This is a genomic window from Mangrovimonas sp. CR14, assembly GCF_011764015.1.
Classification (GTDB): domain Bacteria; phylum Bacteroidota; class Bacteroidia; order Flavobacteriales; family Flavobacteriaceae; genus Mangrovimonas; species Mangrovimonas futianensis.
Genome location: NZ_JAAFZY010000003.1, coordinates 288,358 through 378,691 on the forward strand (window position 1 = coordinate 288,358; position 90,334 = coordinate 378,691).

Annotated in this window: 82 protein-coding genes (1 of these 82 cut by a window edge); 21 read left to right on the forward strand and 61 right to left on the reverse strand. The window is 35.9% G+C overall.

Annotated features, from left to right (window positions below; all coding sequences use genetic code 11):
• Together GZ212_RS07295 and GZ212_RS07300 are read right to left on the reverse strand one after the other, a co-directional pair.
• Nucleotides 1–58: the beginning of a hypothetical protein gene (locus GZ212_RS07295; protein WP_166958583.1), read on the reverse strand. The gene continues 536 nt to the left of window position 1, outside the view; the window shows 58 of its 594 coding nt (coding positions 1–58); the start codon lies at nucleotides 56–58; its stop codon lies off the left edge, out of view.
• Nucleotides 59–122: 64 nt separating this feature from the next.
• The gene (locus GZ212_RS07300) at nucleotides 123–1,148 is read right to left on the reverse strand and encodes a low specificity L-threonine aldolase (protein ID WP_166958585.1); all 1,026 of its coding nucleotides are present in this window, start codon (nucleotides 1,146–1,148) and stop codon (nucleotides 123–125) included.
• A gap of 93 nt (nucleotides 1,149–1,241) precedes the next feature.
• On the opposite strand from GZ212_RS07300, the gene prfB reads away from it, so the two are divergent.
• The 4 genes from prfB (at nucleotide 1,242) to GZ212_RS07320 (ending at nucleotide 5,953) form a co-directional block, all read left to right on the forward strand.
• A protein-coding gene (prfB, locus tag GZ212_RS07305) for a peptide chain release factor 2 (protein WP_166958587.1) occupies nucleotides 1,242–2,352 on the forward strand; the annotation gives its coding sequence in 2 pieces (ribosomal slippage) (nucleotides 1,242–1,304 and nucleotides 1,306–2,352; 1,110 coding nt in all).
• The gene (locus tag GZ212_RS07310) at nucleotides 2,349–2,966 is read left to right on the forward strand and encodes an HAD family phosphatase (protein ID WP_240923782.1); all 618 of its coding nucleotides are present in this window, start codon (nucleotides 2,349–2,351) and stop codon (nucleotides 2,964–2,966) included. Before prfB ends, GZ212_RS07310 begins: the two co-directional genes overlap by 4 nt.
• Nucleotides 2,967–2,977: 11 nt before the next feature.
• A complete protein-coding gene (gene arsC / locus GZ212_RS07315) occupies nucleotides 2,978–3,319 on the forward strand; it encodes an arsenate reductase (glutaredoxin) (RefSeq protein WP_166958589.1) in 342 nt (113 codons plus the stop codon).
• 105 nt (nucleotides 3,320–3,424) lie between these two features.
• On the forward strand, nucleotides 3,425–5,953 hold the full coding sequence (locus tag GZ212_RS07320) for an outer membrane beta-barrel family protein (RefSeq protein WP_166958591.1): 2,529 nt from the start codon (nucleotides 3,425–3,427) through the stop codon (nucleotides 5,951–5,953).
• A gap of 75 nt (nucleotides 5,954–6,028) precedes the next feature.
• On the opposite strand, the gene GZ212_RS07325 is transcribed toward GZ212_RS07320, so the two are convergent.
• The 3 genes from GZ212_RS07325 to GZ212_RS07335 all read right to left on the reverse strand — a co-directional run bounded on the left by GZ212_RS07325 (nucleotide 6,029) and on the right by GZ212_RS07335 (nucleotide 7,907).
• Nucleotides 6,029–6,205, reverse strand: a complete 177-nt coding sequence (locus GZ212_RS07325; RefSeq protein ID WP_166958593.1) for a hypothetical protein — start codon at nucleotides 6,203–6,205, stop codon at nucleotides 6,029–6,031.
• A 281-nt stretch (nucleotides 6,206–6,486) separates the two neighbouring features.
• On the reverse strand, nucleotides 6,487–7,233 hold the full coding sequence (locus GZ212_RS07330) for a class I SAM-dependent methyltransferase (RefSeq protein WP_166958595.1): 747 nt from the start codon (nucleotides 7,231–7,233) through the stop codon (nucleotides 6,487–6,489).
• A 32-nt stretch (nucleotides 7,234–7,265) separates the two neighbouring features.
• The gene (locus GZ212_RS07335; RefSeq protein WP_166958597.1) at nucleotides 7,266–7,907 is read right to left on the reverse strand and encodes a peroxiredoxin; all 642 of its coding nucleotides are present in this window, start codon (nucleotides 7,905–7,907) and stop codon (nucleotides 7,266–7,268) included.
• A gap of 263 nt (nucleotides 7,908–8,170) precedes the next feature.
• Here GZ212_RS07335 and GZ212_RS07340 point away from each other — a divergent pair, with 263 nt between their 5' ends.
• On the forward strand, nucleotides 8,171–9,844 hold the full coding sequence (locus GZ212_RS07340) for a T9SS type A sorting domain-containing protein (RefSeq protein ID WP_166958599.1): 1,674 nt from the start codon (nucleotides 8,171–8,173) through the stop codon (nucleotides 9,842–9,844).
• A gap of 87 nt (nucleotides 9,845–9,931) precedes the next feature.
• Here GZ212_RS07340 and GZ212_RS07345 read toward each other — a convergent pair whose 3' ends face one another.
• Nucleotides 9,932–10,522 (reverse strand): YkgJ family cysteine cluster protein, encoded by a 591-nt coding sequence (locus GZ212_RS07345; protein ID WP_166958601.1) that lies wholly within the window; start codon nucleotides 10,520–10,522, stop codon nucleotides 9,932–9,934.
• Nucleotides 10,523–10,795: 273 nt separating this feature from the next.
• Between GZ212_RS07345 and fumC the strand changes: the two genes are divergently transcribed.
• Together fumC and hutI are read left to right on the forward strand one after the other, a co-directional pair.
• Nucleotides 10,796–12,193: a class II fumarate hydratase gene (gene fumC, locus GZ212_RS07350; RefSeq protein WP_166958603.1), complete on the forward strand. Its 1,398-nt coding sequence runs from the start codon at nucleotides 10,796–10,798 to the stop codon at nucleotides 12,191–12,193.
• Nucleotides 12,194–12,281: 88 nt separating this feature from the next.
• Nucleotides 12,282–13,517, forward strand: coding sequence for an imidazolonepropionase (gene hutI, locus GZ212_RS07355; protein WP_166958605.1), 1,236 nt, complete (start codon nucleotides 12,282–12,284; stop codon nucleotides 13,515–13,517).
• A gap of 67 nt (nucleotides 13,518–13,584) precedes the next feature.
• Here hutI and GZ212_RS07360 read toward each other — a convergent pair whose 3' ends face one another.
• Entirely contained in the window at nucleotides 13,585–14,466 is an 882-nt protein-coding gene (locus tag GZ212_RS07360) for a chromosome partitioning protein ParA (protein WP_166958607.1), read from the reverse strand.
• Between the two features lie 80 nt (nucleotides 14,467–14,546).
• On the opposite strand from GZ212_RS07360, the gene GZ212_RS07365 reads away from it, so the two are divergent.
• A complete protein-coding gene (locus GZ212_RS07365) occupies nucleotides 14,547–15,569 on the forward strand; it encodes an arginase family protein (protein ID WP_166958609.1) in 1,023 nt (340 codons plus the stop codon).
• A gap of 45 nt (nucleotides 15,570–15,614) precedes the next feature.
• Here GZ212_RS07365 and aceA read toward each other — a convergent pair whose 3' ends face one another.
• The gene (gene aceA / locus GZ212_RS07370) at nucleotides 15,615–16,892 is read right to left on the reverse strand and encodes an isocitrate lyase (RefSeq protein ID WP_166958611.1); all 1,278 of its coding nucleotides are present in this window, start codon (nucleotides 16,890–16,892) and stop codon (nucleotides 15,615–15,617) included.
• Between the two features lie 74 nt (nucleotides 16,893–16,966).
• Nucleotides 16,967–18,565 (reverse strand): malate synthase A, encoded by a 1,599-nt coding sequence (gene aceB, locus GZ212_RS07375; RefSeq protein ID WP_166958613.1) that lies wholly within the window; start codon nucleotides 18,563–18,565, stop codon nucleotides 16,967–16,969.
• Between the two features lie 121 nt (nucleotides 18,566–18,686).
• On the opposite strand from aceB, the gene GZ212_RS07380 reads away from it, so the two are divergent.
• On the forward strand, nucleotides 18,687–20,162 hold the full coding sequence (locus GZ212_RS07380) for a helix-turn-helix domain-containing protein (protein ID WP_166958615.1): 1,476 nt from the start codon (nucleotides 18,687–18,689) through the stop codon (nucleotides 20,160–20,162).
• Here the strand turns inward: GZ212_RS07380 and GZ212_RS07385 are convergent, their stop codons facing one another.
• From GZ212_RS07385 to GZ212_RS07420, 8 genes are read right to left on the reverse strand one after another with little or no spacing between them, the layout of a single operon-like run.
• A complete protein-coding gene (locus GZ212_RS07385; protein ID WP_166958617.1) occupies nucleotides 20,163–21,854 on the reverse strand; it encodes a DUF4199 domain-containing protein in 1,692 nt (563 codons plus the stop codon). It abuts the gene before it with no gap.
• A 10-nt stretch (nucleotides 21,855–21,864) separates the two neighbouring features.
• Nucleotides 21,865–23,034 (reverse strand): carboxypeptidase-like regulatory domain-containing protein, encoded by a 1,170-nt coding sequence (locus tag GZ212_RS07390; RefSeq protein ID WP_166958619.1) that lies wholly within the window; start codon nucleotides 23,032–23,034, stop codon nucleotides 21,865–21,867.
• A gap of 13 nt (nucleotides 23,035–23,047) precedes the next feature.
• Complete coding sequence (locus tag GZ212_RS07395) at nucleotides 23,048–23,572, reverse strand: hypothetical protein (RefSeq protein ID WP_053972658.1); 525 nt, start codon at nucleotides 23,570–23,572, stop codon at nucleotides 23,048–23,050.
• Between the two features lie 43 nt (nucleotides 23,573–23,615).
• Nucleotides 23,616–24,851 carry a DUF6638 family protein gene (locus GZ212_RS07400; protein ID WP_166958621.1) on the reverse strand — a complete coding sequence of 412 codons (1,236 nt, stop codon included), beginning with the start codon at nucleotides 24,849–24,851 and terminating at the stop codon, nucleotides 23,616–23,618.
• Entirely contained in the window at nucleotides 24,851–25,438 is a 588-nt protein-coding gene (locus GZ212_RS07405) for an NUDIX domain-containing protein (protein WP_166958623.1), read from the reverse strand. The genes GZ212_RS07400 and GZ212_RS07405 overlap by 1 nt, the downstream gene beginning before the upstream one ends.
• The gene (locus GZ212_RS07410; protein WP_166958625.1) at nucleotides 25,425–27,383 is read right to left on the reverse strand and encodes an AAA family ATPase; all 1,959 of its coding nucleotides are present in this window, start codon (nucleotides 27,381–27,383) and stop codon (nucleotides 25,425–25,427) included. The genes GZ212_RS07405 and GZ212_RS07410 overlap by 14 nt, the downstream gene beginning before the upstream one ends.
• Nucleotides 27,384–27,430: 47 nt before the next feature.
• On the reverse strand, nucleotides 27,431–28,480 hold the full coding sequence (locus tag GZ212_RS07415) for a hypothetical protein (protein WP_166958627.1): 1,050 nt from the start codon (nucleotides 28,478–28,480) through the stop codon (nucleotides 27,431–27,433).
• Between the two features lie 36 nt (nucleotides 28,481–28,516).
• The gene (locus GZ212_RS07420) at nucleotides 28,517–29,854 is read right to left on the reverse strand and encodes a microtubule-binding protein (protein ID WP_166958629.1); all 1,338 of its coding nucleotides are present in this window, start codon (nucleotides 29,852–29,854) and stop codon (nucleotides 28,517–28,519) included.
• Nucleotides 29,855–30,083: 229 nt separating this feature from the next.
• Between GZ212_RS07420 and GZ212_RS07425 the strand changes: the two genes are divergently transcribed.
• The 3 genes from GZ212_RS07425 (at nucleotide 30,084) to GZ212_RS07435 (ending at nucleotide 32,584) form a co-directional block, all read left to right on the forward strand.
• Nucleotides 30,084–30,944: an MBL fold metallo-hydrolase gene (locus GZ212_RS07425; RefSeq protein ID WP_166958631.1), complete on the forward strand. Its 861-nt coding sequence runs from the start codon at nucleotides 30,084–30,086 to the stop codon at nucleotides 30,942–30,944.
• Nucleotides 30,945–31,026: 82 nt separating this feature from the next.
• Nucleotides 31,027–31,254, forward strand: a complete 228-nt coding sequence (locus GZ212_RS07430; protein ID WP_053972651.1) for an OadG family protein — start codon at nucleotides 31,027–31,029, stop codon at nucleotides 31,252–31,254.
• A gap of 430 nt (nucleotides 31,255–31,684) precedes the next feature.
• Nucleotides 31,685–32,584: a protein BatD gene (locus GZ212_RS07435; protein ID WP_166958633.1), complete on the forward strand. Its 900-nt coding sequence runs from the start codon at nucleotides 31,685–31,687 to the stop codon at nucleotides 32,582–32,584.
• Nucleotides 32,585–32,744: 160 nt separating this feature from the next.
• Here the strand turns inward: GZ212_RS07435 and GZ212_RS07440 are convergent, their stop codons facing one another.
• From GZ212_RS07440 to GZ212_RS07465, 6 genes are all read right to left on the reverse strand, one after another.
• A complete protein-coding gene (locus GZ212_RS07440; protein WP_166958635.1) occupies nucleotides 32,745–34,073 on the reverse strand; it encodes an OmpP1/FadL family transporter in 1,329 nt (442 codons plus the stop codon).
• 176 nt (nucleotides 34,074–34,249) lie between these two features.
• Nucleotides 34,250–35,941, reverse strand: coding sequence for an energy-dependent translational throttle protein EttA (gene ettA, locus GZ212_RS07445; protein ID WP_166958637.1), 1,692 nt, complete (start codon nucleotides 35,939–35,941; stop codon nucleotides 34,250–34,252).
• A gap of 46 nt (nucleotides 35,942–35,987) precedes the next feature.
• The gene (locus tag GZ212_RS07450; protein WP_166958639.1) at nucleotides 35,988–36,170 is read right to left on the reverse strand and encodes a CAL67264 family membrane protein; all 183 of its coding nucleotides are present in this window, start codon (nucleotides 36,168–36,170) and stop codon (nucleotides 35,988–35,990) included.
• 99 nt (nucleotides 36,171–36,269) lie between these two features.
• On the reverse strand, nucleotides 36,270–36,995 hold the full coding sequence (locus GZ212_RS07455; RefSeq protein WP_166958641.1) for a pirin family protein: 726 nt from the start codon (nucleotides 36,993–36,995) through the stop codon (nucleotides 36,270–36,272).
• Nucleotides 36,996–37,012: 17 nt separating this feature from the next.
• The gene (locus tag GZ212_RS07460; protein WP_053972645.1) at nucleotides 37,013–37,450 is read right to left on the reverse strand and encodes a MarR family winged helix-turn-helix transcriptional regulator; all 438 of its coding nucleotides are present in this window, start codon (nucleotides 37,448–37,450) and stop codon (nucleotides 37,013–37,015) included.
• Between the two features lie 10 nt (nucleotides 37,451–37,460).
• A complete protein-coding gene (locus tag GZ212_RS07465) occupies nucleotides 37,461–38,015 on the reverse strand; it encodes an NADPH-dependent FMN reductase (RefSeq protein WP_166958643.1) in 555 nt (184 codons plus the stop codon).
• Nucleotides 38,016–38,167: 152 nt separating this feature from the next.
• Between GZ212_RS07465 and GZ212_RS07470 the strand changes: the two genes are divergently transcribed.
• Nucleotides 38,168–39,811 (forward strand): acyl-CoA carboxylase subunit beta, encoded by a 1,644-nt coding sequence (locus GZ212_RS07470; protein WP_166958645.1) that lies wholly within the window; start codon nucleotides 38,168–38,170, stop codon nucleotides 39,809–39,811.
• A 54-nt stretch (nucleotides 39,812–39,865) separates the two neighbouring features.
• Nucleotides 39,866–40,288 (forward strand): DoxX family protein, encoded by a 423-nt coding sequence (locus tag GZ212_RS07475; protein ID WP_053972642.1) that lies wholly within the window; start codon nucleotides 39,866–39,868, stop codon nucleotides 40,286–40,288.
• Between the two features lie 29 nt (nucleotides 40,289–40,317).
• Here GZ212_RS07475 and GZ212_RS07480 read toward each other — a convergent pair whose 3' ends face one another.
• The 5 genes from GZ212_RS07480 to GZ212_RS07500 all read right to left on the reverse strand — a co-directional run bounded on the left by GZ212_RS07480 (nucleotide 40,318) and on the right by GZ212_RS07500 (nucleotide 47,487).
• Nucleotides 40,318–42,612, reverse strand: coding sequence for a VWA domain-containing protein (locus tag GZ212_RS07480; protein ID WP_166958647.1), 2,295 nt, complete (start codon nucleotides 42,610–42,612; stop codon nucleotides 40,318–40,320).
• A 116-nt stretch (nucleotides 42,613–42,728) separates the two neighbouring features.
• Complete coding sequence (locus tag GZ212_RS07485; RefSeq protein WP_166958649.1) at nucleotides 42,729–44,393, reverse strand: TonB-dependent receptor plug domain-containing protein; 1,665 nt, start codon at nucleotides 44,391–44,393, stop codon at nucleotides 42,729–42,731.
• A gap of 38 nt (nucleotides 44,394–44,431) precedes the next feature.
• Complete coding sequence (locus tag GZ212_RS07490; protein WP_166958651.1) at nucleotides 44,432–45,493, reverse strand: AMP-binding protein; 1,062 nt, start codon at nucleotides 45,491–45,493, stop codon at nucleotides 44,432–44,434.
• Nucleotides 45,493–46,449 (reverse strand): CPBP family intramembrane glutamic endopeptidase, encoded by a 957-nt coding sequence (locus GZ212_RS07495; protein WP_166958653.1) that lies wholly within the window; start codon nucleotides 46,447–46,449, stop codon nucleotides 45,493–45,495. The genes GZ212_RS07490 and GZ212_RS07495 overlap by 1 nt, the downstream gene beginning before the upstream one ends.
• A 3-nt stretch (nucleotides 46,450–46,452) precedes the next feature.
• On the reverse strand, nucleotides 46,453–47,487 hold the full coding sequence (locus GZ212_RS07500; RefSeq protein WP_166958655.1) for an o-succinylbenzoate synthase: 1,035 nt from the start codon (nucleotides 47,485–47,487) through the stop codon (nucleotides 46,453–46,455).
• 58 nt (nucleotides 47,488–47,545) lie between these two features.
• Here GZ212_RS07500 and GZ212_RS07505 point away from each other — a divergent pair, with 58 nt between their 5' ends.
• Complete coding sequence (locus GZ212_RS07505) at nucleotides 47,546–48,454, forward strand: sterol desaturase family protein (protein ID WP_166958657.1); 909 nt, start codon at nucleotides 47,546–47,548, stop codon at nucleotides 48,452–48,454.
• Nucleotides 48,455–48,470: 16 nt separating this feature from the next.
• Here GZ212_RS07505 and GZ212_RS07510 read toward each other — a convergent pair whose 3' ends face one another.
• Nucleotides 48,471–48,797, reverse strand: coding sequence for a multidrug efflux SMR transporter (locus GZ212_RS07510; RefSeq protein ID WP_166958658.1), 327 nt, complete (start codon nucleotides 48,795–48,797; stop codon nucleotides 48,471–48,473).
• A 21-nt stretch (nucleotides 48,798–48,818) separates the two neighbouring features.
• Nucleotides 48,819–49,496, reverse strand: coding sequence for an MBL fold metallo-hydrolase (locus tag GZ212_RS07515; protein ID WP_166958660.1), 678 nt, complete (start codon nucleotides 49,494–49,496; stop codon nucleotides 48,819–48,821).
• 190 nt (nucleotides 49,497–49,686) lie between these two features.
• On the opposite strand from GZ212_RS07515, the gene GZ212_RS07520 reads away from it, so the two are divergent.
• Nucleotides 49,687–53,094, forward strand: a complete 3,408-nt coding sequence (locus GZ212_RS07520) for an amidohydrolase family protein (protein ID WP_166958662.1) — start codon at nucleotides 49,687–49,689, stop codon at nucleotides 53,092–53,094.
• Between the two features lie 64 nt (nucleotides 53,095–53,158).
• Here GZ212_RS07520 and GZ212_RS07525 read toward each other — a convergent pair whose 3' ends face one another.
• The 12 genes from GZ212_RS07525 to GZ212_RS07580 all read right to left on the reverse strand — a co-directional run bounded on the left by GZ212_RS07525 (nucleotide 53,159) and on the right by GZ212_RS07580 (nucleotide 66,034).
• A complete protein-coding gene (locus GZ212_RS07525; protein ID WP_166958664.1) occupies nucleotides 53,159–53,911 on the reverse strand; it encodes an SDR family NAD(P)-dependent oxidoreductase in 753 nt (250 codons plus the stop codon).
• 115 nt (nucleotides 53,912–54,026) lie between these two features.
• Complete coding sequence (locus GZ212_RS07530) at nucleotides 54,027–55,259, reverse strand: DUF3999 family protein (protein WP_166958666.1); 1,233 nt, start codon at nucleotides 55,257–55,259, stop codon at nucleotides 54,027–54,029.
• A complete protein-coding gene (locus GZ212_RS07535) occupies nucleotides 55,243–57,618 on the reverse strand; it encodes a DUF2339 domain-containing protein (protein WP_166958668.1) in 2,376 nt (791 codons plus the stop codon). Before GZ212_RS07535 ends, GZ212_RS07530 begins: the two co-directional genes overlap by 17 nt.
• A gap of 124 nt (nucleotides 57,619–57,742) precedes the next feature.
• The gene (locus GZ212_RS07540; protein WP_166958670.1) at nucleotides 57,743–58,291 is read right to left on the reverse strand and encodes an HNH endonuclease; all 549 of its coding nucleotides are present in this window, start codon (nucleotides 58,289–58,291) and stop codon (nucleotides 57,743–57,745) included.
• 179 nt (nucleotides 58,292–58,470) lie between these two features.
• Nucleotides 58,471–58,770, reverse strand: a complete 300-nt coding sequence (locus tag GZ212_RS07545; protein ID WP_166958672.1) for a DUF1905 domain-containing protein — start codon at nucleotides 58,768–58,770, stop codon at nucleotides 58,471–58,473.
• A 39-nt stretch (nucleotides 58,771–58,809) separates the two neighbouring features.
• Complete coding sequence (locus GZ212_RS07550; protein ID WP_166958674.1) at nucleotides 58,810–59,331, reverse strand: hypothetical protein; 522 nt, start codon at nucleotides 59,329–59,331, stop codon at nucleotides 58,810–58,812.
• Between the two features lie 134 nt (nucleotides 59,332–59,465).
• Nucleotides 59,466–60,095, reverse strand: a complete 630-nt coding sequence (locus tag GZ212_RS07555) for a DUF1287 domain-containing protein (protein WP_240923783.1) — start codon at nucleotides 60,093–60,095, stop codon at nucleotides 59,466–59,468.
• Nucleotides 60,096–60,100: 5 nt separating this feature from the next.
• Nucleotides 60,101–60,895: a cation transporter gene (locus tag GZ212_RS07560; RefSeq protein WP_166958676.1), complete on the reverse strand. Its 795-nt coding sequence runs from the start codon at nucleotides 60,893–60,895 to the stop codon at nucleotides 60,101–60,103.
• An 83-nt stretch (nucleotides 60,896–60,978) separates the two neighbouring features.
• Nucleotides 60,979–63,249 (reverse strand): patatin-like phospholipase family protein, encoded by a 2,271-nt coding sequence (locus GZ212_RS07565; RefSeq protein WP_166958678.1) that lies wholly within the window; start codon nucleotides 63,247–63,249, stop codon nucleotides 60,979–60,981.
• A 166-nt stretch (nucleotides 63,250–63,415) separates the two neighbouring features.
• Nucleotides 63,416–64,093, reverse strand: a complete 678-nt coding sequence (locus GZ212_RS07570; protein ID WP_166958680.1) for a metal-dependent hydrolase — start codon at nucleotides 64,091–64,093, stop codon at nucleotides 63,416–63,418.
• A 180-nt stretch (nucleotides 64,094–64,273) separates the two neighbouring features.
• Complete coding sequence (gene menA / locus GZ212_RS07575; RefSeq protein ID WP_166958682.1) at nucleotides 64,274–65,176, reverse strand: 1,4-dihydroxy-2-naphthoate octaprenyltransferase; 903 nt, start codon at nucleotides 65,174–65,176, stop codon at nucleotides 64,274–64,276.
• A gap of 18 nt (nucleotides 65,177–65,194) precedes the next feature.
• On the reverse strand, nucleotides 65,195–66,034 hold the full coding sequence (locus GZ212_RS07580; protein WP_053972620.1) for a 1,4-dihydroxy-2-naphthoyl-CoA synthase: 840 nt from the start codon (nucleotides 66,032–66,034) through the stop codon (nucleotides 65,195–65,197).
• Nucleotides 66,035–66,086: 52 nt separating this feature from the next.
• On the opposite strand from GZ212_RS07580, the gene GZ212_RS07585 reads away from it, so the two are divergent.
• Nucleotides 66,087–67,208 carry a C1 family peptidase gene (locus GZ212_RS07585; RefSeq protein WP_166958684.1) on the forward strand — a complete coding sequence of 374 codons (1,122 nt, stop codon included), beginning with the start codon at nucleotides 66,087–66,089 and terminating at the stop codon, nucleotides 67,206–67,208.
• A 110-nt stretch (nucleotides 67,209–67,318) separates the two neighbouring features.
• Nucleotides 67,319–67,777 carry a hypothetical protein gene (locus GZ212_RS07590; protein ID WP_166958686.1) on the forward strand — a complete coding sequence of 153 codons (459 nt, stop codon included), beginning with the start codon at nucleotides 67,319–67,321 and terminating at the stop codon, nucleotides 67,775–67,777.
• On the opposite strand, the gene GZ212_RS07595 is transcribed toward GZ212_RS07590, so the two are convergent.
• The 3 genes from GZ212_RS07595 to menD all read right to left on the reverse strand — a co-directional run bounded on the left by GZ212_RS07595 (nucleotide 67,749) and on the right by menD (nucleotide 70,846).
• On the reverse strand, nucleotides 67,749–68,579 hold the full coding sequence (locus tag GZ212_RS07595) for a S1 RNA-binding domain-containing protein (RefSeq protein WP_053972617.1): 831 nt from the start codon (nucleotides 68,577–68,579) through the stop codon (nucleotides 67,749–67,751). The two genes, GZ212_RS07590 and GZ212_RS07595, sit on opposite strands and share 29 nt — an antisense overlap.
• 86 nt (nucleotides 68,580–68,665) lie before the next feature.
• Complete coding sequence (locus GZ212_RS07600) at nucleotides 68,666–69,004, reverse strand: DUF2853 family protein (RefSeq protein WP_166958688.1); 339 nt, start codon at nucleotides 69,002–69,004, stop codon at nucleotides 68,666–68,668.
• A gap of 81 nt (nucleotides 69,005–69,085) precedes the next feature.
• Nucleotides 69,086–70,846 carry a 2-succinyl-5-enolpyruvyl-6-hydroxy-3-cyclohexene-1-carboxylic-acid synthase gene (gene menD / locus GZ212_RS07605; RefSeq protein WP_166958690.1) on the reverse strand — a complete coding sequence of 587 codons (1,761 nt, stop codon included), beginning with the start codon at nucleotides 70,844–70,846 and terminating at the stop codon, nucleotides 69,086–69,088.
• 192 nt (nucleotides 70,847–71,038) lie between these two features.
• Between menD and meaB the strand changes: the two genes are divergently transcribed.
• Nucleotides 71,039–72,043 (forward strand): methylmalonyl Co-A mutase-associated GTPase MeaB, encoded by a 1,005-nt coding sequence (gene meaB / locus GZ212_RS07610; RefSeq protein ID WP_053972614.1) that lies wholly within the window; start codon nucleotides 71,039–71,041, stop codon nucleotides 72,041–72,043.
• A gap of 56 nt (nucleotides 72,044–72,099) precedes the next feature.
• Here the strand turns inward: meaB and scpA are convergent, their stop codons facing one another.
• The 11 genes from scpA to GZ212_RS07665 all read right to left on the reverse strand — a co-directional run bounded on the left by scpA (nucleotide 72,100) and on the right by GZ212_RS07665 (nucleotide 83,421).
• Entirely contained in the window at nucleotides 72,100–74,232 is a 2,133-nt protein-coding gene (gene scpA / locus GZ212_RS07615; protein ID WP_166958692.1) for a methylmalonyl-CoA mutase, read from the reverse strand.
• The gene (locus GZ212_RS07620; RefSeq protein WP_166958694.1) at nucleotides 74,229–76,043 is read right to left on the reverse strand and encodes a methylmalonyl-CoA mutase family protein; all 1,815 of its coding nucleotides are present in this window, start codon (nucleotides 76,041–76,043) and stop codon (nucleotides 74,229–74,231) included. Before GZ212_RS07620 ends, scpA begins: the two co-directional genes overlap by 4 nt.
• A 40-nt stretch (nucleotides 76,044–76,083) precedes the next feature.
• On the reverse strand, nucleotides 76,084–77,406 hold the full coding sequence (locus GZ212_RS07625) for a sodium ion-translocating decarboxylase subunit beta (RefSeq protein ID WP_166958696.1): 1,323 nt from the start codon (nucleotides 77,404–77,406) through the stop codon (nucleotides 76,084–76,086).
• A gap of 52 nt (nucleotides 77,407–77,458) precedes the next feature.
• On the reverse strand, nucleotides 77,459–77,881 hold the full coding sequence (locus GZ212_RS07630; RefSeq protein WP_053972610.1) for a biotin/lipoyl-containing protein: 423 nt from the start codon (nucleotides 77,879–77,881) through the stop codon (nucleotides 77,459–77,461).
• A 27-nt stretch (nucleotides 77,882–77,908) separates the two neighbouring features.
• On the reverse strand, nucleotides 77,909–78,271 hold the full coding sequence (locus GZ212_RS07635) for an OadG family transporter subunit (RefSeq protein WP_053972609.1): 363 nt from the start codon (nucleotides 78,269–78,271) through the stop codon (nucleotides 77,909–77,911).
• Nucleotides 78,271–79,830 (reverse strand): acyl-CoA carboxylase subunit beta, encoded by a 1,560-nt coding sequence (locus GZ212_RS07640; protein ID WP_166958698.1) that lies wholly within the window; start codon nucleotides 79,828–79,830, stop codon nucleotides 78,271–78,273. Before GZ212_RS07640 ends, GZ212_RS07635 begins: the two co-directional genes overlap by 1 nt.
• Nucleotides 79,831–79,861: 31 nt before the next feature.
• Nucleotides 79,862–80,269 carry a methylmalonyl-CoA epimerase gene (mce, locus tag GZ212_RS07645; RefSeq protein ID WP_166958700.1) on the reverse strand — a complete coding sequence of 136 codons (408 nt, stop codon included), beginning with the start codon at nucleotides 80,267–80,269 and terminating at the stop codon, nucleotides 79,862–79,864.
• A gap of 224 nt (nucleotides 80,270–80,493) precedes the next feature.
• Nucleotides 80,494–80,787, reverse strand: coding sequence for a DUF3861 domain-containing protein (locus GZ212_RS07650; RefSeq protein ID WP_166958702.1), 294 nt, complete (start codon nucleotides 80,785–80,787; stop codon nucleotides 80,494–80,496).
• Nucleotides 80,788–80,791: 4 nt separating this feature from the next.
• Entirely contained in the window at nucleotides 80,792–81,580 is a 789-nt protein-coding gene (locus GZ212_RS07655) for a glucose 1-dehydrogenase (RefSeq protein WP_166958704.1), read from the reverse strand.
• Nucleotides 81,581–81,689: 109 nt separating this feature from the next.
• On the reverse strand, nucleotides 81,690–82,517 hold the full coding sequence (gene ygiD, locus GZ212_RS07660) for a 4,5-DOPA dioxygenase extradiol (protein ID WP_166958706.1): 828 nt from the start codon (nucleotides 82,515–82,517) through the stop codon (nucleotides 81,690–81,692).
• Between the two features lie 31 nt (nucleotides 82,518–82,548).
• Entirely contained in the window at nucleotides 82,549–83,421 is an 873-nt protein-coding gene (locus GZ212_RS07665; RefSeq protein ID WP_206080408.1) for an SDR family oxidoreductase, read from the reverse strand.
• Nucleotides 83,422–83,564: 143 nt separating this feature from the next.
• Here GZ212_RS07665 and GZ212_RS07670 point away from each other — a divergent pair, with 143 nt between their 5' ends.
• Nucleotides 83,565–83,936 carry a helix-turn-helix domain-containing protein gene (locus tag GZ212_RS07670; protein WP_166958708.1) on the forward strand — a complete coding sequence of 124 codons (372 nt, stop codon included), beginning with the start codon at nucleotides 83,565–83,567 and terminating at the stop codon, nucleotides 83,934–83,936.
• On the opposite strand, the gene GZ212_RS07675 is transcribed toward GZ212_RS07670, so the two are convergent.
• Together GZ212_RS07675 and GZ212_RS07680 are read right to left on the reverse strand one after the other, a co-directional pair.
• Nucleotides 83,931–85,052 carry a chorismate-binding protein gene (locus GZ212_RS07675; protein ID WP_166958709.1) on the reverse strand — a complete coding sequence of 374 codons (1,122 nt, stop codon included), beginning with the start codon at nucleotides 85,050–85,052 and terminating at the stop codon, nucleotides 83,931–83,933. The two genes, GZ212_RS07670 and GZ212_RS07675, sit on opposite strands and share 6 nt — an antisense overlap.
• Nucleotides 85,052–85,477: a PaaI family thioesterase gene (locus GZ212_RS07680; RefSeq protein WP_166958711.1), complete on the reverse strand. Its 426-nt coding sequence runs from the start codon at nucleotides 85,475–85,477 to the stop codon at nucleotides 85,052–85,054. Before GZ212_RS07680 ends, GZ212_RS07675 begins: the two co-directional genes overlap by 1 nt.
• A 50-nt stretch (nucleotides 85,478–85,527) precedes the next feature.
• Here GZ212_RS07680 and GZ212_RS07685 point away from each other — a divergent pair, with 50 nt between their 5' ends.
• Nucleotides 85,528–86,175, forward strand: a complete 648-nt coding sequence (locus GZ212_RS07685; RefSeq protein ID WP_166958713.1) for an alpha/beta hydrolase — start codon at nucleotides 85,528–85,530, stop codon at nucleotides 86,173–86,175.
• A gap of 3 nt (nucleotides 86,176–86,178) precedes the next feature.
• Here the strand turns inward: GZ212_RS07685 and GZ212_RS07690 are convergent, their stop codons facing one another.
• The 3 genes from GZ212_RS07690 to GZ212_RS16075 all read right to left on the reverse strand — a co-directional run.
• Nucleotides 86,179–87,315: an META domain-containing protein gene (locus GZ212_RS07690; protein WP_166958715.1), complete on the reverse strand. Its 1,137-nt coding sequence runs from the start codon at nucleotides 87,313–87,315 to the stop codon at nucleotides 86,179–86,181.
• A gap of 101 nt (nucleotides 87,316–87,416) precedes the next feature.
• Entirely contained in the window at nucleotides 87,417–88,367 is a 951-nt protein-coding gene (locus GZ212_RS07695; RefSeq protein WP_166958717.1) for a nitronate monooxygenase family protein, read from the reverse strand.
• Between the two features lie 167 nt (nucleotides 88,368–88,534).
• Nucleotides 88,535–90,334 (reverse strand): T9SS type A sorting domain-containing protein (locus GZ212_RS16075; protein ID WP_206080409.1); only part of this gene is annotated, 1,800 nt, incomplete at its 5' end.

Below are 90,334 nucleotides of genomic sequence, written 5' to 3' on the forward strand. Positions count from 1 at the left end.
TAGAACAAGACAAAAATCCGAATATAAAAACTAAAAAATAAAATGAACTTATTCTCATATAAAGGAGATATTTAATCGAAGGTAATTTCTGAGATTGCCGTTTATTTATTCCAACTTCTATTCTAATACGCGCTTAATTTACTCAATACTTCCAAAAACCTCTCATGCATTTCCTGGGTGTAGTCTAAATGAGTAACAATTCTAAGCTTACCATTCCCCATACCGCTTAGCACAATTTTATTTTCCTGAAGATGATTTAAAAATGTTTTTTCATCTTCTTTTTGGTTCAATTCAAAAATAACAATATTGGTCTCTACTGGAGTCACTAGCTTCACCATGTCCAATTTATTTAAAGCCATTTCAATTTCTTTAGCTCTTTGATGATCCTCCTTAAGCCTTTCAACATGATTATCAAGCGCATACAAACCTGCTGCTCCCAAATATCCAACCTGTCTCATCCCTCCTCCCAATATCTTTCTAATCCTCATGGCATTCTTCATCAACTCCTTTTTACCAACCAAAACGGAACCTACAGGACACCCCAGTCCCTTACTAAGACAAACAGAAATAGTATCAAACAGTTGCCCATATTGTTTCGGTGACTCATTCTTGGCGATTAAGGCATTCCAAAGACGTGCACCATCTAGATGAAACCCTAGGTGGTTTTGGTCACAAATTGCTCTAATTTTTTTCAGTTCCTCAAAATCCCAACAAGAACCTCCTCCTCTATTTGCTGTGTTTTCAACTTCTACTAAGGCCGTAAGCGGACTGTGATAAAAATCTGGAGGATTAATCGCCTCAATTACTTGCCCAGATGCAAACATTCCTTTGTCTCCATGGACCAGTTTGCAAGATACACCACTATTAAATGAAGCACCGCCTCCTTCATAATGATAAATATGTGCATCTTTATCACAGATGACTTGATCTCCTGGTTGTGTGTGCAATTTTATAGCAGTTTGGTTGGCCATAGTTCCAGTTGGGAAAAATAAAGCTTGTTCCATCCCAAACATATCGGCTATTCGCTCTTCAAGTAAATTTATTGTAGCATCCTCTTTATAAACATCATCCCCTACTTTAGCCTGAAACATGGCTTCCAACATTTTTTCAGTTGGTTTGGTCACTGTATCGCTTCTTAAATCTATCATAACCTTAAATTATCCTTAAAACTAAAAATTTAATGTTTGAAAATTTCACTCACATGGACTTTAATTATAAATTTGGTGAAAATTTAACTTCTTATGATAACATCAGATCACGTAAAAGATCTTATTGAACGCCTTGGTGCGTTAAGGAGGTATCTTTGACTTAGATGCCAAACTCATCGAAATTCAAAACGAAGAAGAACAAACCTTTGACCCCAACTTTTGGAACGATTCCCAAGCGGCGGAAGAAGTCATGAAATCCCTTAGAAGTAAGAAAAAATGGGTTCAAGACTATGATGCAGCCAAAACTTTTATTGAAGACCTCGAGGTCATCTATGAGTTCTATAAAGAGAATGAAGCGACTGCCGAAGACGTTGAAGAACGCTACGGAAAAGCTTTAGAAAAGATTGAAGATCTTGAATTCAGAAACATGCTTTCTGATGAAGGTGACAACCTAAGCGCTGTTTTACAAATAACGGCAGGTGCTGGAGGAACGGAGAGTTGTGATTGGGCCAGTATGTTAATGCGTATGTACCTCATGTTTGCTGAAAAAAGCGGCTTTAAAGTAAAAGAACTTAATCTTCAAGAAGGAGATGTAGCTGGGATTAAAACCGTTACGCTGGAAATTGAGGGGGAATTTGCTTTTGGTTGGCTTAAAGGTGAAAACGGCGTACATCGATTGGTTAGAATTTCACCTTTTGACAGTAATGCCAAACGTCATACCAGTTTTGCATCCGTTTATGTATATCCATTGGTTGATGATTCCATTGAGATTGAAATCAATCCAGCGGAGATTGAAATTACCACGGCAAGGTCCAGTGGTGCTGGAGGACAAAATGTAAACAAGGTAGAAACCAAGGTACAACTAACCCATAAGCCTACGGGAATACAAATTTCTTGTTCAGAAACTAGATCGCAACACGATAACCGGTCTAGAGCATTACAAATGTTGAAGTCGCAATTATATGAGATTGAACTTCAAAAGCGTATGGAACAACGGGAAGACATTGAGGCTGAAAAAATGAAAATTGAGTGGGGAAGCCAAATAAGGAATTACGTTATGCATCCTTACAAATTGGTCAAAGACGTTCGTACAAGCCATGAAACCGGGAATGTAGATGATGTCATGAATGGTAATATCGAACCCTTTTTGAAGTCATACCTCATGATGATGGGACAGAAAACGGAAGATTCAAATGAGTTATGATGAAACCCATTAATACGATCATTTTTGATTTGGGCGGTGTGCTTATCGATTGGAACCCAGCCTATGTTTTTCGTGATGTTTTTCAAGATGACGAGAAAATGAACTGGTTCTTTGACAATATCTGTACCAGTGACTGGAATGAAAATCAAGATGCAGGATATCCCATTTCACAAGCAACCGAAGATTTAGTCGTTAAATATCCAGATTATGAACGTTTAATTAGAATGTATTATGGTCAATGGGAGAAAATGTTGGGAGGTGAAATTATTGGAACGGTTCGTATTTTAAAATCTTTGATTGAGGATCCACAATATAAAGTAGTAGCCCTTACCAACTGGAGCAGCGAAACTTTCCCTATTGCTCAGAAACGCTTTGATTTTTTGAGTTGGTTTGAAGGAATTGTTGTTTCAGGTGAAGAAAAAACTAGAAAACCTTTCAAGGAAATTTATGAAATCACTTTAAGTCGATTTGATCTGCAGCCTGAATGTTCACTTTTCATTGATGATAACCTAAGAAATATTGAAGCAGCTCAAAAATTAGGCATCAATAGCATTCATTTTAAAGACCCAGATCAGCTTCAAGAAAGCTTGAAAAAATTTCACATTAACATTTAATAATTATAAAAATGATTCAGATTTATCACAATCCCAGATGCTCAAAATCAAGACAAGGATTGGCCATTTTAGAAAATAGTGGAAAAGAATTTGAGGTCATCAAATATTTGGAGGATATTCCTTCGGAAAAAGAGTTTAAAGAAGTTCTAAAGAAACTTGGTATTTCCCCCATAGAATTGGTTAGAAAAAATGAAGCTATTTGGAAATCCGATTTTAAAGGAAAAGATTTATCCGATGATGAACTCATTCAAATCATGTTGGAACATCCCAAACTCATTGAGCGACCCATTGTTGTAAATAACAATAAGGCGGTCATAGGAAGACCTCCAGAGAAAATTGAATCCATAATTTAACACCAAGCCCTGATTTTTCAGGGTTTTTTATTTAACAAACATTTAACCAATCCCCACTAAACCATAGGTTATTTTTGCCGTCTTACTTCCAAAACAACCTAGAATATGAATAAATACCTGCTTTTAGCATTAACTTTTATTTTTACTACCGTTAGCCTTTCTGCCCAACCAGAAAAGAATATTACCGTAACGGGAAAAGTAATTGATCAGTCATCAAAACAACCCTTAGAATACGCTACAATTGCGTTTTATAGTGCAAGCGACAACCAATTGGTCACTGGAGGAGTCACAGATGAAAATGGAAATTTTGAACTGACACTGAAAAGTGGCATATACAATGTGACTATTGAATTTATGACATTCAAAAAGAAAACCTTGAGCAATCAACAATTGAGTTCCAGTAAAGATTTTGGAACCATTTCTTTGGAACCCTCTACGGAAGCCTTGGATGAAGTTGAGATTATTGCAGAAAAAACCACTGTAGAGATTCAATTGGATAAAAAAATATACAACATTGGAAAAGACCTTACTACCGCCGGTGGTACAGTGAGTGACGCCTTAAACAATGTACCATCTGTTTCTGTGGACGTTGAAGGAGCTATCAGCTTAAGAGGAAATGAAAATGTTAGAATTCTTATTAATGGAAAGCCCTCTGCAATGGCTGGGTTTGGAGATACCAATTTATTGAGTCAATTACCAGCCGAGGCTATTGAACGTGTTGAAGTGATAACCTCGCCTTCTGCCAGATATGATGCCGAGGGTACAGCCGGAATTCTAAATATTATTTTAAGACAAAAAGAAACCTTAGGTTTTAATGGATCGGTTAACTTAACAGTTGGTCATCCAGATAATGTGAGTACGAATTTCAATTTAAATTATCGAACTGAGAAATACAATCTCTTTTCTAATGTCGGCTGGAGATACTTTGACGCACCTAGAATAAGCTTTAATGATGCTACCTATTTTCCAACTCTAGACGAGGATGGAAATGTAGTGCAGCCTACCTATGACAGAGTAAGAGAAGACCAGGATGTGGAGCGCTTAAATAGAAATTACAATGCCAATGTTGGTATGGAATATTTTCTATCTAAGAAAACCTCATTAACTGGTAGTATATTTTACAGATATGGTTCTGATGCAGACCTATCTTTAAACACCAGTGATCGTTTTTCTAATGGTAGTAATGTAGAAAGAACCTTAAGAAGGGAAAAGCAAACAGAAAGTGATAATAGTTATCAAATTTCATTGAATTACATCACCAAATTTGATGATAAAGGTCACCAACTAACCGCAGACTTTCAATATGAAAACGACAAAGAGGATCAATACACCAATTACAATGAGTTTTATGTGTTTACTAACCAAATAGATCCTGAAGATATAGCCAGAGAACAAATATTTACTACAGAAGATCAGAATGAATTTCTATTTCAAGTAGATTATGTTAAACCATTAGGTGAGAATGGTAGATTCGAGGCAGGATATCGAGGGAATTTTCAAAATCAAGTTACCGATTATAAATTAGAGCAAGAAGATGCTGATGGTAATTATGTGGTCAATGACACCTTGACAAATATTTTTGACTACACCCAAAATATCAATGCCATTTACAGCCAATATGGAAACAAAATAGGAAGATTCTCCTATTTATTGGGGCTAAGATTTGAGCAAACGCAATTAAAAGGAGACATAAGCTCGTTATTAACGCAAGATGAATTACAAGAGGCTTTTGGATTTCCAATTGAAACCAAATTTGACAATAAGTTTTTTGGTGTGTTCCCTACTGTTAACATCATTTACAACTTAGCAGGCAGTCAAGAAGACAGTGAAGAGAATTTGAGTTTTGGATATAACAGAAGGGTCAATAGGCCTAGGAGTTGGTTTATAAATCCATTCCCATCTAGATCCTCTAGAACCAATGTATTTCAAGGAAACCCTAATTTAGATCCTGCTTTTGCAAGCGCTTTCGATTTAGGCTATTTAAAAAGATGGGGAGAATTAACTTTAACCTCTTCTGTTTACTATCAGTACGAATCAGACTCTGTAGAATGGGTAGAAGAAAATACAGGTTATCAAACTTCGGATGGAATTGATATCATCAGAACCATTCCTGTGAATTTATCAAGTAATACCAGAATTGGTGGGGAACTTGGCCTAATGTATAATCCTACTAAATGGTTAAGATTAAATTCTAGTTTCAACTTTTTCCAATTTGAAACTAAGGGAGATTTTAATGATGTAAATTATGATACAAAAAACACCAGTTGGTTTGCAAGATTTAGCTCTAAAGTAAGCTTACCTTGGAAAATCGATTGGCAAACAAATGCCCATTATAGAGGGCCTCAACAAGATGCTCAAACTTACCGAAAAGGAATGTTTGCTATGGATTTAGCATTCAGTAAAGAAATCATGAATGACAATGCTACAATTTCTTTAAACGTAAGAGATGTATTCAATTCAAGAAAAAGATTAGCAACCACCACCACTGACTTCTTTGAAAGATACAGTGAAAATCAATGGAGACAAAGATCAATCAACTTATCTTTTATCTATAGATTTAACCAACAGAAAAGACAACAACAAAGAAACAGAGGTAATGGTGATATGAATGGAGATATGGAATTTGATGGTTAAAACCATCAAATTCCACTAAACAAAAAGGGAAGCATTTTGCTTCCCTTTTTTTATAACTATATATTTTAAACGAAATTAGGCTTGACCTCTTTTAGCTTTCTTCTCAGCTCTTATTTCTTTCCATCTTTCAATTGCAGAACCAAAAATCCAATAAGGAACTACGAACGTTGCTAAGAAAATTAATAACCAAAAACCAATGGTCAAAATGGTTAAAAATGCTAAAAATCCTAAATATTGGTCAAATTCAAACATGTTGGTTTATTTTTTGTTCTTTTTGCAAAGATAAAACAAAGGTAATTGTTACACAATACCCTACTAACATTTATCAACAGGGTTATAAACAGTTTTAAGTATTTAAAATTAAACACATATAAATCAGATAGATATAACAACTCATTTAAAAATGAATACAATGATTTTCTTCTTAAAAAATAAATTTCATGATCTATTTTTTACTGTCAACCACTTTTCACAAACAAGGAAAAACCTAATTTTAATCAATATCTTTTAATTCTTTGAGCCATTCAATTTGGTTATTTTGAATACAATCTTAGAAACAATGGAAATGAGACTTTCATCTCCTCACCTTGCCAAAACCCTTTGACATCTTCAACCAAATTCGGAACTGGATTTATACCTTTATTTGCTTTGATATAATTTTGAACCGCAGACCACGAGTTAAAGAAACCTTCAAATTGAGTCATATTCCATAAGGTATCTATATAAAACTCATGATTAGATTTGATGTATTTCAACCCCAACGTCAAGTTTTCATATTGTTCTTCGATATGCCGTCTTTCAAAATTCCAATAATCACCCACAATTTCATGGTAAAAATGATCGACTTTTTCATCTATTTCTGTTGAAATTCTTCCCAAACCATACCCCCAAACCGCAACCAAACCGTTAGGTTTTAAAACACGATTTACCTCTTTGGAAAAAGCCTTCATATCAAACCAGTGTATGGCCTGAGCCACAGTAATAAGATCGAAAGAGTCATCAGGAAAATTTGTTTCCTCTGCCCGCTGAACACTATATTCAATATTCTCTTTGGAAATTGCCAATTCAAGTTGTTTCTGACTGATATCTGAGGCATAAACAGCTTTAAATTTATCGGCTAAAATAGCAGCAACCTGACCATTTCCTGTTGCACAATCCCAAGCAGATTCAAAATTGGAACATTGAGAAAATAAAAAATCATATAATTCATTTGGATAGGTGGGACGAAACTTTTTATAAGTTCCTGATTGGGCCGAAAAATTATCAATTGGTCTTTTCATAATAAAAAAGCACCATAATATGGTGCTTATCTTTAATTTAAATTCGGTTGCGGTGTAGTGCGTAAATATGGTTTTATTTCCTTGTAGCCCTTAGAGAAATGCTTGGGTATATCTTCTGTTGAAATGGATGGAACAACAACACAATCATCCCCATTTTGCCAGTTTGCTGGAGTGGCCACCTGGTGGTAAGCTGTTAATTGTAAAGAATCGATTACCCTTATTAATTCGTCAAAATTCCTCCCTGTTGATGCTGGATAAGTAATTATCAACTTGACTTTTTTGGCAGGATCGATTACAAAAACCGAACGTACGGTTGCCTTCTCACTTGCATTGGGATGAATCATATCATATAATTCTGAAACAGTTCGGTCTTCATCTGCAATAATTGGAAAGTTAACCGTTGTGTTCTGGGTTTCATTTATATCACTAATCCAACCTTTATGAGATTCCAACCCATCCACACTCAATGCCGCTACTTTTACATTACGCTTGTCAAACTCAGGTTTATATTTAGCTACTGTTCCTAACTCTGTGGTACAAACAGGCGTATAATCTGCAGGGTGCGAAAATAACACTCCCCAACTGTCACCTAACCAGTCATGAAATTGAATTTCTCCTTCTGATGTTTGAGCCTTAAAATCGGGCGCAACATCTCCTAATCTTATTGTTGCCATAATTTGATTTGTTTTGATTTATAAATCAAAGATAAACATAATTCCTACTAAATAAGTAGGAGTTAATAAACTTTAAGATTAATTAACACAGTAATACAACTCAAATTTAACGTTGCACTAAAATAATATTTCCCTATAAAAATTTATAAAGTTGACAATTTTTCACTTAAAATTTTAAAAAAAAATTGATGGTAATTTTATTGGAATGATTTATTTTGGAAAAAAATTTTTAAAGAATTATCAACTAATTTATTCAACAGTTTATGAAAAAAAAATTACTCTATTTTAGCCTTTTTGGCTTATTCTCCTTTAGTCAAAGCCTTTTGGCACAAACTTATGAACCCCTTGTAATTACTGGTGGGTACAATGAAGATATTGTTGCAAATGGGGCTGGTACAGCTATGTCTTCATCTACCATTGCTGCTGATGATGCTAACTTTTGCTTTATGAGTAACGATTTTGATCCAACAGGATCAACCGAGCTTACATATGCATTACCACTGAGTGGAACTTTTGATTCTGAAGCAAATTCTGAATTACCTTTTCTATTTGCAGATTATAGTACAGACAATGCGCTTAGAATTACTGGGACTGGTTCTACAGGGACCTTAACTTTTTCCAATACTCTAGAGGCTTCTAAATTATTTATTTTAGGAACTTCGGGTAGTGGAACTTCTAATTTTGATGTAGAAGTAACTTTTGATGATGCCACTTCAGAATCTTTTACCGGTCAATTATTGCCAGATTGGTTCAATAGCACCACACAACCTGTTGCATTGTCGGGCTTTGGTCGTGTCAATAGAACTAATGATGCAATAGAAAACCCTAGTGGAAATCCAAGATTATACCAAATAGAATTGGAAATTTCCACTGCCAATCAAGTAAAAACGATTGAGAGTATTATTATAACCAAGGCTTCTGGTGGAGGTGCAAACGGTGTCATAAATATTATGGGAGTTACAGCTGAATTGGCTCCTTCCTGTATAAATGCCAATACTTTGGCTGCTACAACAGGTGTAGATGACGCCACTATTACTTGGGAAGCTTCACCTTCTTCACCTGGTTTACCTTATGATTACTATTTAACTACAGGCACAGAAACACCTGATGTATCAACAACTCCAACCGGTACTATTCCAACAACTGAAAATGCTCTTGATTTAACCGAATTGGAAATTGGTACTACCTACTATTTCTGGATAAGAACCAATTGCTCTGCAGAGGATGCCACAGATTGGGATATGGTAAGTTTTACCACAGGACAAATGAGTTTTACATATGACTCAGGAGATATTGAAACACTTTATGGTACTCCTACTACTTCATCAACAAGTAGCTGTCCTGGAGCCATGACGATAAGTGTGCCTGAGGGTTATGAAATTTCAAATATAACGCTTGATTATGAAATGACAGCGGCCGCAGGAGCCTGGATGTCTGAGCAAAGATCCTTTTTAATTTGTACAACTTCAGGAGCAACCGAATCATCAGTTGCAACAGGAGCAAGTAACAGTGGAGGTACTTTCACTTATCATAGAGAGGGTATTGATATCGCTAATGGATTATCAGGTGATGTTGATTTTGAACTTCATGCTTGGAGAACATGGGGAGGTTCTGGATGCGGAACCAATTATAATAGGGTAAATAATAACACATGGAAAATCACCATTACTTATGGTCCTTCTTTAACTACTGATGAACATGAGCTTGCAGGATTTTCGGTTTATCCAAATCCTACAAATGATCTAATTTATGTTAAATCATTAACTTCTTTAAACTCCTTATCTATTTACAATTTAATGGGGCAAGAAGTCATGAATATCAATGATGTTAAATCCTTTGAAGGAATAGACATCAGCCATCTAACCTCTGGCACTTATTTATTAAAAGGAATTGGTTCTAATGGCGAGTCGTTCACCAAACGAATTATTAAAAACTAAAAGTTCTAACTTCTTATAAAAAAGGGTAGCCATTTTAGCTACCCTTTTTTTTATGGTTATTTCACAAACTTATAAATAGAATGTCAATTAAGCCGACCTCGGCCGGCGATAAGCATAGTAACTTAAAACTATTTTGAGAGCTTCTTCTATCGCATTGTTAATAGGCATTAATTTAGAACAAAGATCACCATCTATACTTTGTAATTTAAAATAATAATGGCGCATAATGGGTGTATCCTTTCCCTCCATTATGTGGCTTTTTGCCTTTTCTACAGCATCTGGGTAAGTTTCCTTAATAGATTTGCATGTTACCAATTCTGGATTCCCATATTTATTTAAAGCAGCCGAGAAACCAAATAGTCTGCAAATCAATCCTCTATAAGGATATTCTGTACAAAACCCTGGTTTATTTGGAATCAAAAGTGGTGATAAAACAATACAATTGGAATTTGGATGATCCTTAATTCGATCCAAATATTCCAAAGCCAAACCTCGTTTGTAAAGGTGATAAGCAAAAGGTAAAAATTCCAAAGGAGAAGCACTAATATCTGGTTTGTTGCAACATTTTCCACAACCTACCAAGCACTCAAGCCTTGTGACATGTTTAAAGGCAGCCACGTCCTTTTCCAATCCTTTGAACACCCGTTCCACGGCTTGGATTTTTCGGTATAATGTCATCGCTAAATAACGATGCTAATGTAAAACAAAATGCGATCCGAAATGATAAGTGACTTCAAAAAAAATTATATCATTTAGGCAATAATTATTGACCAATTAAAAGGATAAATATCATGTTATTCTTCATTAAAATTCCATATGTAAAAGGGAATAAATTAAACACCTCCAAAGACCTTAAAAAAATTCAATTTAGTCTACAACTATTTAAAAATCGATGGCAAAAAGACCAACCAAAAACCTTAAATTTGTTGGAAATTTATAACGTATCTCACAATGAACTATCGTATAGAAAAAGACACGATGGGCGAAGTAAAAGTCCCTGCAGATAAACTTTGGGGTGCCCAAACTGAAAGATCTAGAAATAATTTTAAAATAGGTGCACCTGCATCCATGCCCTTAGAAATAGTTTATGGTTTTGCTTACCTAAAGAAAGCAGCTGCATATGCCAACCATGAATTGGGTGTTTTAGATGAAAGTAAACGAAATTTGATTGCTCAGGTATGTGATGAGATTTTAGCTGGAAAACATGATGATCAATTTCCATTAGTTATTTGGCAAACAGGATCTGGAACCCAAAGTAATATGAATGTCAATGAGGTTGTTGCCAATAGAGCACATCAATTGGCAGGTAAAACCATAGGAGAAGGCGAAAAAACCATTCAACCAAATGATGATGTAAATAAATCGCAGTCTTCAAACGACACCTTCCCTACCGGAATGCACATCGCTATCTACAAAAAGATAGTAGAAACTACTATTCCAGGAGTAATCAAATTAAGAAATACGCTTTATGAAAAATCACAAGCGTTTAAAGATGTTGTGAAAATTGGTAGAACGCATTTAATGGATGCAACGCCTTTAACCTTAGGTCAAGAATTCTCTGGTTATGTAGCACAATTAGACCATGGTATTAAAGCCGTTGAAAACACGCTTCACCATTTGGCTGAATTAGCTTTAGGAGGAACCGCAGTTGGAACTGGATTAAATACTCCTAAAGGCTATGATGTTTTGGTTGCCAAATACATTGCAGATTTCACTGGATTACCGTTTATCACAGCTAAAAATAAATTTGAAGCTTTGGCTGCGCATGATGCATTGGTTGAATCGCACGGTGCTCTAAAACAATTGGCTGTTTCTTTAAATAAAATAGCAAATGATATCAGAATGATGGCTTCTGGTCCTCGTTCAGGGATTGGAGAAATTATTATTCCAGCAAATGAACCTGGAAGTTCTATAATGCCCGGAAAGGTAAATCCAACGCAGTGTGAAGCACTGACTATGGTTTGCGCCCAAGTTATGGGGAATGATGTAGCAGTTACCGTTGGAGGTACACAAGGACATTATGAATTGAATGTCTTTAAACCTGTTATGGCTGCAAATCTTTTACAGTCTGCCCAATTGATAGGAGATGCATGTGTAAGTTTTAATGACCACTGTGCTAATGGAATCGAACCTAACCATGATGTTATCAAAACACTTTTGAACAATTCATTGATGTTGGTTACAGCACTTAATACCAAAATTGGATATTACAAAGCTGCTGAAATTGCTAATACTGCTCATAAAAATGGTACCACCCTACGTGAGGAGGCCATTAATTTAGGGTATGTAACGGCAGAAGATTACGATTCTTGGGTTAAACCCGAAGAAATGGTAGGCAGTTTAAAATAATTAGAATTTATCATATTTTTAAAACGCTAAGGGATTTCTATTAGCGTTTTTTTTATTTTTATCAAAAACCAACCTAATAATTTGCATTTTGACTATTTTAATTAAAAACATCAAAGAGCTCCTTCAAACCCGAACCACAAACGTAACCGTTTTAAATGGTGAAGAAATGAAAGAGTTGCCCTCCATTAAAAATGCCTACTTACTCATTGAACATGATACCATTGTTGAATTTGGAAAAATGGACGATTTTGAAGACATGGATGCAGATGAAGTAATCGATGCCTTAGGAAAAATGGTTCTACCCACATGGTGCGATTCCCATACTCATATAGTTTATGCAGGAAACAGAGAGCAAGAGTTTGTTGATAGAATTAATGGACTTAGTTATGAAGAAATTGCCAATCGTGGTGGAGGTATCCTAAATTCTGCTGAAAAGCTTCAAAATACTTCTGAAGATGACTTGTATAATCAATCTGCGCAACGGCTAACGGAGGTCATGAAAATGGGAACTGGAGCTATCGAAATAAAATCAGGGTACGGATTGACTTTGGATGCCGAATTAAAAATGCTTCGTGTCATAAAAAGATTAAAACACGATTTCCCCGTTAAGGTGATATCCACATTTTTGGGGGCACATGCTATTCCAAAAGAGTTTAAAGATAATCCCGATGGCTATGTAGACCTTATCATAGAGGAAATGATTCCTCAAATAGCTAAAGAGCAGTTATCCCAATATATAGATGTTTTTTGTGAAAAAGGATACTTCTCTTTAGAACAAACCGAACGCATCTTACAAGCGGGAGCATCTTACGGATTAATTCCAAAAATTCATGTCAATCAGTTTAATGCTTTTGGGGGAATTGCCCTAGGAGTAAAATACGATGCTTTATCAGTAGATCATCTTGAAGAATTATCAGAGGAAGATATTGCTGTGCTTAAAGACAGTAATACCATGCCTGTGGCCTTACCTTCATGTTCCTACTTCTTGAGCATTCCTTATACCCCTGCAAGAAAACTTCTAGATGCTGGGATCCCAATAGCTTTGGCATCTGATTACAATCCAGGTTCTACCCCAAGCGGGAATATGAATTTTGTAGTAAGTACCGCTTGTATCAAAATGAAAATGACGCCTGAAGAGGCTATTAATGCAGCAACCATCAATGGTGCTTATGCCATGGGAATTAGTAATATGTATGGAAGTATTTGTCGGGGCAAAAAGGCCAATATAATGATTACCAAAGAAATTCCAAGCTATCACTACCTACCCTATGCTTTTGGGGATAATCACATTGAAGCCGTATACATCAATGGCGTAAAGATTTAAATTTACATAAAAGAAAACCCCGAAAGTTAATCACTTCCGGGGATTATTTTATTTTCTATGTTTTATTTTACTTTAGGGTAAACTCAGTTGAAGAAATCAATTCTTTATCATTGTAAACATTTACTTTATATCGTCCATCTTCAAATTTATCATTTAAAGGCTCAACAAACTCGCAAATATTCAAATTGGTATTTTCATAATTAAAAGTACTTACCACACTATAATTGATCGTTTCTTCTCCCATTTGAATTTGCTCATTCACACCTAAAATTTGATTATTAGGTCCTACAACCTGAACATACAATTCTTGCTCCCCAGCTTGAACCAACTTATTTTTCGCTACGGTGAAACAAACTCTGATTTTATCAGAACGTCTTGCTCTCTCAGTTGGTATTAATTTTCCAGAAGAACGCTCAATAACCCCAAATCCTTTTAAATCAACGGTTTGTAATACAGAAGCATCACTCATAACTTCAGCAAGGGCAGTATTTTGAACTAACAACGAGTCAGTAAACATGGTTCTTTCTTCAAGTCTGATTTTTGTACTATCCAATGAAGTAGCCAATAGTTGATTTTCAATTTTCAATTTATCATTTTCAGCCATTAACACATCCATTTCTTGTTGAAGGTTCAAATATTTCTTTTTATATCTCCAAAGGCTTTGTACGTTGGTTTCCGATACTTTTAAAGAATCAATTAATCCTTCAATACGTGCTTTAGCATCTACCAAATTTTGGTTTGAAATTTCATTGTCTTTAATAGCTAAATCATATTGTTTGGCCAATTTATCATAATCATTAATGACCATTTGTTTCTCTTTAGTCAATTGAGCTTCAGTTTCCTTTTTCTCGTTTAGTAGGCTAAAAGAGTAAAATGCCGCACCAAGAAATAAAACTAGGGCAATACCTAATGCAACTTTTAATCCTGTATTACTCTTATTGTTTTCCATAATAACTCGTTTTAATTTTTAGATTTACTAATTTTAGTTTAGGTTAGAATAACAATTTTAAACATTATATGCCAAACTTGATGGACAATTTCATTTTATTCGATAAAAGTAACTTGAAAGGTTATTTAAATAAAAGAACGGCCGAATCAAAACTTGGGGAACAAATAAAAAAGTTAACCACCATTTCTTCTATATACGATCAACTCAAGGACTTAGACGTTTCTTATGTCATTTTTGGCATAAATGAAAATGCTGGAGTGTTTGCACACAATGGAAATTCTGGGACTTACAATATTTGGGAAGAGACGCTTAAAGTTTTGTTAAACACGCAAAGCAACCCATTCACTCCTGCCAAGAAAGTGTTGATTTTAGGTCATTTCGATTTTAAAAATTATGAGAAGAAACTGGAAAAACTAGAACCGAAAAAGAAAAAAGACCAGATCAAAGCCCGAAAATATGTATCAAAAATAGATATTGAAGTAAGCTATTTAGTTTATCAAATTGTCAAAGCAGGTAAAATTCCAATCGTCATTGGAGGTGGACAAAATAATGCCTATGGCTGTCTTAAAGGCAGCGCTTTAGGCTTTCAAAAACCTATTAATGCGATCAATTTCGATATTCAGGCAGATTTCAATAAAGAAGATGGACGTCATAGCTCCAATTCTTTTAGTTATGCCTTTAGTGAAGGTTTTCTAAACAAGTATTTTATTTTTGGAATGCATGAGAGTTATATTCTTGAATCAAACTTAGCAACCCTTAATAAATTGAATGAAATTGAATTCAATACTTTCGATGCCTTTAATAGGAAAGAATTGAAGTTTAAACAAGAACTTAAAAGAGCAAGCGAATTTATTTGTGATGACTCCTTTGGAATCGAAATTGACTGTAAATCAATTCAGCATGCTTCGGGCTCCCAATCCAATCCAAGCGGATTCAATTTGAATAAGGTAAGAAAGTTTATCACCTATTTTGGGCAAAAACCCAATGCGTCCTACCTCCATATTTCTGAAGGATTCATTAATGAAGATAAACCATCAAATCCTATTGGTAAGGTTATTTCCTATCTGATAACAGATTTTATAAAAGCCCACGAAATCAAATAAAAAAAAGCACCTCAAAACTGAGGTGCTCAACTAAATAACACCTAACTAAAATTGGGCTACTTCTGTACTATCTTTCATAGCAACAGTACTAGAAGCTCCTGATGTAACTGTATTTTGGATAGCATCAAAATAGGTAGTTCCCACAAATCCTTGGTGCTTTACGGCATGAAAGCCTTCCTTTTGCAAAGCAAATTCACGTTCTTGTAATTCGGAGTAACCTGCCATTCCCCTGCTTTTATAAGCCTTTGACAATTCAAACATGCTGGTATTTAAGGCATGGAAGCCTGCCAATGTAATAAACTGGAATTTATAACCCATTTTTGCCAATTCCTCTCTAAATGATTCCATTTCAGAAACACTTAATTTAGCCGCCCAATTAAAAGATGGAGAGCAATTATAAGCCAACATTTTCCCAGGATACTTGGCATGTATGGCATCTGCAAACTTCTTAGCTTGTGCCAAATCTGGAGTAGAGGTTTCCATCCATAATAAATCGGCATAAGGCGCGTAGCTTAACCCTCGATCGATCCCTTGCTCTACTCCATTTTTCACATAAAAGAACCCTTCCGAACTTCTTTCCCCGGTTACAAATTTCTTATCACGTGCATCGATATCACTAGTTAGTAAATTGGCTGCATCTGCGTCAGTTCTTGCAATAATTAAAGAAGGAACCCCCATAACATCACTGGCCAATCTAGCGGCAATTAATTTATTGATAGCTTCTTGAGTTGGCACCAAAACCTTCCCTCCTAAATGTCCGCACTTTTTGGCGGAGCTAAGCTGATCCTCAAAATGCACTCCAGAAGCTCCTGCTTCTATCATGGCTTTCATCAGCTCAAAGGCATTCAAATTTCCTCCAAACCCAGCCTCGGCATCAGCAACGATGGGTACCAAATAATCCAATTTATCTGCAACACCATTTACAGATTGTATTTGGTCTCTTCTTAATAGTGCATTATTGATTCTTTTAACTACTTGAGGAACACTGTTAGCTGGATACAAAGATTGATCTGGATACATTTCCCCTGCTAAATTGGCATCTGCAGCTACTTGCCAACCGCTCAAATAAATAGCTTCCAATCCAGCCTCAACTTCCTGAATAGCTTGATTGCCTGTTAATGCACCTAGACCAGCCACATAATCCTGAGTATTCAACTTTTCCCATAATTTTTGAGCTCCCAATTTGGCAATGCTATGCTCTAGTTTATAGGAACCTTGAAGCTTGATAACTTCTTCTGCTGTGTAAGGTCTTTCAATGCCTTTCCACCTTGGGTTTACGGTCCAATTTGTAATTAATTCTTGAATTCTGTCATTAGTTTTCATAGTTTTGTAATGGGTATTAAAATGTTAATATTCAAATCCTGTGGAGTGTGCCAGCACTCTCAGGATTTTTTTGTTTATAAATATTGATAAGCTGATAGCGTTAAAAATTCTTCAAAATCATTGCTGATTACCAAATCGTTAAATAGTTTTATGGCTAAGTCAAATTTGGATTTTCTAACGTATTCCTGTCCATACTCCTTAATGAGTTTTTCTACTTCATCGTCAAAAATATCTGCATATAGTTGGGTTGTAAATTCTCTTCCATCTTCCAATAGGACTCCATTCTTCAACCACTGCCAAACTTGTGTTCTGGATATTTCTGCTGTTGCAGCATCTTCCATTAAATGATAAAGTGCTACGGCTCCCTGTCCCCTTAACCAAGATTCCAAATAAAGGATTCCCACATTAATATTTTTTCTGATTCCGGCTTCAGTTACTGTTCCTTGAGGTACTTCCACCAAATCTTTTGCAGTCACATAAACATCTTCCCTTAAAACCTCCAATTGGTTGGAATTAGGCATATGTTGATTAAAAATAGTCATCGCGATTTCTACTAGTCCAGGATGAGCCACCCAAGTACCATCATGTCCATTAGTTACTTCTCTTAATTTATCTTGTCTTACTTTTTCAATGGCCAATTCATTGGCATATGCATCATTCTTAATAGGAATTTGAGCGGCCATCCCTCCAATGGCAAGAATACCCCTTTTATGGCAGCGTTGTATGACCAATTTACTGTAAGCATCCATAAAAGGAGCTGTCATGGTCACTTGATCCCTATTGGGAACAACAAAATCCTTATGGTTTCTAAATTTCTTGATATAAGAAAAAATATAATCCCATCTCCCACAATTCAACCCTACTATGTGGTCCTTTAGTTCAAAAATGATTTCATCCAATTGAAAACTGGCAGTAATGGTCTCAATTAAAACTGTTGCCTTAAAAGTGCCAATTGGTACACTTAGGAATTCCTGAGCAAACTTGAAGACATCATTCCACCACCTTGCTTCTAAATAGTGTTCAAGCTTAGGTAAATAAAAATAAGGAGCGGTTCCTTTTTCGCGTAAGACTTTAGTGTTATTAAAGACATATAATCCAAAATCTACCAAACTTCCCGATGCTTGTTCACCATTAATCAATAGGTGCTTTTCATTTAAATGCAAGCCCCTTGGTCTCACTAATAAAACAGCATGTTCTTCATTAAGTGTATAAGATTTATTTCTCTTGACATCTGTTAACGAAATCGTTTTCGTATTAGCATCAAATAAATTTTGTTGCCCTTGGATGGTATTATACCAAGTTGGGGCATTGCTATCTTCAAAGTCAGCCATATAGGTCTTGGCACCAGAATTAAGGGCGTTTATAACCATTTTTCTATCTACCGGACCAGTAATTTCAACTCGTCTATCTTGTAAATCTTTCGGGATGGAACCTGCCTTCCACTCTCCTTCTCGAATATGCTTGGTTTCAATTGGAAAGTCTGGAAATTGCCCTTTATCAAATATAGCTTGCTGTTTGATTCTTCTTTCTAAAAGTTCCAAACGGGAGCTATTAAATTTCTCGTGAAGTGCTACTAGAAACTCCAAAGCCTCATCGGTTAAAATATCTGGATAGTAGTGATCCACTTCTTTAGCGTAGCGAACTCGTTCTGCAATTATTGAATTTTGAAACATGGTAAAGTATTTAAGATGAGAACAATATTAAAACAAAGAATTTGAAAAAACAAGCGAACGTTCGCTATTTTTTATTTTACGCTAAAAATAAAAGTTCGCAAAATTGATTATATTTGTTTTTATGGAAGAAGAATATATCAAGCTTATTTTTGGTTTAAAACTAAGACAGATAAGGACTGACAGAGATCTTTCCTTATTTGGTCTATCCAAATTATCAGGTCTTTCCAAGTCTTATTTAAATGAGATAGAAAAAGGAAAAAAATATCCAAAACCGGATAAAATTGTTTTGCTTTCGGAAAAATTGGATGTGCCTTATGACCAATTGGTATCCTTAAAATTGGATAAGAATTTAGCGCCAATTGGTGAAATTCTTCAATCTAAAATTTTAAAAGAGATTCCCTTGGATCTTTTCGGTATTCATGAAAATGATTTGATTGACATCATCAGTAATGCTCCTGCAAAAGTCAATACGTTTATTAGTACCATTATTGAAATTGCCCAGAACTACAACTTTGGCAAGGAAAGTTTTTACTTAGCTTCCGTTCGCACTTTTCAGGAGACTAACAACAACTATTTTGATGATTTGGAAAAGAAAGTAGCGTCTTTTGCCAAATCCTATCACATTGATCTCAATCACCCCATATCCCCAAAAGAGCTTGAAGAAATATTGATTGAGGAATTTGGTTACACCATAAACAAAGAAGAACTTAAACAGCATAAAAGTTTAGATAACCTAAGGTCTGTATTTGTTCCGAAGACAAAAACCTTGTTATTGGCGGATCATATGGACGATGCTCAAAGAAATTTTATCTATGCCAAAGAAATAGCCTATAATTATTTAAAGATTACCGAAAGGCTCTATACCTTTTCTTGGATAAAATTTGATCATTTTGATCAGGTATTAAATAATTTCTATGCCTCCTATTTTGCGGGAGCCCTTATCATTCCAAAAAAACAGCTTAGTCAGAAATTGACAAGTCTATTTTCCAAAGATTATTTTGATACCGATCTCTTTTTAAACACATTAAACGCTTTTAACGCCTCTCCAGAATCCTTTTTCCAAAGGCTAACAAACATCCTTCCAGAAGCATTCAACCTGCAAAACTTATTCTTTTTACGATTCCAAAACAGGGAAGGAAGCGACCATTTTCAATTGGATAAAGAATTACATTTATCACACCACCACTCCCCCAGAGCTAATGAAACTAACGAACATTATTGCAGAAGATGGATTGCATTAAAGGTTTTGGAAAAAATAAAAACAAACAAATCAAACCACGAATTTGATATTCAAATTTCAAATTATCCGTCCGACGGTTTTAAATACTTAGTTTTATCATCAGCAACCAAAGATCCATTTAAGGAAGGTTATTACCGCAGCATTACTTTAGGATTGTTGATCAATAAGCAACTTCAGAACAAGGTTAAATTCTTGAATGATCCGCATATTGAATCTAAACAAGTGGGCGTCACTTGTGAGCGCTGCCAAATTAAAAACTGTGAAGTCAGAAAGGCAGAACCCATCAAGATTTTAAAACAACAAAAACACATGGAAATAGCCCAAGTGGTTGAGGAAATTAACAAAAAATTCAGTTGATTATTCTCCGTTGATAGCTTTTAAAGAATCGATTCTTTTTTGGAGTTGTTCAATTTCCTTTTCATTCCTATTGATATTTGGCAATACAGGAACCGAATCAGTTGCTGTTTTTATATCTGTTTCCTTCATTTCATCTTGATAAAAATACCCGATACCTTCACTGGATCTCCATGCTTCATTTAATTGCTTGTATACATCAAGGTCCCACTGACTTGGATGCTTGACATCAATCCAAATGACATCACGATATTCGGCATCGATTAAGGCTAGATCTGGAGTTGCCGACCCATCAAAATTCTTATCGCCTTCACGTACCGCAGAAACCGTACTGAGATAAAACAATCTTTTTCTACCGGCAATATCTTTGATATAAGGTCTAAATTCCACGGGTTTGTTCACCGACCAATCATACTCCTTTCTAGATTCTATAACCTTGAGTGGCATAGCTGAAACTCCAGCATACCCTTGTTTTTTGGAGGCGTGATCATAATAGAATAATTTGTCTGTACCGTCGGCTGGTATAAAAACACTATAAGACAAACTGGTGCGTTCATCTCCTACTGGCTCCAATCCAAACCAATGATACAACCCATTGTAAGCTGGAATTCCAGTTCCTGAAAAGTCGAAATCGGTTACAAATGGCTGCTCATTTTGATCATCTGGCAAGTCAGGAATTTTAACGGCTGTTTGCATATTCCAAGGCAAGGGATCACTAAATCCTCCCAAAAACTTTAAAGATTCCGCTTGCAGTCTCGATACTTTTTCTGATAAAGTATTTTGTCTTTGCAGGAATTCGTGATTTTTCATTTCCTCAGGGCTGATATAAGTTCCTTTCCCAATTAAAATGCGCTCCACATAATCATTAAAATCATGAGCACCATTATCAATGACCATGACTCCTCCAAAGGTGGGATATGGAAAGAAAAATCCTTTCCAATTGATTAAACTCACCACTTCAACCCATTCACCAGAATCATTCTTCATATAAAATACATCTCCTGGTTCATAGGAAAGCAGTTTCCAAAGACCAAATCTTTGAACGACGGCATTGTAAGTATTACGGCTAAATTTTAAGGATTCCCCTATAGAAAAAGTGACCGGTATCCTATTATCACTTGAAAACCTGGGAAAAGGTGTTGTACTTGACACTGAAAATACTTCTTCTGTATTATCACTGATACGTTGCCATACATATTTCTCTGTAGGCTGAATAGCCATGGTCCATTTGTTCTCATTATCAACCCTTACCAAATGTGGTAAAGATACATCCTTGGTCTCTCCTACACTTTCATTGGCCATTGAGAAGATATTTCTCATTGGTTGAATGCGCTCATTTTGCGTCAATGGCAATTCACTCACTTCAACACGATTTAAATGAAGAAATACATTGTAGGTCTTCATATAATCATACATTTTAAAATGCCAACCGATGATATAGAGCAATGCAAAAAAAGCAATAAGCATTCCCAAGATGCCCAAACGTCCTCCTGTTCCTGCTGTTTTTCGAAATTTCCTCAATCCAAAATATAAGAACAACCCTGCTAAAAGAAGGACGAAAATATATTTCCTAATGAATAGTAGTGCAGGCTGGTAATCATCCCGTAAAACAAACAACAAAATTAAAATAACGATAGACACGAAAATGGTTATACGTTTTTGCTTCTTGCCCTTATTCCAGTAATTCTTAATCATTTTTTGTGTGTTATTTTGAAACGGATTCAATGAATGCTTCTTCTTCGTTATTCAACGGAAATGCATTGTAATTTTCCCAAAAATTCTCTGTAAAGCTAGTCCCAGCTTCATAAATCGTTCTATTATCATAACCATCATCAGGAATCTCCACGTCATTTTCAAAAGCATAAACAAATAAATCTGAACTGAAATTGAAATTATCATCCACATATTTTCCAAACTTCAAATACATCCCAACAGATTTCTGATTGTATGATAAGACATATTTGTCCTCAATGACTCTAAATTTCGTCCAAATGAGTAGGCTATTGACCTTTACTTTCATAATCAACATCACATTTTGAAGTTTAGAGTATTTAAGGTGATCACTTGATGTGTAAAATTTAAGTTCTAAAACATCTCCTGTTTTTGGATCAATGACCACATAACCTTTATAAAGAAGTTCTTCCACATCACTTTTAGGACTAACCTCAATGTATTCGTATTCTAACCCGCCTTCCTCTTTTTTTATTTTTCTGACAAAATCATAATTTTTATCCTTGAGAAGTTTCTTTATAAACTTATAGTTATAGGCATTTTTAACATATTCATCCAAAGTAAATGCCGAATTAATGTTGTCTATACTTCCAAAGTCCTCTTCACTTATTTTATCGCTTTTAAATGCACGATGTTGCGGTAAGGTAATAACAGACTTCCCATTCCCTTTTTTCACATAATAATTTACCAAACCATCAGAAAATTTAGTGTATTCATCATTTACCTTGACAATTTCACGACAATAACTTTTAAATAGGGTGTTCTTATCAATCTTATTGTCTGCAGCCTTAATGATACTTTTTAAATAATCTTCTGCCGACACATCTGAAATGACAACTTCATCCAAAACAAAATCTTTAGGTTTTAAAAAAATTTCGTTAAAACCATCTTGAAGTTCCACCTCCTTTTCCTCATAACCTAAGTAGCTAAAAGTGACTTTAGAGCCGTTATCCATAATAGAAAACTCGCCTTCTCCATTGGAGATAGAACCAGTATAATTTGAATCTGGACCATTATCAATATAAACACTCACAAACTCCAAAGGTTCTTTCGTGTCTGCATCTTTTATTATTCCTGTTTTCCGTTCTTGGCTAATGGCAAGTTGTGTAATTGTAAAAATAAGTAGGAAGAAAGTATGTTTCATTCTTGTCTGGTTGTTATAGTAGTCCTTTATCTTTTAAGCGTTCTCTAGCACTTTTTTCTTCTGGTTTTGGGGATTCCTTAATTTCAGTTTTTGGCTCCTCCAATTGTTTTTCATCCCTGTCCTGTAAATCTTCTAAAAAATCCTTCCCCTTTTCAATAGTCTGTTTGAACTTATCTTCAATCAGCCCACCTTCTTCTTCTATAATCTCATTTGACTTGAAAATAAAACTGGCCAAATAAGTTCCAATTAACGTTCCTACAATCATGGAAGCAAACAAGGAAATGGTCGCTATATCTATCGGTATTAAAAATCTTACAATGACAATAGCTACAAGAAAAAAAGCTGAAATGAATACCAAACGCAACAGAAAGGATTGCTGGAATACAAAACCAGTACGATCATTTGATTTCATTTGAAGCTCCTTGGAATATATCATTTTGTTAAAAAAGCGATACAATTTATTTCCATTGGATTCCCTCCAATAGATAAGCGCCCCAAATAAAATAGCAGCAATAAAAATTATAAGTTCCAGTGTCATAAGGCTTAAGATTGTTGGTTTCTATAAAATTAGTCTAATAAAATCAAATATTGTTACGTATTTGTTCAATCACCCAATCCTGAAAGGAGTCATCCCATGTTTGATAAGCTTTATAAAATTGCTCTTTGTCATACCAAAATAAAAATAAGACATCCTTTGGAGAAATATTGACTAAAAGCTTCCAAATCAAATCTTGATGAATTGGCTCCAATGAGGAATGGGGCTGATGTAAGGCATGATAAAAATCCAAATCAACCATATCCTCCAATTTGTATTGATTGCTCCGTTGCAAACGCTCCAAATAAATTTCAACACCATTGATTTTTTTGAGAGAATTCAATTCAATTTTGTTTAAATAGCTCTTAAATAAAATCTTGTCTTCCAATATTTCTTTTATCGGATGAGATCCATTTTTTAATTCTTGATGAAATTCAAACTTTTTGATACGTTCATAACGAGGTGTTTGAACCACTTGATCTAAATGGCATTCTGCAATCAAGTGATCTCTTAATTTTTCCACCAACTCATCATGATCAATATGAAACATCAATATATCATATGAGGTATCATCAATCGCCTTTTTGAACATGGTTTCATCCTCAAAGATGATCATGTCCTTTATAAAGTCTTTCAAAACATAAACCCCACCAAAAGCTCTAGAAAAATAAGAGCTTACTTCATATTTCAATTCAGGTAAATCTAAATTTCTATGTCTTAAATCTCCATATTTTTTAGCCGAGTCCAATAATTGGGCATGAATCTTTTCATCAATAAAATTGTTTCCTGATTTAAACTTCTCAATCAGCTGAAATTGCTCTTGTTGCGCTTTACCAATACCGTGAATCAACTTAAATCGAACAATGACCTCTCGATAACGCAACATATCCAATGGCTCATAAAAAGCATCAATCCCTTGATCAAAATCCAAACATATGGCCGAATCTCTTGTAATATCAGTAATCTGATCGGAATAAGTTTTAAAAATCAACTTCATCAACTCCCTATCAAAGGAATGGTTGGGCATATAAACCGGCGCTCCCTTTTGCAATGGGGAAACTATAATACCATGGGAGTTGGCTTCTCCGTGATTTAAGTAATATAGATTATCTCTCTCTTCAGCGATTTCAGGACTCCAACCCAAACCATCAATTGAAAAAGCCACTAAATTGGTTGGTTCAAATCCCAAAGTTTTAAGGCAATCATTGTAGCGCTCCACCATTTTACCTCCTACAGGAATCAATTGTCCCCGAAAAAGATGTGCTTCCTTCAGTTTCTGCATTACTCCATCAATTTATGTACCTGAGCATATTGCAATAATATACAGGTTTTAGCATCTTGGATTTCACCATTTTCAAGCATGTCTATAACCGTTTTAAACGGCAACTCCATGACCTCAATATCTTCGTGCTCACTGTCTAACCCTCCACCATCACTCACTTTCATGGAATCATCATATTCTGCTATGAAATAAAAAAGTTTTTCGGTCATCGCTCCTGGAGACGAATACATTTCAAATATTTTTGTGGCAGAAGGTACTCTATAACCTGTTTCCTCTTCCGCTTCCCTGATGATGCATGTAACAGGGTCATCTTTATCAAGCATACCCGCACAAGCCTCAATCATAAAACCAGCTTGTGGATCATTGGCAAAGGCAGGCATTCTAAACTGCCTAGTAAGAATAACCGTTTTCTTTATAGGGTTATATAGCAAAACCACGGCACCATCACCTCTATGATACGTTTCTCGGGACTGTCTAATCCATTGCCCATTTTCCAATTGATAATCAAAATCAATTTTATTCAGTTTGGCCCAATGATCAGAAAGTAACGTGTCAGAAATATTTTTTATTCTTTTAGTTTCCTTCATACATTTTTCTTGCTTCCATTTCAATATTTAGTTGATTAACCCTCGCCTCCACTTGTCGCTTAAAATCGGTATCGGCTATGGTTGCGACATTATCCAAATATCTAATGACTTCTTGTTTTCTGATATCTGAAAAGTTTAACCCTTTCATATTGGCCTTCATAAGTTCTTGAAGCATATGAAATTTAGTTTGATAATCTTTTTTGAAATAGGTTTCCGGGTTTTCAAACCAATCAGATTCCAAATCAAAATCTGTCAATCTCAAGGAAATAGCAGATTGGATATTCCTAACATCTCGAGAAGAGAAAAACGGAAATATCTTTTGTATTTCTTTGTATAGTGACGCATAAAACATGTGATCATCGTCCTTGTGAAGGCTTTCAACTTTGTCAAACGTTTCCAATACACGTTCTTCTGAAGGTCTTTCTACAGACTGAAGAATATCACCCATGTTTTTGGCCAAACCTTGATTACTTAAAAACTCATATCCATTTGGATTATTCATGTTGACAAAACTTGGCATGGTCTTTTCAAACTTTTTCCACCACAGATAGTCTTGATCCAAGAAATCATGCTCTGTTCGAGCTCCATCTATTTTGAAACGTCCCTGAACACGGGAAATGACGGCTTTATCCAGCATTTCAGGTAAATTAGTAAACAACCCTATGGAACTATTTCCATAGTTAACGGCATAAGCCCCTTCGGTGTATCTTAAAAAAACACCTATTACTTCCTTCACCCCTGCCGAAACTCCTTGTGCAGTTCTTTCTTGAAGATTATTTTCTGCATCGTCAATAGGAGCAAAAATTAATTTGGAAGGATCCTGTAAAGGTTTCATCCATTCTACCATTTTTTCTGCCGATCCACCTTGAAACGTGCTTATTAAAGTATCTGGCATAGGATGAAAAAGAAAAGGAATTTCCAATTGATCACAATGGTCTTTAAGCTTGGTGGCAATAGCAGCAATCAACATACTTTTTCCTGTACCAGGTATTCCATACCCCATAAACACGGGCATAAACCCACCCAACTCCTGAAATGGATTTTTCTTTTCAGCAAAGTCGTAACTCAACATCCTTTCAGTCAACCTTCTTGCAAAGTGTTTGGCATCTCGGTTTCCTACAATTTGTTCAAACTGTACTTTATTGAATTCGATACTTTTGGCTGCTCCTGAAAACACGTTATCCCAACCAGAAATTGAAAAATCAGATTTTTCCAATTTGTAAGTTCTATCCATTATGGTTTCTTGATATTCCAAAGTGCTTTTACGCATTTGAATTTCAGCAATAAGCGCCTCAAAATATACCATAGTAAAATCGACGACATCTTGGTCATTTGTTATGATTTCAGGATGGTCCAAGTATTTATCATAATAAAATAACGCACATGAAATACCTTTTAAGGGAGACAATAAGGAAACCTCTGGAATCCCAGCAAATTTCTGCTTCATCACACTTAAGTCATCCGATGCACTATTTCTTAAATCGTGTAATATTTTATAGGCTATAGAGAATAACATAAATGCTGTAGCAGTATGCTGCTTGCTTTCAAATTCTCTTTTCCCAGAATGATCTAATGTGGACCTTCGTTCACTTAAACTGGACAAGCCCGATGCATCATAAAAACTATCGCGAATCCAAAGTCCTAGGGTAATCCCTTCTTGAACTGCAAATAGCGATTGATTTAAATGTAAAGGAATAGCAACCGATTCTGGGAGCAGCCTTTTTTTAAGACCTAAAATAGTTTTTGATACCGAGGTTATATGAGCTTGACTACCGTTATTGGCACGAGATAAATAAAGTAATATGGAACTATCATTTTGATCTTTATCTCGATTTTTGGCTCGTTGCCCTTGCTCCCATTGAATACTCTTTAAATAGGATGTCGCCTCATCACGAAGCATATCCAATTCGTTTTGTTTTATGGGAAATGTTGAGTTATGTTGCATTTTTTAATTTCAATATTCGGTGAGCAGCAGAGAACTACTCTTTTTAATTAATCTCCATTGGTTGGCAAACTACTCATTTGAATAGGTGGTTTTGCCAATCCATTCATCCAATCTGGCGTTTTGTTGTATAACATTTGAATAATCCTGTGCGGTGCAAACACATATTTTTGTTGCAAGACGTCGCTCCAGTTTTGAAGAACTTGTTTATTAAAAAAGTTCCCTTCTTTAAATTCACCCTTAGAAAAAACTTCATCCACCGTAAGCGAAATGGCATAGGACTCAAGAGGAATTTCCTTTTTACCTATGCTCTCCAATAATGCGTGCGTCAAATCGTGTTCATCTTTGGCAAAAATGTTATGTAAAGGACCTAAATCAATTCGCTTGACCTGCTTAGGATGAATATGTGGTAATTTTCTATCAATAGCATAAGCCATGGTATCCAAATTCATTTCGCGGTCTGCAATTTGCTTCAAGGCCTGATACATTTCCTCCTTTTCCTCTAAAATATTGGAACCATCATAATCGAAATACATAAAACAAACGAATGGCCTATTATGTGTTACATCATAAAAACTCCAACTAGTCATCAATTTTGCCATGGGATTATCTTCCACCTCTATGATTTTGCCTTGAACAAAACGGTTAAATATATATTGTTTATTAACCGTCTTGTAATAGGCAATAGAAGCTGCTTGAAAAAGTCTATTTCGTTTGACAGGCTGCTTTTTTCTTAAAAGGGTATCTAGAAACTCCTCTTCCAATTGCTGAATAGGCGTTAATTTTTCTAAATAATGGTCTCGCAATTCGAGATCATTAAACAAATAACGAAACTCTAAATAGTTTGGAAATCCGGAATCTGTCAAATCAACCTTCATGTGTTCCTCATCATCAAACATATATTTGATTCGCATTGCTTCTATGGAATACAACAACAAATCACAATATTGTTTGAAAAAGGTAAGTTCCTGACCAGTACACAACCCTTGATATTGAATACTCACAATCAATTCCTTGAGCACAAAATCTACCATTCTATGGTAAAACACATAATGCTCCTTGGAATCTAATTGTGCTGAATCTAACGGCGTTACAATCATTCGTTAAAAATCAAAATTTGATTGTATCATTTAAGCCTAGGATAATAAATCATCATCACCTGACTTTGGTTCAGGTTTTGGACTTTCTCCTTCAGGCTTAGAAGGCTCATTTTCAGCTGCGTAATAATCTTCAAAAATTTGCTTCATATCAATACCATAGCGTTCAGCAAAATTCTTCTGAATATCAACATCTTTAGCCCTTATTTCTTGTAATGCTTCAGCATAACTACTGTAAACACCTTGCATTACTTTTTCATGAACTGGAATGTTATCCATCATTTCTTGACGTGCTTTGGCACTTGCTGTATGCATTGCAGCCAATGTTTCACCAATGTGCTCATCGGTTTTCACCCCTAGGTGCTCTAAAATGGCAGCAAATTCTTGATCTGTTCTAGCCTTTAAAGCAACTACATAACCATCATAATATTTAAGTCGCTCTTCGGTATCACTTTTTAGTTTCGCACGATGGGTTTGGAGATTACTTCTTAAAGAAGTCAATACTTTTATTGTTAAATTATGCTTATGAACAAAGCTATCTTTACTTGCCGCTAAGGTGGTGTAGGCATTTTTCAAACCTTCCAATTCCTCTACTTTTTGCTCAAGAGTTGTTACTTTTCCAACTGCCTCAGCATATTCTGCAGACTGTTTATCCACAATTTCTTCCAAAGCTTGACGCGCTTGTTTTAATAAAGCATATTGTTCTTCCAGTTTCGTTTCAACCTCTTTCTTCTTCTCTAATGCTTTGGTATGATTTTTAGTTGCTTCAACAATTGCATCTTGCAACTTGTCTTCTACTTCCTTGATTTCAACTTCACGATCTTTTAACCTTTTTACGGCTGCCTGACTCTTAAATGACAACTCATTTAAAAGGGTTTGCACATCCGCACTTTCAATACGTTGTTGAAACATCGCCTTAGCTTTAGTATCGGCTTCATCCCTTGCCTTTTGGGCAGCTTTAAGCTCTTCTTCTGCCTTTCTGATTTTGGCCTTTCTTCCCCATAGGTTATTCCACCAAGTATCTGGTTTAGCCTCTGCATCCTCCAATTCAACTCTTGCCCTTTCCAATCTCTTGATGGCATTGTCAATTACCTTCTGCTCTTCAGCATTAAGAGAGGAAAAAGCTTCAAAAATAATACCCACCTCATCTTGGTAATCGGTCAAATCTTTAATGGCATCCAAAAGGGTGGTTCTATCCTTTTCAGCCATATGCACCACATCATCCAAAGTGGCATTTAAGATTTTTTGACGCACCTCGGGATCATCTTCCTGGGCTAATTTTGATTTCATAGTGTCTATGGCCTTTCCCCAATTGACATCTACTTTGGATTGTTTTTCATTGGAATTGGTTTCCAGTAAGTCAAATTCGTCTGACATATTAAGTCGTGTTAATGTTTAACAATAGTTAGGGTAAGCAATTTCGCTAAATTTTACGATTATAAAAATTAAACTTGCTCGAATTATCAGTACGAATTTATATTTAATTGTTACAAAAGATGTTAAAAATAAATGACAATCTGTATCTTTAAGGATAAGCAGAATAAATTTCTTAATACAAGGAAAACAATTCTAACATCAAACTTAAAACCAAGTAAAGATCAAACTCATGAAAAAAATTTATTTACTCCTATTTGCTTCCATTCTAATTGTGGGTTGTCAATTTAATAACAAGAAACCTGAAGACGCTACGGATATGGAGATGACAGAGGACACTATCACCACAGAGGCCCCTTCAGTAATTGAAGATAAGGAAGCTGCTGATGAAAGTTATGCCTTAAGCTACGATACGGATGATGTAAAAATTACTCCAATTAGTCATGCCACCTTTGTACTGGAAACAGACAACACGGTCATTTATGTAGATCCCGTAGGAGGTGCTGAAGCCTTCGACAATTTCCCGAAACCACAAATCATTTTGGTAACTGACATTCATGGAGACCATTTAAATGCCGAAACCTTAGAAGGGCTTTACAAGCCAAACGTACAATTAGTGGTGCCAAAAGAGGTTAAAAAACAATTACCTGAATCTATTAAAGAAAAAACAGATGTCCTTTCAAATGGTCAGAGTATTAGTTTAAAAACTAGTAAAATGAATGTCGATATAGAGGCTATCCCCATGTATAACATTAGACCCGAAGCATTGCAATATCATGAACCTGGGAGAGGGAATGGTTACATTCTAACAGTGGGAGGAAAACGTATTTATATTTCTGGGGACACCGAAGACATTCCCGAAATGAGAAATTTAAAAAATATTGATTTAGCCTTAGTTTGTATGAATCTCCCATATACAATGACTGTAGAAAGTGCTGCCGATGCCGTTTTGGAATTTAAGCCTAAAAAAGTTTTTCCTTACCACTACAGGGGAACTGATGGGTTAAGTGATGTGAAAATGTTTAAAAAGTTGGTTAGCGCTGGAAATAAGGATATTCAAGTAGTTCAATTAGAATGGTATCCTAGCTACTAAATATTTCATTTTTAATTGTTTACTAAATAAAAAATATTATCTTTGACCGAGCTATTAACCCAATCTATTAAAACCTACGTAAATGACTTTAAACTCTATTCCTCCACCGGTTTTTCTAATTGAACAGAGCAGTATTGTGATGTTGCTTTCAATTAGTGTTGTTTTCTTTTTAATTCTTTTGATTCTTGGGATTAGAAAATCTTATAAGTTAAAAAAGGAAAATGAGCGTTTGGCAAATAAAAGTCAATTGAGCTCTACAGAGGATAACAAAACCTATAAAGATTTTACAGATGGCCATCTTTATGAGTAATTATCATAAATTATACAAATAGTTGTTATTCAAAAAATTACAAAGCCTTTAATTTCTTAAAGGCTTTTTTTTTGGAAAATATGGAGCTAATCCCAAAAAGCTAATATATCAAATTGAAACCTTAAATTCGCTTTAACCACAAAAGCATTACAAAAACCATCTTATTATCAGTATTTTAATTAAAATCGTAAGATTTTGCAATAATTTATTTTGATTATAAATAGAGTTTTTGGTTGTTTTTTAGCTGTTTCAGTAAAGCATTAATAATATTATATATTTTATCTAAATAGAATACATAAATAAATGCTTAATTTTTTAAACAAACTTCATTTCATTAAGAATAACACTTTTAACATTCAGCTTATTTGGTTCTTTTCTTGATAAACCTATTTTTGGCACTGATTAATTGTAAACCAAGAATATTAAATTTATGAAAAGATTATTTTTATTAAGCACTCTTTTATTTAGCGGACTTGCTTTTGTGTCATGTAGTAGTGATGATGACAGTACCTCAGACAATGGAGGAAATGGAAATGGAGACGGTAACACAGAAACACCAGTAGCTACTTCTATTACTTTAGCATCAGATGTAACAACTGTTGATTTAGGTGACACTTTCACTTTCACTGTTATGAATGATTTGGATGAAAACGTTACAACCACTTCTTCATTTCAAATCAATGAAATGGAAGCTACCACAAGCAATACTTTTACAGCAACTGAAGCTGGAACTTACAACGTGACCGCTACAAATGGTGATTTAACTAGTAACACCATTTCTTTAACTGTAAACGATCCTGTTACGGCTGAACCAAATTCTGTTTTTTACAATGGCGTTAATTACCTTATTGATAATACTGCTTTAGTATTTTGGGGTGGTTATGACCCAGGTGAGACTGGAGCTGCAACTCATGCTTATTGGTCAATGGTTGGATTTTCTGGTACTGTAGAAAACATTGAAACAGCTCAAAACTATATAGAAATTGACTTCGCAACTGAATTAGATTCTGAAGGTGGTATCGTTTTACCTAACACTACAGCTAATACTTATATTGAATTGTTTGCTATGACTCTTAGTGGAACTGAAATTCTTTCAGAAGGAGGAGCCAATGATGATGGTAACATCTCTTTTGGTTCTGATATTACATTAGAATCCACAACTACAGATTTCATTTATGCATCTTCAATTGATGGAAGCGCTATCGGATTAGATTTTGATGGAACTTTAATCGGTGTATTTGATAACTCTGGAAGACCATCTGCAACTTTAAATACTGAAGTTTCATTTAAGCAAGCAAATAGACAATCTATTAAAGGGTTGCTGAAATAAGAAAGACTTTTTAAACTAACTTACTTACCAATACTAACCAAAAAATGAAAAGGGCTGTTTTAATAACAGCCCTTTTTTATATAACAGCAATCCTTCTTTCTTGTAAATGACAGTCTCTGCTTTTCAAGACTCAAAAGGTTGTAATACCTAATAATTTCGCTTACTTACTCTTCTCTTGCCCGCTATTAAATTTATAGCTTATTCCCAACATAATCATGGAAGTTGTCATATCGTATGAGACCTCACTATAAGGAATTGCCCCATATGGTGGATATGCATCAGCAAACATAGGATTTAGCAATGAACCCGATGTCTTTCCAGAACTATCACCGTAGTGGAAAACTCCATCCAATTGCCAGTTTTTATTAAGTAAATAACTTAAACCAAATTGATAGGCATTCTTAATAACAGCTGTGGCTGGGATATTATAGAAAGTAACTTCGCTTGGGATTGGATTTGAATTATAAGTATATCCCAATCGTAAGGGCAACTTATTAATACCCCTAAATTGTATTCCAGCTGAAACTATGGATATATTATTCCAGCCAAATCCCGCAACCGATGCATTTTCTGTCCACCCCGTATTGGCGAAACCTTCTGTATTCTCATAATCAACAAAACGATAATCTAAGGCAAAATCAAAATTGGATAACGAATACCCCAACCCAATAGAGAAAATTGCTGGATAGTCCATTTGGAAATTGTTTTTAGCAGTTTCACCATTTGGATACGTATTATCAAATTCAAAATCAGCGAAAGATTGTTTTGTTTTATAGGAAACCCCAGCTTTAAATCCAAATTCTGACTTGTAGAACACTCCAAATTGAGCTCCAAAACCTAGAGCAGATGCTTTATCTGTACTTGGATAACCTGATGAATTTGGGTACATCGTGGGATTCGGCATAAGTTCAAGGGTAGCAAAATCAAAATTTGGCTGTACCCCAATGGAAAATTTTTCTGAAAGTTCATAAGCCCAAGAGAGACCTATTTGCAATAGCATATAGTCAGATTCAATACGTCCAAATCCTCCCATTGAATGTGGCATATTAACCGGATTGGTCATACTTTCTGGAAAGGTGACTCCGAAGCCACTTATTCCAAACGCAGAAAAACCAAAGGTGTGTTTACTGCCTTCTTTACTCCAAATATAAGCTAGGTTAGGCATAACAGAAGAACCTCTATCATCCGCTGTACTACCACTAAAAAAATTGCCGGTTGGTTGACCGTCTTGACCAAATTCTGGTACCGTCGAATAAAGTTTTGGTGATGAAAAAAAGAGTCCCACATCTAACTTCAAAGTGTTATGATCAAATTGTGAAATAGCAGCGGGGTTCCACTGTAAAGCACCAGAAATATCTAATGGCTGACCAGTTGCTGCCCCTCCCATAGACATATTAACTGCTCCTACACCTTGCATGATATGGCCAGATTGAGCAAAAAACAAAGTTGTGACTAGCAAAAGTAACGGTGTTATAATTTGTGTTTTCATAGGAATGAATTTAAATTATGGAGATCCTGATAGTTTTTTAGCCTCTTACTATAACAAATTTACAATTGCATTATGCCATTTATCATGATTTAAATCATATAAATGATTAAGGTTCCTAACCAAATAAGAAAACTGAAGGATATAAAAAAGCCTGCTAAAAGCAGGCTTAAAAATTTTTATCTAATAAGTTTTTTATACTTAATCCGTTTAGGCATCAAATCACCTCCAAGACGTTTCTTTTTATTTTCTTCATAGTCACTAAAACTTCCTTCAAAGAAATACACTTGACTGTCTCCTTCAAACGCCAAGATATGTGTACATATCCTGTCTAAAAACCAACGGTCGTGGGATATGACTACAGCACATCCTGCAAAGTTTTCCAAACCTTCTTCTAAAGCTCTAAGTGTATTCACATCCAAATCGTTGGTAGGCTCATCCAATAACAATACGTTACCTTCTTCCTTCAAGGTCATTGCCAAATGCAATCTGTTTCTTTCCCCTCCAGAAAGTAAATTCACTTTTTTATTTTGTTCACTACCCGAGAAATTGAAACGACTTAGATAAGCTCTGGAGTTGACTTGTCTGCCCCCCATCATGACCAACTCTTGCTCATCACTAAAATTTTGCCAAATGGTTTTGTTCGGATCAATATTGGAATGGCTTTGATCTACATATGCAATTTTTGCCGTATCCCCTACTTCAAAGGTTCCTTTGTCTGGTGTTTCTTCGCCCATTATCATTCTGAAAATAGTCGTTTTACCAGCTCCATTGGGACCAATCACTCCCACAATACCTGCTTGTGGTAATTTAAAATTTAAATCTTCATATAACAATTTATCATCATAAGCCTTACTCACATCCTTGGCTTCAATTACATTAGTACCAAGTCTTGGACCGTTAGGAATATATATTTCCAATTTCTCATCCAATTGTTTTTGGTCTTGACTCATAAGTTTGTCATAATTGTTCAAACGAGCCTTCTGCTTAGCTTGACGACCTTTAGGAGCCATCTTAACCCACTCCAACTCGCGCTCCAACGTTTTCTGACGCTTACTCGCTTGTTTTTGTTCTTGAGCCAATCGCTTTGATTTTTGATCCAACCAAGAAGAATAATTACCTTTCCAAGGAATACCTTCTCCTCGATCCAATTCCAATATCCACCCAGCGACATTATCCAAGAAATAACGGTCGTGAGTCACAGCAATCACAGTTCCTTTATACTGTGCCAAGTGATGCTCTAACCAATGAACAGATTCCGCATCCAAGTGGTTAGTAGGCTCATCAAGCAGCAACACATCTGGTTCTTGCAAAAGCAAGCGACATAATGCAACACGACGTCTTTCACCTCCCGATAGAACTCCAATTTTTTTATCAGCGTCTGGCGTTCTAAGAGCATCCATGGCTATCTCTAGTTTGGTATCTAGTTCCCAAGCATTGGAAGCATCAATTTTATCCTGAAGTTCTGCTTGACGATTCATCAACTTTTCCATTTTGTCTGGGTCACTATAGACTTCTTCCAAACCAAACATATCGTTGATTTTATTGTACTCCTCTAAAATGGCCACTGTTTCCGAAGCGCCTTCCTTGACTACCTCTAAAACCGTTTTATTCTCATCCAATTGAGGTTCCTGCTCCAAATAGCCAACCGAATAACCCGGAGAAAAAACTACATCTCCTTGGTAATTCTTATCAACTCCTGCAATAATTTTTAATAGGGTCGATTTACCAGAACCATTCAATCCCAGAATACCAATCTTGGCTCCATAAAAGAAGCTTAAATAGATGTTTTTTAGAACTGGTGTATTGGCACTTTGGTAGGTTTTAGTAACACCGGCCATTGAAAATATGACTTTTTTATCGTCGCTCATAAATTGTATTTGTTTTAAGTAAAATAAATTTGAAGATAAGCTTTAGCTATACCCTTCCTTTCAAGGCATTAAAAACCCATGCTATGGCAAAAAATCCGATACCCACTGAAGCAAAGCCCCAACCAGCTACATCATCATATCTAAAAGCCCCCAGCGCTATTAAACCCAATCCTACTAATATCATGATCCATGTCGCCCAAGCTAACACAGTATTTTTGTTCATTGCCATCTTTAATTTGTTTTTAATTTTAAAATACAAATATCGTGTTTTTTAAAATAAAAAAAAGCACCACTTATGTGATGCTTTCTTTGAAGTTCCAAAGCTTATTTATAACACAATCATAGGCACTTCAATAAATAACAACTGACTTTCAGTTCTTGCCTTAATAGAAAACTCATTAGTTTCTGAAATACCTATGGCATCTCGAGTCTTTAATTCTTGACTTTCAATAGCAATATCACCATCAATCACCATCATATAGACACCATGGTTTTCACTAGAAACTTTATATGTGAACTCTTTATCAGTATCTAAATCTATTCTAGAAATTTTGGCATCTTGGTGAATTTTCAAACTGCCATCATATCCAGAATTCATACCACTGACAAGCACTTGCAATTCATTTTTTCTGTCTTCATCAGAAAATGTCTTTTGATCATACCTAGGCGAAACCCCTTGGGTATCTGGAATAATCCAAATCTGAAACAAATTAAGGTATTCATCGCTGGTTCCATTTATTTCGGAATGTTGAACACCTGTTCCAGCTGACATTACTTGTACTTCACCTGGAACTACTGGCTGCCATTTTTCATGCATGTTGTCCCTATGCTTCAACACCCCCTTCAAAGGAATCGTTATAATTTCCATGTTATCATGAGGATGGGTTCCAAATCCCATATCAGGAGCCACTATGTCATCATTCAAAACACGTAAGGCGCCAAAATGAATCCTCTCAGGATCAAACCATCTCGCAAAGCTAAAGGAATGATTCGCTTGCAACCAACCATGGTTTGCAAACCCTCTGGATTCTGCTTTATGTACTATTGTTTTCATTTTTTAATCTCCTTTCTTCATCTTAGTTTATCGAGCAAATCACTTAATTGTGTTGCTTCTTCTTCTGAAATATTTTTAAGCCATTCGTCATTAAAGTCGTCTGAAATCTCATCCAAAAGCTCCAAACCTTTATTGGTAATTACCACATGAACTACCCTTCTGTCTTCTTTACAATCAAAACGCTCTACTAAGCCTTTAGCGCATAGTTTATCCATCAAACGAGTTGCATTGGGAGAACGTTCTATCATACGCTCTTTAACAACTTGAGCCCTTAAAGGGCCTTTGGCTCCCTTTAAAATTCTTAAAATATTGTATTGCTGCGGTGATAATCCAAACGTTCCAAAAAAAGTATTTTGTTTGGCTGTAATCCAGCCCGCCGTGTATAGAATATTTATCAAAGCCTTGGTATGCTGGTCTTTGAATTTGGAATTTACATCTTTTGAAATATCACCCATAATTTAAAATTTATACTAATTGCGCTTCAGTTTCAACGGCTGCCTGGAAGATATCTAAGTAACGATTGAGTTCCATCTTTAAATCTTCATTAACAATATCTCCTTCTACAAAATTGTCATAAAACATAGGCATTGAAAAAGTACCCGTAATGTCGGCAGCATGAAAAGGAAACCGATTTTCTGCAATATTTAAAACCGATTTTCCACCACGAGGTCCAGGAGCCGTAGCCATCAAAAATACTGGTTTACCTTCAAAAAACTCTCCCTTTATCCTAGAAACCCAGTCCATCAAATTCTTAAACCCAGCAGAATAAGCGCCATTATGCTCTGCTAAAGAAATCACTATACCGTCTGCTTCTTGTAATTTTTTAAAAAATGAATGAGCATTGGCTGGTTGCCCTCCCATTTCCGCTTCCAAATCGACACTAAAAATGGGTAGCGGAAAATCATTTAAATCCAAAACCTCATAGTCTACCCCTTCCATTAACCCTCCAACATAACTTGCTAATTGCTTGTTGATAGATGCTTTCCCAATACTGGCTCCAAATGCTATTATTTTTTTCATATTCTTTTCAATTTATTTTCCATGGCAAATATATGACAATAATATTTATTTTCCAAGGAAAATAAATTAAAGATTCACATCCTCATTTTTATGCATAGAGCGATTTGAGTCCTAACAAGTTTTGTATTTTAGCACACACAAACTTTACAAACATGGATATTAACTTCAATAAGAACGAAGATTTTAATAAACTTTTAGTTTCCGATTTAAAAAGCAAATTGGCCCAAGTGAAAATGGGTGGTGGAAAAAGTCGGATTGAAAAACAGCATTCTCAGGGCAAATTAACGGCCAGGGAACGCATCGATTACTTGCTAGACAAAGACTCCAAAAATATAGAAATTGGTGCTTTTGCAGGGGATGGAATGTATGCCGATCATGGTGGCTGCCCTTCTGGAGGTGTTATCGTAAAAATAGGCTACATCCAAGGGAAACAATGCATTGTAGTCGCTAACGATGCCACTGTAAAAGCAGGAGCCTGGTTCCCTATCACAGGTAAAAAAAACCTGAGAGCTCAAGAGATTGCCATAGAAAATAAACTACCAATCATTTATTTAGTAGATTCTGCCGGGGTTTATTTACCCATGCAAGACGAAATTTTTCCAGATAAAGAGCATTTTGGACGCATTTTTAGAAACAATGCCGTGATGAGCAGTATGGGAATCACACAAATTGCTGCTGTCATGGGCAGTTGTGTTGCCGGTGGGGCTTACCTTCCTATTATGAGTGATGAAGCTTTAATCGTTGATAAAACTGGAAGCATCTTTTTGGCAGGAAGTTATTTGGTAAAAGCTGCCATAGGTGAATCTATTGATAATGAAACCTTAGGAGGTGCCACTACACATTGTGAGGTGAGTGGCGTTACCGATTATAAGGCCAAGGACGATAAAGATGCTTTGGATACTATTAAAAACATTGTAGATAAAATAGGAGATTTTGACAAAGCAGGATTCAACAGAAAAGACGCCCTAAAACCTAAAGAAAATCCAAGTGATATTTATGGTATTTTACCTAAGAGTAGAGCCGATCAATACGATATGTATGAAATTATCAAACGCTTGGTAGATGGTTCAGAATTTGAAGAATACAAGGCAGGTTATGGTAAAACCATTATCACGGGTTATGCAAGGATTGACGGTTGGTCTGTTGGTATTGTTGCCAATCAAAGGACGTTAGTAAAAACGACGAAATCTAAAACCAAACCAAGTGAAATGCAGTTTGGTGGCGTGATCTACAATGATTCTGCGGATAAAGCGACCCGATTTATAGCAAATTGCAACCAAAAGAAAATACCCTTGGTATTTTTACAAGATGTGACGGGCTTTATGGTAGGGAGTAAAAGTGAACACAGTGGCATCATTAAGGATGGAGCAAAAATGGTGAATGCGGTTAGTAACTCCGTTGTTCCTAAATTCACCATAGTCATAGGAAATAGCTACGGAGCAGGAAACTATGCTATGTGCGGTAAAGCCTATGACCCTAGATTGATAGTAGCCTGGCCTAGTGCTGAGCTTGCTGTAATGAGTGGTAATTCGGCAGCTAAAGTTTTACTTCAAATTGAAAAGGCATCCTTAGAAAAACAGGGAGAAAAGATTACCAAAGAGAAAGAAGAAAAGTTATTTAATCAAATCAAGGCAAGATACGACAATCAAGTGTCTCCTTACTATGCTGCAGCTAGATTGTGGACCGATGCCGTCATTGATCCTTTGGATACCAGAAAATGGATTTCAATGGGAATAGAGGCCGCCAATCATGCTCCTATTGAGAAACAATTTAATTTAGGGGTGTTACAAGTTTAGAATAATCGTGTTTTTTTCGTACCTTAAGCATTAACAATCAACAAATTAATAGCGATGGGAACAATTAAAACACTTAACAAGTGGGCAAATGCGCATACGTATTACCCATTAGATGCCGTACGGGTGGCTCTAGGTGTATTTCTTTTTATTAAAGGAATACACTTCATGAGTAACACCCAAATATTAATGGATCTATTTACTCCTATTCAAAATTTAGCGGGAGGTATGATTACTGTTCATTATGTGGCTCCTGCACATTTTATTGGAGGTATGTTGATAGCTTTCGGTCTATTGACACGTTGGGCCATAATTGCCCAATTACCAATTTTGATTGGAGCTATAATGATCAATTTTGTAGGAGAAATGCATGTAGGCAACCTTATTGTTGCCACAGCCACACTGATGGTTTGTATTTTCTTCATTTTTTATGGCTCGGGAAAACATTCTGCTGACTATTACTTTAAAATGCAACAGTAAAAAAAGCGACCAATTGGTCGCTTTTTTTTTTAAATTCCTTGATAGGTTTGAATCAGTCGGATAAATTCTGCGCGATACCCATCTCTATCTGGTCCTCTACCAGCTTTAGCCAAGGCAACAACATCTTCTTGGCTGGTATCATTGGCATATTTAGAATGTCGTAACTGCATACCAGCCAAGGCTACTGCTGCACTAAACTTCATATCAACACTTGGAGTATTCAACTCATCCCGTTGTACATGTACCATCTCAGTACTGGAGTTTTCATCAGGCTTTTTGTATCTAAATTTTACGGTAAATAATTCATTCGAAGCGTTGACATTTGTTGGTTTTGTATATTTCAAATCTGGAGTTTCTCTTAAATATTTACTGCTGACACCCACGGGAATTACCTCATACAAGGCGGTAACCGTGTGACCACTGCCTAATTCTCCTGCATCTTTTGTATCATCAATAAAGTCTTCATCTGCCAACATTCTGTTTTCATATCCCATTAATCTATAGGCTTGTATTTTAGCTGGGTTGAACTCTATTTGAATCTTTACATCCTTGGCGATGGTGAAAAGGGTGCCTCCAAACTCTTTCCCAAATACCTTTTGAGCTTCTTGCATGTTATCTATATAGGCATGATTGCCATTTCCTTTATCTGCCAAAGTTTCAAGCTTAGAATCCTTGTAATTACCATATCCAAACCCAAGTACCGATAAAAACACACCAGATTTTCTTTTTTCTTCTATCAGTTGCTTCATATCATTATCACTTGAAGCTCCGACATTAAAATCTCCATCAGTGGCCAAAATCACACGGTTATTCCCTCCTTTTATAAAATGCTTTTGGGCCAATTCATAAGCTAAAGTAATCCCGGCACCACCCGCCGTAGATCCACCGGCTTCCAATCGGTCCAAAGCATTGATTATTTTAGACTTAAACTTTCCTGAAGTAGGCTCTAAAACCATTCCAGCAGCCCCTGCATAAACCACTATAGACACCTTATCCTTCTCTCGTAATTGATTGACCAAAAGTTTAAATGCTTGCTTTAAAAGCGGGAGTTTATTTTCTGAGTCCATAGAGCCAGAGACATCTATCAAGAAGGTTAAATTGGATGGTGGTAAATTCTTATTTTCAATGGTTTTACCCTGCAAACCAATACGTATCAATTTGGAGTCTTTATTCCACGGTGTTTCCACCACCTCTGTATTAATGGAAAAGGGGTGCTCTCCCGTTGGTTGCGGATAATCATAAGAAAAATAATTCACCATTTCTTCAATTTTGACGGCATTAGGTTCAACAACATAACCACTATTTATCATTCGTCTAATGTTACTATATGCTGCCTTATCTACATCAATAGAAAATGTTGACAAAGGTGAGGAATGAACATTCTCAAAATTGTTTTCTTGGATCGTCGCATAACTTTCGTTATCAGAAATTCTAAAATTTCCACCTTGTGTTGTAATCACAATACAACCATTTTTCGCTATTCTCCCGAATTTCTTTTTGGCCTCCGATTTGTCATAAACAAGCTTTGAGTGAATACTGTCGGTTGCAATGGATTCAACCAATGAATTATTATTTTGAGGGATGGGCATTCCATCTACAATATATAAGGGAGCTTCTTTAATTTTTTTGGATTTGCCCTGACTTTTTGTTTGAACTACCAAGACGCCGTTACCTCCTTGAGCCCCATATAATGCAGCTCCATTGGCTCCTTTTAAAATCTCTACATTTTTGATATTCTTCTGGTTTATTTTGGATAATTCCTTCTCTGAGGAAATAACCCCGTCAATAACAATTATAGTATTGCTATTTCTATTTACTGAGCGGTTTCCCCTTAAAACTATCCGGGTATTCTGCTTTGTATTAGGATTTACATTATTAATTTGTAGGCCAGAAACCTTTCCAGATAAGCTATTGACTAAATTTGGGTTTTGTGCCTGACTTAGTTCTTCTGCCTTTATCACTTGGCTAGATGTAGTAATTTGATTAAGACTTCTCTTGGTACCAAGAACGGATATTACAACTTCATCTATGGTTTGAACATTAGGCTCCATGGCAAAACTGAAGCCTGTCTGTCTTTCAACTTTTTTTTCAGTAGTCACATAACCTACATAGGTATAAACCAAAACATCGCCGACCTGAGTTTTAATGGTATATTTTCCATCAAAATCTGTTTGGGTGCCTTCTTGGGTTCCTTTAATTACAATGTTGACTCCGGGTAATGGTAAACCATTTTCGTCTGCTATCATTCCAGAAACGGTCATTTCCTGAGCTGTTATTTGTAAGCTAATTAAGCAAACAAATAAGGTGTTTAAAATTGCTTTCATGATTAGTGTGTTTATTGATTTAGCATAAAACTAAATCCTACAAACCAATCAAAACAATGATAATTAGGCAACTGTGCCTTTGGGTTAGGGAAGCATCAGCATGAACTAGTCAACGCTTAAAATTCGATCTTAGAAAGAATTTGTTCTTTCTTTTTCGGCAAGAGCCTTATTACTTTGATCTCCTGAGTTTCTTCGGGTTTGCCATAATTCTTAAATACGGTAAGCTTTAAATAAACAGGTTTATCAGATTTATTTTGATAGTCTGCCATAAGATAATATGCTCCCATTTGAGCCGTAGAATTGGTATATTCTACTAAACCGTACATGCTAAAAAAATTACCTCCCATTTCGGTCTTCATATGGTCATTACTGCTTATTTCCCTATTGGGATCAATCAATTTCAAATTGATATCCACATCATCCCGATTGGAATCTACCAATATTCGCAGCTTGTATTGAATTTTTAAATTTTTGTCGGCATAATCTTCAAGTTCCATCAACACCTTACCCACATCATTATAACTTACCTCCTGAACCTTTTGATAGTTGGAGACTTCCAACTTTTCCATAAGATCCTTATTGTACAATTTATTAAATAAATTATAGGCATTTTCAAACTGGTCCACTTCGTAATTAGATAAAGCCAGTTGGCGATAAGACCTAGCATCTTGAGGCTGAAGAGAAAATATTTTATTGTAAAACAGATTGGCCTGTTCCAATCGGCCTTCACTCTCCAATTGGTAAGCCATAGCCCTTAATGTGAAATGGTTTGTAAATGAGCTGTCCAACAACTTATTTAAGATAGAAGCAGCTTTATCCTCTTGCCCTTGGGATGAGAAAAATTTATAGCCCTCTAAATAATATGAAGTAATTTCATTCTTTTTCGGGTTATAATTGGTATAAATGGTTGAAGCTTCATCCATACCCTCTGCCTTTTCAAGTTTGCCTAAAAAATCAGGTGCCTTTTCCTTTAAATCAACTTTAGGTGTTTTGAAATAAAAGGTTTCGGTAGAATAATTGGGAACATAATTTTCCTTACGACCAGTTTGAACAGATTTCTTCGTTTTTACCATTACCACCCCATTGCCCGCTTGCGACCCATATAAAACAGCTGCATTGGCTCCCTTTAAAATGGTAACCGACTCGATATTTGTAGGATCGAGACTTACGAAATGTTGATATGTTGAAGGAATCCCATCCACTACAATAAGTGCTGAGTTGGAGCTCTGTAAAAAACGAGTACCACGCAACTTTAATTCTTTAGTTACCTCTGCCCTATCGGCTGCAGTAGCATTGGGAGGAAGCCGTTTATCGAGTAATATTAATCCACTCACTTTACTATCCAAAGCATCTAGGACATTTGAACTTCTTCCTATATTTAAATCTTCTGAATTTACTGTTTGATAGGCATAAACAATGGAGTTCGGGTCTTTTTTCATTCCCAAAGCACCATCTGCTGGTTTAGATCGTCTCTGATCTTCAAACTTTGGTTCGACCCGCATGTAAACAACCTGCAATGTCGTATTCCCTACAATGGTACGTTTAGGTAAATAACCATCCTTATGGAAATCTAATGTATCATTGGCCTTAACTTTAATTGTAAAACTTCCCTCCCCATCCGTTTTCGTTTTTTCAGAATATCCTTTACGGGTAACCTGAACTCCTGGAAATGGCTTTAATTCTTCATTATAGACTGTACCATAAAGATTTCTTGTGGGCTCATTTTGTGAAAATAATTGGAAGCCCCCTAGAAGAAGAACAAGGATTAACAGATTTCTCATAGTTTCAGAAGTTTACCTACTAAAACTACAAGAAATTCTTACATTTTCAAAAGTTTTGTGAGAGTTTCTTCTCTCCTTACTTTTCCAGAGGAAGTTTCTTCAAATTGAGGTATACTGTAAATGGCTTTGGGCTTCTCATAGGTATCCAAAGCTTCAAAAACTTTTGGCTCTACCACATTGGAATCACCTTCAACCACCAAAATGACTTTCTCTCCTAATGTAGGATCGGGTTGGGAGGCAAAAAAGAAACGTCTATCCATTTGGTCCTGAATCTTTGCTTCCATCAACTCTGGAAGTAATTTTATCCCACCTGAATTAATAACATTATCAACTCTACCTAACCAATCAAATTCAGTTTCAGAATAAATCTCAACCAAATCATTGGTTACAATAGGTTCCTGAGATAATCTAGGGGCATTGATAACCAAACATCCCCTGTCATCCTTGGAAACCGTAATTTTAGGAAGCGTTCTATATGGAGCGTTCTTTTTTGTGGTATGATTTAATTTTTTTAACCCAATATGACTTAAAGTTTCGGCCATACCATAGGTCATATAAACACGCGTAGAAATGTGTTGGATTTTGGCTACCAATTCTTTTGAAATGGGAGCTCCTCCAACGATTAAAATTTTGACATGCTCAATGGTGTCCAAGCTATTTTCCAACTGCATGGGTGTCATGGCAGCAAAGTCATAGTCTTTGGCTAAAACTATTTTGGATTTTGGTTCAACAACATCCAATTCCAAACCCAAAATAAGACCTCTAACCAACATCATTTCCCCAGCAATAAAATTAATAGGTAAACAATGTAAGGCGCTATCACCTGGTTTTAATTTGAAAAAATCACCGGTAGAAATCGCCGAATTAACCATGGCCTGTTTTTCTACATGAAATTCTTTTGGAGCACCTGTAGAACCCGAAGATTGAATGGTGATAAGCGGACTGTCATCCATCCAGTTATTAATAAAATCACCCACCTTCTTCTCATAGGGTAAACCTTCTTTTATGTAGCTATAAGCAACTTCCTTTAAATCATCTTGAGCAAAATGATACTCGTTGAGTTTGAAACGGTTATGGATTTTATCGAACTTTGGAATCATCAGTCTAATATTTTATAATCTTCTTTAATAGGTTCTTCTACATGACCAAAAAGCTTGTCCTTCCAATTGGTCCATCGATATTTCTTCGAAAATATGAATAATAAGATTGGGAATAAAACAAAAACGGGTAAAAAAACGTCAAAAAAACCGGCAGCAGTCGGATTGGAAATATCCTTTAAAATGGAGTGTGTTTGAAACGCTGTCCAATCTGCGGTAACCAACAAAGCAGTAAACAAATTATTGGCCGCATGGAAACCCAAAGCCAATTCCATACCATCATCCATAAGGGTCATAATTCCAAGAAAAAGTCCCGTTCCTATGTAATAAATCATAATGATGTAGCCCATTTTTTCTACTTCGGGATTTGCAATATGTAACAAACCGAAAATAAGTGAAGTAATTGCTAAAGGCAACCATCTAGTTTTTGATATAACACCTATTCCCTGCATCAAATAGCCTCGGAACAAATACTCTTCAAAACTGGTTTGTAAGGGGATAAACACCACAGAAATCAACAAGAGGATTAAAAATGGGATCATTTTAAAATTCCATTGATAATTTTCGGGATTCATATAATAATCTGCTACCACAAAGGAAGAACTCAAAATGCCCCAAAGCAAAAAGGCAAATAAAATACGCCCCCAATCTATTTTTTTCCGTGCTGTTGTTAAGGAAGTAATTGTTTGTTTATGTATAGTCCTAACCACGAAAAAGACGCCAACCAAACCTGCTGCAAAAGACAATAACATGAGAAATAAATTAAGGTTGGATTCCAACATGCCCATCATTTGGGTTTCATCCATACCAAATATATTCTCGCCGCTTTCAAAGGCCTTAAAAAATACGGCTACCGTGAAGGGTATTTGACCAATAATTACCGCAAAAATAACAACTAAAAGACCTATCAAATAGCGCCACCAATCATGCAGCACATTAAACGCTTGGGTTATATACATAAACTACAAGTTAAATTTCCAATTTAAATTATTTTGGTACTGTAACGTACCATTACTTACCGTTAGAGGGCTGTCAAAATTATTAGTAAATAGACCACCAGTCCCTAACCCTTGTGGCATCTTATTATTTAGTGTGTAAGTCCATTGCGCAATAGCGTTAAGACCCACATTACTTTCCAATGCACTAGTAATCCACCAACCCATATTCTCTCTTTCTGCCAAATTAATCCATTCTTGGCTTCCTTCCCATCCTCCCACAAAACTAGGTTTTAAAATAATGTATTGTGGCTTGATGGTTTGTAGCAATTCCTGCTTACTTGTTACATCAAAAACACCAATTAATTCTTCATCTAAGGCTATAGGCAAAGGCGTCAGCTCACAAAGTTGTGCCATTTCTTGAAATTGACCTTGTTTTATGGGTTGCTCAATGGAATGCAAATCCAATTCAGCCAATTTTTTTAATTTATCCAAGGCTTCTGAAGGAGGAAAAGCACCATTGGCATCCACTCTTATTTCTATTTCTTCTTTAGAAAAGGTTTTTCTAATGGACTTTAACAACTTGAATTCGGTCTCAAAATCAATCGCACCAATTTTCATTTTGATACAATTAAAGCCAGTGGACAGTTTAGATTCAATCTGCTCTTTCATAAAATCTTCACTGCCCATCCAAATAAGACCATTGATAGCGATAGATTCCTCTCCTTTTGTAAATGCAGAAGGAAACAGTTCAAATGGTTTTTGGCTTTCTAGAGATTTAAAGGCCATTTCCAATCCAAACTGAATACTAGGGAATTCTTTATTAGCCTCGTATAGTGCGGGTAGCCCCAATGAAATGTTGTGGCATGTCCATTTTAATTGATGCTCATAATCAGGTCTATCATCGGCACTTAGTCCTCTTAAAATACCACATTCTCCTATTCCCCTTTTACCATTCTGTTCTAAAATGATAAACCACGTTTCTTTAATTTTTAATATGCCTCTTGATGTACCGCTAGGTTTTTTAAACTGAAGTTGGTGTTGTTTGTACTCTGCTGTCATTACATCTCAAAATTACTGATAAAAAATGGTTATTTTAGAGAGATTTTTTAAAAGATATATGCCAGATTTTCCAAATATTATTTTATTCGCCATTCCATTTTTTATTTTGGCTATGTTGGTGGAATTGTTTGTAACAACACGCTCAAAATTTAAGGAAACCAAGGGCTATGAAGTTAAAGATGCCTTTGCATCTATTGCTATGGGATTGGGCAATGTCTTTTTAGGCTTTTTGAGTAAAGCCATCGTTTTAGGATGCCTATTCCTAGTTTACGAACATCTTAGAATTTTTACTATTCCCATTACTTGGTGGAGCTTTGTCTTGTTATTTTTTGCTGATGATCTATCCTATTATTGGTTTCATCGTATTTCACACGAATGCCGTTTATTTTGGGCTTCACACGTAGTTCACCATTCGTCACAACATTACAATTTAAGTACAGCTCTTAGACAAACATGGTCTGGCAGTTTCTATTCCTTTATTTTTTGGATTTGGCTACCCTTGGTAGGATTTCACCCAGCCATGATCATGTTACAGATGTCTATTAGTCTTCTATATCAATTTTGGATTCATACCGAGGCTATTGATAAACTACCTAAATGGTTTGAAGCCATTTTTAATACACCTTCCCATCATCGTGTCCATCATGGAAGTAATCCTATTTATTTAGATAGAAACCATGCGGGCATCCTAATTGTTTGGGACAAACTTTTTGGTACTTTTCAACCCGAATTGGAAACCGAAAAGGTTAAATACGGACTGGTTAAAAACCTCAACACCTTCAATCCCATTAAAATTGCATTTTCAGAATGGGCTTATATGTTTAAAGATGTTTTTACGGGAAAGAAAACCTTAAAAGACCGCTGGAATTATATAACAAAACCACCAGGATGGAAACATGATGGCACTGGTAAATTAAGTAATGACTTGCGAGAGGAGTGGTTCAAAACCTCAAAGAAATCAGTCTGATAAAAGGTCCTTAAGTTTAATTCGAAACCCATTTCAGCCCAACAATCGATATAATTAACGTCGATATAAAAAAGAGCCTCCAGAACGTCGCTGGTTCCTTAAACACAAAAATACCTACAAGCACAGTTCCCACAGCTCCTATTCCTGTCCAAACCGCATATGCAGTTCCTATGGGCAGTTCTTTAGACACCTTCACTAATAGCAACATACTTATCGCTAAACAAATAAAGAACCCCAAATACCAATATGTGGCTTCGCTTCCTGACGACTCCTTGGCTTTCCCTAAACAAGCAGCAAAGGCTACTTCAAATAGTCCGGCAATAATGAGTAAAACCCAATTCATAATTGATGCTTGAAATTATAATTACTCATAAGATATACTTATTTTCCTCCCCTGCTCTTTTAAAAAAATAATATTGGAAGGAACTTTCTCAGGAAGTTTTTCATTGGGATATAGGTGGTAAATACCAAACATTTTGGTTTCTACAGGAATTCTCTCATTTTGCAAATTCATAAACATCCATGGGTTCATAAATGCCAAATCCAATTCTTTCAAGCTTTTAATTACCTCAACATCCCCAGTATCACCAGAGAGGAAAATTCGTTTTCCATGCCACGTAATCACATAGGAATAATGTTTAAAAGATATGCCATAAACCTTGTGTTCTGTTCTAAAAGGTTCAATTTGAAAATCTAAAGTTTTCGATCCCAATTCTTCTAATTCTTCAACATTCCAAGGGCCATATTTCTCACCCTCAAACGGTTTTAATAGTTTATTTGAATAATGATCTGCATGCTTATGGGTAAATAAAAAAATGGCATCCTCCTTAATTTGCTCAATTTCCTCATTCTCGTATTCCATATAATTATAAGCTCCCGATTTATAGGGAAAATCGACATACAAATGGGTGGTTCCATCAGTCATGTACAAGCCACAATTCCCAATGAATTTAATTTGTATTTCATTGGTTTGACCAGTGATAAAAAGTGGTGCCAAACCGATACCAAAATACAGTAATATTTTAGTTAAAAAGTTAATCATGAGCCTGCTATAATAATTCTCAAAAAGCCAAACGTTGGCATTTATACTAAAGTAATAAAAATAAGCTCTAAATCTATTATATGAAAGTGGAACGCCTAACCAAAACAAAAAAATTCTTGCCGATTACAGTGTCAAGTCATTTTCTTATAAATCAATTACTTATATTTAACTATCTAAAATCAATCTCTAAATGAAAATTTTAAAACTCTTTTCCATTGCCCTTGTTTTATTTCTTCAATTTACAATTCAAGCCCAACAAAAAACAAAACCAGCCGACAGTCTAAAAAAAGCTACCAAAGAATTACCTCTGGAACCAGAAAGAACTATTTCCTTTAGCACAGATAAAGGAACCTGGATTTCTGTGGATGTTAGCCCAGATGGTAAGACCATAGCCTTTGACCTAATGGGAGATATTTATACCATTCCGATTTCTGGTGGTAAAGCCACCCAAATCACTCAGGGTATGGAATATGATATTCATCCACGTTTTAGTCCAGATGGTAAATCACTGGCTTTTATTTCAGATAAAAGTGGTTGCGATAACATTTGGATCTTAGATTTAGAAACTAAAAAAGACAAACAAATTAGCGAAGAGAAAAAGCATAATTTCTTTTCTGTAGTCTGGACTCCTGATGGTGATTATCTGATAGGCAGTAAAGGTCGTCGAAATATCAAACTTCACGTCTACCATAAAGATGGAGGCTCTGGAAGTCAGTTATTTGATAAGCCAAAAGATCTAAAGGCCATTGATCAAGCTTTTGGAGCGGATGGTAAATTGCTCTATTTCTCACAACGTAACAAAGCTTGGAATTATAATGCCCAGTTGCCCCAATATCAAATAGGCACCTATGATATGGAAGACGCAGATATGGCTGTTATTACCTCTAGATATGGCTCTGCATTTACTCCAACCCTATCGCCAGATGGCAAATGGCTGGTTTACGGAACACGGTTTGAAGCTGAAACAGGTTTAATACTTCGCAACTTAAGTTCTGGTGAAGAACGATGGTTAGCCTATCCGGTTCAACGAGACGAACAAGAGTCCATTGCGCCTTTAGGTGTTCTTCCTGGTATGTCGTTTACACCCGATAGTAAAAATTTAATCGCTTCATACGGTGGGAAAATCCATTCCATTTCTATCGAATCCAATACAGCCAAGGAAATCCCTTTCACTGTGGATTTAAAATTGGATTTAGGTCCTCGAGTAAAATTCAATTACCCTATTGAGGATAGTGAAGAAGCTTTGATAACGCAAATACGTGATGCCAAACCGTCTCCAGATGGTTCCAAATTGGCCTTTACAGCCTTGAATAGATTATACGTCATGGAACTTCCTGATGGAAAACCCAAACGACTTACAGACAATGACTTTACTGAGGCACATCCTTCCTGGTCTCCAGATGGAAGTCAAATTGTATTTACCACCTGGAAAAACGATGGCGGCCATTTATATAAAGTCAGCGCCAATGGAAAAGGAAAATCTATACAACTTACCAAAGAACCTGGAATTTACACCTTCCCTAGGTGGTCATACAAACAAAATCGAATTGCCTTTCACAGAAGTTCGGCGCAAACCTATAAAGATGTCATTGGTCCTGTAGCAGAAAGAGCCAATGAGGATTTGGTTTGGGTTTCTTCAGATGGTGGTGACATTACTTTTATAGATAAGACCAAAGGCAGGGAAAAGCCACATTTCACAAAAGTGGATGACCGCATTTATTTAAGTCATCCAGAGAAAGGTTTGCTTTCTGTTCGTTGGGACGGTACAGATGAAAAAAGCCATTTAAAACTAAAAGGAATTGAAACTTTTGGATCCTACGATGTGTTTAGCGACCATCATAGCGATAGTCATGAACCGAGTCTTTTGCCACAAATGGATGACAATCGTGCTGAAGATGATAAATCTTCCAAGCCTAGTGAAGTGTTCATTTCACCAGATGGCAAAACAGCCTTAGCACAAATTAATAATGATATTTTTAGCATTACCATTCCGCGTTATGGAAAAACGCCTACCATTTCTGTTGCCAAAGCAGAAAAAGCAGCATTTCCAGCGATGAAATTAACCGTTTTAGGAGGCGAATTCCCTGCCTGGTCAAATGATAGTAACACCATCCATTGGTCTCTTGGATCCAGTCATTTCCGATATGATCTAGCCGAGGGCAAACGCTTCAATGATAGTATAGCTGAACTAAAAAAGCAGCAAAAAGAGAAATTGGAAGCAACCAAGAAATTGGATAGTACGGTCAAAGACATCATCATGGACAAAAAGGAAGAAAAATTCGATGATTTTGAAGCGGAAGAGATAAAAATTAAGGTTTTTTACAAAAAAGATACTCCGAAAGGGAATTTATTATTGCAGGGAGCTCGCATTATAACCATGAAGGATGACGAGGTCATTGAAAATGGAGACCTTCTTATTGAAAATAATCGCATCAAAGCAATTGGTTCCTCAGGAAGCTTAAATATTCCTTCGGGCACCCAAGTGATTGATGTGACGGGAAAGACAATTACACCAGGTTTTGTAGACACTCACGCTCATATGTGGCCTACTTGGGGCGTCCATAAAAATCAAATGTGGATGTATTCGGCCAATTTAGCTTATGGCGTTACCACTACCAGAGATCCTCAAACCATGACCACAGATGTTCTAACCTATGCCGATATGGTTGATGCTGGTATGCTGGCTGGCCCTAGAGTCTATAGTACCGGACCAGGTGTAGGTTACTGGATGTACCAAATTGAAAGCTTGGATCATGCCAAGAAAGTTTTGAAACAATACAGTGAATACTACCAAACAAAAACCATCAAAATGTACTTGGTAGGTAACCGCCAACAACGCCAATGGGTCATCATGGCAGCAAAAGAACTCGGCTTAATGCCAACAACCGAAGGTGGCTTGGATTTTAAATTGAACATGACACAACTATTAGATGGATACCCTGGGCATGAACACGCCCTACCTATCTATCCTATTTATGAGGATGTGATTAAAACAATTGCACAATCTCAAATGGCAGTAACCCCTACCCTTTTGGTAGCCTATGGAGGTCCTTGGGGAGAGAATTACTTTTACTCCAGAGAGAATGTTTGGGGCGATCAAAAACTTCAATATTTCACTCCATATGAAGAATTGGCACAAAAAAGTCGTAGAAGACCAGCATGGTTTATGGATGAAGAACATGTATTTAAAAAGCATGCCATATTTATGAAGGATTTGGTAGAAGCTGATGGACTGGCAGGTATAGGAAGCCACGGACAATTACAAGGATTAGGTTATCATTGGGAACTATGGGCGGTAGCCAGTGGCGGCATGAAAAATCATGATGCGCTAAAGGTAGCTACTATTATTGGTGCCACAGCTCTCGGACTTGAAAAAGATCTTGGTTCCATTGAGATTGGAAAATTAGCCGATATCAATATCATGGATAAAAACCCATTGGAAGAATTAAGGAATACCAATACCCTCAAATATATTGTTAAAAACGGAAAGGTTTATGACGCCAACAATTTAGACGAAGTATGGCCTAAGGAACAAAAAGCAGAAACGTTTCACTGGCAAACTAAAAAGCCCGAAGGATTACCTGGGATAGGTAATTAATCCACATAAAAAATAAAGGTTGCGAATTTAGCAACCTTTATTTTTTGTTTCAAGTTTAAAGAAATTAAACAGCAGTGTAACCACCATCCGCTATAAAGTAACCTCCAGTGGTAAAGGATGACTTATCTGAATTTAAAAACACCACCAATTCTGCAATTTCTTCAGCCTTCCCCAATCGGTTCATACTGGCTTTGCTTGCTATAAAAGCTTTGGTCTCCTCGTCTAGATTTTCATCTAGTAAAGGTGTAGCTATATAACCAGGCCCCACTGCATTGCAACGAATGTTTTTCTGCCCATATTCAGCAGCTATATTTTTGGTTAATCCTACCACTCCATGTTTTGAAGCCGTATATGCTGGACTCATAGGAGCTGCTACCGTTCCGTGAATGGACGCCATGTTTACAATGCTTCCGCCACCATTTTTTTCCATCTGCTCCAATTGGTATCTACACGCATAAAAAACGCCATTTAAGTTCAGGGCAATTACTTTATCCCAAGCATCTATAGCATATTCTCCTGTTATGGCAACTTTCCCACCAATACCAGCATTATTACAAGCCACATCCAAACGGCCATAGGCCGCCACAATTTCTTTTACAATGCGTTCGTTATCTTCAGCTTTTGAAGAATCTGCCAAAATAAACAGGGCTTCACCTCCATTTTTAATGATTTCATCAACTACAGCTTTTCCATGATCTTCATTTATATCTGAAAGGGCTACTTTTGCACCTTCCCTAGCACAACATAGGGCAATAGCTTTCCCTATTCCAGATCCACCTCCAGAAACATATGCTACTTTATTATCTAATAATGACATTTTTTATATTTTAAAGTTCACTATCAAATTTACGAAATCCCCTACCCTTCAAAGTTTTAAATGCCTTATAATTCTGTTAAATTAAGAACAGGACACTAAGATTTTCATCCCAGTCTTATTTCTTTAACATTCGAACGGAAAAGAATCCTAGAATTAATATAATTAATATCATAATTCCCCATAACCAGAACTTACTTTTAAAAAGTGGTTCTTTTTGATGGAATCCTTTTTTTTCTATTTTTTCTTCAATTCCCAGGTCTAATACGATTAAAGAATCAGGTATTTGCGAACTAAATCGCGAGATATCATAATCTGGTTCTAAGGCTCTTTTATTTCCGTATGTGAGATAATATTTTGCAGGCTCTACAAAACGCGCCTTTAATTGGCACAAGAAGCCTTTTACTTCTATATCTTCTATAGTTAAAGGATGATTGTTGTTGTTGTCAATAATCACCCTAAATTTTTTAACCGTTGTACTTTCAAAGGGAAACGTATTGTCCTTTACAGATGCCAAAGTCCCTCTTGAAAGTATAATATATTGATTCTTCCAGCCGTTTTGAGTTTGAATACTATCCGCCAAAAATTCGATTTTTAGAGGCCTATAAAAATCAAAGGTATCCTTCACATTAATTTTAATACTACTCATACGAACGGGCATAAGTAGTTCCACATCCAAAAGCGTCTGTTTATTAATTTTGTCTTGCTCAACCTCCATTTTTTTAATGGCATAGGTTTTTAAGGTTCCCGTAATTTTCACATTTTTTATAAGCCTGGCCGATTTTAGATCTGGCTTTTGGTCTGTCTGAATATGCACTCGAAAAAATCTGTACTTTGAATCTGGGAAATTTAATGTTGTAAATTTGAAGTTGGTTTGGTCATTATTAATAGACAATACTCTATAATCCTCCATGACGGTAAACCATTCTTGCTGGTCCTGACTTCCTTGTAAAGTAAGATGCCAATCAAAATTCTCATTTTCAAAATCCAAGATCATTTGGTTCATAACCTCTTCGGAGGGAATTTCAAAAGTGAAATAATACCCTGTACTATTTAATGACGTATTAAGTAATTTAAATTGAATTTCATTTGCATTAAACTGATCAGACGTATCCTCCAAAAGAAAAGGAGCTTGTATGGTATCATTCTCTTTCGTCAATCCAAAAATGCGAACATCAGAGAGATCTTGTGAAATCTTACCAAACATATCGTCTGGTAGAATCACCTTATGCCATGTTTGGGATATACCTTGTAATTCCCTTTGGTAGTCATATTGACCCATTTGGCCAAAAAACTTAAAGCAAGTAGTGAAAAGAAATATTAGACACAATTGTTTATTGAGGCGTTTCATCTGAAATTTTATGTGTGAATTTGTTGTATAAAAATGATATAATCAGCAGCAATACGCCTAATGAGACAAATACAATGGTTTTTGCTATGGTATCTAAGTGGGAAATATCATAGAAAAAGAGTTTTATCAGCGTCAGTCCAAATAAAACTATGGCACCAATGCGAAGAGGTTTGTTTCTTTTCCAAATACCTAAGGCTATAAGGAAAAGGGAATAAACTCCCCACAAAATACTCAATCCTAGTTTGTAAGATTGGGTGGAGTCAGCCATATCTAGCCAATGGATTAATTCACTACTTACAACCCATAAAATGGTAGTATGCAACAAAAAATCAAAGGCCCGTTTGTATTTATTTTCTCGAAATGATTCTTGAAGGTATTTGTAGGTAGTTATCAGCAGCAGTGCTACAAACGCAAAGGACAAATATCTTATTAAAATATGCATGATACTTGTCTTATAATATGGTAATTTAGTTGGATCCAAGTAACTCTCCCGCAATTCACTTAGCGCATACAAACTATTGGTTAAAAACACTAATAATACGAAAACAATGAAACCCAAATTAACAAAACCTAAAGACTTGTTTTTCAACCACCTTATATTACCAATCCCAAGCAATGACATAAATAACATAGAATAATTGATAACCCAAACGGTTTCAAATTTGAGTAAATCATAATTCCAATAAGTCATAGGATATTGCTGGTTATCTTCTTTAATTTCCAGTAATGAATCTGTAAAAAGTTGCCCCCAATAATTCACAATTTCCATTCTGAAAGCAAAATAAATGCCCAATAGAAAAATTGCAGGTATACCGAAAGAAACCATTTTTGATAGAATCTTATTTGACTTCCAAGCTGCATCATATTTTTGATTGAAATGTAACTTTAAAATAAACCCAAAGCCGGCAATAAAACATAAGGATGTTAAAAATTGAATGTTAAGCAAAGGCATCATCCTATCCTCAGGTGTTGAAGGTGTATATGCATTATAAAACACAATCCAATCATGGATGATACTCAAAAAAGCCAACAGCATCAAAGGATAGGACAACTTTTCATAAACCGGTACCTTTTTGGTTCTTCCAATCCAAAATAAAAGAGCAGCTTCCCCTATCCAAAGGAAGGTCACCCAATTTCCATCTAATTGAACCGGAATGGCAATAGTGATGAAGACCAAAACCAATCCTGCTACCAAATAAAACAAATTCTTATCCCCTAACTTTTGTCTATAAATCACCAGACTTACCAAAAAGTGAATCAATGCGTTACCCAAAGTAAAAAGTCCTAATAATTGCTTTCCTGTTTCATGACCAGAAAGTATCACATAGGCATTTCCATAAAATATAAATGAGTTAAATAATAATAAAGCAATATCACTTTTTTGAAATTTTTCCTTTTGCAGAAGTTTATAAACCAAAAAAGTCGCATAAAAAATGAAGAAAAATAGACTAAGAAAGGTTAAAGCCAATCCAAAATATTCTGAAGTTCTGTAATCACTGATAAACCATGTAAAATATATAGCCCAAGTAAGACCAAAAGCTACATAGTAAAGTAGTTTCCAGTATTTTTTAAATGCAATGACCAAAATCCCAATATTGATAATGGCCATATAACCAAATAATATTTCTGGCCTACCAGATTCATTGCTCAACACAAAAGGTACCGCATAAGCACCCACCAGACCAATATGAGCAATCACTTGCCTATTGTAATTTAAGGCTGCCAGCACGGTAAAAACTGTAAATATGACCATAAGCACAAAGGCCAAGGCTTGAGGTATTAACTGATAGAAATTATAGGCAGAGAAGGAAATAAAATAAAAAATGGCCATAGCCCCACTTACAAGTACAGCACTGTAGTTTTCATATTTGGTTTTCAGTTTGATTCCAAACCCTAAAAGACCCAAACCAGCAAGGTAACCTAAAATGACCCTGGTCAGCGGACTTATCAAATCGTGTTCTATGGAATATTTTACACCAATGGAAACCCCGATAACTGTAATGATTATTCCTATTTTATTGATAAGGTTTTCGCCTATAAATTTTTCAAGATCTGACTTAACTTTTGCAGTATCTCTTTTTGGTTCAACAGGACGAATACGAGGTTGTATGGATTTTAAAGTATCTGAGGGTGTTTCTACTTCAATAGAGCTTAAAGAATCACTCCTTTCCTTTACCTTATTACCTGGGAATTCCTGCTTAATTATTTCATGCTCCTGAACCTCCTCTAGTTGTGAATTTTGCAGCGTTTCTATAGCGTGCTTTAAATCATCTATTTCCTTAGAAAAACCTCTTTGCTTTTCCACAAGGCTATTAAGCTGGGTTAGCAGTTGATTTATTTGATCTTGATGGCTAGTCATTTGGTTAATTAGTAAGGAGCTAAAATTGAGGGCAAATTAGCCAATTAGTTATAGCATCTAATTTAACAAATAACGAGGTAATAGAAAACAGATTGAAGGAATATGTCCACTGACTAAACGGTTTTTAATCTTCAGTAACCGAACCCCAATTCTCACCCGTTTTAATGCGATACAATTGCATGGTTGATATACCAAATTGTTTGGCAATCATTTTCATGCGGGTTCGACGATTTGGATCATTGATTTTACGCTTAATCAATTTGACTTTATTTTCGGTAAGTTTTGAATAAGTACGTCTTTTGGGTGCGTTAATATATTCTGGATTACTGAATTGATGAATTTCCTTTTCTCGTTTGGTAGCCCATCTCAAGTTAGCTATGCGATTATCAGTTTTGTCATAATTGAGGTGAATCACATATATACCCTCATCTCGCTTTAAAAAATGCTCTGCTACCAACTTATGGACATACCTACAAGTCCATCTTTTCTTCTCTTTCAAATGAAGACGTAGTATTTGATACCCGTTAACAAAGGATGCTTTGGGAATAAACTCCTTCTCTGGCTTGCAATTGATAACTCGTCCATAATTTGAAATCTTAAATTTTTCAGTTTCGTGAATTTTATCGTCAAAAACAACCTCTTTCCATTCCTCATTACGGTAATTTCTTATCATTTTAGCTTTATTTAAGTTGTTATTTTAAAACTATCAATTCGTTTAGAGGCCATTTTAGCTAGCTATGGCTATAAATAAGGAGTACAAACCAAATATAGTGATTTTCAATTAATTACAAAATAGAAAAGGTTGCAACTATTTGAAAATGAATATGTAGAATGTAAAAATATGAGTTTTCATTAGATCCAAAGTATCAGGTCAATCCATTCATTTATCCCCACATCTGTTTTCCTTCTGACTTCAGCCTTTATGGGAAGTAAATAAGTATCCCTTTTAGTATCAAACCAAATAGCAGTTTGCCATTCCAGTCCTTTAAGTTGAACCTTAGCTTTCATTCTTCCCCAACCTTGTTCTTGCCATTTAAAATGTTCCCGTATTTCTTTTGAAAGTTTTATTGGTAGAGACACAAAATTCCAACCTCCGGTTCCCTCATGTTTCCAGATGGCTTCTGAAAATTGATATCTTATTTTGGATTCCATTCTTATTTGGGTTGTTTGAACACCTATTTAAAGCTATTTTTAGACTTTCTTTGTTGGTTTTTCTACCTTTAGTTTTGGCTTCAATAAATCTTCAATAACCTTAATGCCATTTTCAGGCTTATTTGAAGTTTCTAAAAACTGAACAAACTCTTTAGAAAATGATTGCCTTCTTATTTGCCACCATTCTTGAATACCTTCCAAATAGAAGTAAGAAATGATTGTGTTTTTATTACTCACCCATAACCAGGGCTCTAGAACTTTCATCTTATTCTGATAATACAAATTTTCCCAAATTCGAAACATTTGGATGTATAAAAAATTAGAGGTTCTTTTGTCTTCTTCGTTCAATTTGCTCCATGACTTCGTTCCTTTTTCAAATAGTTTTCCTAAATCCCTATCCATAATCAATTGATTTAGGAATTCCCGATTGGAGTTAGCAAAAGAATCGTAAAAATTAGAACGGACTGCCTGGGTGTTCTTTTTAATTTCGATGGCCAGAAAAATAACCGAAATGATAACACCTATGGAAGTCAATAAATTAATGAGCAATTCTAAAGTCATGTCATCCTTTTTAAACCAAGCCTTTAATCACCTCAAAACAAGAGATTTGCAAAATCACCTAATAAAGATAATTAAAAGAAATAGGATATACTATAAACTGATGCATATACAAGGATGTTACAGTGAAAATGGAGTTAATTTTTATATCGGTAATGTCCTATAATCCTAAAATCAAAAAGACAATCCTCCAAAACTTGCCCTTTACCAATATTATGGACAATCAAAGGTCTCTTCCCATCGATCGATGTTTTATCTACCACTATACCAATATGGGTTATGGCCCCTCCCAAATTCCAACATACAATATCTCCAGGTAAGTAATCTTGCCCCTTTTGAGATATTGGCAATTCCGTGCCCATCCGATTAAAAAAGGTCATCAAATTAAGCACCCTTCTATGATCAATGTTCCTATCAGTTGCTGTTAATCCCCAAAGTTTTGGATATTCATTAAAATGAATTTTCATATCCTCATGTACTTCTTTTTGCAAGTCTACACCCATTTTTCTATATGCCCTAATTATCACATCAGTACAAACCCCTTTATCACTTGGAACATCGCCATTGGGATAATCAATTGAAAAATACCTAGGGTCATAAGTAACCTGCTGTTTGGTTAGTTCTAAGGCACAATCAGATAAGTCCTTATGGTCTGTTTCAGTTTGTGAAAAGCCAAAATTGAAGAGAAAAAGGATGGCTATAAGCCAAAGTTTTTTTCTTAAACTTTCTTTTATTAATTGAGCCATTCTATCTAGAAATATCTTCATCGCAACTACTTACTCAGCTTTAATATTCTCCAAGCACCCTGAACTACCAAAATAAATACAATGGTTCCTATAATTAAATCGGGTTTATTTGATTTTAACCAATGTACCAAAAGACCTGCCACAATCACACCTAGATTGATAATGACATCATTAGATGTAAAAATCATACTCGCCTTCATATGGGCTTCTTCTTTGCTTTTTGATTTTTGTAGAATGTAGAAACATAGACCATTGGCAATAAGCGCTAAAACCGATACAACTATCATGGTTGAAAAATTTGGTAAATGTTCCGCCCCCAAGAAACGCCTCAAAACTTCAACAAAACCGATAACCGCCAAAAACATCTGAAAATATCCAGCCAGTTTGGCAATTTGTTTTTTTCTAACTAAAGACCCTCCAACGGCAAACAAACTAATGCCATAAACAAAACTATCCGCCAACATGTCAAGACTATCTGCCACCAATCCCATGGATTTTGAAACCAGACCTGTGATCATTTCTAAAATGAAAAAAGTAAAATTGATAGCTAGCACCATCCACAATACCCTTTTTTGATTGGTGTGTTCCCTTATCTCTGTTTGGTCAGATGTTTCAGTGGAAAGAAATTTACTTCCCAAGTTAAGTTCATCTATACTTTTCTTTATAGAATCTATTCCCCCATGGTGGAAAACGGTCAAAATTCTATTTGGAATATCAAACTCCAAATGGACTAAACCAGTCATCCCGTCCAATTTCATTCGAATTAAATTTTCTTCTGAAGGACAATCCATTTTTGATATTTCAAATACGGTTTTGTTCATGGTTTTTAGGTCACATCTAAATTCCAAAATTTATATTCCCAATAAATCCCATTCCAAAAAAACCATCTGTATCTAACCCTCTATCAATTGGACTTACCCAAAGGGATCCCTACCGAAAAAAACAAACGTAATTTATTAATCCCATTAACATAGGATAAATCCAAATGAACTGGGCCTAAAAAGGAATCATATGATAGAGTCGCCCCCCCTGTAATTAGTAAACCTGAATTTAAATTGGTATGCCAACTTGTTGTTTGGTTTGAAAAGTTTTCAAAATATTCTTTAAACCCTTCATATCCCAAGGAGGCCAAATGAAAATGTGGTGAAAAATAAATATTTCTGGTTGGCTCCCATTGTAACCCAACAGACCCCATGATCACTTGACTGGCAAAAATCTCTGTTTCATATAACCCAGGGAAAACAAAATTATCGGGTATGGGACTGGGATTATAACCTCCTAGAGAATATTGCGATGATATACCAAAATCGGCATAAGAGATTTCATTGTCGTCCAATTTGTTGATTATAGTAAAATATCCCGATCCTGAAAATAAAAATGCTAAATGCCTGTCCAGATGGATGCGCTTTTCAAAATGGGCTCCAAACTTTGTAAACCCGTTGGTTGAACCTTCATTGATTGTCTCAGAGGCGTTTGTACCTTGAATCCTGATATGGCGCCATAAAGAACGTTTTATAAAAGCGTTTATAAGGGTTCCTCTTTTAGGAAAAAACACACTTTCCATACTGTTAGAAAAGAAATGTACCCCAGCTTCTAAATTATGAAACCCATATTTGCGAAGACCTAGGACATTATCTCCCAAATCAGGATCTGTTTTGGGTCGCAAATAGTCATATTGATGTTTTATCCCAAAACCCACATAACTTTTAAAGGGAAAGAGGTTTCTATTGAATTGGCTTTGAAACAAAACAACATCGTGATTCACATCATCAGCTCTCCTACCCTCGATGTAAACACTTTCATTTAGTAGCTGTCCCAACAAATCCGTTCGCCACCACCAATTTTTTTGTACTCCAAAAATCTTTTGATGTTGTAACCTTAAACTAGGTTGTTCTGCAATATCTATTGTTACCAAAGTTCTAGAAGCTTTACCTATGATGTTTCTTCCTGTGTAGTTCATAAGTAAACCCACACCTCTGTGAGTATCATAATGTAAAGCTCCTTTTACGGTATGTCTTGACCGCTCCAACCCTTCCAATTCAATTCCCAAACTGTCTTTTTTAACCAACGGATTAAAATAAATGGCATCAAAGAGGTTCGTGCCCATTAATCGGTTGATTCCTGAGTTTAAATCATTTACGTTATAGGTCTGTCCTGGCTCAATTCTGATGCGAGCCCGCACCAAATCAAGGTTGTCTCTAGAAATATTTTTATAGACGATGGTATCTAAAGTGAATTTTGGAGCTATTTTAGGCAAGTTAGGACGAGGTTTGGGATACTTCTTTAAAATCTCGGACAACTGCTCCAAAGCATCCATATTTTGAATCAGAGCTTCTTTCCCCTCCACATAAATTTCATTGGCCTTTACAAAATCTCCTGTGGAATAGGTTAAGTGTTTTTCATGATTCAATAAAATATCACAAAGTGCCCTATTCTCTTCTACAATTAAATTACTAGTAAGCATACTTGTTTGAAAAATAAGCTTAATCGGGTCACTTAATTTATCTCGAGTTAACATACCGCCTCCTACATCACTACCAATGATAATGTCGGCACCCAGGCTTTTTGCTATATCCGTAGGGAAATTGTTTAAAATACCTCCATCGACAAGAAGCGTATTTTCAAATCTTACTGGTTTAAAAACTGTTGGAATAGACATACTAGCTCTCATAGCTTGAGCAAGTGATCCGCGATCTAAAACAACTAATTCTCCATTGACAATATCTGTGGCTACAGCACGGTAAGGAATGGGCAAATCATCAAAAGAGTCGATTCGATATACGGGATAGGTTAATTGAGACAAAAATTCACGGAGTAGTTGATCATTGAGAATGGCCGGATTGATATTAGGTTTTCCATTCACTAAATTCAATTCGAAAAGATACCTGCCAAACTCACTTTTCTCCTCAACACCAACACTAGATAATAAGGTTTTCCCTCCTAGCAGCTTTCGCCAATTAGCCTGATGAGCAATTTGAGAGATGCTGTCACCAGAATATCCCATGGCATACAAGCCACCTACAATACTTCCCATACTTGTACCTACAACAAAATCTGGTACAATATTCAAGGAATCTAAAGCTTGAAGCAAAGGGATATGAGCAATACCCTTAGCACCTCCACCACTTAAAACTAGAGCAATTTTAGGTTTCCGGTTTTCAGTTGTTTCAGGCATTTTGAAATCCTGACCCCATATTTGTAGACTGGCGAAAAAAATGCCCCATATGATAAGAGATTTCGAGCCTATTAAAGATTTTATTCCACGGTTCATGAATTGGAAGCTGTTAATGTAAAACTTTTTGATGTTTTAGCCAGTTTACTTATTTAGCTTTCACGCTTGTTTACAATTCAATACTCTCTCCTATATCCAACAGCATCAAATCTTTCCCTTTATCAAAAAATTTTCTTTTGGCCTCTTCATGGTCTATTTTAATATACCCAAAAGTATCGAAGTGATATCCAAGCACCTTATCGCACTGTACAAAGTCACTGGCAATTATGGCATCGTCCACACCCATTGTGAAATTATCTCCGATAGGCAAAATGGCCAAATCCAATTGGGTGCGCATAGGAATAAGTTTCATATCCATGGTCAGCGCAGTATCTCCAGCAATATAAATATTTTTATGTTCTCCTTCAATCACAAAACCTCCTGGTTGTCCACCATAACTTCCATCTGGAAATGAAGATGTATGATGTGCAATAACATATTTAACCACCCCAAATTCAAAATCCCAAGCTCCTCCATGATTCATAGGATGAACCTCAAACCCTTTATTTTCATAATGACTTGCAATCTCAAAATTTGAAACGATAACGGCATCAGTTTGTTTGGCTATGGTTTCAACATCCAGAATATGATCTTGATGTGCATGGGTTAATAATATGTAATCAGCCTTTAGGTTTGAAATATCGATGTTTGCAGCCGCTTCATTGGCAGAGATAAAAGGATCTACTAAAATGTGGACATCTCCAACTTCTATTCCAAGACTAGCATGACCGTAAAATGTAATTTTCATTAGGTAAGTGTTTAATTGAAGATTGAAAATACAAAAAAACTCAAACAAATCCTTGAATCTGTTTGAGTTTTCAATCCCCAAAATATGAAGTCATTTATACACTTCATTATGTTGATAAAGGACTTACCAACACCCTAATATACGACTTATAAAACTGAAAAACAATATTTTAACTTTTCCCTACAAAAGATGTCCTACAGCCAACAGAACACTTAATAAAAAGGTTGAAAGAGCCAACTTTTTAAGTTCCTTGTCTAACTTAACAGGTTCAATACAGTTGTGTACCGTCTTCATGTGGATAATCAACGGAATATAAGCAATAAAAAAAATAAAATTGTAGGGGGAATTATAATATAAAATTCCAAACAAAAAAGAGAGACATATAGCACCACCGACCAAGAACATATGATACCTTTTTGCCTTTTTAAATCCCATTTTTACAGCCATCGTAATTTTGTTGGCTTTTTTATCAGACTCTATATCCCTTAAATTGTTAAGGTTTAAAACCGCAGTACTTAAAAAACCTATAGTGAATGCTGGTAAAATAGTAACGTGGTCTATTTGTTTTGCAAAAAGCACATAAGCACCAATAACACTTAACAATCCAAAGAAGATAAAAACAAAAATATCACCTAGGCCTCTATAACCATAAGCATTACCACCTATGGTATATTTCAAGGCAGCATAAATGGATAACATGCCCAAAACCAAAAACAATAAACCCAAAAGAAAATACTTCGAACCAAAAGCCACATAAATAGTAAAAACGGCTAGAAAAATACTGATCAAAATATTAATTCGGATAGCAAAAAACATACTCGTAGGGGTTATTTCCCCACTTTGAATGGCTCTTTGTGGTCCTATTCGGTCCAAATTATCAGTTCCCTTCACGCCGTCACCATAATCATTGGCCAGATTAGACAATATTTGAAAACTTAATGTAGTCAATATTGCCATTGTAAATACCCCCCAATGAAACAGGCCATTATACTCAGCTAAGGAGCCAGCTACAATAATACCTGATACAGATAGAGGTAAAGTTCTTAACCTAAGAGCAGATACCCAGGTTTTAAATGATGCCATAACAATCGATTTGGGTTCCTATGGAATGTATTTTTTATCAAAATTTGGTTTACGCTTTTCCAAAAAGGCATTTCTTCCTTCAATGGCTTCGTCGGTCATGTATGCCAATCTAGTAGCTTCTCCTGCAAACACTTGTTGGCCTACCATTCCGTCATCTGTTAAATTCATTGCAAATTTCAACATTTTAATAGACAATGGTGATTTGCCTAGGATTTCCTGAGCCCATTCATAAGCGGTAGCTTCTAATTCATCATGTGGAATAACTGCATTGACCATACCCATTTCATAGGCGTCTTGTGCTGAATAATTTCTTCCTAAAAAGAAAATTTCCCGAGCCTTTTTTTGTCCGACCATTTTCGCCAAATATGCCGAACCATACCCCCCATCAAAACTAGTAACATCAGCATCGGTTTGCTTAAAAATAGCATGTTCTTTACTAGCCAAGGTTAAATCACAAACGACATGCAAACTATGTCCACCTCCAACAGCCCATCCTGGTACCACAGCAATCACCACTTTTGGCATGAAACGTATTAGACGCTGAACCTCCAATATGTTTAAACGATGGTAACCATCTTCTCCAACATAACCTTGATGACCTCTCGCTTTTTGATCACCTCCACTACAAAAACTCCAGATGCCATCTTTAGAGGATGGCCCTTCTGCCGACAGTAAAACAACACCAATATTGGTATCTTCATTAGCATCATAAAAAGCGTCATAAAGCTCACTTGTTGTCTTGGGTCTAAAGGCATTCCTGACATCTGGTCTGTTAAAGGCAATTCTTGCTACACCACCACATTTTTTATAAGTGATGTCTTCGTATTCTTTGGCTATTTTCCAGTCTGCTACACTCATTTTTTTTATTTTAGCCAAAAATAAATGTTTTTACCAATATAGCTCCCTAAGCATGAAAATTTATACATTCTTGACTCTAATTTTAATGGGGTCTTTTTCACTTTATTCCCAAAAATATGAGTTCACACCTATAATCGATCTAGATGCCACGGAAGTGGTTAGTCAAGGCATCACAGGAACCTGTTGGAGCTTTTCCACAACCTCCTTTTTGGAAAGTGAAATCATTAGGAAGACGGGTAAGTTTATTGATCTCTCAGAAATGTACTCAGTTAGGCAAACCTATCCTAAGAAAGCCTGGAATTATTTAATGAGACAAGGCAATGCTCAGTTTAGCCAAGGTGGTTTGGCACATGATGTTATTAATAGTGCTCGTGATGCTGGATTAGTTCCGCAAGAAGTTTACACCGGTTATTTAAACGGTCAAACAAAATACAACCATATTGAACTGGAAGAGGTATTAAAAAATGTATTGGACACCTACATAGAAAACCCAGCCAACACCTTATCTCCAACTTGGAAAACGGTTGTAGAAGGTATTCTAGACTCCTATTTAGGAAAACAAGTGGAGTCCTTTACTTTTGAAGGTACATCCTACACGCCAAAATCGTTTATGGAAATGGTGCAAATAAACCCTGATGATTACATCAGTTTTACAAGTTTTACTCACCAACCATACAATTCGAAATTTATTCTAAATATTCCAGACAATTTTTCAAATGGCAGCTTTTACAATCTACCTTTAGATGATTTGATGCAAGTAATTACTCATGCCTTAGAAAATGGTTATACAGTTGAGCTAGATTGTGATGTAAGCGAAAAAACCTTTTCTGCCAAACACGGTGTCGCTGTAATTCCTGAAGATGAAAGTATGAACAAAGAGATTCTTACTGAAATTAGATCAGAAAAGACTATTACCCCAGAATTCCGACAACAAGAATTCGAGAATTTCCACACAACAGATGACCATTTAATGCATATTACAGGTTTAGTCAAAGACCAAAAAGGAAATACTTATTTTAAGGTTAAAAATTCGTGGGGAACTGATGAAAGCCGTGTTACTTATGGCGGTTATGTGTATTTTAGCGAAGCTTATATGAGGTTAAAAGCCATATCCATTTTGATTCATAAAGAAGCCTTACCTAAAGGGATAAAACAAAGATTGAGCATTCAATAGAAACTAATAATTTTTTAAAATTCTCTTAGTGTTAAATTAAACTAGTTTGATTTGTAATTGGAAGATAAATATTACTTTTATAATCCTTTTGATTAACTAGCTAAACTAATATGACCGTTAAAAATAGCGCCTTAAAAAGCGATATTCAAAACAGTTTTAAATTGAGTATTGGAACTGTTTATTTTTTTGAGAATTACTTACTTACTGAAATGGATGAAGGTGCAAATGTAGACCTCATAAATGGCCAAGAATTGATTTACGCAATTCGGGAGCATTTTTCTGATGGCCGACCATATGGTATGATTTGCAACAGAATAAATTCATTCTCCATCAATTTATTAGATCTTGAGAAATTACATAACGCCGCCAACGGATTAGTAGCAAGAGCTATAGTGACTTACTCCAAGCAATCGGAAAAGGCTATAGAACTTGAAAACCACTTCTGTTCATTTCCCAACAAAAAACAGTTTAAATCCTTATTATCTGCTGACAAATGGGTTCAAGAACAGCTAAATCTATTTAAATTAACTAATAAAATCCCTAGACTAAATAAATTCCATCAGGCTTAATCTCAATCAATCGCTGTTTGTACAATGAGCCGACAGCCTTTTTGAAGCTCTTTTTACTCATTTCCAATAATTCTTTTATTTCTTCTGGATTTGATTTATCGTGAAGTGGTAAAAAGCCACTGTTATCATTTAAGACATCCATAACTTTTTGGGCACTTGGTTCAATATTTTTATAACCTATAGGCTGTAATACAATATCCAATTTATTGTCATTTCGTACCTTTTTCACGTAACCCTTTAATCGATCACCAACTTCTACATCACCATATAAATCATCTTTATAAATTAAGCCCGAATGCAAGTTGTTAACCACCACGACCATTCCCAAATCTGTAGGATGGGAAACAATTAAATCTACTTCCTGAAACTTTTCAACTGTTAGTTGGGTATTGTCCAGAAACTTATTGGTTTTGCTTGAAGCTACCAAGCGATCGGTCTTTTCATCGAGATAACAATGAACAAAATAATAATGACCTGCTGTCATTTTAAATACTTGTTCCTTAAAAGGACAGAACAATTCCTTGACCAAACCCCAATCTAAAAAGGCCCCGTATTGATTCACTTGATTACAACGTAAAAGACCAAATTGATTTTTAATGATATATGGTTTATCGGTGGTAGCAACAATTCTCTCTTCGTTATCTAAATAAACAAACACCTCTATTTCATCCCCTATTTCAAATGATTGAGGAACATATCGGTTAGGCAAAAGAACTTCATTATCTTCTTGGTCTCCTAAAAACAATCCTGGCTCTGTATCCCTTAATATAGTGAGGGTATTGAATTCTCCTAAGTGTATCATGTGGCAAAGGTATAACGAATTAACTTACCGAAAATAAAAAAGCGCCACAACTTGTGACGCTCGTATCTTAATTTTATAAACGCTCCCTAATAAACAGAAGACTTATTAAAATGTTTTACCAATAAATAATACACTACTGCTCGATATTTATTGCGATTTGAAACACCATATTGTTCCATAACTTTAGCTATTGCCTCATCTAATTCTGGTCCATCTTTCAAACCAAGTTTCTTGATTAAAAAATTGGTTTTAACACGTTCAACTTCCGAAGCATCAGACCCAGAAACCGTTGAGGAATCAGCATTGTAGATAGATGGGCCTAAACCTATGGTTACTTTTGTCAAAAGATCCATATCTGCAGTTTCTCCAATTTTATCTTTAATATCGGCTGCATATTTTTCAATTAGTTCATCTCTTTTACTCATTTGATTATTTTTTAGATTGATAATAACTTTAAAATTACATAATTAAAAACCCAAACAAAAAGGAATTGATACTTGTAACATTTATTTAATATACTTGAAGTAATTCAGAAGAATCTCATCGTTTAAAGTTCGAGGTGTAAAAATTTCCAGAAGCTTTGTTTTATTTGATTCACTATAGAAACTTTCAAGTTCGTTTTTTAGTTCGGTTTCGTCTTGAGCTGAATGATAATCCAAACCATACATGGCACATAAATGTTGGGCATTTAGTTGATGCTTGGTTTCAAAATAGGTGTCAAAGTTATCCGTATTCTTTTCCCCCGGAAGAATTCTAAAGATACCGCCGCCGCCATTATTAACTACTATAATCCTAAAATGGTTGGGAATGTAATTATTCCAAAGTGCATTACTGTCGTAAAAGAATCCCAAATCACCCGTAATAAAAGTGGTTGGCCTATCATTAGCCACTGAAAAACCAACAGCAGTACTTGTTGACCCATCAATACCGCTAGTTCCTCTATTGCAATACACATCTATAGTTTCATCCATATTGAACAACTGGGAATACCTGATTGCTGAACTATTACTAATCTGTAAACTACTTTTCTTTGGTAATTTATTTAATACCCAATTAAAAGCCTTAAAATCAGAAAAAGGGATGTCTTGAAGATAACTATCATGCCTTTCCAAGCGTTTTTTCTTTACTTCCTTCCAAATAGTCCTGTAGTTACTCTTTTTAAAATGTGTCAACTTAGGTAGAAATTCAGAAAAGAAATGATTCGGCGTGGTTTTTATATGGTTATCTAAACAGAAAAAAGTATCGTTTGCTTGATGCAAATCAATATGCCAATGATGTTTTGGTTGGTAATTTCTTAAAAATGCTTTTATTTTTTTCGACACGATCAGCCCACCAAAAGTCACCAAAATATCGGGTTGTAACTCTTGAAATTCTGCCTCATTTAAAGGAGCAATTATAGTATCGATACTAGGAAAAAATTCGGGATGATGCAGGTTTGAGGTTGTTTCGGTAAATACCAAAACACTTTGGTCTGAAGCTAATTCTTCAAGCCACTTTTCTTCAATACTATTAGGTTGATTTACACCAACCAAAATCATTTTTTTTGAAGCATTACTCCAATCTTCCAGAAGCCCCTTTAATTCAGATTGGTCTATTCTTTTGGGTTTTGTTTCAAGTTCAACAACCTCAGGTTGTACACTCAATCTCTCTTCGGTTAAATACAAAGGTTCCTCAAACGGAATGTTGATATGAACAGGTCCTTGTAACGATATACTTTTATTAATAGCTATGTTTATTTCATCTACATTCTCTTCATGAATGGCTTGTTTTAGTCCCAATAATCGCTCCAGTTTGTTTTCAATATTTTTGATTATAGCTGGCTCAGTTTCATCCAAATGCTTTGGTTTCTTTTCAGAGCTTACTTTCAAATTAGCAGAATATAAAATGTGATTTTCATAGACATTTTCCTGATTGATGGTCTGTCCATCTCCAATTCCTATTAAATAATCGGGCCTATCTGCAGATAAAACAACCAAAGGAATATGACTGTAAAAAGCCTCTGCAACAGCAGGATAATAATTTAATAACGCACTTCCCGACGAACAAACTACAGCTACAGGATGTGTTATTTTTTGGGCAATTCCCATGGCAAAGAAAGCAGCTGAACGCTCATCCACGATACTATAACAAGTAAAAAAAGGATCATTGGTAAAACCAATGGTAAGAGGTGCGTTACGGCTACCGGGTGAAATAACAATATGTTGAATATTTTTAGCCTTACAAAGTTGAATTACTGTTTGGGCTAAAGGGATTTTGGGATAAATCATGTAATAGAAAAAATGGTCGCACAAAATTACAGAAACTTTGGGGCAAATGGTACAAATAACGCCTAATTATTCATAATTCTTTTTCGATAAAACTTTTCATAAATCCCCTTGAACCCTCTATAAAAGACCCTCATATTATATGGTGTTTACAGAGGTTATCAGTATCTTTACAAGGCTTAATGAAATCCCAAAATGAAGGCATACAAACCTAAAAACAGACTTTCTGCCCAAGAATATATCAATGGTATTTTAAACGGAGATCGCGTCATACTGTCTCGCGCTATTACCATCATTGAAAGTAGCTTGGAAAGCGACAAAAAGCTAGCAAAAAAAATCATTCAAGGTATTTTGCCAGCATCAGGAAAATCACTCCGAATTGGGATTACTGGAGTCCCTGGTGTAGGTAAAAGCACCTTCATTGAAGCATTTGGAAAATTCTTGATTAAAAACGGGCATCGGGTTGCCATTTTGAGCATTGACCCAAGTAGCCAACGTTCTAAAGGGAGTATTTTGGGTGATAAAACTCGAATGGAGGAACTTAGCGGGATGGATGAAGCCTATATCAGACCTTCAGCATCTGGAGAAACCTTAGGTGGTGTTGCCAATAAAACAGCAGAAAGCATGTTACTTTGTGAAGCTGCTGGTTATGATATTATTTTAATTGAAACCGTAGGTGTTGGTCAATCGGAAACAGCGGTGCATGGAATGACAGATTTCTTCCTATTATTAATGTTGGCTGGAGCTGGTGATGAACTCCAAGGGATCAAAAAGGGAATCATGGAAATGGCTGACATGGTTGTTATTAATAAGGCCGATGGGGACAATATAAAACAAAGTGACAGAGCCCGAATTCAATACCAAAATGCATTACATTTATTTCCACCTGCAGCATCTGGATGGACACCCGTGGTAACCAAAGCTTCTGCTTTAAAAGGCATGGGTATTGAAACTATTTGGGAAGAAATCCTCAAATTCAAACAACAGGTGACAGAAAGTGGCTACTTTGAGAAAAACCGAAATCATCAAAAATTGCGCTGGATGTATGATAACATCAATGAAGATCTCAAACAACTCTTCTATGGAAACCCAGAGATTTCAGAACAGTTAATTCAATTGAAAAAAGAAGTTCTAGACTCTCATATATCTCCTGTTGAGGCCGCACAACTTATATTGAATAGCTTCAAAAAATCTTTATAATAAAAAAAACCCGATACTTTTCAGTACCGGGTTTAATTTTTAGGTTTTATTGAAAATTATTCTTGTTCCAAATATTTTTCCATGATGGTAATAGCCGATTTGGCTATCACAGTACCTGGTCCAAAGATGGCAGCAACCTTTCTATCTAGAAGGTATTGGTAATCCTGTTCTGGAATCACCCCACCAGCAAATACCATAATATCTGGTCTTCCCAACCTTTCTAATTCTTCTATCAATTGAGGAATCAATGTCTTGTGACCAGCAGCTAAACTGGAGGCACCAACGAAATGTACGTCATTTTCTATGGCTTGTTTTGCCACTTCTTCTGGTGTTTGAAACAAAGGTCCCATATCGACATCAAATCCCAAGTCAGCAAAACTTGAGGCAACCACTTTAGCACCACGGTCGTGACCATCTTGTCCCATTTTTGCAATCATAACTCTAGGACGACGCCCTTCTATTTCAGCAAAATGATCTGCCAACTTTTGAGCCTGTTCAAACACGCTATCATTTTTCACTTCTTTTCTATACACACCACTTATTAATTGCGTATCAGCCTTGTGACGTCCAAAATGAACTTCCAAAGCATCAGATATTTCACCTAAAGTAGCGAAATTTTCTGCCGCCTCAACGGCCAATTCCAATAAATTACCCTTACCACTCTCTGCACATGCAGATAAAGCTTTTAATTTGGCATCAACCACATTTTGATCTCTGTTGGCTTTCAGCTTTTTAAGTCGCTCAATTTGTGAATTTCTAACCGCCGAATTGTCAACTTCCAAGATTTCAATCTGTGACTTCTCCTCCGTTTGATATTTGTTCACACCTACCAAGATATCTTGACCCGAATCCAATCTTGCCTGTTTGCGGGCCGCTGCTTCCTCAATTCTCATTTTAGGAACTCCGGTTTCAATGGCTTTGGCCATACCACCCAATTCCTCCACTTCCTCAATAAGCTTCCATGCTTTTTTAGCAATTTCCTTAGTCAAATATTCTACATAATATGAACCAGCCCAAGGATCTACAGATTTAGTAATCTGTGTTTCCTCTTGTATATAAATTTGTGTGTTTCGTGCAATTCTAGCTGAGAAATCAGTAGGCAACGCGATAGCCTCATCCAATGCATTGGTATGTAAAGACTGTGTACCACCCAAACCAGCAGCCATCGCCTCAATACAGGTTCTTGCCACATTGTTGAACGGATCTTGTTCACTCAAACTCCAACCAGAAGTCTGGCTATGAGTTCTCAATGCCATAGATTTTGGATTCTGCGGATTGAACTGCTTAATGATCTTAGCCCAAAGCATTCTGGCCGCTCTCATTTTCGCAATTTCCATAAAATGATTCATCCCTATAGCCCAAAAGAAAGACAATCTAGGTGCAAAATCATCTATTTTTAATCCGGAAGACAATCCCGTACGAATGTATTCCAATCCATCGGCCAACGTATAAGCCAATTCTATATCGGCTGTTGCTCCTGCTTCTTGCATGTGGTATCCACTAATGGAAATGGAATTAAAACGAGGCATATATTTGGTCGTATATTCAAAAATATCCCCAATAATTCTCATAGATGGTTGTGGTGGATAAATGTAAGTGTTACGCACCATAAACTCTTTCAGAATATCATTCTGAATGGTTCCACTTAATTGATCTAAAGCCACCCCTTGCTTTTTAGCCGCGGCTATATAAAAAGCCATCACAGGTAATACGGCTCCATTCATGGTCATGGATACCGACATTTTATCCAATGGAATCTGGTCAAAAAGCACTTCCATATCCAAAATAGAATCAATGGCTACACCAGCTTTACCTACATCACCAGTTACCCTTGGATGGTCTGAATCATACCCACGGTGTGTTGCTAAATCAAAGGCAACAGAAAGTCCCTTTTGACCTGCAGCCAAATTTCTTCTATAGAAAGCATTAGACTCTTCTGCCGTTGAAAAACCAGCATATTGTCTAATGGTCCATGGCCTTGTGGTGTACATTGTGCTATATGGTCCTCTTGTAAACGGAGGTAAACCAGCTGCAAACCCTAAGTGTTCTGCGTCTTCAATATCTGCTTTTGAAAAATGTTTCTTCACAGGAATCCCTTCTGGGGTATTCCAAATATCTTGATCCTCTACTGGAGGTTTACTTGAAGTCTTTACCGTATCTAATGTTAGATTTGAAAAATCTTTTCTCATACTTCTAAAGATTTATAATGTTCTTGAACTTTATTCTGAATGGCTGTTAAGGTTTGAATGACATCCGACTTTATGTGCAAACAACCATCGAGTCCGGCTTCTTTTAATTGGTCGAGTAAATCTACTGGATTTCCAGCCAACAATAAGACCTTTTCAGAATTCTTACTTCGGAAAGTTTCAACAAAGTTTAAGGCACTTTCTTGATAATCTGGATCGGAACTGCAAATAACAACCACCTCAGAATCAGATTCTGCACTCGCTTCTGCCGCCAATTGAGCCGTGTCATAACTTTTCTCATCTAAAACTTTAAATCCTGATACCCCTAGAAAATCATAGGAGAAAGCGGCTCTTGCCTTTCTCATGGTTAAATTTCCAAAACTACAAAGCTCAATAACAGGTCTTTTCCCAATAGATTCTACCAATAATTCAGTTGCTTTTCTAACAACCTCTATTTCTAGCGATGCTCTTCTCGGTTTTAAAAGTTTTTGGTCTGAAGACGCTCCTGAGGATAAAACTTCTGAAGAAACTGTTTCCATAAGGTTAGGATATTTATTGACTCCTACCAATGGCAACCTTCTTTGGCTAATCCATTTTATTTTTTCTTGTCTTATTTCAGAAATTTGATCCTGAATCAAGCCTTTTTCAAAGGCTTCAAAAAAGCCTCCTTGAGCTTCAACCTCCTTGAATAAAATCAAGGCCTTTTCAGCAATCTTTTGAGTAGCTTCTTCAATATAATAAGATCCGTCAACCGGGTTAGCCACTTTTCCTAAATAGGATTCTTCTTTTAATATGGTGGCAATATTTCCTGCTATACGATTTGAGAATTGTGATGCTTCATTGAATTCTTTATCATAAGGATCAATCAAAACACCATCAACATTACCAAGAATTGCAGACATAGCCTCAGTAGTAGCTCTCAACAAATTGGTATGGGCATCGGTAACCGATTTACTCCAAACTGAAGTTTTAGCCGTTATAAATGGATTAAAATCTGTAACTCCATATTTATTAGCCAGCAAATTTAAAAGACTATGAAAGGCTCTAAACTTAGCTATTTCTATAAAATACTCTGACCCTATCGCCAATTCCACATGTAAGCCTTGAAAAATTTGGTTGGCGTCAACACCTTTTTCCATCAATTTTCCAACAACAAATACCAATGAATTCAATGAATAGGCAACCTCTTGCACTTGGTTGGAACCTGAATCCAAATAAGAAGCCCCAGTAATAGTAAATGCTTTAAAGTTTGGGAAAGCTCCCGTAAGTTTCAATAACTCTACGGAATTGTCAAAAAAAGCTTTATTTAAAGAACCATTTGTGACATAATTTGAAATACCTCTAAAGTCAAAATAACCTTTTAAGTTTTCCTTTTGCTTTAATGTTGAAACTGCATAAATCAAAAAGGATTTGGCAAAGTCTATTTGATCAAATTGAAGTAAAAAACTTATGGCAACTTTATTGAGATCGACGCCATTTAAAAGGGCTTCGACCTGAATTTTACCATCAATTTCAAACAACAAACCATTCACCCCTTCATTTATGGCCAGTTTTGCCAACTGGTTCCCTTCTTCTGAAGTGCTTACTTTAATACTTCTAAAGTTAACTAAGTCTTGAGAATTAAGGCCCGTATTTGGCAAACTCTCTATACCATCTTCTGAATTATAAAACGGTTGAAAATTTAAACCGTTGAAATTCTTCCAAATCAATTTATTAAAATCCACACCTTTTAAATCGGTGTCCACTTTATCTTTCCATTCCTGCTTGGAGGTAGGACTGAAATTTGAAAAAAGTGATTTATTCTGAGTACTCATACAAAATGTATTACAATTTACTTTATACTTTAAAATAATGTTAGCCTAAAAAGCTTAGAATAATACCTGCCGCAATGGCTGACCCAATAACTCCAGCCACATTTGGTGCCATAGCATGCATTAGTAAATAATTCTTAGGATCTGCTTTTAAACCTTCAGCATGTACCACCCTTGCACTATCTGGAACAGCAGAAACTCCTGAAGCCCCGATTAAAGGATTTATTTTGTTATCTCCCTTAAGGAACAAATTCATGAATTTAGCAAAAATAAGACCTCCCATAGTGGCTATAACAAAGGAAATAGCTCCCAACCCAAAGATCAACATAGAGTCCTTGGTGATAAAAATATCTGCTTGGGTAGAAGCTCCCACGGTCACACCCAAAAGAATGGTTACGATGTCTATCATTTTGGTCCTTGCAGTCTCTGCTAGACGCTCTGTTCTACCAGATTCCTTCAACAAATTTCCAAAGAACAACATTCCCAATAATGGTAATGAACTTGGTGAGATAAAGGTAGTCAATAATAAGGCAACAACAGGAAAAATCATTTTTTCTTTTTGAGAAACTGCTCTTGGTGGTTTCATTCTAATGAGTCGTTCTTTTTTGGTAGTCAACAACTTCATGATTGGAGGTTGAATGACTGGCACCAATGCCATATAAGAATAGGCTGCAATGGCAATAGGACCAATTAGGTTTTTAACCGTAGTTCCATCTGGTAAAAGGTTCACTCCGTTGGCCAATTTAGAAGATAAGAAAATCGCTGTTGGACCATCAGCCCCACCAATAATGCCTATCGCTCCTGCCTCGGGTAAATTAAAACCTAAATATAGCGCTCCCAAAAAGGTTCCAAAAACACCTATTTGCGCCGCAGCACCCAAAAGCATTAATTTCGGATTGGCAATCAACGATGAGAAATCGGTCATAGCACCTATCCCTAAGAAAATTAAAGGAGGATAAATTCCCTTAACCACCCCAAAGTAAAGGTAATTCAAAACAGATCCTGTTTCATAAATCCCGGTTTGATTCCCTGCAACAAAGGGAATGTTTCCTATAATCACCCCTACTCCAATCGGAATCAGTAAAAGGGGTTCATAGTCAAATTTAATTCCCAAGTAAATGAAAACAATTCCAATTACGATCATAATGATATTACCCGCTTGGGCATTAGCAAAACCCGTATAACTTAAAAACTGTTTAACACCACTAATTCCTTCTGAAATAAAACTATCCTCCTGCTCTTCCTCTGTAACACTTGTCACAGCAGTAGTTTCAACTGTATTGGAAGCTGCTGAAGTCAACCCCAAAATAGGTCTCATTGAGATGAGAAGGGAGATTACACCTATTATCAATAATATTTTTTTCATTGTGTAGTTTTTTACGCTTAATTAGCCGTAAAGACAATAAGCATTCTCAATTCTATTCAATCTCTATCATTACTTCTCCTTGTAATACTTGCTGACCAGGTTTTACATTAATAGCAGTAACGGTTCCTGATTTTTCTGATACGATATTGTTTTCCATTTTCATGGCTTCCAAAATCATCAAGGAATCATTGGCTTTAATTGTATCTCCAACCTGCACTTTAAGAGATAACACAACACCTGGAATAGGTGCAGTAATGGTTGTTTTTGAAGAACTTGGATTGACCTTAACTGGCTCAACTGGTGCTGTTGTTGAAGGTTTACGTACTAAAGTAGGTGTCTTCCTGCTTTTTATTTCTTCCTTCATTTTCACCAAGTAATTTGTTCCGTTGACTTCTAACTCGATGGTGTTATCTTCTTGCGATAAGATTCTAACACTGTAGCTATTCTCGTTTATATTGAATGTGAAATTTTTCATGATCTTTAGATTTTCTAAATAAATGGGTTAAAATCTATTGTTATAGGCACCATAAATTTTTGAGCTCCATGGTGAATACATTTTCCTGGCTTGCTTAATGGTAAGTATGGCATTTTCATTGTCATGCTGTTCATCGAGATACATATGTACGGCCACCGAAATAGCTGCTGCAATTTCCCCGGTGAAATTTTCATTGACTGTTGGCGAAATTTCTGTAACCTTCTTGTCTGGGCCTTTAGTAATCAACTTGTAGATATAAAGCATAAAAGGCAATCCATACTTAAAGAATAACGTAAGTAACAGTAGTCCTCCAAAGACAATCAAAAGTCCTGTCATCAGGATGATATATCCCTCATCCAAAACATCGGTATATAATAGGATCGTTTTCATTACAATGGAATATTTGAATGTTTCTTAGGTGGATTCACCTCTTTCTTATTAGCTAATAGTTCCAAGGCTCTAATAATTCGGAATCTTGTATTTCTTGGCTCAATCACATCGTCTATAAAACCATATTTGGCTGCCACATAAGGGTTGGCAAATTTGGCGGTATATTCGTTTTCTTTTTCCTCGATATAATGTTGCTTTTCATCATCATCTTCAATTTTTCTGATATTGGAACCTTCCAAAACTTCTACCGCTCCTTTGGCTCCCATAACAGCTATTTCTGCAGTTGGCCAGGCATAGTTTAAATCGCCACGGAGTTGTTTACAGCTCATTACATCATGGGCACCTCCGTAAGATTTCCTTAAGGTAATGGTCACTTTCGGCACTGTTGCCTCACCATAAGCAAACAACAGTTTCGCTCCGTGTAGAATAATTCCAGCATATTCCTGACCAGTTCCAGGTAAAAATCCAGGGACATCAACCAAAGTAACCAATGGTATGTTGAATGCGTCACAGAAACGAACAAAACGCGCTGCCTTTCTAGAAGCTTCTGTATCTAAAACACCCGCATAAAATTTAGGTTGATTGGCAACCACTCCTACGGAACGGCCATTAAATCTTGCAAACCCAACAACAATGTTTTTAGCATAGTTTCTGTGAACCTCTAAAAATTCTCCATTGTCGGTAATTGTGCTGATCACATCCAAAATGTCATAAGGTTGATTCGGATTTTCAGGTATGATGTTATTTAAGACATCATCCAATCTATCTATTGGATCAGACGTTGAAATTATTGGTGGATCTTCCAAATTATTTGAAGGCATATAGCTAAGAAGCTTTCTTATCAACAATAAATTTTCTTCGTCATTTTCAGCTAAAAAGTGAGAAACCCCCGATTTTGTAGAATGGATATTTGCCCCTCCCAACTGTTCAGTGGTAACATTTTCACCTGTTACCGATTGTACTACTTTAGGCCCAGTAACAAACATGTAACTGGTTTGGTCTGTCATGATCGTAAAATCGGTTAAAGCAGGCGAATAAACAGCTCCACCAGCGCAAGGACCTAGAATGGAAGATATTTGAGGAATAACACCTGAAGCCATAATGTTACGTTGGAATATCTCAGCATACCCAGCCAAAGATCTCACTCCTTCTTGAATACGTGCCCCACCACTATCGTTAAGCCCGATAACCGGCGCACCTACCTTCATGGCCATATCCATAATTTTACAAATCTTCAAGGCGTAGGTTTCAGAAAGTGATCCTCCAAAAACGGTAAAATCTTGTCCAAATACATAGACAATTCTACCATCTATTGTACCGTGACCTGTTACCACCCCATCTGAAAGAAATATTTGTTTATCCAACCCAAATGATTTCGTTCTATGGGTTACAAACATGTCAAACTCTTCAAAGCTATCATCATCCAAAAGAATTTCTATTCTTTCTCTTGCTGTTAATTTTCCTTTAGCATGTTGTGAATCAATTCTCTTTTCACCTCCACCCAATCGTGCTTTAGCACGTTTTTCTATAAGTTCGTTGATTTTATCTTGCGTTGTCATAAGTTCCAAACTTTATAAATTATTTATCTTATTATAGCTCTTTGGAGCAAAGTTCTGTTAGAACGCCGTTTGTTGACTTTGGATGAAGAAAGCCAATATTAAGTCCTTCTGCACCTTTTCTAGATTGGGCATCTATCAATCTCACTCCAAGTTCCTCCGCTTGTTTTAAGGCTTTATTAGCACTATCCACAGCAAAAGCTAAGTGATGTATTCCCGGCCCTCTTTTTTCAATGTATTTTCCTATTGGACCATCAGGTGAAGTGCTTTCCAATAATTCAATTTTAGTATCACCAACCAGAAAGAAAGCCGTCTTTACTTTTTGATCCTTTACCTCTTCAATAGAGTAGCATGTTAACCCCAATACATTTTCATAATATTGAATGGATTCTTCCAAGTTATCTACCGCAATTCCAATGTGTTCTATGTGCGAAATATTCATGACTTAAAATGATTAATCATTATTATACATCAAAGTTAGAGTAGTTGTAAAGAGGGTTTCATGATAAAAATCATGTTCAAATTTTTCCCGGAAAACGAAATCGATTTAGTTTATAATTTTTATAAAATCTTAATTATGTTTTCAATACGATTTATAAAAATCAATGGAATCGATAAAAAAAAAGGAGCCAAATTGGCTCCTTTTAAATTAAGTTTGAATATGAATCATTGACTTTTTAGTGTCTTCATAAAAGCACTAAACGATGGATAAAATGATTCAAAAATTGGATGGTTTCTATTTTTTAGCATCACTTCGCTAAATAATTTTAAACCTAATCCAAATTCGGTTGCTTGATTTTTATCTTCGAATAGTTCTTTATCCTTAATGACATCTATAATTTTGAATATGTCATCATGATTATCAAATTCCAAAGTGATTCCATCTTTGAGAGGTTCATTCGGATCTTTTAAAGCAACCTCTTCAATTGTTAGCTTATAATGGTTGGATTTCTTTCCCATTACCTTAGGCGTTACCATACATATTAGATTCACCACCATCTATGGCTATCACCTGACCGTTGACATAATTACAGTCATCACTTAACAAATAGGCTACCAAACTGGCAACTTCCTCAGGTTTCCCCAATCGTCTGGTTGGATTTCTTTGTGCATAATCTGCTTCCGCCGCTTTTGGATCATCTGGATTAACCTGTTTAAAAGCCTCAGCAACCATTGGTGTTAAAATTGCCCCAGGTGCAATGGCATTGGTGAAAATTTGGTGCTTACCATACTCTAAGGCTGCATTTTTAGTCATTCCAGCCACAGCGTGTTTTGAAGCCACATAAGGTGTTTGGTTCAATACCCCTCGAATACCCCCTACAGAGGCCACGTTTACAATTCGTCCACCACCATTGGCAACCAATTCTGGAAGTACATAACGTAAACCATAATAAACACCCATCAAGTTGATATCAATCACCTTTTTGAATACGTCTAGATCATAATCCACCATATCGGCTTGTCGACCTTCAATTCCAGCATTATTATAGAATCCATCAATCTTACCAAAAGCCTCTTTGGCCTTAGCTACGTATTCTTTTACACTTTCTTCTTTAGATACATCTGCAACAACAGAAACAACTCTTATTGAGAATGCGTCCTTCAATTCCGCAGCTGTTTCTTCTAGCTTTTCTTTATTAAAATCCACCAAGGTAAGATCTGCTCCTTTTTCGGCTAAAAATTTTGCAGTTGCATAACCTAATCCCATAGCGGCTCCTGTTATAATAATTGATTTATTTTTAAAAGTTTTCATATGTATATATTTTGATTTTTATCCTATAAAATTACGAGCGACAACTATGAAAGCATCAATATTTATAGGCTTTAACGTATTTTTAAATTTATGGAATGATAGATAAAATTTATCCAATTTTAACGGATGTCATGGTTAAAGAACCCGCTACCGCCTGATCATTAAAAAATTCAATCTTATCATTTTTAGTTTGCAACCCCAAGGTGTATAACAAAGGATAATAATGATCTGGAGTAGGCACTGCTTTAGCGATATCCTTATGCAGTTTTTGATAATTCATTAAATCTTGATGATTTCCATCCAAGATTTTAGATTTGAAAATATCATTTATTTCTAACGTCCAGTCATAACCATAGGTGTCCTCCATTTTATCCCAAGCCACCATTCTTAAATTATGAACCATATTTCCGCTACCTACTATCAACACGCCTTTTTTTCGTAAATCCAAAAGCTGTTGCGCTAATTCATAATGGTATTCTGGCGGCTTAAAATAATTGATGCTCAATTGCACAACTGGAATATTGGCTTTAGGGTACATATGTTTAATGACACTCCATGCCCCATGGTCTAATCCCCATTCTTCATCTAAGCCTACATGAGTAGAGGTTATATGATGTTTAATTTCCTCTGCCAAAGTTGGTTTTCCTTTTACTGGATATTCCACTTCAAAAAGCTGTTGAGGAAATCCGCCAAAATCATGAATGGTTCTAGGAGCTTCCATATTAGTCACAAACGTACCATTGGTCAACCAATGTGCGGAAATACACAATATGGCGACTGGAGGTTCTAATGATTCTCCTAATTGGTTCCATTGTTTGGTAAACTGATTGTCTTGAATGGCGTTCATGGGAGAACCATGCCCTATAAATAACACAGGTTGAGTCGTGTCTTTATAGGGTAAGGCGCTCTGCCAGTTTTTAAGGTCTTTGGTTGTCATTGGATGAATTATAGATGATACAATTTATGGATTATTCACCAATAAATGTTGCTTCAAGAAAGGTAGAAAGCGATAATAACTCATGTCCTAAAATATCCTTTAAAGTGGTTGTAGGTTGATCAAATTCACCCGCGGCAATACCTTGGCTGAATCCAACAGTCACATCAATAGCACCTTGAGGAACTCCAGCTTCGCTTAAAGCATTAACAAAATCTTCTATCGTTGGACTTACAAACGAGATATCCTTTCCAGATAACTTAGATAAAATCTCAGCTACATTCTTCATTCCATAAGATACCTCTCCTCCAAACTCATAAGTTTTTCCTTCGTGACCACTTGTTGAAAGAATAATAGCAGCCCCTTGAGCCATATCTGCCCTAGATGCAAAAGAAACCTTACCTTCATCTGCTGGTAAAAATACCGTTTGAGTTTCTAAAACATTTTCACCAATGAAAAGTGGTAATACCTCAAGATACAAACCGTGTTTTAAAATGGTATAAGGTATCCCAGACTCCTTTATAAGGTCTTCTGTTTTAATATGTGATTCGGCAACAAATTGAATGATTGAATCCAATTCGTCTGTTTGGCGTTGAAAACTCGTATAAACAATATGTTTTACTTCTGCTTCCTTAGCCGCTTTAACCACATTTTCATGTTGTTTCATTCTTGAGGCAATATCATTTCCAGATACAAAATAAAGAGAATCAACACCTTTAAAAGCCTTTACAAGAGAATCATAATCATCATAATCTCCCTGTCTTACCTCCACTCCCAATTCCTTAAATGTATTGACTTTTTCAGCGTTTCTTGACAAAACCGCCAATTGAGATGCTTCTATTCTATTTAAAAGTTCATTAACAACTGCTGCTCCTAAATGGCCACTGGCCCCTGTAATTAATATCATTTGTATTCTTTTATAGTTTATTAAATATATTTACTTACTTTTGGTTAGTCAAAGATAAAAAGTAAGTTTCTTTTAAACAAGAACGCACCTGAACATCAAATACTTACTTAAAAGTTAGTATTATTAAAAACCAGTTGATTATCATGAATAAAGAATTTATTAATTTTAGTGAATCATCAAATTGCCCCGTAAGAAACATTTTAGATCGTATTGGTGATAAATGGTCACTTCTCATTTTAATGGTTTTGGAACAGCAGGAGGTCTTGCGTTTTAATGAAATACATCAAGCCATTGGTGATATATCTCAAAAAATGCTTTCGGTATCTTTAAAAAATTTGGAAGCAGATGGATTGGTTAATAGAAAAGTATATCCACAAATACCTCCTAAGGTAGAATATAGACTAACCGATTTGGGAAAAAGTCTAATTCCTTATGTAGATGCCTTATCAGATTGGTCAAAGCAGCACATGGCAACTATTTTAAAAAATCGGGAAGCTTACCAGAAGAAATTATAAAACCTGCTTCATAGTTTCCGTTTTAAAAACCGTTTCCTGCCACTCAGCCAACGGATTTGATGAAGTGGTTATACCTCCACCAACAAACAGATGCACTTCATTCTTTAGGCACTCCATAGATCTTAAATTAACAAAAAAGTGGGTGTTTTTTGAGGATGATCTATAGGCTGAATTTTCAACATTTCTGCGATTTCGATTTCTCTCCTGAACTTCCTCTTTATTCAATTCGCCTAAGAACCCTGTATAGTAAGTTCGCTGATAGTGCTCATTTTCCAAAATGAATTTTTTGGCTCTATTTTTAGGCAAACCACATACCGCTGGTGTTGGGTGTAACGCTTCTACCAAATCCTTTAATTGAAGAGATGATGGTTTTAGCATTCCTGAGATATCGGTTTTTAAGTGCAATAAACTGCCTGCCTGATGTGTTTTGGTTTTAGAAACTTCAATTTTTGGGATGACATTTTTTATCGCTTCCACAATTGTATCGGTTACAATTTGCTGCTCTTCAAGTTCCTTTTCTCCCCATTCAACTTCTAAAGTATCTTTAAACCTTTGAGTTCCGGCTAATGACATGGTAGAGAATTTATTTCTGCTTACTTGAAGCAAAGTCTCTGGTGTAGCACCCAGCCATAACCCTACTTGGGGATGATACCAAATGTAACAAAAAGCACCATTATAAAAACCAAGAATGTTTTTAAAAACCGTAACGGGATTAATGTCATCGGTTTTAACAATCTCCTTTCTTGAAAGTACCACTTTTTTAAACTCACCTTCCTGAACCATTGTTTCTACTGCCCTTTCAACTAATGCCATATGTTCTAGCATGTCACTTTTTGAAGAGTTTGATGTGCCTTGAAAGGTTTCTTGTGATTCCTTATTATACCTCTGTAGCGAAAACGATTCACAATCAGTATAGGGAAATAAAATTGTTTTTTCTTCCAGTTTAAATGGCGCAAATACAAAGCCTGATTCTTGATAACTTTCAACCTCATGTAAATCATTGGTCCGTTGCAACAGTAAATCAACTTGAGATTGATTTGGTTTGCGATAAGCTACAAAGGGTAATTGATTTTGAAGCTGTAATTTTATTTTTGAGAAAAAAAGATCTAGATCCATTATTTCTTTCTTGGAAGCGAGATAGTAGACAATCTACAAATGGAAATCAAATTATCATGTTCATCTGTAACACGGATATCCAATAATTGTGTTGTTTGCCCCCGATGAATAAAAGTAGCCTTGGCATAAACATACCCCTCGGTCACACTTTTTAAATGATTTGCCGTAATTTCAATACCACGAACAAATTTCTCTTCAATGTTGGTGAAAATATGAGATGCAAAACTACCCACACTTTCTGCCAAAGCCGCCGTAGCCCCACCATGAAGTACGCCATCTGGTTGATAAACCCTAGAATTAACCGGCATTCGCGCAGTCAAAAAATCTTCACCAAAATCAATCATTTCAATTTCCAAGGTTTCCATTAAGGTGTTTTTACTTGCCAAATTTGCTTGGGCAAGAACGTCTTCTTTAGATAGTGGCATAAAATTGATGTATTTTTAGGAGCTGTAAAAATACAAAACGAGCTGTTAAAATGAATTCAACCCAAAAGGAAATATCCTATCAAACCTCCAACACTTATGAAACACTCAATTCTTTAACTGATAAAACAAAGAATATTTGGTTTGTTTGTCACGGGATGGGCTTTTTAAGCAGATACTTTTTAAGATATTTTGAATCTTTAAATAAGGAAGAAAATTTCATCATCGCTCCTCAAGCACCAAGCAAATATTACCTACCGCCTAAAATGAGACATGTAGGAGCTAGTTGGCTTACCAAGGAGAATACCCAATTGGAAATGGAAAATATAATAAGGTATTTTGATGGCCTCTTCAAACAAGAAAAACTACCACCACAAAGCAACTTTATTGTCTTGGGATTTTCGCAAGGAGTTAGTGTCGCTCTAAGATATTTAGCAAAAAGGGAGATTTCATGTGATCAAATTATTATTCATTCCGGTAAAATTCCACATGAATTGAAACCTTTAGACTTTGAACATTTACCACAATCGACCAAAGTCCTTTTAATTTATGGAAACCAAGACGAATACTTGGATGCGCCACAAATTGAAATAGAAATCAACCGTGCCAAATCCTTATTTGGCGATAGATTGGAAATTTACCCCTTTGAAGGAGGGCATGAAATAAATATGAATCTCGTATCCGAACTAGCTGGAGAATGAAAATCAATTATCTTTTCTAAACATCAATAGTTCCCCATTAGGATTTGATAATGTCAATCGATCATTATCAACTTTAAAGGTAATACTTGATTTCAGTGCCTGCAAGAAAGCCTGTTCTTGTCCGTTATCTGGAACACACATTTTTTTGGTAGTTATAATATCTTTAAACCTCAAAAGATTAGGCTCGAAAAATAATGACCCTTTCATGTCATTACAACCAGTGTGGCCAATAAAAATATTCTTTTCCGAATCGATTATAATTGATGGGAGTTTATTTGGATATTGGCTCCTGTCTATAGGATTCCCATTCATTTCTTCCAGAGTCCAGATGTTATTTAATTTTGAATCTGTCATATAATAACCACATCCATGAAGAGGTCTGATTTCAGAATCACCTGTTGATTTTAATTCCATTTTCACCGAATATGGAAACTTTTCTCCAGACATTTGATTTTCACAAGGATCCTGAATAATTACAATCCTTAGAGCGTAAGCCTCAGTTTCCACGTCATATTGTTTCACATTGGCATCCATAGCCTTAATGCTTTTAGGATTTGGCACTGTAATAGTGTCTTCCATCATTTTTAAGGTAATGGCTTGCTCGTCAATCTCCAAGCCCCAAAAAGGCTCTGTACCATTAGCTTTGAAATAACTTTTATCGGTGATTTCTTGTTTATTAAATCGCACGTTCACAGAAGTCTCATTAGCATCATTTTCCAAATCAGAAGCTTTAAAGATTAGCAAAGTTTCGCTCTCTGAAACTAGTTTAAGCTTTCCTTCATCATCTACCTCGTAATGAGTAATTTTCTTTAAAGCATCACGAAACATATTTTCTCCCTCGCCACAATACATCATTGTTGTTGGACCAGGCTCACCAAAGGACATTTGATTTTCACTGATTTTATATTCTGAGGTATACCCATTGCATCCACTATTTCCCTTTACAGATCCTTCTTGGTCGAATTCCAAATAGGGTTTTTTACCTGGAAACAATTCTTCAAAAGATTTACCAGTATTTGAGATGGCTTCCAATTCCCATCCTGACCCTAATAATAAATCACTTTGTTTAGTAACTTCCTTTTGGCAGGAAGAAATCAAAACCATTAACACAATAAAAACAGAAGGGAATAACTTTTTCATAATATAAGATTAAATAAGATGACGAATTTAAATCTTTAAAAATTGAAAATCAAATCCAAATTTTAAATTCCCCTTGAATCATTTCGAATCTAAAAAGAACCTTAATGAATCAGCTTTTCAACAATATCTTTTACTGGTAAAATTTGTTTGGTATGCTCAATACTGGGACCTGCCACCCACACTGTTTTATAAGTTGCTTGTTGGGCTGCCTTTTCTGTGGCCTTCATACCAATATAAAATCGTAACATCTTCACCCACTTTTTAAGTTTTTTATTTTTATTGAGGGTGCGTTCTAGCCAAGGGGATTTGGTTCCTATTTTTTGAACATAAGGGGTGTTTATCACCGTACAAGGTGTTCCTGAAATACGTTCGGTCATTACAATATCCTGGGCTCCAAAATCGACGCAAGCCTGTTTATACTCCTCCGTAATATTTGATTCTTTGGAAGCTATGAACGGACTTCCAACTGAAACCCCAATAGCTCCGTAGGACAGCATTTTATCTAATTCCTCTTTGGTTCCCACACCCCCAGCAGAAATGACGGGAATTTTACAATACTCGTTTAACAAGGAGATTAATTCTTTCGGCTTCATTTCACCCCGGTGCCCACCTGCTTGATTATTTACAGCTATTACGGCATCCGCTCCCTGTGCTTCTACCTTTTGGGCATATGCTAAATCTGTGATATCACAAAACACTTTTATTCCTACCTCATGCGCTTTTCGTATGGTTTCTTGCGGACTTCCCAAAGAGGTGATTATAAAATCACAACCTTCTTCACAAAGAATTTGCAGCTGCTCCTGATACTTAACGTTGGACTTATTGACAATTAAATTAAAACCAAATGCGCCACCAGCCACTTTAGCTGCCTTTAATTCTTGAATAGCAGAACGTAATTCAGCTAAGGTACGGTAGTTTAATGCAGGAATGCATCCAGCTATACCGCAAGCCATAGCTTCTTTTACCATGGCTACATTTGACACCAAAAACATAGGAGCCATAATAATAGGGTGCTTGATATCAAGCATTTTGGTAAGTGTGGTATCAGTCATATTAAATTAGTTTGTATCACAAATATAACTGTTTTTGTTATGCGTGCATAATTAAAAATAAGTAACCTCTAACCTACTTTTAATAATAAAAAAGGGCAAATGAAATCATTTACCCTTTTTACTGTACCTATCATTTGATTAAAGGTACACTTATTTAATAGCTACTATTACTTTGCTACAATTTTCTTAATCTTGATTCCCTGATCAGTTATCAATCTAACAAATAACATTTGACTATTTGTTTTGGTCAAGTCAATAGTCTCCATACCATTGGTTCCTTTTACATAATTTTGAATGTTTTTGGTGTAAACCAAACGACCACTTAAATCAATGATTTCCAACGTTACTTTAGTATCGAAATCAAAACGATAACTAATATTGACTATATCCTTAAATGGCACTGGATAGGCTTTAAAATCTACAGCTACTGTCTCATTTTGTATCGGTTCAACCTTCGCTGTCTCTACCAATCTAACCGCTGTTGGCGTTGAAGTCATAGGCTCCGTTGTACAAATCTCAACCTCGGCATGAACAATCACATAAAGGTTGTCCAAACAATACTGATTGCCGTCTTTTACTGTATCATCAACATCAATAGTAACAACACCCTCTGAACTGCCATTACCACTTCCACTAGCGTTATATTGACCAGGTGCTACTGTATTAACCATTTTCTTTTTACCCTTTGGCTTCAAAGCAAATTGGTAACATCCTATATTCACATGCAAACCATAAAGTGCGTAATAGGTATCTTCAGTATCATCAATTAAGTTATAAGACACAGTGATATCATCTCCATTTCTAGTAATGGTGGCTGTACCTACATACTGTCCAGGACCATCTGTTGGCATACAATCGTTCCCATTTCCGGCATATAAGTCAACCGTATAACTGTTGTATTGTATTCCCAAATCATCACTGATATCAGATTCTAAATCGATTCCTGAAAGTGTCCATCCCCATCGGTTCTCATTTAATTCGTCTTCATAATCCAAGAAACAAAGGTTATCAACTCCTGTACATTGGGTGTTATAGGCATAGGCCGTTTCATCGCTACAGCAATCATAAACCATAACATCATAACTACAAGTAGAAGTACAATTGGTTGTTCCATTTGTAACTGTTAACCATACTTTATTATTTCCTTCAGAATCAAATAAAACTTCAACAGAAGTTCCATTGTCAGCTCCTATTATAGTACCACCATTTACAGTCCACTCAAAGGTTAAACCTGTAGCATCTCCTTCAAAACTATACACATAACCAGATCCGTCAGGCGATTGTAAACAAACTTCAGTTGGTCCACTTATATCACAAGGTGGGTTGTCGTAGACCGTAACCGTTGCAGTATCGCTTCCAGAACAGCCATTATTATCGGTCACCGTCAGTGTATAAACACCAGCATCTGCCGAAGTCGCTCCAGTTATCGTTAAATCTTCGGAAGTTCCTACCTCGGAACCACCAAAACTCCAACTGTAACCTACATAACCGGAAGGACCGTCCAAGGTGATGTCCTCGCCCTCACAGTCTGACGCATCACCAACAGATGGCTCTGGGTTGTCGTAGACCGTAACCGTTGCAGTATCGCTTCCAGAACAGCCATTATTATCGGTCACCGTCAGTGTATAAACACCAGCATCTGCCGAAGTCGCTCCAGTTATCGTTAAATCTTCGGAAGTTCCTACCTCGGAACCACCAAAACTCCAACTGTAACCTACATAACCGGAAGGACCGTCCAAGGTGATGTCCTCGCCCTCACAGTCTGACGCATCACCAACAGATGGCTCTGGGTTGTCGTAGACCGTAACCGTTGCAGTATCGCTTCCAGAACAGCCATTATTATCGGTCACCGTCAGTGTATAAACACCAGCATCTGCCGAAGTCGCTCCAGTTATCGTTAAATCTTCGGAAGTTCCTACCTCGGAACCACCAAAACTCCAACTGTAACCTACATAACCGGAAGGACC

What these genes read in the sequence shown, in the direction of transcription:
- GZ212_RS07300 (WP_166958585.1), bottom strand. Translation starts at nt 1,148, where the DNA reads ATGATAGATTTAAGAAGCGATACAGTGACCAAACCAACTGAAAAAATG.
- GZ212_RS07310 (WP_240923782.1), top strand. Translation starts at nt 2,349, where the DNA reads ATGATGAAACCCATTAATACGATCATTTTTGATTTGGGCGGTGTGCTT.
- arsC (WP_166958589.1), top strand. Translation starts at nt 2,978, where the DNA reads ATGATTCAGATTTATCACAATCCCAGATGCTCAAAATCAAGACAAGGA.
- GZ212_RS07320 (WP_166958591.1), top strand. Translation starts at nt 3,425, where the DNA reads ATGAATAAATACCTGCTTTTAGCATTAACTTTTATTTTTACTACCGTT.
- GZ212_RS07325 (WP_166958593.1), bottom strand. Translation starts at nt 6,205, where the DNA reads ATGTTTGAATTTGACCAATATTTAGGATTTTTAGCATTTTTAACCATT.
- GZ212_RS07330 (WP_166958595.1), bottom strand. Translation starts at nt 7,233, where the DNA reads ATGAAAAGACCAATTGATAATTTTTCGGCCCAATCAGGAACTTATAAA.
- GZ212_RS07335 (WP_166958597.1), bottom strand. Translation starts at nt 7,907, where the DNA reads ATGGCAACAATAAGATTAGGAGATGTTGCGCCCGATTTTAAGGCTCAA.
- GZ212_RS07340 (WP_166958599.1), top strand. Translation starts at nt 8,171, where the DNA reads ATGAAAAAAAAATTACTCTATTTTAGCCTTTTTGGCTTATTCTCCTTT.
- GZ212_RS07345 (WP_166958601.1), bottom strand. Translation starts at nt 10,522, where the DNA reads ATGACATTATACCGAAAAATCCAAGCCGTGGAACGGGTGTTCAAAGGA.
- fumC (WP_166958603.1), top strand. Translation starts at nt 10,796, where the DNA reads ATGAACTATCGTATAGAAAAAGACACGATGGGCGAAGTAAAAGTCCCT.
- GZ212_RS07360 (WP_166958607.1), bottom strand. Translation starts at nt 14,466, where the DNA reads ATGGAAAACAATAAGAGTAATACAGGATTAAAAGTTGCATTAGGTATT.
- GZ212_RS07365 (WP_166958609.1), top strand. Translation starts at nt 14,547, where the DNA reads ATGGACAATTTCATTTTATTCGATAAAAGTAACTTGAAAGGTTATTTA.
- aceA (WP_166958611.1), bottom strand. Translation starts at nt 16,892, where the DNA reads ATGAAAACTAATGACAGAATTCAAGAATTAATTACAAATTGGACCGTA.
- aceB (WP_166958613.1), bottom strand. Translation starts at nt 18,565, where the DNA reads ATGTTTCAAAATTCAATAATTGCAGAACGAGTTCGCTACGCTAAAGAA.
- GZ212_RS07380 (WP_166958615.1), top strand. Translation starts at nt 18,687, where the DNA reads ATGGAAGAAGAATATATCAAGCTTATTTTTGGTTTAAAACTAAGACAG.
- GZ212_RS07385 (WP_166958617.1), bottom strand. Translation starts at nt 21,854, where the DNA reads ATGATTAAGAATTACTGGAATAAGGGCAAGAAGCAAAAACGTATAACC.
- GZ212_RS07390 (WP_166958619.1), bottom strand. Translation starts at nt 23,034, where the DNA reads ATGAAACATACTTTCTTCCTACTTATTTTTACAATTACACAACTTGCC.
- GZ212_RS07395 (WP_053972658.1), bottom strand. Translation starts at nt 23,572, where the DNA reads ATGACACTGGAACTTATAATTTTTATTGCTGCTATTTTATTTGGGGCG.
- GZ212_RS07400 (WP_166958621.1), bottom strand. Translation starts at nt 24,851, where the DNA reads ATGCAGAAACTGAAGGAAGCACATCTTTTTCGGGGACAATTGATTCCT.
- GZ212_RS07405 (WP_166958623.1), bottom strand. Translation starts at nt 25,438, where the DNA reads ATGAAGGAAACTAAAAGAATAAAAAATATTTCTGACACGTTACTTTCT.
- GZ212_RS07410 (WP_166958625.1), bottom strand. Translation starts at nt 27,383, where the DNA reads ATGCAACATAACTCAACATTTCCCATAAAACAAAACGAATTGGATATG.
- GZ212_RS07415 (WP_166958627.1), bottom strand. Translation starts at nt 28,480, where the DNA reads ATGATTGTAACGCCGTTAGATTCAGCACAATTAGATTCCAAGGAGCAT.
- GZ212_RS07420 (WP_166958629.1), bottom strand. Translation starts at nt 29,854, where the DNA reads ATGTCAGACGAATTTGACTTACTGGAAACCAATTCCAATGAAAAACAA.
- GZ212_RS07425 (WP_166958631.1), top strand. Translation starts at nt 30,084, where the DNA reads ATGAAAAAAATTTATTTACTCCTATTTGCTTCCATTCTAATTGTGGGT.
- GZ212_RS07430 (WP_053972651.1), top strand. Translation starts at nt 31,027, where the DNA reads ATGACTTTAAACTCTATTCCTCCACCGGTTTTTCTAATTGAACAGAGC.
- GZ212_RS07435 (WP_166958633.1), top strand. Translation starts at nt 31,685, where the DNA reads ATGAAAAGATTATTTTTATTAAGCACTCTTTTATTTAGCGGACTTGCT.
- GZ212_RS07440 (WP_166958635.1), bottom strand. Translation starts at nt 34,073, where the DNA reads ATGAAAACACAAATTATAACACCGTTACTTTTGCTAGTCACAACTTTG.
- ettA (WP_166958637.1), bottom strand. Translation starts at nt 35,941, where the DNA reads ATGAGCGACGATAAAAAAGTCATATTTTCAATGGCCGGTGTTACTAAA.
- GZ212_RS07450 (WP_166958639.1), bottom strand. Translation starts at nt 36,170, where the DNA reads ATGGCAATGAACAAAAATACTGTGTTAGCTTGGGCGACATGGATCATG.
- GZ212_RS07455 (WP_166958641.1), bottom strand. Translation starts at nt 36,995, where the DNA reads ATGAAAACAATAGTACATAAAGCAGAATCCAGAGGGTTTGCAAACCAT.
- GZ212_RS07460 (WP_053972645.1), bottom strand. Translation starts at nt 37,450, where the DNA reads ATGGGTGATATTTCAAAAGATGTAAATTCCAAATTCAAAGACCAGCAT.
- GZ212_RS07465 (WP_166958643.1), bottom strand. Translation starts at nt 38,015, where the DNA reads ATGAAAAAAATAATAGCATTTGGAGCCAGTATTGGGAAAGCATCTATC.
- GZ212_RS07470 (WP_166958645.1), top strand. Translation starts at nt 38,168, where the DNA reads ATGGATATTAACTTCAATAAGAACGAAGATTTTAATAAACTTTTAGTT.
- GZ212_RS07475 (WP_053972642.1), top strand. Translation starts at nt 39,866, where the DNA reads ATGGGAACAATTAAAACACTTAACAAGTGGGCAAATGCGCATACGTAT.
- GZ212_RS07480 (WP_166958647.1), bottom strand. Translation starts at nt 42,612, where the DNA reads ATGAAAGCAATTTTAAACACCTTATTTGTTTGCTTAATTAGCTTACAA.
- GZ212_RS07485 (WP_166958649.1), bottom strand. Translation starts at nt 44,393, where the DNA reads ATGAGAAATCTGTTAATCCTTGTTCTTCTTCTAGGGGGCTTCCAATTA.
- GZ212_RS07490 (WP_166958651.1), bottom strand. Translation starts at nt 45,493, where the DNA reads ATGATTCCAAAGTTCGATAAAATCCATAACCGTTTCAAACTCAACGAG.
- GZ212_RS07495 (WP_166958653.1), bottom strand. Translation starts at nt 46,449, where the DNA reads ATGTATATAACCCAAGCGTTTAATGTGCTGCATGATTGGTGGCGCTAT.
- GZ212_RS07500 (WP_166958655.1), bottom strand. Translation starts at nt 47,487, where the DNA reads ATGACAGCAGAGTACAAACAACACCAACTTCAGTTTAAAAAACCTAGC.
- GZ212_RS07505 (WP_166958657.1), top strand. Translation starts at nt 47,546, where the DNA reads ATGCCAGATTTTCCAAATATTATTTTATTCGCCATTCCATTTTTTATT.
- GZ212_RS07510 (WP_166958658.1), bottom strand. Translation starts at nt 48,797, where the DNA reads ATGAATTGGGTTTTACTCATTATTGCCGGACTATTTGAAGTAGCCTTT.
- GZ212_RS07515 (WP_166958660.1), bottom strand. Translation starts at nt 49,496, where the DNA reads ATGATTAACTTTTTAACTAAAATATTACTGTATTTTGGTATCGGTTTG.
- GZ212_RS07520 (WP_166958662.1), top strand. Translation starts at nt 49,687, where the DNA reads ATGAAAATTTTAAAACTCTTTTCCATTGCCCTTGTTTTATTTCTTCAA.
- GZ212_RS07525 (WP_166958664.1), bottom strand. Translation starts at nt 53,911, where the DNA reads ATGTCATTATTAGATAATAAAGTAGCATATGTTTCTGGAGGTGGATCT.
- GZ212_RS07530 (WP_166958666.1), bottom strand. Translation starts at nt 55,259, where the DNA reads ATGAAACGCCTCAATAAACAATTGTGTCTAATATTTCTTTTCACTACT.
- GZ212_RS07535 (WP_166958668.1), bottom strand. Translation starts at nt 57,618, where the DNA reads ATGACTAGCCATCAAGATCAAATAAATCAACTGCTAACCCAGCTTAAT.
- GZ212_RS07540 (WP_166958670.1), bottom strand. Translation starts at nt 58,291, where the DNA reads ATGATAAGAAATTACCGTAATGAGGAATGGAAAGAGGTTGTTTTTGAC.
- GZ212_RS07545 (WP_166958672.1), bottom strand. Translation starts at nt 58,770, where the DNA reads ATGGAATCCAAAATAAGATATCAATTTTCAGAAGCCATCTGGAAACAT.
- GZ212_RS07550 (WP_166958674.1), bottom strand. Translation starts at nt 59,331, where the DNA reads ATGACTTTAGAATTGCTCATTAATTTATTGACTTCCATAGGTGTTATC.
- GZ212_RS07555 (WP_240923783.1), bottom strand. Translation starts at nt 60,095, where the DNA reads ATGAAGATATTTCTAGATAGAATGGCTCAATTAATAAAAGAAAGTTTA.
- GZ212_RS07560 (WP_166958676.1), bottom strand. Translation starts at nt 60,895, where the DNA reads ATGAACAAAACCGTATTTGAAATATCAAAAATGGATTGTCCTTCAGAA.
- GZ212_RS07565 (WP_166958678.1), bottom strand. Translation starts at nt 63,249, where the DNA reads ATGCCTGAAACAACTGAAAACCGGAAACCTAAAATTGCTCTAGTTTTA.
- GZ212_RS07570 (WP_166958680.1), bottom strand. Translation starts at nt 64,093, where the DNA reads ATGAAAATTACATTTTACGGTCATGCTAGTCTTGGAATAGAAGTTGGA.
- menA (WP_166958682.1), bottom strand. Translation starts at nt 65,176, where the DNA reads ATGGCATCATTTAAAACCTGGGTATCTGCTCTTAGGTTAAGAACTTTA.
- GZ212_RS07580 (WP_053972620.1), bottom strand. Translation starts at nt 66,034, where the DNA reads ATGAGTGTAGCAGACTGGAAAATAGCCAAAGAATACGAAGACATCACT.
- GZ212_RS07585 (WP_166958684.1), top strand. Translation starts at nt 66,087, where the DNA reads ATGAAAATTTATACATTCTTGACTCTAATTTTAATGGGGTCTTTTTCA.
- GZ212_RS07590 (WP_166958686.1), top strand. Translation starts at nt 67,319, where the DNA reads ATGACCGTTAAAAATAGCGCCTTAAAAAGCGATATTCAAAACAGTTTT.
- GZ212_RS07595 (WP_053972617.1), bottom strand. Translation starts at nt 68,579, where the DNA reads ATGATACACTTAGGAGAATTCAATACCCTCACTATATTAAGGGATACA.
- GZ212_RS07600 (WP_166958688.1), bottom strand. Translation starts at nt 69,004, where the DNA reads ATGAGTAAAAGAGATGAACTAATTGAAAAATATGCAGCCGATATTAAA.
- menD (WP_166958690.1), bottom strand. Translation starts at nt 70,846, where the DNA reads ATGATTTATCCCAAAATCCCTTTAGCCCAAACAGTAATTCAACTTTGT.
- meaB (WP_053972614.1), top strand. Translation starts at nt 71,039, where the DNA reads ATGAAGGCATACAAACCTAAAAACAGACTTTCTGCCCAAGAATATATC.
- scpA (WP_166958692.1), bottom strand. Translation starts at nt 74,232, where the DNA reads ATGAGAAAAGATTTTTCAAATCTAACATTAGATACGGTAAAGACTTCA.
- GZ212_RS07620 (WP_166958694.1), bottom strand. Translation starts at nt 76,043, where the DNA reads ATGAGTACTCAGAATAAATCACTTTTTTCAAATTTCAGTCCTACCTCC.
- GZ212_RS07625 (WP_166958696.1), bottom strand. Translation starts at nt 77,406, where the DNA reads ATGAAAAAAATATTATTGATAATAGGTGTAATCTCCCTTCTCATCTCA.
- GZ212_RS07630 (WP_053972610.1), bottom strand. Translation starts at nt 77,881, where the DNA reads ATGAAAAATTTCACATTCAATATAAACGAGAATAGCTACAGTGTTAGA.
- GZ212_RS07635 (WP_053972609.1), bottom strand. Translation starts at nt 78,271, where the DNA reads ATGAAAACGATCCTATTATATACCGATGTTTTGGATGAGGGATATATC.
- GZ212_RS07640 (WP_166958698.1), bottom strand. Translation starts at nt 79,830, where the DNA reads ATGACAACGCAAGATAAAATCAACGAACTTATAGAAAAACGTGCTAAA.
- mce (WP_166958700.1), bottom strand. Translation starts at nt 80,269, where the DNA reads ATGAATATTTCGCACATAGAACACATTGGAATTGCGGTAGATAACTTG.
- GZ212_RS07650 (WP_166958702.1), bottom strand. Translation starts at nt 80,787, where the DNA reads ATGGGAAAGAAATCCAACCATTATAAGCTAACAATTGAAGAGGTTGCT.
- GZ212_RS07655 (WP_166958704.1), bottom strand. Translation starts at nt 81,580, where the DNA reads ATGAAAACTTTTAAAAATAAATCAATTATTATAACAGGAGCCGCTATG.
- ygiD (WP_166958706.1), bottom strand. Translation starts at nt 82,517, where the DNA reads ATGACAACCAAAGACCTTAAAAACTGGCAGAGCGCCTTACCCTATAAA.
- GZ212_RS07665 (WP_206080408.1), bottom strand. Translation starts at nt 83,421, where the DNA reads ATGATATTAATTACAGGGGCCAGTGGCCATTTAGGAGCAGCAGTTGTT.
- GZ212_RS07670 (WP_166958708.1), top strand. Translation starts at nt 83,565, where the DNA reads ATGAATAAAGAATTTATTAATTTTAGTGAATCATCAAATTGCCCCGTA.
- GZ212_RS07675 (WP_166958709.1), bottom strand. Translation starts at nt 85,052, where the DNA reads ATGGATCTAGATCTTTTTTTCTCAAAAATAAAATTACAGCTTCAAAAT.
- GZ212_RS07680 (WP_166958711.1), bottom strand. Translation starts at nt 85,477, where the DNA reads ATGCCACTATCTAAAGAAGACGTTCTTGCCCAAGCAAATTTGGCAAGT.
- GZ212_RS07685 (WP_166958713.1), top strand. Translation starts at nt 85,528, where the DNA reads ATGAATTCAACCCAAAAGGAAATATCCTATCAAACCTCCAACACTTAT.
- GZ212_RS07690 (WP_166958715.1), bottom strand. Translation starts at nt 87,315, where the DNA reads ATGAAAAAGTTATTCCCTTCTGTTTTTATTGTGTTAATGGTTTTGATT.
- GZ212_RS07695 (WP_166958717.1), bottom strand. Translation starts at nt 88,367, where the DNA reads ATGACTGATACCACACTTACCAAAATGCTTGATATCAAGCACCCTATT.